The following is a 101,667-nucleotide window of genomic DNA, read 5'->3' on the forward strand; positions in this document are numbered from 1 at the left end:
TGCGCCCGTCCGAGCGGCACCTCCCGGTGGACCGCTCCGCTGGGTCAAGCCACAGGAATTCGTGGACCTCCAGCAGGAAGCGGACGAGATCGGCTTCCTCGGCGTCATGTCCGGACCCCTCGTCCGGTCCTCCTACCGTGCCGGCCGGCTCTGGGCCACCGCGATGCGCAAGAAAGGCTGGGAAATCCCCGCCGAACTGGCACACATCGAAAGCTCCGGCAGCACCCGCCAGGAAGCCAGCTCGCTGCTCGCAGCGCACTCCTAGCACCAGCCGTCTCCCTGCGGCAAAGGGCCGGACACCGGAGCTTCCGGCGTCCGGCCCTTTGTCGTAAATCACGTAGAATTAAGGCACTATGGCGAAATCCCCTGATTCCAGTAACGACACTCCGGCTCCTGTTGCCCGCAAGCGTGCCCTCTTCGCGCGCAAGCCGAAAGAGGCGAAGGCCCAGAAGCCCAACCGGCTCAAGCAGATAAGCGAAGTCTTCAACATGACCCGCCGCCACGATCCGATGGTTCCGTGGCTCATGCTGCTGGCGTTCCTGGGCGTTGTCGCCATCAGCCTCATCATTGGCCTGGTGCTGGAAAACTGGGTTACCGGCCTGATTATCGGCATCCCGCTGGGTCTGCTCGCGGCTACCTTCATCCTGTCGCGGCGCGCCGAACGTGCGGCTTTCGCCCAGATCGAGAATCAGCCCGGTGCATCCGGCGCTGCACTCAGCACGCTGAAGCGCGGCTGGATCACCGAGGAGCAGCCCGTGGCCGTTAACCCGCGGACCCAGGACGCCGTCTTCCGCGCCATCGGCCGACCCGGCGTCGTGCTCGTCAGCGAAGGCCCGACCCACCGGGTGAAGCCACTCCTGGATGCGGAGCGCAAGAAGCTGGCCCGGATTCTGCCCAACGTCACCATCCATGTGATCGAGAGCGGCCGCGGCGAGGGCCAGGTCCCCATCAGCCAGGTCGCGAAGAAGATGAACAAACTGAACAACGAACTGACCAAGATCGAGGTCAGCGCCGTTTCAAAGCGCATCTCGTCCCTGGGCACGAGGCTCCCCATTCCCAAGGGCATCGATCCCTACAAGGCCCGCCCCCAGCGCGGCCGCTAGCATTTTCCTGATCCGCCCCGGCGGCCGGACTTCCCTCCGGCAGCCGGGGCGTTTTCATTTGTCCGAAATACCGAGATACCACGTGAGGCCGGAGAGCTTGTGAATCCACCGTCAAGAAACACCGTCATCCGCATCTTTCGGATACTGGCCGTCGCCGAGGCATTCAGCTGGGCGGCCCTGCTGACAGGCATGTACCTCAAGTGGATCGCCAAAAGCAGCGAACTGGGCGTGGAAATTGCCGGGCCGGTTCACGGCGGACTTTTTATCGCCTACGGCGTTTGCGCCCTCTTCCTGTGGCGCATGCAGCGCTGGCCATTCTTCGTAGCGCTTTTCGCCGGCTTTTCGGCCGTCTTGCCTTTCACCACGGTTCTTTTTGAACAATGGGCGGGTCGCCGAGGTTACCTTGCGACGGCCGCGAGGGCGACGGCCCAGGGCAGCCGGCTCCGGGAGCCGGCTGCAGAAGAAACCGCGGACGTCTAGCTGGCTTCGGACCGTCTACATGCGGAGGAGCACAGTCCCCATGGCCTTGTCGTGGAGGCCGCGCTGGTCCGGATCGAAGATGACCGCGGGAACCACCAGGCAAAGCAGCAAGGTACGGACAAGGGCCGCCAGCGGTCCTGCGGGCGAGCCGCCGAGCCGTACCACCTGGATTCCCAGTGCGCGGTGGCCAATGCTGTAGCCAAGGGTTCCGATCAGCAGGATCTGTTCCGCGGCAAAGACGGCCAGTGTGGCCCATGAGTTGCCGGCAAAAAAGAAGTTGCTGATCAGCAGCGCGATGGTCCAGTCAATGGTGATTGCCAGGATTCTCCGCCCGGCCCGCGCGACGGACCCCGGACCCGACTCCGGCAGCCCGAGGCGCTCCCCCGGGTACTGGGAAATGCCGGATGTGTCCGGCCCGCTGAGCCAGGAGCCAATGTCTCTTCGATCTACCACTGTCCAAGTTTACCGGGGTGTCGCCCGGCCAATAACCGCCCAGAGTGTGGATGCGGATAGACCACAGTGTGGACACCGTATAGCGTTTACATATCAAGCGGTTCTGTAACGTGCCGGAAACAAAGCGGACACGGCCGGGAAATCCCGTGTCCCTAGGGTGGTAACAGTTGCTAGCGATCTGGGAGCGGGGCACTTTTGTGTTTTCGCGCTGTCGGACTGCGCTGGACCACGATTGCGCTGGACCACATTGGATTTCCAGCCAGTTATTAAATATGCGTAAGGAGCATAGATGTTCAAGACTGCGGACGAAGTCCTCAAGTTCATCAAGGACGAAGATATTAAATTCGTCGATATCCGCTTCACCGATCTTCCTGGCGTACAGCAGCACTTCAACGTGCCGGCCAAGAGCGTGGACGCTGATTTCTTCGTCAACGGCCAGCTCTTCGACGGATCCTCCATCCGCGGTTTCCAGGGCATTGCAGAGTCCGACATGCAGCTCATCCCGGATGTCACCACTGCGTTCCTGGACACGTTCCGCATGGAGAAGACCCTGGCGCTGAACTTCTCCATCGTGAACCCCCGCACCGGTGACCCATACCACCGCGACCCCCGTGGCGTAGCCGAGAAGGCTGAGGCCTACCTCGCGTCTACCGGCATTGCAGACACCGCGTTCTTCGCCCCCGAAGCCGAGTTCTTCGTCTTCGACAACGTCCAGTACCAGTCCTCCCCGCAGGGCAGCTTCTACAAGATCGACTCCGAAGAAGCGCACTGGAACACCGGCCGCGAAGAAGAAGGCGGAAACCTCGGCTACAAGACCCCCGTCAAGGGCGGCTACTTCCCGGTTTCCCCCACCGACAAGCAGGCCGACCTGCGCGACGCCATGTGCGTTGCCCTGGACGAAGCCGGCCTTGAGGTCGAGCGCAGCCACCACGAGGTGGGTTCCGCCGGCCAGGCTGAAATCAACTACAAGTTCACCACGCTGACCCACGCGGCTGATGACCTGCAGAAGTTCAAGTACGTCATCAAGAACACCGCCGATGCCTGGGGCAAGTCGGTCACCTTCATGCCGAAGCCCGTCTTCGGTGACAACGGCTCGGGCATGCACTGCCACCAGTCGCTGTGGAACGGCAGCGAGCCGCTCTTCTACGACGAAAAGGGCTACGCCGGCCTGTCTGACATGGCCCGCTGGTACATCGGCGGCCTGCTGAAGCACTCCTCGGCTGTCCTGGCATTCACCAACCCGACGGTCAACTCCTACCGCCGCCTGGTCAAGGGCTTCGAGGCTCCGGTCAACATGGTTTACTCGCAGGGCAACCGCTCCGCAGGTATCCGTATCCCGATCACGGGCTCCAACCCGAAGGCCAAGCGCATCGAGTTCCGCGCTCCGGACCCCTCCTCCAACCCGTACCTGGCCTTCGCTGCCCAGCTGATGGCCGGCATTGACGGCATCCGCAACCGCATCGAGCCCCCGGCTCCGATCGACAAGGACCTCTACGAGCTCCCCGCCGAGGAGGCCAAGGACATCCCCAAGGCTCCGGGCACGCTTGAAGAGGCCCTGGACGCACTGGCCGAGGACAACGAGTTCCTGCAGGCCGGCGGCGTGTTCACCCAGGACCTGATCGACACCTGGATCGAGTACAAGTACGAGAACGAGATCCGCCCGCTGTCGCTGCGCCCGAACCCCTACGAGTTCGAGCTCTACTACGGCGTCTAATCCCACCCCCGGGACATACCGGGTGCAGTGAGCAGTGAGTCCACGGGACTCCTGGCACCGCAGGGGCGGCCATCGGTTACGAAACCGGTGGCCGCCCTTGCCGTTGCCGGCTGTACTCCCGCGGTGTGTTCGGGCCCCCGAGTATCACAGTCCCCGGCAGGGCTCCTCCGCGTAAAGTCCCCAGAGTGAATCGGGTCCGGCACCCCCGAACGCCTCCTTGTCTGCGGACAGGGCGCGGCACAGGATGAGCGATTCCGCGAAACTTCGCCTGATATAAGCCTCCCAGTCTGCCCTTTCAGAGGTGAAGGCCTGCGTGCCCATCTGGTACTTCAAGTGGGCAAAGTGATCCAGTATCCGGTGGGCCGTGGCTTCAGACCTGGCGGCCAGTTGCTGTGCCTCCCGCCTGGCCGCAGGATCCTGGGTGGCCGCAGGATCAGGCAGTTCCTGGCGGCGCCAAAAGTACGGCTGAAGGTCCACATTCTCCACGAAAATCTTGTCGATCTCCTGCTGCTGGGCATACAAAGACGCGGCCGTACTGCTTTCCAGTGTGCTCCTGATGCCGAAGTACTGGTACGCCGCTGCGATGAGGGTGGCAGCCACACCGGCCCCGATGAGCAGCAGCTCGACCCTTCTGTGCTTCCTGGCGCGGCTGCTTTTCACCTGCGCCCGGGCATGCTCCGTGTCCTGGCCCACCGTGGTTCGCAAGCCGCTGCCCGGTTCTTCCGGGGATGCGGCCGGGCCCTGCCTGCCTGGTTCGCCTTCCGGGTCGCCGAGTTCCATTTCCGCACTCCGTGATGGTCACACTGCCTTCCCCCCAACAAGGTTGAAGAGCGCTGCCAAGACACAGCGTAAGCACGCACTCGGGCCAGCGCAACGGCCCGACGAGACTCAAAGCCGGGTGCTGAATCAGAAGGCCGCGAACATGGTCCGCTGCGGACCGGCCTCGCCGCCCAGGTAACGGCCCCGGTCCTCGAAGCCTGCCTTCAGATAGGCGGCGAGGCCTGCACCGTTGCGCTCATTGACTGAAAGCACGACGCCGGTCTGGCCGCCCCCCAGCCTGGCCGTCAGTTTAGCGGCAGCCGCCACGGCTGCGGCAGCGGCTGACGGGCCCAGTCCCCCGCCCTGCCGTCGCCGGTCTATCAGGAATCCCCGGAGCAGCCACACGGACTCGTCGTCCGGCCACCCCGCCAGCCGCGCGGCACCGGACTGGAGTGTCAGCACGCCCACAGCCTCGCCGCCTGCTTCGATGACATAGGGACGGCGCGAGTCTTCCTCCAGGCCAACGAGCATCATCCGCAGCGGATCGCCGACAAAGTCATCCTGGCCGGGGCCCAGTTCCATCCCGGCCACTTCGCCAAGGTGGATGGAACGGGCATCTTCATCAAGGTCCCTGAGGGATATCAGCCAAACGTCGGGAAGCATAGTCCGAGCCTACCCACGAACTGACGGCAGGCGGGACGCGCGACGGAACCGCCGCCGTCGTCGGCCTGCTGCCCTTATTGCGGCGCGGCAGTCTCGCCGGAGTCGGCGGGCGGGCCCGCGGGGTCCATCCACATGACCTCCCACAGGTGGCCGTCGAGGTCCTGGAAGCTGTGGCTGTACATGAAGCCGTAGTCCTGGACCGGCTGGGACTCCTTGCCGCCGGCGGCGATTGCCTTCCGGTACATGTCATCCACGCCCTCGCGGCTGTCGACAGAGAAGGCCATGATCGCTTCGGTGCTGCCGGTCGAGTCCACGATGTCCTTGGAGGTGAAGGTCTTGAAGAAACCCTCCACGAGGAGCATGACGTAGGCGTCGTCGTTGATGATCATGCACGTGGCGTTCTCGTCGGTGAAGTCCGGGTTGAAGGAGAACCCGAGCGCCGTAAAAAACTCCACCGCTTTATCGAGATTTTTGACGGGAAGATTTACATAGATTTGGGTAGCCATGGGCCCAAGCTAGCAGTTGGCCCCCTCCGTGTCAGCCCTTGGCCGGCTCGGGCTCCCGGCGTCCTTTGGCGTCCTATTGACCGTAGAAGACCTTCTCGAAGACGCCCCTCGCGCGCCGGCTGACCCGAAGGTAGTCCTCCTCAAAGGCGGTGGCCATCCCCTCCTCATAACCGCACCAGCGGGCCACCGCTTCCAAGTCACGCCGGGACGAGGGCAAAAGGTCCGAAGCACGGCCGGTCCAGATCACGTTGGCGGAGCGGATTCGGCTGGCAAGCCGCCAAGCCTCCGCGAGCAGCCCGGCGTCTTCGGCGTCGAGGAGTTCCAGCGAAGCCGCTACCTCCAGCGCCCTGAGCGTGGACGTGGTGCGCAGCTCGGGATGCCGGCCGGCATGCTCGAGCTGGAGCAGTTGCACCAGCCATTCGACGTCGCTGAGTCCGCCCCTGCCGAGCTTGAGGTGACGGGCAGGGTCGGCGCCACGCGGCAGCCGCTCTGATTCCACCCTGGCCTTGACCCGCCTGATCTCCCGGACGTCGGCCTCGGACAGCGCCGCCGGGTACCGGATCGGATTGATCAGCTTAAGGAAATCATCCGCGAGCTGGTCGTCCCCCGCGATGGGCCGGGCGCGCAGGAGGGCCTGGGCTTCCCAGACCAGGGACCATCTGCGGTAGTACTCGGCGTAAGAGTCCAGCGACCTCACCATCGCGCCGCTTTTGCCCTCCGGGCGCAGGTCGGCGTCGACCGCCAGTACACGTTCAGCCATGATGGCGGGTCTGAGGGGCTGCGTCAGCAGGCTCGAGAGGTGGCCCACAATCTTCGCTGCCTGCTGCTGCGCTTCATCATCCGCGGCCCCAGGCAGCGCCCGGTGCACATACATGACATCCGCGTCGGAGCCGTAGCCGATCTCCCGGCCGCCCTGTCTGCCCATGGCTACCACCAGGACCGAGGTCTTCAGGGGACCGGACGCGGACACGATGTTTTCGGCCACCCGCAGGGCCCCGAGGATGGCCGCCCTGTCCGTTTCGGCGAGGGCTTCACCCACCTGGTCCTGTGCGAGCAGCCCGGAGCTGTCGGCCACCGCGATGCGCAGTATCTCCCGGCGGCGGATCAGCCGGATGAGCCGCATGGCGCTCTCCGGCTCCGCGTGCCGGGACATTTTGGACGTGATTTCCTGCCACTGGGCCTCAAAGCTGAGCGGTGCCAGCTCCTTGTCCGTCCCCAGCCAGGCAACGGACTCCGGTGACACTTCCAGCAGGTCGGCGATGAGCCGCGAGTTGGACAGCATGTGGCAGAGCCGTTCGGCTGCCGCGGCGGAGTCCCGCAACATGCCGAGATACCAGTGAGTGGTGCCAAGGGCCTCGCTGACCCTGCGGAAGGCGAGCAGTCCGGCGTCGGGATCCACGCCTTCCGCGAGCCAGCCCAAAAGGATGGGGAGCAGCTGCCGCTGCAGGGCGGCCCGCCGGCTGACGCCCGCCGTCAGGGCCTCAATATGCCGCATGGCGCCCTGCGGATCGCGGTAGCCGAGCGCCGCGAGCCGGCCCTGTGCTGCTTCCGGGGTCAGGCGGGCATCTTCACTGCTCAACTTGGCTGCCGTGTTCAGCAGCGGGCGGTAGAAGATCCGGTCGTGAAGCTCCCGGACGGAGCGTTTGGTCTTCTGCCAGGCCGCCATGAGCGCGTCCGGGTGCGGCCGGTCGGTGGAGAACGGGCCCAGCACAGCCTTGGCGAGGGCGCGCTGCGAGGATTCCTTGACGGGCATCAGATGCGTCCGGCGGAGCTGGAACAGCTGGATGCGGTGTTCGAGCAGCCGCAGGTAGCGGTAGGCGTGGTCAAACGCGGCCGCGTCAGCCCGGCCGATATAGCCGCCCGCGGACAAGGCCGCGATTGCCGACGTCGTGTCGCGGCGCCGCAGCGTTTCATCGGCTTTGCCGTGCACGAGCTGCAGGAGCTGCACCGTGAATTCGACGTCCCTCAGCCCGCCCCTGCCGAGCTTGATCTGGCGCTGCTCCTCCGCCGCGGGAATATGCTCCGTCACCCGGCGCCGCATGGCCTGCACCGATTCGACGAACCCTTCCCGGTTCGCGGAGGTCCACACGAGGGGTGAAACTGCGTCTTCGTACCGCGTGCCCAGATCGGCGTCACCGGCGATCGTCCGGGCCTTGAGGAGCGCCTGGAATTCCCAGCTCTCGGCCCACCGCGCGTAGTAGCTCCGGTGCGAGTCAAGCGTGCGGACCAGGGGTCCCGACTTGCCCTCGGGGCGGAGGTTGGCGTCCACTTCCCACAGGCCGGGCTCGCGCGCGGGAGACGAAATGGCGCGGGAGATGCCAGCGGCCAGTGCCGTGCCGATGGTGTTGGCCCTGGCGTCATCCGGTTGCCCGGCCTCGACCACGTAGATGACATCGACGTCGGAGATGTAGTTCAGTTCGCGGGCGCCGCACTTGCCCATGCCGATCACGGCAAGGGCGACGTCGGCGACCTCCTCAGGATCGAACTGCGACGCCGCTTCAGCCCTGGCGACAGCCAGGGCCGCTTCGATGGCGGCGCCGGCCAGATCGGCAAGTTCGGCGCCCACGGCCGGCATGAAGTCGAGCGGATCAGCGGCGCAGAGGTCTTTGACTGCCAGGTCAACCACGCCCCGCCGGTATGCGGCTCGCAGGGCCTCGTAGGCCTCCGGGCCAGTGATTCCCGCGACCGGACGGGCGGCCTTCGGGTCGGCGCGCACCGACCTCAGCAAGTGGTTGCGCAATTCGGCTGGCTCCGCCTGGACCGGCTCGGGGCTCGCAGTCACATTGAAGGCATCGAGATGTTCGGGATGGCGGATGAGGAACTCACCGAGCGCCTCGCTGGCACCCAGGACGCGGTACAGCGGCTCGCTCGTGTCGGTGTCCGCCGCTGCCAGCTTCTTCAGGTCTGGGTGTTTTTCGATCAGCCGGACCAGCGACTGCAGCGCGGCGTCCGGACTCGCGGCCAGCTGCAGGCCGGCGAACAGCACGTCCTGGTCGATGCCCTCCAGTTCAGGGGCAGCGAGGAACCTCTCGCCCTTCTCCAGGTCGCTGAAGCCGGCCGAAATGAGGCGGCGGGCCAGGCTCACCGCGCAGTCCTAAAGGATGCCCAGGTTGCGCTGCAGCTCATAGGGCGTCACCTGCAGCCGGTAGTCCTGCCATTCGGCCCGCTTGTTGCGCAGGAAGTGCTCGAACACCTGCTCGCCAAGGATCAGGGGCATGAGTTCGGAGTCTTCCATGGTACGGATGGCGTCGTGCAGGCTGGCAGGCAGGGGGTCGTGGCCCATGGCCCGGCGCTCGGCCGAACTCAGCGACCAGATGTCGTCTTCGGCCGCCGCGGGGAGCTGGTAGCCCTCCTCGATTCCCTTAAGCCCAGCGCCCAGCAGGACCGCGTACGCGAGGTACGGGTTGGCCGCCGAGTCGATGCCGCGGTATTCGATCCTGGCCGACTGGCCCTTGCCCGGCTTGTACAGGGGAACACGCACCAGGGCGGAGCGGTTGTTGTGGCCCCAGCTCAAGTAGCTGGGCGCCTCTCCCCCGCCCCAAAGACGCTTGTAGGAGTTCACGAACTGATTGGTTACCGCCGTGAGTTCCGGGGCGTGCTTGAGGATGCCGGCGATGAACTGGCGGGCCGTTTCGGAGAGCTGGAACTCGGAGCCCGCCTCGTAGAAGGCGTTCGCGTCACCCTCAAACAGCGAAAAGTGAGTGTGCATGCCCGAGCCCGGGTGCGCCGTGAACGGCTTGGGCATGAACGTGGCGTAGGTGCCCTGCTGGAGCGCCACTTCCTTGATGACGGTGCGGAACGTCATGATGTTGTCCGCCGTCTGGAGGGCATCCGCGTAACGGAGATCGATTTCGTTCTGTCCCGGTCCGGCCTCGTGATGGCTGAACTCCACGGAGATGCCCACCGATTCGAGCATGGTCACGGCCGTGCGCCGGAAGTCCTGTGCCACGCCCCCGGGCACGTGGTCGAAGTATCCGCCTTCATCCACAGGCACCGGGGAGCCGTCCGGACCCGGCTCCTGGGACTTCAGGAGGTAGAACTCAATTTCCGGGTGCGTGTAGCACGTGAACCCCATATCGGCGGCCTTGGCCAGGGTGCGCTTGAGGACGTTGCGGGGGTCCGCAGCGGAGGGTTCGCCGTCAGGGGTCAGGATGTCGCAGAACATCCTGGACGTCTGCTCGGTTTCGCCGCGCCACGGCAGGATCTGGAAGGTGGCGGGGTCCGGCTGGGCCAGCATGTCGGATTCGAATACCCGGGCCAGGCCTTCGATCGACGAACCGTCGAAGCCCAGGCCCTCTTCGAAAGCACCCTCAACTTCGGCCGGCGCCAGTGCCACCGATTTGAGTGAACCCACGACGTCGGTGAACCAGAGACGTACGAACCGCACGTCACGCTCTTCGATCGTGCGCAGGACAAACTCTTGCTGGCGGTCCATGAGGCCTCTTCTCCGGGTCAACGTTCACGCCGCGGCCCATCACTAACCAAGCCGCCGGCAGCTCACGAATCACTTTACTAAGCATTCACGCCTGATGTTGGCGCAGGTGCTCCGCGTAACACAGCGTTAACACAAGGGGTGGCCTGAAGCGCCTGAAAGGGGCCGGCCGGGCACCGCCAAGCGACAGCTTGTGACGGGAATCACCCGGAGGCCGTCGCTGCCCGGTAGCTAGGACGTTGGGTCTCGGTTTACGCTCTAGCATATGGCCCCAAGCAGCAGTCCCGACGCAAGCATGTCCGCTGAAGTACCCGCCCCGTACGGCAACGGTCCCGCGGCGGCCGCAGCGCCGTCGTCGGAATCCACCAAAAAGGCTGTGCCAAGAATCCGCACGCACCACCTTCAGCAGGCGAAGGTTAAAGGGGAGCGCTTCGCAATGCTCACGGCTTACGAGCAGTACACGGCGGAGATCTTCGACCAGGCAGGTATCGAGGTCCTGCTCGTGGGCGATTCAGCGTCGAACAACGTTTTCGGCAACGAGACCAGCCTCCCGGTGACCGTTGATGAGCTGCTGCCGCTGTGCCGCGCCGTCGCGCGTTCGGCAAAGCGGGCCCTGGTGGTGGCGGACCTGCCTTTCGGCAGTTATGAGGTTTCCCCCCAGCAGGGAGTGGCCACCGGCGTCCGGTTTCTGAAGGAGGGCCTGGCGCACGCCGTCAAGATCGAAGGCGGCAAGTTCTACGCCGAAACTGTCCGGGCCATGGTCCAGGCCGGCATCCCGGTGATGGCTCACATCGGCTTCACGCCGCAGAGTGAGCACTCCCTGGGCGGCTACCGCGTGCAGGGCCGCGGCGACGATGCGCAGCGGCTGATCGACGATGCCGTGGCCTTGGCCGACGCCGGGGCGTTCTGCGTGCTCATGGAAATGGTCCCGGCGGAGACAGCGGCAGCAGTGGACGCGGCGGTCCAGGTGCCAACAATCGGAATCGGCGCCGGGAACGTCACCACCGGCCAGGTCCTCGTCTGGCAGGACATGGCAGGGCTCCGCGGCGGCAAAATGGCCAAGTTCGTCAAGCAGTATGCCGACCTGCGCACCACCCTCGGCGATGCGGCCAAGGCTTACGGCGACGACGTCCGGTCAGGCCATTTCCCGGGCCCGGAGCACTCGTTCTAAAGGATCTGTCCCTCCGGAGGTTCAGTCCTCGCGGGCATCAGTCCTCGTCGCCTTTTTCCCAGGCCTCGTTGCGGGCGTGGACCTTCTCCATCGCGTGTTCGGCCTCTTCCCTGGTCTTGTAGGGGCCGATGAGCTGGGTCCAGTCCGACATCGCGTCCTCTTCCACCTCATGGGTCTTCACGTTGTACCAGTACTCGGGCATCGACGTTCCTCGCTTCCGGTTGACAGCCGGCCCCGCCGGCGTGATCCACGTAACGTAAACCGCAACCGGGGCCGGTGGCCGCACAAAATTTACATGGCAATCTGCGCTGCCTTATATGATCAATCTATGCCTTCCTTAGCCTCGACCGCACCCACCGGCACGCTCACCCCGGGATCGATCAGCCCGCAGCGGCCAGTCCCCGCGTCCATCCCGCGGCCCGAGTATGTCGGCAAGCCCGCTCCGGCCAAATTCACCGGCTCCGAAGTGAAGTCCGCTGAAACCATCGAGAAGATCCGCGTTGCGGGCAGGATAGCAGCGCAGGCCATCGTGGAGGTGGGAAAGCACATCGTGCCTGGCGTCACCACGGATGAACTGGACCGCATCGGCCACGAATTCCTGCTCGACCATGACGCCTACCCGTCCACGCTCGGGTACCGCGGCTTCCCGAAATCCCTCTGCTCGTCACTGAACGAAGTGATCTGCCACGGCATTCCGGACAGCACCGTGGTCCAGGACGGCGACATCCTCAACATCGACATCACGGCCTTTATTGGCGGCGTGCACGGCGACACGAACCACACCTTCCTCGTCGGGGACGTGGACGAGGAATCCCGCCTGCTCGTGGAGCGGACCAGGGAATCGCTGAACCGCGCCATCAAGGCAGTCGCTCCCGGGCGCCAGATCAATGTGATCGGCCGCGCCATCGAGTCTTACGCCAAGCGCTTCGGCTATGGTGTGGTCCGTGACTTCACCGGCCACGGCGTGGGCGAGGCCTTCCACACCGGCCTGATCATTCCGCACTACGACGCCGCGCCCGCCTACAACACGGTCATTGAAACAGGCATGGTCTTCACCATTGAGCCCATGCTCACGCTGGGCACCATTGAATGGGACATGTGGCCCGACGATTGGACAGTAGTGACGCGGGACCACAAGCGCACCGCACAATTCGAACATACGCTCCTTGTCACCGAAACCGGCGCCGAAATCCTCACCCTTCCCTGACGCCGCCTGTAGCGTCCCCCTGACTCTCCCGGCAAGCGACCCTTGCCCTGCCCGAGCCCAAACCCAGCCACGAACGGAATCCCATTGGCCAAGAAGGACGAAAAGACCCGCAAGCACGCCCCGCTGATCGGCATCGACATCGGCGGCACCGGAATCAAGGGCGGCATCGTCGACCTGAAGAAGGGCAAGCTGATCGGCGACCGCTTCCGCCTGGCAACGCCCCAGCCGGCGACGCCCGCAGCGGTAGTGGAGGTGGTGGCGCAGGTGGTCGAGGAATTGTCCGCGCGCCCTGACGCACCGGAGGCAGACAGCCCAGTAGGAGTGACCTTCCCCGGCATCATCCAGCACGGGGTGGTTCATTCCGCCGCCAACGTGGACAAGAGCTGGATCAATACCGACATCGATGCGCTGCTCACCGCGCGGCTTGGCCGTCCGGTGGAGGTTATTAACGACGCCGACGCCGCCGGCCTGGCGGAGGCCCGCTATGGTGCCGGTGCGGGAATCGGCGGCACGGTCCTCGTGATCACGCTCGGTACGGGCATCGGATCCGCCTTCATCTTCAACGGACACCTGGTTCCCAACGCCGAACTGGGCCACCTGGAGATCGATGGCTATGACGCCGAAAGCAAGGCGTCAGCCGTGGCGCGTGAGCGTGACGGCCTCAGCTGGGAGGAGTACAGCGTCCTCCTGCAGCGATATTTCTCGCACGTGGAGTTCCTTTTCTCCCCCGAACTGTTTATCGTCGGCGGCGGCATCTCCAAGCGCGCGGACGAGTACCTGCCGCACATGCGGCTGCGCACCCCGATCGTTCCCGCCGAGCTGAAGAACGAGGCCGGCATTGTGGGCGCGGCCCTTGAAATTGCAGTGAAGCACGAGCTGGCAAAATAATTAGCTGTGGCGGAGGGACCCACTCCGGCCAAGGCACGCAGAAGGCGGCAGACACAATGTCTGCCGCCTTATGCGTTTCACTGGAGCCGGTGGCGGCTGCGGCTTCCCCTCCGCTGCCGCCACCGGAGTCTAGAGCGGGCTCTTTTCGGAGCTCTTGCCTTCGGAGCGCTTGGCTTCGACTTCGCCCTCGTGGCGCAGCAGCGCGATGGCGGATTCGAAGTCCTCCAGCGATTCAAAGGCCTGGTACACGCTGGCGAARCGAAGGTACGCCACCTTGTCCAGCTTCTGCAGCGGACCAAGAATTATCAGGCCGACCTCGTGGGCATCGATTTCCGCGGCCCCGGAAGCCCTGATGTTCTCCTCGACCTCCTGCGCCAGCAAGGCGAGGTCGTCCTCGCTGACGGGGCGGCCCTGGCAGGCTTTGCGGACACCGTTAATAACCTTGCTGCGGCTGAAGGGTTCGCCGACGCCGGAACGCTTGATCACGGAAAGGCTGGTGGTTTCGACCGTGGTGAACCGGCGGCCGCACTCAGGGCATTGCCGCCGCCGTCTGATCGCGGAACCGTCATCAGCCATGCGGCTGTCCACCACGCGGGAATCGGGGTTGCGGCAAAACGGACAGTACATGTTCGTTCCTTCCCCTGGCGCGCGGTGGCGGTCCGGGCCTGACACCCCACGCTTCTCCCGAACCAGTTTACGGCTAGATGCAGCTGAATAACAAGCCTGTAATTACTACATGTAGTGGTCAGCTGCCTGATTTGAACCGGGCGGTGACCGCGTCGCCGTGGGCAGGCAGGTCCTCCGCCCCGGACAGGCTGACGATGTGCCCGCTGACCTGCTCCAGCGCGGCTTCGGTGTAATTGATGACCTGTATTGCGCGCAGGAAAGTTGTGACGTTCAGGCCCGATGAGAAAGCGGCCGTTCCACTGGTGGGCAGGACGTGGTTTGACCCCGCGCAGTAATCACCGAGGCTCACGGGACTGTAGTCGCCAACGAAAATGGCACCGGCGTTCCTGATCCGGGCGGCAACGGCGGGAGCGTCCGCCGTCATGATTTCGAGGTGCTCGGCCGCGTAGGCATCGCACGCGGCGATCCCCTGGTCGAGGTCGTCCACCAGGACGACGCCGGACTGCGGGCCGGACAGTGCTTCACGTACCCGCTCGCCGTGCTTGGTGGTGGCGGCCTGGAGCTCAAGCTCCTCCCGCACGTCGGCGGCGAGCTGCTCGGAGTCCGTAATTAGGACCGAGGCCGCCTTCGGATCGTGTTCAGCCTGGCTGATCAGGTCCGCGGCAACGAACGCCGGCCGGGCCGTCGCATCGGCCAGGATGGCGATCTCCGTGGTGCCCGCCTCGGAATCGATCCCCACGACCCCCTTGACCAGACGCTTGGCCGTGGCAACGAAAATGTTTCCCGGTCCGGTGACGACGTCCACCGGTTCCAAGGCTGCTTCACCCTCGGCGCCCGGGACTCCGTAGGCAAAAGCGGCGATGGCCTGGGCCCCGCCAATCGCGTACACCTCGCTGATGCCCAGCAGCGCCGCGGCCGCCAGGATCGTGGGGTGTGGAAGACCGCCGAAGTCCTTCTGGGGCGGGGAAGCCAGTGCGATGGATTCCACACCAGCTGCCTGCGCGGGAACCACGTTCATGATGACCGATGACGGATAAACGGCCAGGCCGCCCGGAACGTACAGTCCCACCCGTGCTACCGGCACCCATTTCTGGCTCACGACGGCACCATCCCCGAGGGCAACGTCGACGTCGGCAGGTCGCTGTCCGTCGGCAAAGCGCCGGGCACGGCTGATGGATTCCTCCAGCGCCGAGCGAACAGCCGGCTCCAGGCCGTCCAGCGCGGATTTCAGCGCCTCTGCCGGAACACGCGGGTGCGCCTGCTCCACGCCGTCAAAGCGCCGGGCAAAGTCTGCCAGGGCAGCGAAGCCGCGCTGCCGGACCGCTGAAATGATGTCCGTTACCTTCTGCTCGGCATCTGCCACCGTCTGGTGCCGGGCACGCGGCACAGCCTCCCTCAGCTCCGCGAGGCTGAGCTGGCGGCCCCGCAGGTCAACGGTGCGGAAATCGACGGCGGGGTAATTCGGGCGTACGGAGCTGTCCGGAGAAGTGGTCACCGGTCCATTTTACGCAGGAAACCGAGCAGGCCGATGGCGAAGTAGCCGGCGGCAACGGCCGCCGGCCAAAGGAGCAGAACCGGGTAGGACCTCAAGGAAAATGCAACGCTTGCGCTGGCTGACGTGTCCTGTGGTCCTCCGAACCAGAGACCGGCAAGCACCCCGCTCTGCCAGGCGAGGAGGGCAGCCGCGCCGCTGGCAGCCACCGACGCCGCCAGCATGCGGCGCGATCCTGCATCCTTCCGGCCGGTCAGCAGCACGGCGACGAGGCAGCCGGCGAAGAGAAAGAGTCCAGCCAGCACAAGGTCCCGCGGGAGCCAAACCTCGGTGTTGGTTCCGGATGCCAGCGCGGCATTCCCGGAAACGAGGTTCAGGCCGCCGGGCGCCAGCAGCCACCACAGGATGCCGGCAGGTATTCCCGACGCTGCGATTCCCGCCGCCCACGGCCAACTGCGTCGGTTGCGTTTCCGGCCCCTGAAGCTGCTTTCCTGGGCGTGGTCCGCCTGTTCCTGGTGGCGGGCCGGAGGTGCGGCTGCTGGCTGGGTCATGAACAAACGTTAACAAATGTTCGCCCGCATTGCGGAAAGAGGCCCTCATTGCACGCGGATCACGCAACCCGCCGGAAGCCCAATACTCTTGTAGTGGGAACCCAACAACCAACAGATCAGCAGCAGGGAGATCGATAACAGTGGCCTCAGATGACGCCGCCTTCGAGGGCACGTTCAAGGAAATGTTCCGCCGTCATGCAGCTGGCGTGGCCATCATCACGGTGAACTTCAACGGCGTACCGTACGGCTTCACCGCCACCTCCGTGGCGTCGCTGTCGGCCAAGCCGCCGCGCTTCACGTTCAACATGGCACGCAGTTCGAGTTCATGGCCGGCGGTCGCCAACACCACGTACATCGGCGTGCACATGCTTGGCTTGGAAAACCAGGAACTGGCTGACCGTTTTGCCCGCACCAAAGAGCGCTTCGCCGGCGATCACTGGGCACTGGGCTCCCACGAGGTGCCCATCCTCAAGGACGTCGCCGGCTGGCTGATCGGGAAGATCCAGATGCGGCTCTCCTTCGAGAACAACGCGGTGGTCGTGGTGGAAGTGGTGGAAGGCCAGGTGGGCGAAGACGGCTCACCCCTGCTCTACCATTCCGGAACGTACGGGCAGCCCGTGCCGCTGGACTACGAGATCTAGCCCCGGCCGCCGGGCCCGGGAGACCGGACGCAGCTCCTAGGCGTCCAGGCAGGCAGGACCGAGCAGCACTTTGAGGTCTCCGAAGAGGGACGGGTTGGGGTTGACCCGCAGGTGCACGGGCAAGCCCATGACTTCTACGCGGGCGTCGCCCTGCAGGTTGATCCGCACCTCGGAGTTTCCCCGGTGGTTGCGCAGCACGTCCCCCAGTTCGGTGACCACGGCTTCCGTGGCCTTGTGCGTGGGCATCGTGATCACGACGGGCCCGTTAGTGCCCTCGCTGAGGTCCGGCACGGAAAGTTCCATGCAGTTCAAGGTGACGGCGCCGTCGTCGCGCCGTTGAAGTCGGCCCTTGACCACCACGATCAGGTCCTCGGCGAGGACCGACGCGATGGGCCCGTACACCTGGCCGAAGAACATCACTTCGATGGAACCGCCGAGGTCCTCAATCTCCGCCCTGGCGTAGGCGTTGCCGCTGGCCTTGGCGATCCTGCGGCTGAGCGAGGTGATCATGCCCGAAATGGTGACGATCGCGCCGTCATGCGGCCCGTCTTCGGCGATGATCGAGGTGATGGACTGGTCGGCGTGCTGGCTCAGGAGCCCTTCGAGGCCCTGCAGCGGGTGGTCGGAGACGTACAGGCCGAGCATGTCGCGTTCGAAGGAGAGCTTGTCCTTCTTTTCCCACTCGGGAAGGTCGGGGATCTCAATGCTCAGAGACGCCTCGGACTCGGCTTCGTCAAAACCAGCGAAGAGGTCGAACTGACCGATCGCCTCGTTGCGCTTGAGCGTGATGACGGAGTCGATGGCCTCCTCATGGATCATGGCCAGGGCACGCCGGTGGTGGTTCAGCGAGTCGAACGCGCCTGCTTTGATCAGGGATTCAATGGTGCGCTTGTTGCAGACCACCGCGGGGACCTTCATGAGGTAGTCCTTGAAGGACGTGTAGGCGCCTTCCTTTTCGCGCGCCGCCACCATGGCTTCGACGGCGTTCACGCCGACGTTGCGGATGGCGCCCATGCCGAAGCGGATGTCATTGCCCACAGGGGTGAAGTTCAGCGCTGACTCATTGACGTCGGGCGGCAGCACGGTGATGCCCATGCGCCGGCATTCGTTGAGGTAGATCGCCGACTTGTCCTTGTCGTCGCCGACGCTGGTCAGCAGGGCTGCCATGTACTCCGGCGCATAGTGCGCCTTCAGGTACGCCGTCCAGTAGGAGATCACGCCATAGGCGGCCGAGTGGGCCTTGTTGAAGGCGTAATCGGAGAACGGCAGCAGGATGTCCCAAAGCGTCTTTACTGCGGCCATGGAGTAGCCGTTGTCCTGCATGCCCTGCGAGAAGCCGGCGAACTGCTTGTCCAGTTCCGATTTCTTCTTCTTGCCCATGGCGCGGCGCAGGATGTCGGCCTGGCCCAGGGTGTAGCCCGCGAGCTTCTGCGCCACGGCCATGACCTGCTCCTGGTACACGATCAGGCCGTACGTGCCACCGAGGATTTCGGAGAGCGGTTCCTCGAGCTCCGGGTGGATCGGGATGACCTCCTGGATTTTGTTCTTGCGCAGGGCGTAGTCGGTGTGCGCGTTGGCGCCCATGGGGCCTGGCCGGTAGAGGGCCAGCACGGCGGAGATGTCTTCGAAGTTGTCAGGCTTCATGAGCTTGAGCAGCGACCGCATGGGGCCGCCATCGAGCTGGAACACGCCCAGCGTGTCACCCCGGGCGAGCAGCTCGTAGGACTCGGTGTCGTCAAGCTCCAGGGTCTCGAGGTCCAGATCGATGCCGCGGTTCATCTTGATGTTTTCTAGGGCATCCGAAATGATCGTCAGGTTTCGCAGCCCGAGGAAGTCCATCTTGATCAGGCCCAGGCCCTCGGACGTCGGATAGTCGAACTGTGTGATGACCTGGCCGTCCTGGAAGCGGCGCATGACCGGAATCACGTCGATGATGGGGTCCGAGGACATGATGACGCCGGCGGCGTGCACGCCCCATTGCCGTTTCAGGCCCTCGATGCCCAGTGCCGTCTCAAAGACCTTGGCGGCCTCGGGGTCGGTGCTGATCAGTTGGCGGAAGTCACCGGCTTCGCTGTAGCGCTTGGCGTCCTTGTTTTGGATGTCGGCCAGCGGAATATCCTTGGCCATCACGGCCGGCGGCAGCGCCTTGGTCAGCTGCTCGCCCATGCTGAACGGGTAGCCCAGCACGCGCGAGGAGTCCTTGAGGGCCTGTTTGGTCTTGATGGTGCCGTAGGTGACGATCATCGCCACACGTTCGTCGCCGTATTTCCGCGTGACGTAGTCGATCACCTCGGAGCGGCGCCGATCATCGAAGTCGACGTCGAAGTCAGGCATGGAGACGCGGTCCGGGTTGAGGAAGCGCTCGAAGATCAGGCCGTGGTGCAGCGGATCAAGGTCGGTGATTCGCATGGCGTACGCCACCATGGAGCCGGCACCCGAACCACGTCCCGGACCGACCCGGATGCCGTTGTTCTTGGCCCAGTTGATGAAGTCGGCCACCACCAGGAAGTAGCCCGGGAAGCCCATGGAGGTGATGACCTCCAGTTCATAGTCGGCCTGCTTGCGGACCTTGTCCGGGATGCCCTGGGGGTAACGGTATTGGAGTCCCTTGTCGACTTCCTTGACCAGCCAGGACGTTTCGTCCTCACCCTCCGGGCAGGGGAACCGGGGCATGTAGTTGGCGCCGGTGTTGAACGAGACTTCGCAGCGCTCGGCGATCAGGAGCGTGTTGTCGCACGCGTCGGGGTGGTCGCGGAACAGTTCGCGCATTTCCTGCGGTGACTTCAGGTAGTAGCCGCTGCCCGAGAAGGCGAAGCGCGAGCCACCGTTGTCGTAGGTCGGCTCCAGGAGGGTGGAACCTGACTGGATGGCCAGCAGGGCCTCGTGCGCTTTGGCATCATGTTCGTGCGTGTAGTGCAGATCGTTGGTGGCCACCAGCGGAAGGTTCAGGTCCTTGGCCAGGCGCAGGAGGTCTCCGGTGACGCGCCGTTCGATGTCCAGGCCGTGGTCCATGAGCTCGCAGAAGTAATTCTCCGCGCCGAAGATGTCGCGGAACTCTGCAGCAGCCTCAAGCGCTTCACGGTACTGGCCCAGCCGGAGCCTTGTCTGGACCTCACCGGACGGGCAGCCGGTGGTGGCGATGAGCCCTTCCGAGTAGGTGTTCAGCAACTCACGGTCGAGCCGGGGCCATTTGCCGAAGACCGAGTCCAATGAGGCGATCGACGAGGCACGGAACAGGTTCCGCATGCCCACGTTGTTGTAGCTCAGCAGGGTCATGTGGGTGTAGGAACCACCGCCGGAGACGTCGTCCTTGCGCTGGCTTTCCTCGCCCCAGCGGACCCGGCTCTTGTCACCGCGGGCGGTCCCGGGCGTCACATAAGCTTCGACACCGATAATGGGCCTAATGCCCTTGTCCGTGGCCCTCTTCCAGAAATCGAAGGCGCCGAAGAGATAGCCATGGTCAGTGGTGGCCAGGGCGGGCATGCCAAGCCGCTCGGTTTCATCAAAGAGCTCTCCGAGCCGGGCGGCACCGTCCAGCATCGAGTACTCGGTGTGGTTGTGGAGATGGACAAACGAGTCGTTGCTGGAAGTCACCGGACCATTCTAGTGCCGAGCAGCGACACAATCGCGCGGACCGGCCGCGCCGGCCGGTGGCTGTGAGGTAAGGCTCAGGCGTCGCCGGACTCCAGCACCTGCAGTGCATAGGTCAGGTCTTCGGGGTATTCGCTGGTCACGGTCACGCGCTCCCCGGTCCGGGGGTGGTCGAAGCCAAGCTGCCGGGCGTGGAGCCACTGCCGGGTCAGCCCAAGCGTCGCGGCAAGCCGCGGGTCTGCGCCGTAGGTGAGGTCGCCCGCGCACGGGTGCCGAAGCGCGGCGAAATGGACCCGGATCTGGTGCGTCCTGCCCGTTTCCAGGTGCACCTCCACGAGGGTGGCTTTCCCGTAGGCCTCAAGGACCTCGTAGTGCGTGACAGACGGCCTGCCGTCCTCGATGACGGCGAACCGCCAGTCATGGCCGGGGTGGCGGCCGATCGGCGCGTCGATGGTGCCCTGCAGCGGGTCCGGAAGGCCCTGGACCACGGCATGGTAGACCTTGTCCACCGTGCGTTCCTTAAAAGCCCGTTTGAGGGCGGTGTAGGCGGGCTCCGTCTTGGCCACCACCATCACGCCGGACGTTCCGACGTCGAGACGGTGGACGATGCCGGCCCGTTCGGCGGAACCGGAGGTGGAGATGCGGTAGCCGGCACCGGCCAGGCCACCGACGACGGTCGGTCCCACCCAGCCGGGAGACGGGTGGGCCGCGACCCCTACCGGCTTGTCGACGACCACAAAGTCGTCGTCGTCCAGCAGAATCTTCAGGCCTTCCACAACTTCCTCCACGACTTCCAGGGGATCCCGCCGCTCCGGGACCGTCACGTGCAGCACGGTGCCGGACGCGAGTTTGGCGGACTTTCCCACCGGTTTGCCGCCGCTGAGGACGTTGCCCTCGGCGATCAATGTGGCCGCGAGCGACCGTGATACACCGATCAGCTTGGCCAGTCCGGCGTCCACCCGGCTGCCGTCAAGCTCTTCGGGCACCACCACGCGTTCAGACATCCGCGCCCCCGTCCCGCTTAGCGGCAGTGTGGCGCGATCCGTCCAGGGCGATGCCCCGCAGCGTGAGCAGGCAGATGATGACCACCGACGACACAACGGCCGAGTCGGCAATGTTGAAGATCGCGAAATTAGGCAGCTGGATGAAGTCGACCACGTGGCCCATGGCGAAGGACGGCTCGCGGAACAGACGGTCCGTCAGGTTGCCCAGGGCCCCGCCGAACAGGAGGCCAAGTGCCACGGCCCACCACGCCGAACCGAGCCTGCGCAGCTGGACCAAAATGGCGACGGCGACGCTCACCATGACGATGGTGAAGACCCACGTCACGTTCTCCCCGATGGAGAAGGCGGCACCGGAATTCCGGATGTAGTACCAGTGCAGCAACGGAGGCAGCACCGGGATCCGTTCGCCTTCGACCATGGTGCTGGTGACCCACAGCTTGGTGAGCTGATCGAAGAAGTACGCGAAGAGGGCAAGCCCGGCGAACAGGGCGAGCAGCACGGCGCGCCGGGGCCGCGGTGGCAATGAGGCTGGGTGCGCTGCGTCAGCGGCAAGTTCGTCAGTCATGGTGCTTTCATTCGGGAACCGTTGTTAATCACAAAAGCCGGTGGCCGAGGAATCCTCAGCCACCGGCTTTCAGAATACGTGCTAAACGGCAGCGCTGCTTTCGCCGACCTCAGGCGCAGCGACCGAGCCGCGGGCATCCAGGTCACGAAGCTGGCCTTCGATGTAGGACTTCAGGCGTGAGCGGTAGTCGCGCTCGAAGCCGCGGAGCTGCTCCACCTTGCGCTCGAGGACCGACCGCTGCTGCTCCAGGGCACCGAGAATCTTGCGGGACTTCTCCTGGGCATCGTTGACGAGGCTGCTGGCCTCGATCTGCGCTTCGGCAATGATCTTGTCGCGCTGGTCCTGGCCGTCAGCAATGTGGCGGTCGTGCATCTGCTGCGCCATGGCGAGCAGGCCTGCGGCCGATTCGGAGACGTTGCCACCAGCGGCCGGAGCCTGTGCCGCAACGGTTGCAGGCTGCTCGGCTTCCTTCTTCTTGGCAGCTTCGGCAGCCTTGGCTTCCGCCTCGGCCTTCGCACGCGATTCGTCCTTGTCGGACTTCGCGGGGGCGGGAACCTTTTCGACGACAGGTGCCACAGCTGCGGAAGCGGCAGGAGTTCCAGTGCCGCCCTCGGACAGCTTCTTGCGAAGTTCGTCGTTTTCCTGGTTCAGGCGGCGCAGTTCAACGACGATTTCGTCCAGGAAGTCATCAACTTCATCCTGGTCGTAGCCTTCGCGGAACTTGGTCGGCTGAAAGCGCTTGTTGACAACGTCTTCTGGCGTCAAAGCCATCTGGTCACCTCGTTGGTCTAGTTAGTCAGTAGGCCTTCCGGCCGTCAAAACTACGGTACCTAAATATGGTCTGGTTCCTCTAATTCAACACTGTGATGTCAAACCGGAGATTCTTCCGCGCGGACGGCGATCGGGTCAGGAACCGCCGCTGCGCTGCAAGCTATTGTGAAATTATGCGAGGCCCCTGGTGATCGCCATTGCCACGCTGAGGGCAATGAACAAAACCAGAAAGCCAAGGTCAAGCGAGACTCCGCCGAGCCTCAGAGGCGGGATGACGCGGCGGAGGACTTTCAGCGGAGGGTCCGTGACCGAGTACACGGCGTGGGCCGCCACGAGGGCCATGCCCCGCGGGCGCCAGTCCCGCGCGAACATCTGGACCCAGTCAAACACCAGCCGCACGATCAGGGCGACGAAGACGAACAGCAGGACAATATAGACAAGCCCGAAAACTAATCCCATGAGCTAACCCATATCTCCATGTTCGTTCCGGATGCCGTGGCGTCCTGTAGGTCTTGGCTGTTGATGCTGTCCGCTATTCCAGCACAAATACTACTTCAGCACGGATGCCAGGCAGGTGTCCCTGCCTGGCATCCGGATAGCCTGCTTAGCTTTGGTTGAAGAAGCTGGCGGTGGTCTCGCTGGCCTTCTTGTCATCGCCGATGACCTCAATGTATGACGGCGAGAGCAGGAAGACCTTGTTGGTGACCCGCTCAATGCTTCCGCGCAGGCCAAACACGAGTCCTGCAGAGAAATCCACCAGGCGCTTCGCGTCGGCCTCACCCATGTCGGTGACATTCATGATGACGGGGATGCCGTCCCGGAAGCTTTCACCAATCAGCTTGGCGTCATTGTAGGACCGCGGGTGGATCGTGGTGATCTGCCGCAGTCCGGTGGTCTCTTCGCGGCTCGACGCCGCACGTTTAATAGGTGTCACGGGTGCGCGGTATTCCTCTTCGGCGGCGGGTGGCGCCTCACGGACGACCTCGCGGACGGGTGCCGGAGCACGGCGTTCCTCGCGGTCAGGCTCCATTGAGTGGTCCTCATCCTTTTGCTGGGTGGAAAGCTCAGACTCGTAGTGTTCTTCGCCATCGGCGAGCCCAAGATAGATCATTGTCTTGCGCAGAGCGCCGGCCATGGTCGACTCCTAATCGTGTCCGTAAGCGGGCCGCCCAAAAAGTCTCGACAGCATTGGAATCCCCGCCATTCACTTCCAATACTCAGACGCTACCGCACCGCCGGGCGCGAACCGAGAATATCCGAACCAATTCTGAGGTGTGTCGCTCCGCACCTGATGGCGGCTTCGAGGTCCTGGCTCATGCCTGCAGAAACCCCGGTGGCATGCGGGTGGTCGGCCCTCAGCCGGGCTGAAATCCCGGACAGTTTCGCGAAGGCCCGGTCCGGGTCGGCCCCCAGCGGCGCCACGGCCATCACACCTGCCAGCCGGAGTCCGGCGGCTCCCTCCAGCTGATCGGCCAGGAGGGGCACGTCGGCGGGGGCGGCGCCGCCCCTGTGCGCCTCGGCGTCGTCGTCGAGGCTGACCTGGATGAAGCAGTCAAGGCTGCCCCGGCCTGAACGCTCCTGTTCCACGGCCATCGCACGGCCAAGCGCTTCCACCAGCTGGGAACGGTCCACGGAATGCACGGCGTGCGCGTACCGGACCACGGTTTTGGCTTTTTTGCTTTGGAGCTGGCCCACGAAATGCCACCTGACATCGAGTCCGCTCAGCAACGCCGCCTTTTCCGACGCTTCCTGGTCGCGGTTCTCCCCGAAGTCCGCCACGCCAAGCCCGGCCAGCCGGGCGATGTCCTCGGCGGGGTGGAATTTGGAGACCACAATGAGGCGTGGCGGGTCGCCGGTGCGCTCTGCGGCGGCCACCGCCGCCGCGATCCGCTGCCTGACGGCTGTCAGTCGTTGCCCCAGCTGGGCTGTCCGAGGGTCCGTTTCCGGCGTCATCTCACTCATGGGTCCACACCAGGCCGGCGAACCGTCCCGAGTTCCTGTCCCTCCGATAGGAGTAAAGCGTTTCGGTTTCCAAGGTGCAGGGTCCCCGGTGTTCAACCAGCACACCCTCTGATTCGAGTTGGCTCACCGCGCCGGCGGGCAAATCCAGAGCGGGAGTTCCCCACGTGGTGGCCGACCAGGCGGAAGGCGCGACGGCGGCGACCTCCTCGCGCAGTTCGGCCGGCACTTCGTAGCACCGCCCGCAGATTGACGGTCCGAGCCAGGCGCGGATGTTCCTGGCCCCCGCGGCGCGAAGCTGGTCCACGGCAGCGGGAATGACCCCCGAGGCCAGCCCCGGGCGCCCGGCGTGAACCACGCCAAGCACAGGGCCGGCGCCGCCGGAGTCGCCAACCAGCACCAAGGGAATGCAGTCGGCTACCATGACCGCCATCGGCAGCCTGCGGGAAACCATGGCATCCGCCGTGGGTGCCGCGGTGGCGGACTCCAGGACGGCCACGTCGTTTCCATGAACCTGGTTCATGTACTGGAACCGGCGGGGCGCGATGCCCGCCGCCTTATCCAGTTCCTCCCGGCGCCGCATCACCGACGGTCCATGATCGCCAACATGCAGTGCGAGGTTGCCCGCACCTGTGTCAGTGAATGCCACCGACACACCGGGGAAGACTTCAGCACGCCACAGAAACAATCAGAACACCGACAACAATCAAAAACACCGACAATCAGGAGAGCGACAGCAAGGAACCTCCCGGACGGCACTGCGGTCCGGGCAGCGCCTACTTCAGGAAGTCCGGAACATCCAGGTCGTCTGAGCGGCTGCCCGAGAGGTCCGGCTCAACAACCGACGGAAGGTCGACGTCGAACCCCGAGTCAGCGGGAACGGCAGAGGGACGCTGCTGGCCCCAGTTGCTCAGACCTGCTGCTCCGACTCCGGCGTGCACCGGCTGGACGTGGACCTGATGGTTGTTCGACGGCGCCTGGTTCGACGGCGCGGTGGCCGGAACCGCCGGGCGCTGGGGCGCGGACTGCGGCTGGTCCATGGAAGGAGAGGTGGCCTTGACGTCGTCGAAGCCGGCGGCAATCACCGTGACGCGGGCTTCGTCGCCGAGGGCGTCGTCGATCACCGCGCCGAAGATGATGTTGGCTTCGGGGTGCGCCACTTCCTGGACCAGGCGGGCAGCCTCGTTGATCTCGAACAGGCCGAGGTCCGAACCGCCCTGGATCGAGAGCAGAACGCCGTGGGCGCCGTCAATGGAGGCCTCAAGGAGTGGCGACGCAATGGCCAGTTCGGCGGCCTTGACGGCCCTGTCCTCGCCGCGCGCCGAGCCGATACCCATGAGGGCGGATCCGGCACCCTGCATGACAGACTTCACGTCGGCGAAGTCAAGGTTGATCAGGCCGGGGGTGGTGATCAGGTCGGTGATGCCCTGGACACCGGACAGCAGGACCTGGTCGGCGGAGCGGAACGCATCCAGCACCGAGACGTTGCGGTCACTGATGGACAGCAGGCGGTCGTTCGGGATGACGATCAAGGTGTCGACTTCGTCGCGCAGGGCGTCAATGCCGGCCTCGGCGGAACCCGCGCGGCGCCGGCCTTCAAATGTGAACGGACGGGTCACGACGCCGATGGTCAGTGCACCGAGGGAGCGGGCGATACGGGCCACGACGGGCGCGCCACCCGTTCCGGTGCCGCCGCCTTCGCCCGCAGTAACGAAGACCATGTCGGCCCCACGGAGCACTTCCTCGATCTCGTCGGCGTGGTCCTCGGCAGCCTGCTTGCCGACCTCCGGGTTGGCGCCTGCGCCAAGCCCGCGCGTCAGTTCGCGTCCGACGTCGAGTTTGACGTCGGCATCGCTCATCAGCAGGGCCTGGGCATCGGTGTTTATTGCGATGAATTCAACACCGCGGAGACCCACATCAATCATGCGGTTGACTGCGTTCACGCCACCGCCGCCGATGCCGACGACCTTGATGACGGCCAAGTAATTCTGCGGAGCTGCCACGTTACGTGTCCCTTGTTCGTGTCCTATTGCGAAAACTGATGGAGTCGAGCTTGAAGCTTTGAACCTTAACCTTCGAGTTGAAGGTTATAGTTATGTCAAGTAACTCATGTCTGTGACGCTATTTCCTATGCTTCGTACATTCAATGACCACCACCGCGTGTCGTACTAATCACCGCGAAATAGAGCGGATCAGCGCGTCACCGGGTGCCGCGGCACACTGATGTCGTAAGTATTGACCGGATTGGCCGGGTCTGCAGGAACCTTGAGAAGGGCTTCCAGCACCCGCGCCTTCAGTTCCCGCTCCCCCGCGTTGCCCCAGATGATCGTCTGGCCGTCTACCAGCTTCAGCTCCACCGCGTCCACGGACTTTGCAGAAGCGTTGGACAGCCTGCCCAGCACGCTTGGCGGCAGGGCACCGAGGACCGCTGTGGTGGCCTGGAAGAGGTCCTTGCCGATGGTGCCTGCTCCGCCGTCAATCACCGGCAGCTGCACCGCTTCGGGATCGGCCGTGGTGCTGAGGCGCACGCCGTCCACATCCACCAGGAGGTATTCCTGGCCCCGCTTCACCAGCGCTACGGGGACGCGCTCCTGCACCTGGACCACGAGGACTGAAGGAGGGTGCGCCTGCGTGGTTACCGACTTGATCTGGACGAGTGGTTTCAGCAGTCTGCTGACTTCCTCATCGCTCACTTGCGGCAGGGGTTTGCCTTCAAGCGGCTTGAGGGCGGCCTGGACCTGCTTGGCCTTGAGCAGCTTGGTGCCGCTCACCGTCACTGACTTGACCGCGAGCACCGGGGAGTAGACGGCCGCCAGGAGCAGGCCCGCCACAAGTGCAGCCGCCACGCAGGCGGCCACAATGATGTTCCGCCTGATCCGTTTGCCCTTGGGCTCGGGGAACGCAAGCACGTTGTCAGCCTCGGCGCTGGCGGATCCGGTTGTCGCGGACGCCGCGCCGTCCGGAGCCGCCTGCCTAAGCGTGCGCATTCCCCACGGCCGCTTTGCAGCCGCCAGCGGTGCTGCCGTGCCCTTCCCGGACGCCTCATGCCCGGGCTTGGTGCCCTGCCGTTTAGTGCCCTGCTTTTTGGTGCCCTGCTGCCGCTTCGCTGGCTCCGGGCGGCGTTCCTGGCCGTGGTCATGCGACGGGTCAGCGGGTGCGCTCTTGGACGCGGAGATGACGCCCGGCCGCTGCTCCCCACTGGCTTCCGGCGTTTTGTCCCGGTTTCCGGAGCTGACGGGCCGGTAGGTGGGCCGGCGCGTGCTAGCCACTGAGTGACTCCACGATGAGGGGCCCGTACGCGGTCACGTCTCCGGCGCCCGCTGTCAGGATGATGTCGCCCGGCTGCGCGGCTGCGTCCATGGCTTCGACTGCTGCTGCACCGCCTGCGACCCGGCGTCCTCCGGCCCCAAGGTGTGTGGCGATGAGTTCGCTGGTCACGCCGGGGATGGGATCCTCCCGCGCGGGATAGATGTCCAGCACCAGGGCGGTGTCAGCCGCGTTGAGGGCATCGGCGAACTCCTCGGCAAATTCCCTCGTCCTGGAGAACAGGTGCGGCTGGAAGAGGACGTGCACCTTGTGGCCCCCGGCGACGGAGCGCGCCGCGGCCAGGGCCGCGCGGACCTCGGTGGGATGGTGGGCGTAGTCATCGTAGACCCGCACTCCCCTGCCTTCACCCTTGAACTCGAACCGGCGTGACGCGCCGGAGAACCCTGCCAGGGCGGAGGCCGCCTTCGCCGCCCCTACCCCCAGCTCGAGCGCCACCGCCATTGCCGCGGCGGCATTGAGCGCGTTGTGGCGTCCGGGGACCTGGAGCGCAAGCGGAACCTGTCCTGCCGCCGTCGCGATGCTGACATTGCCGGGGCCACCGTCGAAGAGGCGCAAGTCGGCGTCGTCGGAAGTGCCGTACAGCACCACCCGGGTGTTGCCCCGCTGTCTCGTGCGCCGCGCCAGAGCCAGCGCCCCGGCGTCGTCCGCGCATGCCACGAGCACGCCGTCAGCGGGCAGCAGCTCCGTGAAACGGTCGAACGATTCATAGACCGCCTCGGCGGTGCCGTAATGGTCCAGGTGGTCCGGTTCGACGTTCGTGACCACGGCGATCTGCGGGCGGTAGTTGAGAAAGGACCCGTCGGATTCGTCCGCTTCGGCCACGAACACACTGGTGCTGCCGTGGGCCGCGTTAACTCCGAGCGACGGGACGTTGGCCCCGATGGCGAAGGACGGATCCAGGCCCGCACCCTGGAGAAGAACGGCGATCATGGACGTGGTGGTGGACTTCCCGTGCGTGCCGGCCACGGCGACCACGAGGTCGTCGGCCATCGTGGCCGCCAGGGCCTCCGAACGGTGGAGGACCGGCAACCCGGCAGCTTGGGCGGCGGCCAGCTCGGGATTGTCAGCCCGGATGGCCGACCCCGCCACCACGGTCTCGGCGTCGCCGAGGTTGGCGGCGGCGTATCCCACGGAAATCCTGGCTCCGGCCGCGGCAAGGTCTGCCATGACCGGCAGGTCTTTCGCGTCCGAACCGCTCACCGGCACGCCTCTGGCCACCATGATCCGGGCCACGGCGGACATGCCGACGCCGCCGATGCCGATGAAGTGCACGCGGCCAAGCGAGTCCTGGCTCAGTGTGCCGTTGCTGGTCATTTGGATACCGCTTCCAGTACAAGACCGGCCATGAGCCGGTCGGCATCCCTGATGCCTAGGTTTTCGGAGTTCGCTGCCATGGAATCGAGCCTCGCCCGGTCGGTCAGGAGGGGAATGAGCCGGCTCCGGACCCATTCCGGCGTGAAGTCACGGTCCGCCACCAGCAGTGCGCCCCCGGCCTGCACCAGCCCGTCAGCATTGAGGGCTTGCTCGCCGTTGCCGATGGGCAGCGGAACGAACACAGCGGGAACCCCCACGGCGGCGACTTCGCTCACCGTGGCTGCACCCGCACGGGCCAGCAGAAGGTCCGCTGCGGCGTAGACCGACTCCATGCCGTCAACGTATTCGAGCTGCCGGTAGCCGTCGGCCTGGAGGGCGTTGCCTTCGCTGTCCTCGATTGACTTGCCCCGGCCGGTGATGTGGAGCGTCTGGATCCCGGCCTCTGCCAGGGCACCGAGCGACGCGGCTACCGTCCGGTTGATGCTCTGGGCGCCGGACGAGCCGCCCGTCACGATGAGCACGGGCTTTTCGGGCTGCAGTCCAAGGGCGGCAAGGGCTGCACCGCGGGCCGATTCCCTGACCAGGGCAGAAACTTCCCGGCGCATGGGCATGCCGACATGACGGGCATTCCGCAGCGGCGTGCCGGCGAAGGCCACGGCCACGTGCCTGCTCAGCCGCGCACCCACCCTGTTTGCCAGTCCGGGACGGGCGTTGGCTTCGTGGATGACAATCGGAATGCTGCGCCGCCAGGCCGCGAGGTACATGGGCGTGCAGACGTAGCCGCCCACCCCCACCAGGACATCAGCCCGGGCGTCATCAAGGATGCGGCCGGCCTGCTTCACGGCACCGGCCAGGCGGGCAGGCAGACGCAGCAAATCCGGAGAGGGGCGGCGCGGGAACGGAACGCGGTCAATGGTGGCAAGCTCGATCCCCGCGGCAGGAACCAGTCTGGTCTCCATGCCCGCGGATGTTCCGACAGCGAGCAGCCGGGCGTCCGGACGCGCCTCACGGATGGCGGACGCGATGGCGAGCAGCGGATTGACATGCCCCGCCGTTCCACCGCCGGCGAGGACCACGGACAAAGACTCGGTTTTCATCAGATGCTGTTTACGCTTTCGTACGGGATTTCTTGCGTCCGGGCTTGCGGAGCGGGCCCGGCAGTTTCCTGGGCCGGAGGTTGGGCGCCATCTGGACCCGGGCCAGGGACAACACTACGCCGATTGCGCAGAGCGACATGAGCAGGGCCGACCCGCCGTAGGAAATGAAAGGCAACGGAACGCCGATCACCGGGACGAGGCCGGTGACCACTGCCATGTTCACCGTGGCCTGGCCCAGAAGCCAGACCATGATGGTGCCCGCGAGGACCCGGTGGAACAGGTCCTCCTGGGCCACCACCACACGGTAGATCGCGGCACCGAGGATGGCAAAGAGGATCAGTACGACGACGGTCCCCACCAGCCCGAGTTCCTCACCGATGATGGCGAAAATGAAGTCGTTGTGCGCTTCTGGTATCCAGCTGTACTTTTGCCGGCTCTGGCCCAGTCCGACACCGAACCAGCCGCCGGAGGCCAGCCCGTACAGGCCGTTGGTTGACTGGTAGTTGGCGTCCGTGCCGTCTCCGCAGGACTGTCCCGTCCACCACGAAGTGATGCGGCACATGCGGTTTGAGCTCGTCATGGCCATGACGGCCGTGGCCAGTATGCCGGCGACCGCTGCAAAGCCGAAGAGGTAGAGGCGCACCCCCGCGAAAAACAGCGCTGCGGCCATGATCATCATGATGATCATGCCCGTACCGAGGTCGTTTCCGGCGAGGACGAGTCCGATGATGCCGAGTGCCAGCGGCACTACCGGAACCACGGCATGCTGCCAGCGGTGGATTAGTTTGGATTTCTTGGCCAGCACGGTGGCCATCCACAGGGCCAAGGCTAGCTTGGCCGCCTCGGACGGCTGCAGTGTGAAGAACGAGCCTACTTCGATCCAGTTCTTGTTGCCGTTAACAGTAGTACCGATTAGCAGCACCAGCCCCAGGAGGCCGTAGGCGAGGATGATGCCCGGCCACGCCAGCCGCTTCAGCCAGACCACGTTGATCCGCGACAGCATGAACATGAAGAAGATGCCGATCCCCGCGAACAGCCCCTGCTTCAGGGCCGCCGTGTAGGGCGACTCCCCTGCTGCGATGGCCTCCACGCTGGACGCGGAGAGCACCATCATGATGCCGATCGCCGTCAGTGCGAGGGTAGCCCCCAGGATGAGGTAGTAGGTCGAGCCGTTCCGTGATTTCCCGGTTCCCTCCAGGGCGGACCAGAAGCGGCGGTACCAGCGCAGGAGCCTGGCCAGTGCCGGCGGCCGCTGCAGCGCTGTGCTGCCGGCGGGCCGCGATTGTCCGGCAGGCCTGCTTCGTCCGGCAGGTTTGGTCTGCCCGGAACGCTGTTTGGTGCGGGCGGCCGGTGTGCGGGAGGGCTGGGGGGCAGCCCCGCGGACTGTATCCGCCGTCCGCGGCTTGGCTGCCGCGGGACGTGTGGGCGTGCTGACCATTCTTACTCCTTGCCGGTCTGAGCCTGCCCTTCCACGAGCTCGCGGACTGCTTCAATGAAGGCGTCGCCACGGTGAGCGTAGGAAGAGAACTGATCCATGGAGGCAGCCGCCGGGGCCATGAGCACAGTGTCGCCTGAGGTGGCGAGCTGTGCCGCCGACGCGACGGCCAGTGCCATCACCGCCTCGCCGGATTCTGACGAAAGCTGCGCGGCGTCATGGCCCGTTCCGGCAGACTGCACATTTTCAGTGTCGCCCGTGACCGGCCGGATGACCGGTACATCCGGAGCGTGTCGCTGCAGCGACTCCTCGAGCGCCGCGGTGTCCCTGCCGATGAGCACTACGGCCTTGAGCCGGCGGGAGTGGCCGCGGACCAGTTCGTCGTAGCTGACGCCCTTGGAGAGGCCGCCGGCGATCCAGACAACGGGGTCGAAGGCCGACAGCGATGCGGCGGCAGCATGGGGGTTGGTGGCTTTGGAGTCGTTGATCCAGAGCACACCGTTATGCTTGGCCACGGGCTGGATGCGGTGGTTCCCGGGAATGTAGGATTTCAGCCCCTGCCGCACGTTTTCGGGGCTGAGCCCGTACGCCCGCACCAGGGCAGCCGCGGCCAGCGCATTGGCCACCATGTGCCGGGGGGCCACGGGGCCGAGATCAGCCATCGAGGCAAGCTCGGCCGCGCTGTCCCTGCGCTCAGCAATGAACGCGCGGTCCACGAGCAGGCCCTCCACGACGCCCACCATGCTGATGGCTGGTGTGACGGTGGTGAAGCCGACGGCCCGGCAGCCCTCCACGACGTCCGCGTCCTCCACCATGCGTTCGGTTTCGATTTGTTCGGCGTTGTAGATGCAGGCCTTCTGCGTGTGCTCGTAGATCTTGGCTTTGTCCGCAAGGTAGGACGTGTAGGAACCGTGCCAGTCCACGTGGTCCTCGGCCACGTTGAGGCAAACGCTCGCGACTGCCGAAACTGACTCGCACCAGTGCAGCTGGAAACTGGACAGCTCCACCGCGAAAACGTCGTACTCCACGGGATCCCGGAGGGCGTCAAGGATTGGTGTGCCGACATTGCCGACAGCGACTGCCTTGAGTCCCGCTGCCCGCAGCATTGACTCGGTCAGGCCGACCGTCGTCGTCTTCCCGTTTGTTCCGGTGATGGTCAGCCAGTCCGGCGTCTTGCGCCCTTCGCGGATCCGCAGGCGCCAGGCGAGTTCGACGTCGCCCCACACTGGAATGTGCGCGCGGGCGGCAGCGGCGAGCAGGGCCTGGTCCGGCCGCCAGCCTGGCGACGTCACGATCAGGTCCGGCTTCATGCCGTCGATTTTCGGTACCGACGTGACGGCGTCATCCCCCAGGAGGACGTCGGCGGCCCCGACGATCCTGAGGGTGTCCGCCTTTGCACTGGCCGTTTCGGACGTGGCAGCATCCACCACGACAACGCGGGCCCCCAATTCGATCAGCGTGTCGGCGGCCGAGAAGCCTGAAACGCCGATGCCCGTGACCACGACGCGAAGCCCGGCCCAGTCGGAGTCCCAGCTGACGAGGTCCTTCAGCCTGTCCGCTCCGGTTGCGGTGCCGCTCACAGCAGGACCACCCATTCTGCGTAGAAGATGCCCAGACCCGCGGCGACAAACAAGCCGGCCAGGATCCAGAAGCGGACGACCACGGTGACTTCGGCCCAGCCTTTCAGCTCGAAGTGGTGCTGAAGCGGAGCCATCTTGAAGAACCGCTTTCCCTTGGTCACCTTGAAGTAACCCACCTGGATAATGACTGAAAGGGTGATGAGTACGAACAGACCACCGATGAACGCGAGCAGCAGCTCGGTCCGCGACAGGATGGCAAAGCCGGCGATGGCGCCTCCGATCGCGAGGGATCCGGTGTCACCCATGAAGATCTTGGCAGGTGAGGTGTTCCACCAGAGGAAGCCCACGAGCGCCGCGCTCATGATGGCGGCCAGGAGAGCAAGGTCAAGGGGATCCCTGACGGAATAGCAGCCGCTTCCGGCTTGCCGTGGCGAACCGCAGGCCTGGTTACTCTGCCAGATGCCCATGAGTGTATAGGCGCCGAAGACCATCACCGCAGCACCCGCCGCCAGGCCGTCCAGCCCGTCAGTCAGGTTGACGCCGTTGGTGGCAGCAGTGACGATCAGGTTTGACCAGAGAACGAAGAGAATCGCCCCGATCACCGTCCCGCCGAAGGCGAGGTCAAGCCACGGGATGTCACGGACCAGTGAAATCTTTGTGGACGCCGGGGTAAGTCCGTCCGGGTCGGGAAAGTTTAGTGCCATCACGGCGAAGATAATGCCCACTGCGCCCTGCAGAATCAGCTTGGCCTTGGCGTCCAGGCCAAGGCTTCGCTGCCGCGAAATCTTGATGAAGTCGTCCAGGAAACCCACCAGGCCCATGCCCACCATCAGGAACAGCAGGAGCAGGGCCGAGGCAGATGGGCCCGCGGACCGCGGATTCAGCATCCACATGATGAGGTGCGTCAGTCCGTAGCTGAGCAGGACCGCCGCCACCACCACAGTTCCGCCCATGGTGGGCGTGCCGCGCTTGGTATGGTGCGAGGTTGGACCGTCGTCCCGGATGAACTGGCCATAGCTCTTGTGGACCAACAGGCGGATGAACAGCGGTGTTCCCACCAATGCCATCAGCAGGGCCAGGCCAGCGCCGATCAATAGTGCAATCACAGCTGCTCGCTCCCTTCGTTGGCGGTTGCGCGGGTTTGTGGGGGTAATGCTATCCGATCGCCCAAATGGCGGAGTCCCACGCTGTTCGAGGACTTGAACAGCACCAGGTCGCCGGGTTCCAGCTGCGCTTGCAGCACGTCAAAGGCCTCATCCACGGTCTCAGCGAAGATGCATTCCTCTCCCCACGAGCCTTCCTGGATGGCGGAGACGTACAGCGACCGTGCCTCCCGTCCCACCACCAGCAGGCGTGAGATGTTCAGCCGCACCACTTGGGTGCCGACGACGGTGTGTTCACGAATGGACTCGTCGCCCAGTTCGAGCATGGCTCCGAGTACTGCCCAGGTGCGGCGGCCGCGGCCAAGGTCGGCCAGCGTCCGCAGTGCTGCCCGCATGGATTCCGGGTTGGCGTTGTAGGCGTCGTTGATAACGGTCACTCCGTCGGCGCGTTCGGTCCGTTCCATGCGCCAGCGGCTGGCGGCCGACTGGGAGCTGAGGGACGCCGCGATGCGGGCCGCGGGGATGCCGGCGGCGTGGGCAGCAGCTGCCGCCGCGAGCAGGTTGGCGACATGGTGCTCGCCGATGAGCCTGCTGGTGACGCCGACGGGCTCCTCCCCCGGCAGTTCAAGGTCAAACTCGGGATGGCCGGAGGCGTTGGTGTCCAGGTTCAGGGCCCTGGCGACCGGTCCGTCTGCAGCGGCGTTCCGGGAGGAGAAACCGAACACCGCGGCTCGTGTGCGTCCGGACATGGGCGCCACGCGGGGATCGTCCAGGTTCAGGACGGCGGTGCCGGCTGCAGGCAGTGCTTCTACGAGTTCCCCCTTGGCGGTCGCGATGTTGTCCACCCCACCGAATTCGCCGGCGTGGGCCGTTCCCACACCCAGGACCACGCCGATTTCCGGTTGGACCATCTGGCTCAGGTAGGTGATGTGGCCGATGCTCGTAGCACCCATCTCGATGACGAGGAACCGGGTGTCAAAGCCGGCCTGGAATACCGTGAGGGGCACGCCCACTTCCCCGTTGTAGGACCCCTGGGGCGCCACGGTGTTGCCCTCGGTGGAAAGGATGCCGGACAGGAGGTCCTTGGTGGTGGTCTTGCCGGCCGAACCTGTAATGCCGATGACCGTGAGCTGTTCGCCTGCAGCCTCGCGGCGTGCCCTGATCCGGCGGACGCTCTCGGCCGCGAGGGCACCCATGGCCAGCACGGCGTCTTCGACCACCACGGCCGGATAGCTTCGCCCGGCGGCGTCGGTGACGTCGCGTTCGGCAAGTGCCAGCACGGCGCCGCGGTCAAAGGCCGCTCCCATGAAACTGTGCCCGTCGGCATTTTCGCCCGGCTTTGCCACGTACAGCGAACCGTTAATGGCTTCGCGGGAGTCGGTGACGACCGAGCCAGGAGTTATGCCGGGTTCGGCGAGGAGTCGGCCGCTGGTGATTTCGGCGATTTCCGCCGCAGTAAATGCAATCATGTCGGTCTAGGACTCTATCCGGTCGTCTTCAAGAACGGTGAATCCTTGTGCCGTCAAGGCTTTCCGGAGCTCCACCCTGTCGTCAAGGGCAAGGTTCACTCCCTTGACCTCCTGCCACACTTCGTGTCCCCGCCCGGCAACGAGGATTGTGTCCTCCGGGGCTGCCAGTTCAACAGCCTTGCGGATGGCCTCGTCGCGGGGGAAGACCTCCAGGATCCGGCAGTCGAGCTGTTCGATCTCCTTCGCGTCCGTGGCTCCGACCAGCACATCAGCCCGGATGGAAGCGGCGTCCTCGTCATGCGGGTCGTCGTCGCTAATTATCACAACGTCGGCAAGCCGCGCCGCGATGGCCCCCATGGCAGGCCGTTTGCCCTGGTCCCGCTGCCCGGTGGCGCCGAAGACGACAATGACCCGGGACGAAGGTTCGGTTGACCTGACGGCCTCCAGCGCACGGGCCAGCGCATCGGGATTGTGCGCAAAGTCAACCACGGCGGCAGGCTTGGCGGAAACGAGTTGCATCCTGCCGGGCACCGCGACGGTGAACGGGTCGGCGGCGTCGAGGGCAGCCTGCACGTCGGCCGCGTCCGCTCCGGCCGACAGGACCATGGCCAACGCAAGCGCGGCATTGGAGACGTTGAAGCTTCCGGGCAGCCCGGTGTGAACCCTCAGCTCCACGCCCGTGCGGCCCCGAAGGGTAAATTCGGTCCCGAGGCCGCGGGGCCGCGGGTCGGTGACGGTCCAGTCGGAGCGCTCAGCGGAAGGGGAGGAATCCTTCGTTCCGACTAGCGGCAGCGTGGAAAGCGTGGTGACCGGGAGCTTGGTCTCCGCGGCGAGGCGGCGCCCCCAATCGTCGTCGACCGTTACGACGGCGGCGCGGGCGCGCTCCGGCGTAAAAAGCTCCGCTTTTGTGCGGAAGTACTCGTCCATGGTTCCGTGCAGGTCAAGGTGGTCCTGGGTGAGGTTCGTGAAGCCGACGACGTCGAACACCACACCATCAACCCGGCGGAACTCGACCGCGTGTGAGGACACTTCCATAGACGCCGCATCGAGTCCCCGTTCGCGCATCAGTGCGAGCAGGGCATGGACGTCGGTGGATTCCGGCGTCGTCAGAAGGCTGGGAATCGGTTCGCCGCCGGCCAAGATCTCGATGGTGCCGATCAGGCCGGTCTTCTTACCCAGGGCCTGCAGCAGCGAGTTGACGAAGTATGTAGTGGTGGTCTTGCCGTTGGTGCCCGTGACGCCTAAAAGCGACGGCCGAGAGCCGTCCCCGGCCTGGCTCCGGTAAATCAGCGCGGACACGAGGCCCACCACGGCGCGCGGCCCGTCCACCACAAGTACCGGTACGGAAACGTCGGGTGACAGCGCAAGGAGCCGCGCTCCGGCGTCGTCCGTCAGCACGGCGACCGCGCCTGACTCAATGGCGGTCGCGGCGAAGTCCGCGCCGTGCCGGGTGGAACCCGGCAGCGCCACGTAGAGATCGCCGCGCTCCACCGTACGCGAATTGAGGGAGATCCCGGTGACCTGGACGGAGGCCGAGGCTCCGGCCACCGTGACGCCGACCGACTGGCCGATGACACCCAGCTCGACTGCGGCGACGGCCGTGGGCCGGAAACCGCTGCGGGCCGTCTGCCCGTCCGTGGCATCGGCAGCGCCGGGGGCATTGTGCTCTGACAAGTGGATCTCCGTTGGTTTTAGTGGACCAACGGACACGGCAGAACGAAGCGTTCACGTGTACCGCGGTCGTGATTAAGCGGCGTGTTACTTGGCGTACTGCGGCAGTCTGACCGGTGCGCCCTTGGACGGCGGAACGTTGTACGTCCGCAATACCTGGCTCATGACCGAACGGAACACAGGCCCGTTGGTGATGCCGTAAATGGAACCCTTGGGCCGCTGCAGGACCACCTCAACAATAAACCGCGGATCGTCCATCGGCGCCATTCCCAGGATAGAAGCGGTGTAGCCGCAGAACCCGGCCGTTCCGTCATCGCATGGCGATTCGGATGTTCCTGTCTTGGCTCCGACGCGGTAACCGTCGAGGGCCGCTTCCTTGATTTCGCCCTCGGTGACGGCGCTTTCCAGCATGTCCCGGACCTGCTTGGCAGTGTTCTTGGAGACGACCTGGCGGGAGGGCTTGGCCGGCACCTTCTCTTCGCTGCCGTCGGGACTGATGTAGCTGTCTATCAGCCGGGGCTGCAGCATGACGCCGTCATTTGCAATAGTCTGGTAGGCACGCACGGTCTGCAGCGTCGACTGAGACACGCCCTGGCCGAATAGCACAGTGTATTGCTGCCGATCGTCCCATTGCGCCGCCGGAGTCAAAATGCCTTTCGCTTCGGCTGGAAGTCCGATCTCCGGCGTCTCCCCGATGCCGAACTTCTGCAGCCAGTCGTGCCGCTGATCCTTGGTCATGCGGCTGCCCGCCATCACGGTTCCCGTGTTCATGGAGTAGCCGATGATACCGGCGAGAGTCCTTCGCTCCGTGCCATGGGAAAACGCGTCATCGAACTGCTGGCCGTCGATCACCAGGGAGGGCGGGATCGTGAAGGTGTCCAGCGGGCTGGACTTGCCTTCCTGGATCAGCGCGGAGGCAACCAGCGGTTTCTCCACGGATCCGGGCTCGTAGGCTGCGGTCACGGCCCGGACGCCGCGGTCCTTGGCCGCCACTTTGCCAGGATCGTTGGGGTCGGGTGCGTTGGTGTCTGCCATGGCAATGAGGTTGCCGGTCTTGATGTCCGAGACGATGATGACGCCCCATTCGGCACTCAGCTTGTCAGCCTGGCTCTGGATGGCCTGCTGCGCGAAGTACTGGATGTCGGAATTGAGGGTGAGCTTGACGTCCTTGCCGTCCTGCGCCGGCGTCAGCTGGTCCACGCCCACGGGGATCCGGAGGCCGTCCGCGCCGATCTCGAACAGGCGCTTGCCGGGAGTCCCCCTGAGGATCCCGTCCTGGGTCTGCTCGAGTCCGGCCTGCCCTTTATCGCCGTTCTCCAGGAAGCCGACGATGCCGCCGGCCACCGAGCCGTTCGGGTAGACGCGTTTGCTGGTTCCCTCCGAGAATATGCCCGGAATCTGCAGCTTGGATACGCGGTCTTCAACGTCGGGCTTAAGGTCTTTGGCCACGATGTAGTACGTCTTCTTGCCTGTGACGGCGTTCCGCACGTCATCGGCATTCATGCCCAGGACGGCGGCAAGCTCAGAGATCCCCTGGTCGCGGGAAATCGTGACGAGTTCCTCTTCACCGTTGACATTCTCAAGCCGTTTGAAGGATTCCGTCTTGGTATTGACGGCTTGGTCAACCGTGATGTTGTAGCGGATCACGCTGTTGGCCAGCACCGTGCCGTTTGCGTCCACAATGCTGCCGCGTTCCGCGGGCAGCACCGTCGGCCGCAGGCGGTTGTCCAGTGCAGCCTCTGCCATGCCACCGACGTCGAGTCCCTGGACCAGGAAGAGTTTTCCGCCCACCACCACGAGCAATGCCAGCATGATGCTGAGTCCGAGGCGCAGCCGCTTGGTAGCGTTCGGGACTTTCTGCCTGCTTGCCTTGCCTTGCGCCACGATCATCCCTTACTGCTTGCCTTGCTGGCTGCTAGCCACGTCCGCCCTGCCAGTTACTGCCCCGGCGCCTTTTGTGCCGGTGCCGGGATGGTTCCTCCGTTGAGGACCGCCGCCGGTTTCGCCGCGGCCACGGGTGCCGCTGCAGCCGGTGCCGCGCCGCCCTCGTCTGCTGCAGGTCGCCGGCTTTCCAATGGTTCGTTGGTGCTGGCCGGCGGCACGACGTTGAGCTGGCCGGGGACGGCAGGTGCAGCAATGACTGCTCCCGCGGAGTCGCCCTTGACGGCCGGCTTGGCCGTTCCGCTGACAGTCAACGTGGACAGATCAATCTGGCCCTTGCCGGTGGAAGCAACCATTCCCAATTGTGTGGCCTTGGCCGCCAGATTCTGCGGAGCTTCGAAGTTTTGGACCTGCTGTGTCAGATCCTGGTTCTGCTTGGTGAGCGCAGTCTGTTCACTGCGGAGCTTCACCAGCTGATACTGGGCAGTGGACACAGAGATATTGAGGACGAGCACGGCCATCAGGGCGACGGCCAGCATGCCAAAGCACAGAACCACGAAGGGGGCCCGGCGTTTCCTGGGAAGGGACCGGACCACCGACAGCGGCGTACGTGCCTTGCGGGCTCCGGACAGCCCGGTGTCCACGTCCCCGGCGGTCCGGCCGGAGGAGACGGTGAAGTTCTTGACAGCTGCGGCGCTCATGCGGCTCTCCTGGCTCTGATGCGTTCCACTGCGCGCAGCCGGGCAGAAGCTGCGCGCGGATTCTCCGCGATCTCGACGGCGGTAGGCACCTCGGTGCCTTTGGTAAGGGTCTTGAGTTCGGCCTTGTGTTCTTCGAGTTCAACCGGGAATCCCAGCGGAGCCGACGACTTGGAACCCGCTTGGAAGACGCTTTTCACGATCTTGTCCTCAAGCGAGTGGTAGGACATCACGACAATCCGTCCGCCCAGGGCAACGGCGTCCACCGCCGCGGGGACGGCACGTTCGAGCACGTCCAGTTCCTCATTGACCTCTATCCGCAGGGCCTGGAACGTCCGCTTGGCCGGGTGCCCCCCTGACTTGGCGGCAGAGGAGGGGACAACAGCCCGGATCTGCTCCACGAGTTCGCCGGTGGTGGCAAACGGCTTCATGGCGCGGGCCGCGACAATCCGGTTGGCGATGCGGCCTGCGAACTTCTCCTCACCCCACTTGCGGATGATCCTCACCAGGTCTTCTTCGCTGTAATTGTTCACGACGTCGGCCGCCGTCTGTCCGCGGCTGGTGTCCATCCGCATGTCCAACGGAGCATCAAACGAGTAGGCAAACCCGCGTTCCCGCTCGTCCAGCTGCAGGGAAGATACGCCCAGGTCCATCAAGATGCCGTGGACCTCGGAAATGCCCAGGTCTTCGAGGACCTCGGCAATTTCGTCGTAGACAGCGTGGACAAGGTCGGTGCGCTGGGAGAACGGCTTCAGCCGCTCACCGGCGAGGGCCAGAGCCTCTTCGTCGCGGTCGATCCCCACCAGGTGGAGGTCGGGGAAGCGCTGGAGCATGGCTTCCGAATGGCCGCCCATTCCCAGAGTGGCGTCGATTGCCACCGGAGTCTCGCCGCGCAGGCGTGCCGCCTCGAATCCCGGGGCCAACAAATTGATGCACCGGTCCTTCAGGACCGGCACATGGCGTTCGGACGTCGGTTTGGGGTCGTGTTCGTTCATACCTTCGTCCTTCCTAGCTTGCCTCGGGTTGTTTCTTAAGCCAGATCCCCATCCGCGCCTATCCTGGTGACCGCCTGGCTCCGGGGAAGTGAGCCAGGAGGACGGTTGGATGGGCGGCTGGAGATCTCGTCCAAGAAACAGGTCAGATGTTTCGTGCCGGCACTCAGAGAATTCCGGCGATGGGGTTGTCGGTTTCGGAGAAGGAGGTTTCCTTTTCCGCCAGGTACACATTCCAGGCCTCGGCGTCCCAAATCTCAGCGCGGGTGCCGGCACCAATCACTGCCAACTCCCTGCCAAGGCCTGCGTACTCCCGAAGGGCAGGAGGGATAGTCACCCGCCCTTGCTTGTCAGGTACCTCGTCCGAGGCTCCGGAGAGAAAAACACGAATGTAGTCACGAGCCTGCTTGTTGGAGATGGGAGCCTCCCGGATCTGCTCATGAACCTTCGCGAATTCCTGCTCGCTAAAGACATAGATGCAGCGCTCCTGGCCTCGCGTGAGAACAAGTCCGCCGGCAAGCTCCTCACGGAACTTGGCGGGAAGAATGATCCGCCCCTTTTCGTCCAGACGAGGCGAGTGTGTCCCCAGGAACACATCCCACCGCCCGTCTGCCGTCAGAAGCCGAACAACCCCGCGCTGCCACTACCCTCTTACGTCCTCCACTTTACTCCACTTCTCCCCACAGTCAACGCAACACGGGGAATTCTCCGCCGCTTGGATAAACATTTCCCGCGTCTTTTCAGGGGTCTGGCCCGGGGTGGGAAGTGGAGGGGAAATCGGGGGGCGGTACACGCCACCCACTGGGAAATGCGGAAGCACAATCCGAGGGTCGCTTCCCCACCGCGGTGCCGGGCCCAGCGAGGTGGGCGGAAGGGCTGCCAATCCGCGGTCTTCCGGGAAAAACGCCTCACCCAGCAGTTCCCGGCCAGGCGGTGGGAGCATTAAACAACAATGACCCGCCGGAGCGGGTCATCGTTTCAAGTGCACCGAGGAGGTCGTGTGGTGCGAAGTGGAGGTCGCTGGAAGTTCGGGTGGTGCGAAGTGGAGGACGCGGAGGTCAGGACTCGCCGCGGCGCCTTTCGTCCCAGCGCTCTTCAAGGCTGTTCATGAATGAGCTTTTGCCTTTGGACTTCTTTCCGCGCCCGCCGGTTTTTGCTTTGCCGGCCGAGGCGCTGCGCATCGTGGCGAAGTACACCCCCGCGCCCATGACGATAAATCCGAGGACACCAACGAAGATGTTCTGCAGGGAAACCCCCACCAAGAGGAGCAGGACTCCTGCCAGGGTCGCCAGTACGCCAATCACGATGTGCCGGGTGGACCATGTGCGGCCAGCATCCGAGCCCATGGAATTGGCGAACTTGGGATCGTCCTCATGCAGTTGCCTCTCGAGTTGCTCGAGCAGCTTCTGTTCGTGCTCCGAGAGCGGCATCACGACCTCCTTAAGTAGGCCAACGTCCGGACTGGTCGGGACCAGCTGTTCCTGCCACGTCAACGACCGGCATGCTTTACAGGTTCCCGGCCGTCCTTCGTTGGCAGGTCCTAGGATCCAAGCATACGGACGCTGGCGGGTCAGGTGATCCACACATGTCCAGACGTTCGAAATCTTTGTATCTCTAAGGATAGTTTGTTGAGCGGTGTTGTGAAAGACGCTATTCACGGACCGCAACCTTGATAACCCCTGAAAACCCGGCGAAATCTCCGGACCCGGTCCGGCTGTGTACAGCCGGCGTTCAGGGCCGGCCGGGAGGCATCTTGGCGGAGGCTCCCCCGGGGTCCAGCAGCCTCGCCGGAAGCACGGATTTGCTGCCGAATTTCTCCGTCACCCTGTCCAGCGCCTGCTCTGCGGCCCGCCAGTTGTCATCACGCCGGTCGAAGCTCAGCTGCAGCGACGTCTGTGCTGCGGCCTCCAGTTGCTCGGCACGCACACCCACCAGCCGGACCGTCATGGGGCGGTTTCCCAGGGACTCCAGCAGCTGGACTGCCACGGCGTAGATCAGCTGGGCGCTGTCAACCGGAGCATGCACCGTTCGGCTCCGGGTCACCGTGGAGAAATCGGCGTACCGCAGCTTAAGCGCAACTGTCCGCGCAACCATGCCGGACGCCCGCAAGCGTTCGGCGGTCCGGTGGGAGAGCCGCAGCAGTTCCCTATGGAGCAGGGCGGCGTCTGCGGTGTCCACGGCAAATGTTTCCTCTGCCCCAATGCTCTTCTCCAGCCGGACGGGGGTCACGGCCCTCGGGTCAATGCCCCACGACAGCCGGTGGACGTGTTCGCCCGTGGCGCCCAGCGCTTTCTTGAGCGACGCGACAGGAGTGGCGGCAACGTCAGCGACAGTCCGGATTCCCATCCGCGCAAGCACGTCCGCGGTCTTGGCACCGACGCCCCACAGAGCGTTGACCGGGAGACTATGGAGGTACGGCACCGTCTGCTCGGGCCGGATCAGCAGCAGGCCATCGGGCTTGCAGCGCGTCGAGGCGATCTTTGCCACGAATTTGCTGGCGGCGATGCCCACCGAGGCGGTGATGCCTAATTCGTTGGAGACCCTGCGCCTGATCAGCTCTCCGATGTCCTGCGGCGGGCCGAGCCGGCGGATCGCTCCCCCGACGTCGAGGAAGGCCTCGTCCACGCTCAGCGGCTCCACAAGCTCGGTGATGGATTCAAAAATGGACATCAGCTGCCCGGAAACTTCGTAGTAGAGCTTATGCCTGGGTTCGATGATGATGGCCTGGGGGCACATGCGGTGCGCTACGACCATAGGCATTGCGGACTTGATGCCGAAAGCCCGCGCTTCATACGAGGCCGAGAGCACCACGGAGCGGTCAGCGGGAAACCCCACGATGACAGGTCTGCCGCGCAGCTCCGGGCGTCCGCGCAGTTCCACGGAGACGAAGAACGCGTCCATATCCACATGCAGAATGCTGCTGCGCCGGAGGTCCCGAAGACGCGCTTCGAGTTGCTCTTTGTCCTGGTCCGGCCCCACACCTGCAATCCTATGCCCTGGGACTGACTAAACTGGAGGCTGCATCCGGCATCAAACCCCAGGAGGAACGCACCTGTGAAGGTCATTGGAACGCACATGCCTGCAGGACTTGTCCTGCTTGCGGCCGGCACGGTGATGGCAGTGATGTCGGCCTGCGCGGCGCCTGCCCCTGGACCAGGCGCATCCACTGAAGCTGCTGTTTCGACCTCGGCCCTGGCGCAGGCGAGCACCACGGCTCCGCCCAGCCCGTCAGCTTCGCCCGGCACCTCAGCCACTGTGGGGGCACTCGTCGCCGGGTTCCCGCAAAAGCTTCTTCCGCTCATGCCCGGGGCCAAGGTCGTGGCGAGCAGTTTCGACAAGTCGGCTTCCCCCGCCACCGTCGCCCTGGTGGGATCCGCTGCCGCCAGGCCTGCCGCCGTCGTCGCTTTTTACACCAAAGCACTCGAGGCTCAGGGATTCAAGGCCGTTCCGGGCAACAGCGTCGGCACCGTTGCCTCCAAGGACTTCGTCCGGGCCGGCAATGAGACCGTCAACATCGCGGTCCCGGAGAATGCAGGCGTATCCACGTTCACCATCGGCGCCAACGTGGCACCTGAGTCCGTCAAGTGATGGTGGCCGAACAGCTGCGCGTCGAACAGACAGCCTTCGTGGCTGCTGTCGCGGGCAAGCTCACAGACTTCCTGACGTCGAGACAATCCGTGATGACCGCAATCTCGCCGGATATCGATCCCATCATGGGCTCCATCTCAAACCTGGTCACCGGAGGCAAGCGGCTCCGTGCACTCATGTGTTACTGGGGATGGCGCGGAGCCGGCGGACCGGCATCCGCCGCGGACGTCATCACCGCCGGCGCGGCTCTCGAGCTGTTCCAGGCTGCGGCGCTGATCCATGACGACATCATCGACCGTTCAGACACGCGGCGTGGCGGCCCCAGCGTCCACCGCCGGTTCAGCCAGCTGCACGAGAGTCAGGGCTGGGCCCTCGACAGTGAACGGTTTGGCCACGCGGCAGCCATCCTTGCCGGCGACCTATGCCTGTCGTTCAGCGAAGAAGCATTCACCGAGATCGGCGAGCAGGCGGCGTCCGGGAGCCGGGCGAGGCTGATCTTTAACCTCATGCGGGCCGAAGTCATGGCCGGCCAATACCTGGACATTCTTGAAGAGGTCGCCGGACCTGTGCGCGACCGCGCCGGCGCCGTGAGCCGGGCGCAGTCGATCATCCGCTTCAAATCGGCCAAGTACTCAACTGAGCACCCGCTCGCTTTGGGCGGAGCGCTCGGAGGGGCCTCGGATGAGCTCCTTCGCGGCTACTCTGCATTCGCACTGCCGCTGGGCGAGGCCTTCCAGCTCCGCGACGACGTCCTGGGCGTCTTTGGGGACCCGGTCACCACCGGGAAGCCCGCGGGGGATGATCTGAGGGAAGGCAAGCGGACTGTATTGGTGGCCTTTGCCCTGGATCTGTCGACACCGGAGGAATCGGCCTATATCGACGCGAAGCTCGGCAGTCCGGATCTGAGCGACGAAGACGTTGCGGAGATCCGCAGGATCATTGCGGACTGCGGTGCGCTGCACGCAACCGAAGTCCTCATCGACGAGTTCGGGGCGGCGGCGTTTGATGCACTCGAGTTGCTCCCGTTGGACGACCTGCCGAAGACCGCCTTGCGGAAGCTGGCTGAAGCCACAGTAAGCCGCACCGCCTGAGACGAACGCAGGGACGGGCCGTCCTGGCCCGTCCCTGCGCTGCGCGAACAACCGAGGTCTGAGCCTCGCCCCGCCTGCCTGCGTGCCTGCCTGTCAGGCCAGGGACGCGTCTACCAGGCCAGGGACTGGGCGCGCCGGCGGATCTCGGTTTTGCGCCCTTCCCGCAGCGCGTCAACGGGGCGGCCGCGCAGCGAATCGTCGGGCGTAAAGAGCCAGGTGATGAGTTCTTCGTCTGAGTAGCCGGCATCGGACAAGACAATAATCGTGCCCTTGAGGCTTTCCACCACGTGTCCGTCCTGCAGGAAGGCCGCAGGCACGCACCGGATGCGGCGATCGCCCACGCGGAGCGCGGCCAGCGCGCGTTCATCCAGCAGCCCGTGGACTTTGGTGATGGAAACGTCCAGCAGCTGGGCTACATCGGGCAGGGGCAACCAGTCGCCAACAAGGCTTTCTACAGTACTCACGGGTCAAGATTGCCATGACCGGCGCATGCACGCCTAGTCGGCGGGGTGCAGCCACGGTTTTTCGTTGATTTCACAGCGCGACACACCAGAAAGCCTAACTTTCCGCATGCCAGGCAATTCTTGTGCTAAATGCAAAATCGTGAGAGATTCTCATAGACCACATTTGCAACAAAAATAACTTGAGTAACACTAGTATCATTAGTCACACTGGCCTGACCGACAGCATTCGCCGCTGAGAAGAGGATCTTTCCCATGACGACGACCCGCTCGCCAAAGCAGCCCCCCAGGCCGAGCCTTCCCATGATTGCGGCGACGACAGCAACGCTGCCTGCCGTCATGCTGTCCTCCCTGGCGCTCGCCCAGCCCGCCGCTGCGGACGCACAGCCCAGCGCGATTCCCGCAATGCTTGCTGCCGCCATGCAAGCCCAGGCAGCTGCGGCCAAAGCCGGCGTCATTCCCGCCGCGTCCGTTCCGGCCACCATTCCGGCCGGCTTGCAGCCTTCCCGTGCAACGCCTAGCAGCCATACGGTTGTCCGAGGCGATACGGTCAGCGGCATCGCCGGCCGCTACGGCCTGAGCACATCGGGGGTGCTCAAGCTGAACAAGCTGAAACTCAACTCGGTGATTTATCCCGGCCAGAGGATCAAGTTGACTGCCGCCGCACCCGCCGCCAAGAAGGCACCGGTTGCCGCAGCCAGCACCGGCGGCAGAACGTATACCGTTAAATCCGGCGACACCCTGGGCGGCATCGCTGCCCGGCACGGTGTCAAGCTGTCCCAGGTACTGGGATGGAACCGCCTGAGCCTGTCGTCGGTCATCTACCCGGGACAGAAAATCAAGATCGGCGCCGGGGTGGCAGTGTCGCCCGCTTCGGCCAGCCCGGCTCCCGCTGCCCAGGCCTCATCCCGGTCCTACACCATCAAGTCCGGGGATACGCTGTCCGGAATTGCTGCACGGCACGGAGTCCGGCTTGCCGACATCCTGGCGGCGAACCGGCTCAAGGTAACCAGCATCATCTACCCCGGTCACAAGCTGGTCATCCCGGGGAAGTCCACCGGCGCACTCCAGCCGGCATCCAGCGTCACTCCGTTGGTGCCCAGTTCCTTCCTTGGCTACACCTACCCCGCGGCAGTAGTGAGCTCCGCCAACAAGAACAAGGCACTGCTCAACGCGTCGCCGGTGCCGACATTGGCGCAGATGCAGTCCATCGTGGCCGATACAGCCCGGCGCATGGGAGTGGACCCTGCCCTCGCCAAAGCCTTCGCCTACCAGGAGTCGGGGTTCAACCAGCGCGCCGTGTCCCCTGCCAATGCCATCGGCACCATGCAGGTCATACCCTCCTCGGGCGAGTGGGCATCCGATCTTGTCGGGCGGAAGCTCAACCTGCTTGACCCGTACGATAACGCGACCGCCGGCGTGGCCATCATCCGGCAGCTCATCCGCACAAGCAAGAACACGGACTACGCAATCGCCGGCTACTACCAGGGTCAGTATTCAGTCAGCAAGCACGGCATGTACTCCGATACCAAGGCCTACGTTGCGGCCATCAAGGCGCACCGGAAGACTTTCAGCTAAACCCCCCGGCGCCCCCATCCGCGTGGTGCAGGGGCCGCTGCGGATAACGATACGGGTCCGGATCGCATGTTGATTCGGACCCGTTTCCGTGCAGCAATTAGGATCGTAGGGTGCAGGAAAACGTGTCGGACAGTCTTGTTGGTTCCCTGGTGGATAATCGCTACCGGGTCAATTCCAGGCTGGCAAGGGGCGGAATGTCCACCGTGTACCTGGCAACGGACCAACGGCTCGACCGCGAAGTGGCACTGAAGGTCCTCCACCCGCACCTGGTCAATGACGGTAATTTCCTTGACCGCCTGGCCCGCGAAGCACGGGCTGCCGCCAAGCTGTCCCACCCCCATGTGGTGGGTGTCCTCGACCAGGGGCACGACGGCCGGACGGCCTACCTGGTAATGGAGTACATCAAGGGCCACACCCTCCGGGACGTCATCAACGCAAAGGGCGCCCTCTCGCCCCGGCTCGCCCTCGCCCTCATCGATCCTGTCGTGGAAGGCCTCGGCGCCGCCCATGCAGCGGGACTCATTCACCGGGACGTCAAACCGGAGAACGTGCTGATAGCCGAAGACGGCCGGATAAAAATCGGCGACTTCGGACTGGCGAGGGCAGTCACCGCCACCACGAGTACCGGGACGCTGATCGGCACGGTGGCCTATCTGTCACCAGAGTTGGTGCTGGGCAAACCGGCCGATGCACGCAGTGACATTTACTCCACCGGAATCATGCTTTTCGAGATGCTCACCGGCCGGCAGCCCTTCGACGGTGAAGTCCCGATCCAGGTGGCCTACCAGCACGTGAATTCGACGGTTGGGCCACCTTCCGGGTTCGCCCCCGGGCTCGCTGAAGAAGTCGACGAGCTCGTGCAGTGGTGCACCGCGAACGATCCCGAAAAACGTCCCGTGGACGGCAATGCACTGCTCTCCGAACTGCGGCACATCCGCACCAACCTCACCGACACGGAGCTTGACCTGCAACCCCCGGCAGCCCTCCATGCCGCGGAGGCAGCCGGCGCGGAGCCGGAGATGGGCGCGCGCGGACGCACCGGCGCAGCAGGACCCGTCCCGCCACAGCCGCCGATGCCACAGCGGCCGGCCGCCGTGAACCATACCGAACTGCTGAGTCCGGTACAGCGGCCCACGGAAATCATTTCGCACACGAGCAACCCCACAGCGGTCTTCCCCCATGCCCGGCAGCTGCCCCCGGCCTTCGGGCTGGAGCCGCCCGAAACCGACGACGCCGCGCCCGCTGCCCTGGGTTCCAGGGAAGCCGGCGACAGGGAACTGAGCAAGAGGGAACAGCGGAAACAGGACCGCGTCGGCGAAAGGGCGCGCTCCCGGGCCGCCGCAACCCCGCTGCGCACGCTGCGCGAAGGCAACTCACGGCGCCGTGGCGCTCTCTGGATCGTGATTCTGGTCATCGCGGCCCTCCTGGCCACCGGCGCAGGCTGGTTCTTCGGCATGGGTCCGGGTTCCCCCGGCACCGTGCCCTTAGTAGCGAACAGGACCGTGGCCGAGGCGCAGCAACTCCTCCGCACGGCCGGCTTTCAGTCGAGCACCCAGGATGTTTTCGACGACGACGTCCGTGCAGGGCTGGTCGTGGGGTCGGAGCCAGATGCCGGAAYGGAGATCCGCAAATTCCAGCAGGTCTCACTCTTCGTCTCCAAGGGCCCGCAGCTTTTCCCGCTTCCCGTGCTGTCAGGCAAGTCCTTGGAAACGGCCAAGTCAGCCCTCAACGGCTCTGAAATGGCCCTGGGAAAGATCACCGAGAAGTTCGATGAAGAAGCGGCGGCAGGCACAGTCCTCGGCCAGTCCCCCGCGCCGGGAACACAAGTCAGGCACGGAACGCCCGTGAGCCTCACAGTTTCCAAAGGCCCGCAGCCCATACCCGTACCGGATGTGCGCGGCGAGGAGAAGGAATCTGCCGTCCAGGCCATCGAGGCGGCCGGGCTGAAGGCGGTAGTCGCGAAGGACACCGTGCATGACCGGAACGTTCCGAAGGGCGCCGTCGTCAACCAGGAGCCGGCGTCTGGCAATCTGACGCGGGGCCAGGCCATAACTCTGACCATCTCCGACGGACCGAAGCTCGTGAAGGTGCCGAACTACATCGGCAAGCAGGCCAGCGATGCCCGCGAAGCACTGGAGAAGCGCGGCTTCGAAGTCCGCGTCAACAACATCCTGGGCGGGTTCTTCGGCACGGTCCGGGACCAGGATCCGGTGGACACCGAGGTACCTGAGGGATCAGTCGTGACGCTCACGGTCGTCTAACCGTTCCAGAGCATTGGCCCGTCCCCGGCGTCTGGCCCACGACATGCCTGCGGGCCCCGGGACATGCCCGGAGCCCGCCAGGGAACCGCTTGGAGTTAGTGCCGGGACGCTTCTACGGTGCCCGGCCTCCCCTTTAGTGCCGGGACAGGGCCCCGGCCACGAGGAATGCCATCTCCAGGGACTGCATGTGATTCAGGCGCGGATCGCACACCGACTCGTAGCGGTCCAGGAAGGCTTCCTGATCGATGGGGTCGGCGCCGCCCAGGCATTCGGCAACATCGTCACCAGTCATTTCGACGTGCAGGCCGCCCGGAATCGTGCCCAGGGCATGGTGCACTTCGAAGAAGCCGCGGACCTCATCGATGACGTCGTCGAAGTTGCGGGTCTTGTAGCCGTTCGGCGACGTGACGGTGTTCCCGTGCATCGGATCGGTGACCCACAGGACCTTCGCGCCGGACGCCGTGACCCTTTCCACGATCGCGGGAAGCTTTTCGCGGATGTTGCCCGCACCCATGCGGGTGATGAAGGTCAGACGGCCGGGTTCGCGGTCCGGATCCAGCTTGTCGATCAGCCGCAGGGCATCGTCACCGCTGGTGGACGGGCCGAGCTTTACACCGATCGGATTGCGCACACGCGAGAGGAAATCGACGTGCGCGTGGTCCAGTTCGCGGGTGCGCTCACCGATCCACAGGAAGTGCGCGGAGGTGTCATAGGGGAAGCCGGTGCGCGAATCGATGCGGGTCAGGGCACGTTCGTAGTCGAGCAGCAGCGCCTCGTGGCTGGCGTAGAACTCCACACGCTTCAGCGCCTCGAAGTCTGCGCCACAGGACGCCATGAACTTGATGGCACGGTCGATGTCCCGTGCCAGCGATTCGTAACGCGCGTGGGCGGGGTTCTCGGTGAAGCCCTTGTTCCACTGGTGCACGAGGCGAAGGTCCGCGAAGCCGCCCTGGGTGAAGGCACGGATCAGGTTCAGCGTGGAAGCGGAGGTGTGGTAGGCCCTGAGCATCCGGCTGGCATCGTGGCCCCGGGATTCGGGGGTGAAGTCGTACCCGTTGACGATGTCCCCGCGGTAGGCCGGAAGGGTCACGCCATCGCGGGTTTCATCGTTCGAGGAGCGCGGCTTGGCGAACTGGCCCGCCATCCGGCCCATCTTGATTACCGGCATTGCGGCACCATACGTGAGGACCACTGCCATCTGCAGGATCGTTTTCACGCGGGCGCTGATCTTGTCCGCCGTAGCGTCCCCGAACGTCTCGGCGCAGTCTCCGCCCTGGAGCAGGAAAGCTTTGCCCTGCGCGGCGGCGGCGAGCCGTTCGCGGAGAACGTCGACTTCACCGGCGAAAACGAGGGGCGGGAGCACCGACAGTTCACCGACGGATGCGTCGAAGACGTCCCTGTCCTGCCACGTGGGCTGCTGCGAGATGGGAAGGTCCCGCCAGTTGTCCAGTCCCGGATAATTAGCGGCACCGCTCTGTGCGGTGCTGGTCAGGGAAGAGGCCGGTTTTGCAGATAGCTCAGTCACACTACTAAGACTAGTTGCCGGAGCGGGCATCCGGACACCCGACCTGTCATTGACCGGAGGCTGGGCGTCATACACCTATGCCGAGCGCAAGGGGCGCCTAGGCACTGCGGGAGGATCCGGCGTCGTTCTCCCCACTTGGCTCGTGCCGGGAGCCTCGTCCGGGAGTTTCCCCGGGCGCGGCATCAGGTCCGCCGGCAGGGGCCGGTTCCCCTGCATTAGGCTCCCCGGCATTAAGCTCCCCGGCAACCTGCGCGGATCCATCCGGCGGGATGTCACCGCGAGCGTCACGGGCAGCGGAGGCGCCCGGCGGGGTGTCACCCGCCGGGGTCGCGTTGGTCGGGATCCCGCCAGACGGGGTCTCAGCGGACGGGGCCGCGGCGGAGGGGCCCTTCCCCGCCAGCCGCAGCTTGACCACGGCGGCATATTCATCCACGTATTCCTGCCCGGAGAGGCGCATGAGCTCATACATGATTTCATCGGTTACCGATCGCTGGATCAGCCGGTCTTCCGCCATGCCCTGATACCGGCTGAAATCCAAAGGTTCGCCGAAGATCATGCCAATGCGGCGGATGTTGGGCAGCCGTTTTCCGATCGGCTGGACCTTGTCCGTACCGATCATCGCCACCGGAATCACGGGCACCCCGGCCTGGAGTGCCAACCGGGCCACCCCCACTTTGCCCCGGTACAGGCGGGCATCAGGGCTTCGTGTCCCCTCGGGATAGATCCCCAGCAGTCCCCCGCTGGTCAGCACGTCCATGCCTGTCTCCAGCGAGGCCGCGGATGCAGCACCACCGGAGCGGTCCATGGGGAGCTGGTTGGTGAGCCGGAAGAACAGGGCCGTCATCCGGCCCTTGAGCCCTGTGCCGGTGAAGTACTCCGATTTGGCCAGGAAAATCACGGGCCGGGGCACCATGAGCGGCATGAAGATGGAATCCGAAAAGGACAGGTGGTTGGAGGCAATAATCGCCGCGCCCTCGGCCGGCACGTTGTCCAGTCCCTTGACCCAAGGCCGGAAGAGGGTGCGGAGCACCGGACCCAGGAAGACCCTTTTCATGACCCAATAGAACACGTGTCCAAACCCCTCCGGAAGGCAACTGGCAGGCGCTCCAAAGGACCCGGCCAGCACTGCAATGCAACCCTACTCTAGTGAGATTTAGGCGTAACAGTGACACGATGGTCTCATGACAGAAAGCAGCGACCGGACCACGCCCGCCGCTTTCAGCTACCCGGGCCATGGCCCGAATGCGCGCATCGGAATCGCCATCTGCCATGGCTTCACCGGCAGCCCCTTGAGCATCCTTCCTTGGGCGGAATACCTGGCAGAACGGGGCTTCGCGGTCTCTGTACCGCTGTTGCCCGGCCACGGGACGCGGTGGCAGGATCTGGCCCGCACTGGCTGGGGCGACTGGTTCGGCGCCTTTGACAAGGCGTATCTGGAGCTTGCCGCCAAGACCGACGACTGCTATGTGGCCGGCTTGTCTATGGGCGGCGCCATCGCACTGCTGACTGCCGCCCGCCGGGATGTGTCAGGCGTGGCCGTGGTCAACCCGGGACTGAGTTTCTATGACCGCCGGGTCCGGGTCATCGGACTGCTCAAGTACTTCCAGCGGACCACGGTTCCCATTGAAGAGGAAAATCCGACGGCGTCCCGCACCGAAGACGGCGACTACTCACGGACGCCGCTGGCAGCAGTCCATCAGCTGAAAAGGCTCTTCGCGGCCGCTGTCCGCGGACTCCCCAGGATCAAGGCGCCGGTGCTGGTTTTCAAGTCAGTGAACGACATCGTGGTGCCGCCCACGTCCCTGGCTATGGTCAGGAAGGGTCTCGGATCAACCAGCCTTGAGGTCGTTCGGCTTCAACACAGCGGCCACGTTGCGACGCTGGATGTCGACGCCCGGGAAATTTTCGAAGCGTCCGCGCGGTTCTTTCAGGTGCACGCACGAAGCCACGTATCGTCGGAGAAGTCATGAGCATAGTTCCGGACCACAGTCCGTTCAGCAGCCCCTTTTCCGGCGAGGGCCCGAGTGTCGGCGTCGCACTCTCGCACGGGTTCACCGGCAGTCCGCACGCGGTGCGGGCCTGGGCAGCGGCGTTTGCCTCAGCCGGCTTCGCCGTCCGCATGCCGCTGCTTCCCGGCCATGGCACCACCTGGCAGGAACTGGCGCGAAGCCGCTGGCCGGAGTGGCATGACGCCATGGATGCGGCGTACCTGGAACTTGATGCCGAGTGCGACCAGGTCTTCTCGGCGGGCATCTCAATGGGCGGCGCCCTGGCCCTTCGTATCGCCGCCACCCGGCCGGTTGCCGGCACCATCCTCGTCAATCCCGCACTTGTCATCGACGATCCCCGCGCCCCGCTGGCCGGAATCCTCAAGCTGGTGCTCAAGAGCACGCCGTCCATAGGAAACGACATCCTCAAACCGGGCATTGACGAGGGCGCCTACGCCAGAACCCCCGTGGCGGCGGCCCATGAACTCAACAAGATGTTCAAGGACACCCGCAAGCTGTTGCCGCGCATTACAGCCCCGGTGCACGTGTTCCGCTCCACGGTGGACCACGTCGTTTCCGACTCGAGCATCGTAGCCCTTCGGCGCGGCCTGACCCGCGCGCCCCTGCAGTTGACCAAACTTGAGAACAGCTATCACGTAGCGACCCTCGATAACGACGCCGAGCAGATCTTCAGCGGCTCGGTGGACTTCATCCGTGACGTTCTCGCGCAGACCCGCCCGGGTCTGAAGCAGTCCGCGACAGCAAGCCAGAAGGGCGAGCCCGATGAACAGGCCTGATTCAAATTCGTCCGATCCCAGCGCCAACCAGGACGACGCCGTCTGGCTGGATCTCGTGGCCAGGCTGGAAGCGGACACTGCTTTTGATCCCGAAACCCGCAACCAAAACGGTGCCGGGAGTACTCCCGCCGCGGACAGCACCGGCGCCGCCGGCGGCACGATGCCAGGTTCCGCAGCGGAGAGCCCGGCCAAGCACTTCACCGACTTTGATCCGCTGGGGCTCGCACCGCGTGCCGGCGCGCCCACCGAGTTGTCGGCAGCAGAGCGGCAGGAGGCGGCCGCCCGCCAGCGCGCTGCCGAGAACGCTCCGCCGGGGTCCGGGGCGCCGGGATCTGCAGGATCCGAAGGCCCACGCGACTACGGCATGGAAGACGACGATGGCGCATTTGTGCCCGAGGAACCGCCCAGCCTCTCGGCCACCGACCCCCTGACCATGCTGGCGTGGATCGGCGCAGTGGGCGCTCCAGTGGCATTGGTATTGTCGGCGATGTTCTGGCGCTCAGCGCCGCTCCTGGCGATCCTCGGCATGGTGGTCACCTTTGTGGGCGCGGTGGTCTACCTGATCATGAAGCTGCCCCAGGACAAGGACGAAAACGACGACGGCGCCCGGGTCTAAGCACGGCGCCCGGGCCTAAGCGGGACGCCCGGGTCTAAGCGGGAAGGCCGGGTCAGTTGTGCGTCCGGCTACTGACGCGGGACAGGTCTGCGGCGCCGATGAGTCCGGCGTTCGGCCCGAGGGCCGCGAGGGCAATCTCCGCGGCAGGGCGGAAGCCGCGCCCGGTGAGGTTCCGGGCAAAGGCCTTCCTGGCCGGCGCCACGAGCAGCTCGCCGGCCGCGCAAAGTCCACCGCCGATCACGAATTTTCCCGGGTCGAGTGCCGCGGCCAGGTTGGCCAGCCCGAGCCCCAGCCAGTCCCCCACATCTTCCAGCAGCTCCCGCGACGCCGCGTCTCCGGAGATGGCCAGTTCGGTCACCGTGGCTCCCGTGATGCGGTCTGCGTGTCCGTCGACGGCCTTGAGGAGCTCCTGCGCCACCGGGGAGTTAGCGAGGGCGAGCTCCCGGGCCTCCCGGCCGAGGGCATTGCCGGAAGCGTACTGTTCCCAGCAGCCGCGGTTGCCGCATTCGCAGCGGTGGCCGCCGGGCATGATGATCTGGTGCCCGAATTCCCCTGCGACACCGAATCGGCCCCGCTCGACACGGCCGTCCATGACCATGGCCCCGCCGATACCGGTCCCGAGGGTGATGCACACCAGACGGTCCTGCCCCTGGCCGGCGCCAAACCGCCATTCTGCCCACGCGGCGGCGTCGGCGTCGTTGACCAGCATGACGGGGCGGCGCAGCAGGCGCTGCAGGTTGTCCCTCAGCGGTTCGTTGCGCCAGGCAAGGTGCGGGCTGAAGAGGACGGTGCCGCCGTCGAGATCCATCCAACCGGCCGCGCCGATGCCCACGGACCTGATCCGGGCTCCGCGGCCCAGTTCCTCCACGAGTTCGACTATTACCTGTTCGACGGCACGGGGGTCACTACCTGGGGTGGACCGCCTGGCTTCGCTGACGATCCGTCCCTCCGCGTCGACTACCCCGGCCGCAACCTTGGTGCCGCCGATGTCGATGCCGATGGCCAGCCCCGTGCCGGCTGGGCGCAGGTGCTGCCGGAACATCCGGCGGGGTGAGCTGCCGCCCTGGCTGCCGAGCGAGCGTCGCCGCCATGCCCGCGGTCCGGTCTCACGGGTCGGGCTGTGCGGTCCGGTCTGTTCGCTGGGCGGGGGCTGCTGCATAATCCCCCATTCTAGGTGTCGGCGCCGGGGCACGCCCGCCCGTGACTTATTGGCTGAAACGGCGCATTGACGTAATGTTACTGGCGAGTAGCTAAATGGCACCTGGCCCGCATGGGCGGGGTACTAAGGTTAGGACTAACCGCAGCGGCCTACGGATATCAAAGGAGCTATCGTGCGCGAATTCAGTGTTCCGCCCCTGGTGACCGTCCCCCCGGACACCAATATCACGGACCTTGTGGTGCGCCAGGCGGCCAAGGCAACAAATCCGGCCCTRTTTTCCCGGCTGGACGCTGCCGGACAATGGCAGGACATCGCGGCCGTGGACTTCCTGGCAGACGTCTCCGCCCTCGCGAAGGGACTCATTGCCAGCGGCGTGGGCGCCGGAGACCGCGTGGGGATCATGTCCCGCACACGCTACGAATGGGCACTCGTCGACTTTGCCATCTGGTTCGCCGGCGGCGTGTCCGTGCCCATCTATGAGACATCCTCTCCGTCCCAGGTTGCCTGGAACCTGGGCGATTCCGGGGCGGTGGCCGCCTTCGGCGAGTCCGACCACCACGAAAACATCATCAGGCAGGCTGCCGTCTCCGAGGGTCTCACCGCCCTCACACACGTCTGGCAGCTTGAAGGACGAGGCCTGGATGCCCTCCGCGAAGCCGGGTCGAACGTCAGCGACGACGAACTCGAGGAACGCCGGCAGGCCGCCAACCTCAGCGACATCGCCACCATCATCTACACCTCCGGAACCACGGGCCGGCCCAAGGGCTGCGAACTGACGCACGGGAATTTCGTGGAACTGTCGGAGAACGCGCTGGCCACCTCACTGCGCCAGATCGTCAACGAGCAGGCCCGGACCATCATGTTCCTCCCGCTGGCCCACGTCTTCGCACGTTTCATCTCGGTCCTCGCGGTCGCAGCGGGCGTCACCGTGGCCCACACGCCGGACATCAAGCACCTCCTGCCCGATCTGCAGAGCTACAAGCCCACGTTCATCCTTGCAGTGCCCCGCGTGTTCGAGAAGGTGTACAACTCGGCGCTCACCAAGGCCGAGGACAGCGGAAAGGGCGCGATTTTCCACAAGGCCGCCGACACCGCCATTGCCTATTCCCGCGCCCGGCAGGACGGCGGCGTCGGGTTCGGGCTGAAAATCCGGCACGCAATCTTCGACAAGCTCGTCTACGGAAAGCTCCGTGCCGCCTTGGGGGGCCAGGTGGCGCACGCAGTGTCCGGCGGCGGTCCGCTGGGCGAGCGGCTCGGCCACTTTTTCCAGGGCATCGGACTGCAGATTCTGGAGGGCTATGGCCTGACAGAGACCACGGCGCCGATCAGCGTCAACACCCCCGAAAGGATCAAGATCGGTACGGTCGGTGCGCCGCTGGCCGGCAACACGGTGAAGATTGCCGACGACGGCGAGATCCTCACCAAAGGCGTTTGCGTCATGCGGGGCTACTACCAGCGCGATGACCTCACGGCCGAGGCGTTTGTGGATGGCTGGTTCCGAACCGGAGATATCGGCCAGCTCGATGCCGACGGCTTCCTGACCATCACCGGCCGGAAAAAGGAAATCATTGTGACCGCCGGAGGCAAGAACGTGGTTCCGGCCTTGCTCGAGGACCAGATCCGGGCCGATGCGCTGGTTTCCCAAGTACTCGTGGTGGGCGACAACCGCCCCTTCATCGGTGCACTGGTCACGCTCGACGAGGAGGCCCTCCCGGGATGGCTGCAGCGCCACGGCCTGCCGCCGGAAACCACCGTGACCGAGGCTGCGGACCACAGCGCCGTCCAGGCGGCAGTGCAGGAGCTGATCAACCATGCGAACCAGTCCGTTTCGCAGGCAGAGGCCATCAAGTCCTTCAGGATCGTTCCATCTGACTTCACCGAAGCCTCGGGCCACCTGACCCCATCTATGAAGGTCAAGCGCGCGCAGGTCATGAAGGACTTCGAGTTATTCATCGATGAGATGTACAAGTCCCCTAAGCCGACACGCGCCTGACAAGTCCGCACGCACAGGGCCCTCACGCACACAGCCCGCACGCACAGGGCCCTTACGCACAGGAAAGCACAGAGCCCCGCCGGAGCGTCCGGCGGGGCTCTGTTCTCACTGCTGCATCTAGAACAGGTCAGGGCATGCTCAGGCCTGTTGCAGTTCCTCCATCACGAGGGACGCAAGCTCCACCGCTGCACTGCGTGTTGCAGGCTTCAGCTGGCTCAGCTGGATCCGGGACCCCTCGGCGAGGTGCCGGTCGTGGGGAATCCGGACAACGTTCTTGACCCGGGACAGGAAATGCTGCTCGATTTCGTCGATGTTGACCAGCGTGCGGTCACCGGCAGCCATGTTGATGACAACGGTGGCTCTGGCTACCAGATCCTGGCGACCGTGCGCTTCCAGCCAGGACAGCGTTTCAGAAGCCAGCCGGGCCTCGTCCACGCTTCCGCCGGAAACGAGGACCACGGCATCGGCCTTTTCGAGCGTGCCCTTCATGACGGAGTGCACCATGCCGGTCCCGGAGTCCGTCAAAACGATCGAGTAGTAGCGGCCAAGGATGTCGGTCACAGCCCGGTAATCGGCGTCGTCGAAGGCATGGGCCACCATGGGGTCGGTGTCGGAGGCCAGGACGTCGAGCCGGGAACCGTCCCTGGCGGTGTAGTTGGACAGCTGAGCGAAGGAGTTGACGGTAAACCTGTCCTTGACCAGCTGGCGTGCCGTAAAGTCCGCCCGGCCGGGAGAACGGTCTGACAGCGTTCCGCGGTCCGGATTGGCGTCCATGGCGATGACCCGGTCCTCGCGCAGGTCTGCCAGCACCATGCCCAGCAATGTGGTGACGGTGGTCTTCCCCACGCCGCCCTTGCGGGACAGAACGGGAACATAGCGCGTCCGTTCCCCAAGCCGCATGGCGATTCGGTGCTCCATGGCGCGCTGGATCCTGACCCGGTCCGGATCCCCCAGATTCACGAAGCCCAGGGTGGCCTGGTACAGCCACCGCCGCCAGCCCGCCACAGGTGCAGCGGCGGCTTTGTTCAGCAGGCGGTCCGCCGTCAGCGCGGCAGCGGGTTCAGGCCCTTCCGCACGTTCCCGGCGTTCACTGATGTGGTCCGGCGCTTCGCCGGGAGCTTCGCCCGTGTCCTCAGCCCCCGCCTGGTGCTGCCCGGCGTCCGGGTGGTTGGGGTCCGGGTGGTTGAGGTCCGGCTGGTTCGGGTCCGGCCGGACGGCGCCAGAGTGCGCTTCAGACTCTGTGCCCGGCTGCGTCCCTGGCCCGGCGGCAGCACCGCTTGGCGCCAAGTTCCCGGGCCCCGCCGTCACGAGGGGCATGGCCGCTGCCGCGGCGGCAGGCTGCGACATGGTGTTGACGGCGGACAGCGAGCCAACCGACGTCCTGTCCTGGGCGTCGGAGACTGTCACAACGCTGATGTCGCCAGAGGGTGGAACGGACGGCGGGGCAGCCGGCGCCGTGTCCCGCGGCGGTGTGTCCTGGGACGACGCGCTCTGCGGCGCTTCATCGTGACGGACGGCTGCGGTCTCGGTGGACGCGGCGCCAGTCTCCTCCCGAACCGGATCTTCAGCGCCGGCAGCCCCGGCGGACCTCGGCGCGGGCTTTGGCGTGTTCGTCTGCGTCATGGGCTCCCGCTCAGTGTTTTCATCGTCGTCATTCAAAGGCTGTGGGGGCGGCGTCCGCCGTCCCCACAGCCTTCATTCAGATTCCCAGCCTACCGGCAAGCATCCGGGAGTACTGCGCAGCGGTAGCGCCGGGCTGTGCCCGGCGCTACCGCCCGCAGTTACTCAACGACGAGCAGCAGGTCTCCGCCCTGGACCTGTTCCACAGCGGAAATCGCCAGCCGCGTGACTTTGCCGCCCACCGGCGTCGTGATTGACGCCTCCATCTTCATGGCCTCGATGGTGGCAACAGTGTCGCCGGCATTGACGGTGTCGTCGGCCTTGACGGTGACCGTCACGGCTCCCGCGAACGGGGCGGCGACGTGCCCCGGCTGGGCAGGATCGGCCTTCTCCGCAGCCTTCACGTTGCTGACCACGGACGTGTCGCGCACCAGGACGGGCCGGGACTGGCCGTTGAGCGTGCACATGACCGAGCGCATGCCCTTCTCGTCGGGTTCCGACACGGCTTCCAGCGAAGCGATGAGGCGGACGCCCTTCTCCAGCTCGATGACGTGCTCCGCGCCGCGCTGCAGCCCGTAGAGGTAGTCGCGGGTGTCCAGGACCGAAACGTTGCCGTACGTTTCCACGCTCTTCTCGTAGTCCTTGGTGGGGCCGGCAAAGAGAAGCCGGTTCAGGGTTCGCTGCCGGGTCTTCGAGTCCCCGCGAAGCGCGGCGCTGTCCTCGGCGCTGAGCTCGGCATCACGGACCTTGATGCTCCTGCCCTGCAGTGCCTTGGTGCGGAACGGTTCGGGCCAGCCTCCCGGAGGATCACCCAGCTCGCCGGAGAGGAAGCCGATGACCGAGTCCGGGATGTCGTAGTTCTGCGGGTTCTCGTTGAAGTCTGCCGGGTCGGCGTTAAGCCCGACGAGGTGAAGGGCGAGGTCGCCAACCACCTTGGAGGACGGCGTGACCTTCACGAGGCGCCCCAGAATGCGGTCCGCAGCGGTGTACATGTCTTCGATCGCCTCGAAGCGTTCGCCCAGGCCCAGTGCCATGGCCTGCTGCCGCAGGTTGGAGAGCTGCCCGCCCGGGATCTCGTGTTGGTACACGCGGCCTGTCGGGCCCGGGAGTCCGGACTCGAAGGGAGCGTAGACCCGGCGTACTGCTTCCCAGTAGGGCTCCAGCGAACTGACATTGGCGAGGCTCAGGCCAGTGTCCCGCTCGGTGTGCGCCAGTGCCGCGACCAGTGCGGAGGCTGACGGCTGGCTGGTTGTCCCAGCGAGCGAAGCCGACGCAACGTCCACGGCATCGACGCCTGCGTCAACGGCGGCGAGGAGGGTGGCCAGCTGTCCGCCGGCGGTGTCGTGGGTGTGCAGGTGGACCGGGAGGTCGAACTTTTCACGCAGGGCGCGGACCAGCTTGGCTGCAGCAGCAGGACGCAGCAGTCCCGCCATGTCCTTGATTGCGAGGATATGGGCGCCGGCGTCCACGATCTTCTGTGCCAGCTCCAGGTAGTAGTCCAGCGTGTAGAGCTTTTCCTCCGGGTCAAGCATGTCGCCCGTGTAGCAAAGCGCGACTTCGGCGACCGCTGTTCCAGTGGCCCGGACGGCGCGGATGGCCGGCGCCATCTGGTTGACGTCGTTGAGGGCGTCGAAGATCCGGAAAATGTCGATGCCGGTGGCGGCAGCTTCGTTGACGAAGGCCTCCGTGACCTCTTCGGGGTACGGCGTGTATCCCACGGTGTTCCGGCCGCGGAGCAGCATCTGCAGGCAGATGTTCGGCAGGGCTTTCCGGAGTGCGGCGAGACGGTCCCAGGGGTCCTCACCCAGGAAGCGCAGGGCCACGTCATAGGTTGCGCCGCCCCACGCTTCGACGGACAACAGCCCGGGAAGCAGTGCGGACACCGCAGGTCCGGCGGCAACAAGGTCTCGCGTGCGGACGCGGGTGGCCAACAGCGACTGGTGGGCATCACGGAAGGTGGTGTCGGTAACTGCCACGGCCGCTTGCTCACGCAGTGCCCGGGCGAACCCTTCCGGGCCGAGCTCCTGCAGCCGCTGGCGTGAACCTGGCTGCAGATCGGGGCCGGCCACGGCGGGCAGCTTGTCGGCGGGATCGGAATGGACCTTGAGCTCGCCGTTGGGCTTGTTGACGGTCACCTCGGCCAGCCATGTCAGCAGCTTGGTGCCCCGGTCGGCGGAGACCCGGGCATTTAGAAGCTCCGGACGCTCGTCAATGAATGAGGTGGCCACGTTGCCGGCGATGAAGTCGGCGTCGTCCAGCACGGCCTGCAGGAAAGAGATGTTCGTAGATACGCCACGGATGCGGAACTCCGCGAGGGCACGGCGCGCCCTTGCGACCGCTGCCGGGTAGTCCCTGCCGCGGCAGGTGAGCTTAACGAGCATCGAATCGAAGTGGGGGCTGATTTCGGCACCGGAGTAGACGGTGCCGCCGTCGAGCCGTACGCCGGCGCCGCCGGCGGAGCGGTAGCCGGTGATCTTTCCGACGTCGGGACGAAAGCCGTTGGCAGGGTCCTCGGTGGTAATGCGGCACTGGAGTGCTGCGCCCTTGAGGAACACTGTTTCCTGGGACAGGCCCAGGTCGGCCAGGGTTTCTCCAGACGCGATGCGGAGCTGGGCCTGGACCAGGTCGACGTCGGTGACCTCTTCGGTGACCGTGTGCTCCACCTGGATCCGCGGGTTCATTTCAATGAACACGTGCTGTCCGGCGCGCTCACCGACGGTGTCCACCAGGAACTCGACGGTTCCTGCGTTGACGTAGTTGAGCGCCTTGGCGAACTTGACCGCGTCGCGGTAGAGCGCCTGCCGGATGCCTTCATCGAGGTTGGGGGCCGGTGCGATCTCGACGACCTTCTGGTGGCGCCGCTGGATGGAACAGTCACGCTCAAAGAGGTGCATGACGTTGCCCTCGGCGTCGGCCAGGATCTGCACTTCGATGTGGCGCGGACGGAGCACCGCCTGCTCGAGGAACATGGTGGGATCGCCGAAGGCCGCATCGGCCTCGCGCATGGCGGCCTGCAGGGCCTCCGGGAGCGCCTCGCGGGTGTCCACCCGGCGCATACCGCGCCCGCCGCCTCCGGCCACGGCCTTGGCGAAGATCGGGAAGCCGATTTCGTCGGCGGCGGCGATCAGTTCGTCAAGGTCCTTGGACGGCGCGCTCGAGTTGAGAACCGGAACACCGGCCTTGCGGGCCGCTTCCAGCGCGGATACCTTGTTGCCGGCGAGTTCCAGGACCTCTGCCGGCGGGCCGACGAAGGTGATGCCGGCAGCTTTCGCGGCCCGGGCAAGGTCGGGGTTTTCGGACAGGAAGCCATAGCCGGGGTAGATGGCATCGGCTCCGGACTCCTTGGCTACCCGCACCACCTCATCAACGTCCAGGTACGCGCGGACGGGGTGGCCCTCTTCACCGATCAGATATGCCTCATCGGCCTTCTGGCGGTGAATCGAGTTACGGTCCTCGTTGGGGAACACGGCAACGGTCTTGGCGCCCAGCTCGTAGCCGGCGCGGAAAGCGCGGATAGCGATTTCGCCGCGGTTGGCCACCAGAATCTTGGAAAACATACTTCTCCTGCATCATTGCGGGTGTATCGGTAAGTGGTCACAGTGTGTAAGACGCGTGCATTGAAACACAAATCATTGTGTCTACCATCACAGAATTATCCGTCATGTCGGTGCCACAATGACTCCGTCCCCTGCATGGCCCCGAAAGCGTCTTTCGCGGAGCCATGCCCGGGCCGGATAAGAAGGGTTTAGGCGCCGGGTCAACATATGATGAATGGGGCGGCGGAAGCCTGTCCCCGGTTCCGGCAGTGCCGGAGCGGAAACTACCCCAACACGGCAACCGGCGTTAGGTATTGGTTCTTCAAGTGCAAGTAGTCAGCATCAGCAGCCTCAAAGGCGGTGTCGGCAAGACATCCGTCACGACCGGATTGGCGTCTGCGGCACTGGCCGCCGGAATTCCGACACTAGTAGTGGACCTGGATCCCCATGCCGACGCGAGTACCGCCCTGGGAGTGCAGCCGAGCGACAGGCTGGACATCGGCAGGATGCTCAGGAATCCGCGGAAGGCCAAGCTTCCTGACAACGTTGTTGCCAGCGGCTGGACGGGACGGGCGGGAAGCAACGGTTCCGGCCCTGCCGTCCTGGACGTGGCCGTGGGGTCCGCCTACACAGGGATCTACGACCGTCCGGACCTTGGCAAAAGGGATCTCCGCAGGCTGTCCGCCGTCCTGGCGGGCGCAGATAAATACGAGCTGGTTCTGGTGGATTGCCCGCCGTCCCTGAACGGTCTGACGCGGATGGCCTGGTCCGCGAGCACCAAGGTTGCCCTGGTGGCCGAACCGGGCCTGTTCTCCGTGGCAGGGACCGAGCGCACCATGCGCGCCATTCAGCTGTTCCGGCAGGAATTCGCGCCCAACCTTTCTCCCGCGGGGATCGTCGCCAACCGCGTGCGCTCCGGATCGTCCGAACACGCGTTCCGCCTGGCCGAAATGCAGTCGATGTTCGGCGACCTCCTGCTGACACCCCACATTCCGGAACAGGCCAACTGGCAGCAGATCCAGGGCGCAGCGCATTCCGTCCATCATTGGCCCGGCGACTCCGCCAAATCCACTGCGGGACTTTTTGATGCGCTCCTCGGCAACCTGATGTCGGCCGGCAGGGGAAGCCGCAGCCGCAGCAGCCGCTAGGGAGCGCGAGCGACGCAAAATGGGCGAAGGCCGCCTCCCCGTCGGGGAGGCGGCCTTCGCTCATTTGAAGCTTTGAAGGGCGGGCGCCGGCTGCGCCGTGTGGCCCTAGCCGATCTTGCGGGCTGCGCGGCGCTTGCTCAGTTCGTCGTCCGGAAAGGTCTGGTCGCTCGCGTGCTCACTGGGCAGGGAGGCCAGGCTGCCTTCAACCTCACGCCAGACCCGCCCCACGGCAATGCCAAACACGCCCTGACCGCCCTGGACGAGGTCGATCACCTCGTCTGCGGAGGTGCATTCATAAACGCTGGCACCGTCGCTCATGAGGGTGATCTGCGCCAGGTCCTCGACGCCGCGCTCCCGCAGGTGCTCCACTGCGGAGCGGATTTGCTGGAGCGACACACCTGTATCCAGGAGGCGCTTAACCACCTTCAGGACAAGGATGTCGCGGAAGCCGTACAAGCGCTGGGATCCTGAGCCCGCGGCGCCGCGTACAGCGGGTTCGACCAGGCCCGTCCGGGCCCAGTAGTCCAACTGCCGGTACGTTATGCCTGCCGCCTTGCAGGCTGTGGGGCCACGATAGCCGGCGTCCTCGTCAAGGACGGGGAGGTCCTCAGTGAAGAGAAGGCCCTGAGCACCGCTTGCAGGCACAGCTACGCCGGCCGTCGAGGGCTGCTTCAGCTCGCCTGCTTCGCCTTTCGGACTCACGTGGATCCTCCTTGTCATGAGCTCCCTTGAGGAAGTTGCTGCAACAGCTCCTACAGGCATGAGGATCAGAATGAAAACTCACGCATGTAATTTGGCCGGAGTAGCACTTTCCAGTGTGACTTGCGCGGCTGTTGTATGCAATGGGAACTTGGTACCTTCGACGTTAGGCCCGCCGCGGCCCAAGGTCAAAGACGTTCGGGTCATTCACGGGGCGTGTCGAAAGTTTCACCCTCAACTTTAACCTTAACGTGACCTTAGCCGTCGAAGTCTTCCGGTTCCACGTCGTCCAGGAACTCCCTGAACCTGCGCAGTTCACGTTCTTCATCCACGGTGGGACCGGGCTCGGTGTCCTCACCTTCGTCGTGTTCGGTGATTCTCACCCCGGCCTCGTCCATCACCGAATCCGCACACCAGATCCGGCATTTGGCGCGCAGCGCAATGGCCAGCGCATCCGAGGCCCGTGAACTGACGGTCGCGCCATTCTCAAACTGGAGCTGCCCGTAGAAGATGTTGTCTTCCACCGCCACGATATTGACGCTGACCACGGAGTGCCCGAGCGTCTCCACCACGTCCACTAGGAGGTCGTGGGTCATGGGCCGGGGCGGCACCACGCCCTGCTGTGCCAGGGCGATCGCGCTGGCTTCCGGTGTCCCGATCCAGATGGGTACATGGCGTTCCCCGTGGATCTCCCGGAGAAGCACAAGGGGCTGGTTGGAGGGCAGCTCGATCCGGACGCCCACAATCTCGACTTCGATCATCAGATCTCCATCCGTGAAATACGGTCCTGGACCAGAGCCCGGTGCAGGGTCAGGCAGAGGTCGCTGATTTCACGGGCCGCCTCTGCGGCCCGCGCCTGCGAGGCGGCGTCCTTGCGTGACGTCAGCGTGGCAACAGCCCGTTCCACCAGGCCGAATTCGCGCTCGGCCGCAGCCTGGAAGGGACGCAGGTGCCGGGGCTCAAGCCCGTGACCTTCGAGCTGGACGCAGGCGCGCGCGACCTGCAATGCGTGTTCGTCAAACTTGCCGTTGGTGTGGCCGATCAGCCCGTAACTCAGCAGAGACTGCAGCAGCGGGACGCTTGCCCCGGACTCGGCGCGCAGTTGTTCCTCGCTGAGCTTGCGGGCCCTGTTTTGCAGCTCTGCCGCGAGCTCGTCGGAGACGATCCGTGGAGAGACAGTCACTCCTGGCGGGAGGTTCTCCGGCCGTTCCCCGCGGTCAATGGCGTCAAGGTAGTCCTTGATCACCTTCAGCGGCAGGTATTGGTCACGCTGGAGGGACAGGACGAACCGCAGCCGCTCGACGTCGCCGTCGGAGTACTGCCGGTAGCCTGCCGGCGTGCGCCGGGGATTGATGAGTCCTTTTTCCTCAAGGAACCTGATTTTCGACGCCGTCATGCTGGGGAAGTCGTCGCTCAGCTGAGCGAGGACCTCCCCGATGTTCAGGACCAGGGGTCCGCGGCGCTCCGGTTGTGCCATTGCCACAGGCAGCCGCTCCGAATCAGACGCGTCCTGCTGCGCGGGCAGGGCTCAAGTAGAAGGTGAGTCGGAATTTGCCGATCTGGACTTCGTTTCCGGACTTCAGTTCCACGCTGTCCACGCGGTCGTGGTTGACGTACGTGCCGTTAAGGCTGCCGGTGTCCACAACTTCGAAGCTGCGTGCCGTGCGGCGGAATTCAACGTGGCGGCGGGAGACAGTGACATCGTCGAGGAAGATGTCTGCGTCCGGGTGCCGCCCGGCTGTGGTGACGTCGGAGTCAAGCAGGAAACGGGCGCCCGAGTTGGGCCCGCTGTGTGCGACCAGCAGTGCGGAACCGGAGGGCAGCGCTTCAACAGCAGCCCGTTCCTCCGGCGAAAGCTTGGGTACGATGGTCGGCTCATCGTGAACTGGAGTGAGGTTGATCGAGGTTGTCTCCGAAGCCCTGCCCACGCCCGTGCCGTAATCACCGTTGGTGTGGTTCTGTTCGCCGCCAACCATGGATTTCTCCTCCTTCGTTGCAGATGTCCCCCTGCAATCAACGCATACCGTCCGGAAATGCCTGGCAGATCCGGTTTCCGCCCGCTGTCCGGGCCACTGGAATCCAATGGCCCGTCAGCGCGAACGGTTAGCTTTAGCCTACCTGTTGTTCGTACTCCGATGCACTGAGCAGGGAGTCCACTGCATCCGCTTCCGCCAGCTTGACCTCGATGAGCCAGCCGTCGCCGTAGGGATCGGAGTTAATGAGGGCTGAATCAGTGTCCAGGGCTTCGTTGCGGGCCACGATTTCACCGGACACCGGGGCGTAGATATCGCTGACGCTCTTGGTGGACTCGACCTCACCCACGACGTCGTTCGCGGTGACGGTGGTTCCGACCTCCGGCATCTGCGCGTAGACGACGTCCCCGAGCGCGTCCTGGGCGAAGTCAGTGATCCCCACCCGGACCACGCCATCGGCGTTCGGCACGGACACCCACTCATGTTCGGCGGTGTAGGACAGATCAGAGGGAATGTTGCTCATCAGGGGCCTTTCATCGGGTCAATCACCAATGTCAACGGAGGCGTAAGGAACAAGCCACCGCTGAAAGTATAGGCATACCTGCCCGGCCGCAGACGGCTCCGGGGCACTGACAGCGCCGCACGGGTGTGCCACAGTGGGGGCATGCCAGAACTACCCGAAGTGGCCGGCCTGAGCAGTTTCCTCGGCACACATTTGCACGGCACAGTGCTGATGAAGCTCCAAGTCCTCTCCGTGGCCGTGTTAAAGACGGCTGATCCGCCCTACACCGCCCTCGAGGGCCGCACCGTGACGGGAGTCCGGCGCTTCGGAAAATTCATCAGCCTGGACGCCGAGGGCCTGCACCTCGTTTTCCATCTCGCCCGGGCCGGCTGGGTCCGCTATACGGAATCACCGTCATCAGCGCCGCTCCGTCCGGGTAAGGGGCCCATTGCTGCCAGGCTGGGCTTCGAAGGAGCGGACCAACAGCACATCGGAGTCGATCTGACGGAAGCGGGCACCAAAAAGAGCCTTGCCGTCTATGTGGTGGCGGATCCCCTCGATGTTCCGGGCATCGCCGCCCTCGGACCCGATCCGCTGGACCCTGGGTTCAGCCTCGGACAGTTCGCGGAGATACTCGCGTCCAGTCCGCACCAGATCAAGGGCGTGCTCCGAAGCCAGAGAGTGATGGCCGGAATCGGAAACGCCTACAGCGACGAGATCCTCCACGCTGCAAAGATCTCCCCTTTCGCCATGGCCACCGCCCTGCACCAGGACAGCGTCCGGATCCTCTATGACTCCATCCACAGCGTCCTGGGGGCGGCCGTGAAAGAGGCACTGGGAAAGGCGCCGGCAGACCTCAAGGATGCCAAGCGCGGCGCCATGCGCGTACACGGGCGCACCGGGCTGCCGTGCCCCGTCTGCGGCGACACCGTGCGTGAAGTCTCCTTCGCGGATACCGCGCTCCAGTACTGTCCCACCTGCCAGACCAGCGGCAAGATCCTGGCCGACCGCAGGCTGTCCCGCTTGCTGAAATAGGGGGCTTTCAAGTAGGCCATCTTCGGACAACGAAAAACCCCGCCACCCGGAAGGTTGGCGGGGTTTTGCTTTGGTCGGGCTGACAGGATTTGAACCTGCGACCCCTTGACCCCCAGTCAAGTGCGCTACCAAGCTGCGCTACAGCCCGTCAGTCCTGCCGTTCTCCGCTTCAGTGATATTCAGAAGAATTTCACCTAAGCAGTCCGGCCGAACCACCTCCAAAAGCTTACACGATTCCGGAGGGTGCCCGTGACATTTTCACCCGCCACGGGCCCGGTGTGTCCTAATTAACGCTTCTTGCCCCGTTTTTCGCGAACACGCATGTTCACTTCGATGGGCGTGCCCTCGAATCCGAACGTTTCGCGCAGCCGGCGGGTGATGAACCGGCGGTAGCCCGGATCCAGGAAGCCTGTGGTGAACAGGACGAACTTCGGCGGGCGGCTGGAGGCCTGGGTGCCGAAGAGGATCCTTGGCTGTTTGCCGCCGCGGACGGGGTGCGGGTGCGCGGCCACAAGTTCGCCCAGGAAGGCATTGAGCCGCCCGGTGGGGATCCGCTTGTCCCAGTTCTCGAGCGCCAGATCCAGCGCGGGCACAAGGCGGTCCTTGTGCCAGCCGGTCTTGGCCGAGATGTTGACGCGCGGAGCCCACTCAACATGGGCCAGGTCCTGCTCGATTTCACGCTCCAGGTAGCGGCGCCGTTCGTCGTCCAGCAGGTCCCACTTGTTGAACGCGAGCACCAGCGCACGTCCGGATTCGATGGCCAGCTGGAGGATGCGCACATCCTGCTCGCTCAGCACCTCGTCAACGGCCAGAAGCACGACGGCGACCTCCGCCTTTTCGAGCGCGCTCTGCGTACGCAGGGAGGCGTAGAAGTCGGCGCCCTGAGCCATGTGCTGGCGCCGCCGGATACCGGCGGTATCGACGAAACGCCACGTCCGGTCGCCCAGTTCGATGAATTCATCCACCGGGTCACGGGTGGTGCCGGCGGTGTTGTCCACCACCACGCGCTCGGATCCTGCGAGCTTGTTGAGCAGGGAGGACTTGCCAACATTGGGCCGGCCGATCAAAGCCACGCGGCGCGGGCCCCCGGAGCGTTCCAGGCCCTCGATGGTAGAGAATTCCGGAAGCGTGTCCATGACGTGGTCAAGGAGGTCAGCAACGCCGCGGCCGTGGAGGGCCGAGACAGGGTACGGCTCGCCGAAGCCGAGCCCCCACAGCGTGGCTGAGTCTGCCTCCTGGGCAAAGTCATCAACCTTGTTGGCCACCATGATGACCGGCTTCTTGCTCCTGCGCAGCATCTTCATGACGCCCTCATCCGTGGCAGTCGCGCCCACGGCGGAGTCAACCACGAACAGCACGGCGTCGGCCAACTCCACGGCCATTTCGGCCTGTTCCGCCACCCGGGCGTGGATGCCGCGGGCATCGTGCTCCCAGCCGCCGGTGTCCACCACGGTGAAGTTACGGCCGTTCCAGTGGGCGGCGTACATCACGCGGTCGCGGGTCACGCCAGGGGTATCCTCCACGACGGCCTCGCGGCGGCCCAGGATACGGTTCACGAGCGTGGACTTTCCCACGTTCGGGCGGCCAATGATCGCCAGAACGGGATCCAGCTTGACCGGACCTTCAAGGTCCTCGTCGTCATAGCGTCCGCTCAGGAGGGCGGCGTCTTCCTCGTCGAGTTCGTAGTCGTCCAGCCCGGCACGGAGCGAGGCCGCGCGGAGCTCTGCCTCATCATCGTCCAGGGCGGCAAGATGCTCAGCCACCTGGTCGGTGCCGGTGGGCGTGTATTCGTCTTCGCCGGCGCCGGAGCGGCCGGAAGTTTGAGTCGTATCGCTCATTGCACTTTCCTTAGTGGTGATCTGCCGGCAACCCGGCTACTGCGTTGGAACGTTCTTGCGGGAAATCCGCGTCGGGCAAAGCCTGCCCGCTTGTCTGTATGGTGTCTTGGACGTGTTTCGCCAGCGCAGCGCGGATTTCCATTCCCGCCCTGTCCATTGAAGCACGGCCCGTCTCGCCGGGGTTCCGGCTGACGGCGATGGCCGCACCAAAGCTGACGTGCAGCCTGCGGCCGGGGCGTGGAATGGTATCCAGGTGCTCGCCGCCCTGCCTCGTGCCCAGGATGGCCACCGGGACCACCGTTGCCTCCGAGTTCAGGGCGAGCCAGGCCACTCCGTTGCTGATGCCGGTAGCCTTGCCGCTCCCCCGGGTGCCTTCGGGCAGGATCCCGACGCAACGGCCGGCGTCGAGCACTGCCTTGCTGAGCTGCAGTGCGGCCCGGTCACCGGAGCGGTCCACGGGAAGCTGGCCCGAAGCCCGCAGCACCCGTCCCAGGAATCCCTTGAACATCTCCTGTTTGACGAGGATGTGCATGGCGCGCGGAGAAGCTCCGAACATGACGGGGCCGTCCAGGAAGCTGATGTGGTTGCCGGCGAATATCACCGGGCCCTGGACCGGAACGTTGGAGCGGCCGGTGACGGTGGTCCGGTAGACAGCGTGGTCCAGCAGCCAGCCCACGGCGCGGCTCCAGCCTGTGGTCCAGCGGGCCGGAATGCTGACGGCGCCCTGCGCGGCGTTACTCATGATTGATGACCTTGGTGACGATCCGCAGTGCCGCGGTTACGGTCTCCTCGAAGTCCAACTCGGACGAATCGAGAGTGACCACGCCATCCGCCGCCTGGGTGAAGTTCACCACTGTCGAATCCTTGGCGTCCCGTTGGGTCACCTGTGCTGCCAGTTCTTCCGCGCTTTGGGTGCCGCCCAGCTGGATTCCCCGCCGCCGCAGGCGCGCCTCTTCACTGGCGGTGAGCAGCATGCGCACCTGGGCGCCGGGCACGACGACGGTGGTGATGTCCCTGCCTTCCACCACCATGCGGCGGTGGTGCTTTTCGATCAGCGCACGCTGCCGGCGGATCAGTTCCGTCCGGGCTCCGAGGGTGGTGGCCACGGCGCTGACAGCCGACGAGATCGCAGGTTCCCGGATTGCTTCGGTGACATCGGTGCCGGCCACCCGCACATACTCTTCATGCGGTGTGGTGCTGATGTCGAGCGGCAGCTCTTCGGCGGCAAGCTCCACGGCAGAGGCGTCAGTAAGGTCGGTTCCGCGGTCGAGGCAGAACCAGGTCAGGGCACGGTACATGGCGCCAGTGTCGAGGTAGGCGAGGCTGAGGCGGCGGGCCACTTCCTTGCTGACGCTGGACTTCCCGGAGCCCGAAGGACCGTCGATGGCCACCACGAGCGGCCGACCGAGCCGGAGGGCAGGCAACGTGTCGATAAGTTCCTGTGTCATCACTGCAGTACCCGCCATCCACGGTCGTTGAGGGCCTCAATGAGGAGGTCGTGCCTGTTGGGCAGCACGGACAGCTCCACCATGCCGACATTCTGTCCGGATGAGTGGTCCAGGCGGAGGTCCTCGACGTTGACGCCGATCTCTCCGATTTCTGTCAGCAGCCGGGCGATCTGCCCGGGCCGGTCATCCACCAGCACGGTCAGCCACGAGTATGCCTGCGCCGGACCGCCGTGCTTGCCCGGGATCCTTGACTGGCCGGCGTTGCCTTCACTGATCAGCTGGGCAAGGTCGAGGCGGGCACCCGGGGCTTCCGGATCCTCCAGCGTGCCGATGAGCCTGTTCAGGTCTTCCCGGACGCTGTGCAGGATCTCCACAACCTTGCCCGCGTTGAACCCAAGAATCTGGACCCACAGTGTGGGGTCGCTGGCAGCAATCCGGGTCGTATCGCGGAGGCCGTTACCGGCCAGCGACAGCGCATGCAGCGGCGTGCCCTGCAGCCTGCTGGCCAGCAGGGATGACATCACTTGTGGCAGGTGCGATACCAGTGCTACGGCTTCGTCGTGTTCCTCGGCCGTGAACTGGGACACGACGGCGCCGAGGTCAACGGCCAGGGCCCGTGCTGCCTGCAGCGCCGGGGCTGACGTTTCCTCAGCCGGGCAGAGCACCCACGGCATGGACGTGAAGAGCTCGCCGCGGGCAGCAACTGGCCCGGACTTTTCGCGTCCGGCCATGGGATGGGTGCCGACATAGCGGCCCAGGTCCACGCCGCGGCGGCGCAACTCGCCCTGGATGCCGGCCTTGACGCTGGCAATGTCCAGCACGGTGGCATCCRGGTAGTCGGACAGCGCACGTTCCACGACGTCCGCTGTCACGTCCGGCGGGGAAGCCACCACAACCAGCTCAGGCTGCTCCCCGCCCAGCGCTGCCAGGGGCAGCCCGGCGCCGATGTCCACGGCGACGGCCTGGTTGGTGGGCGATGGGTCAGACAGGTAAACGGCCACGCCGCGGCCACGAAGGCCCAGGCCGATACTCGTGCCGAGCAGGCCCGTGCCGATGACAACGACCGGGCCGTTCAGGTGCCCTCGGCCGTGAGTACGGAATGCCGACATGCCCTAGAGCCCTACGGATGCCAGCAGGTGGCCGACTTCCTGCTTGCCGAGGTTGCGGATGCTTCCCTGGCGCTGGTCGCCCAGCCCGATCGGTCCAACCTTGACACGCACCAGGCGCAGCACGGGGAATCCGACGGCGTCGAAAAGCCTGCGCACAATCCGGTTCTTGCCTGAGTGCAGCACCACTTCGATCAGCACGTGGCCCGGAGTGGAGTCGACCAGCTTGAAGGAATCAACGGAGGCGAATCCGTCTTCGAGTTCCACACCGGCCTTCAGCTGTGCGCCGATCCCCTGCGGGAACGGGCCGCGGACCTGGACGAGGTATGTCTTGGGGACCTCATACGACGGGTGCGTCAGGCGGTTGGCGAGTTCGCCGTCGTTTGTCAGCAGCAGCAGCCCTTCGGTGGCGACGTCGAGACGTCCAACGTGGAAGAGCCGTTCGCCGTGGGTGTTGCGGACAAAGTCGCTGATGCACGGGCGGCCGTCGGGATCCTCCATGGTGGAGACGACACCCTTGGGCTTGTTGAACACCATGTAGACCATGTCTTCGTCCAGCTGGATGCGGAGGCCGTCAACGTGGATCACGGCGGTCGTCGGATCGACGCGGACACCGAGTTCAGTGACGACCTGGCCGTCGACTTCGACACGGCCCTCGGCGATCATCTCTTCGCACACGCGCCGCGAAGCCACCCCGGCCTGGGCCATGACCTTCTGCAGGCGGACGCCGTCGGAGTCGTGCAGTTCGGACTGCGGCACGGGGCCGCTGGGGCCGCGCTTGCGCGAAGGTTTGCGGACGGCGCCGAGGTTCTGGCCGAACCGTTCGCCGCCGAACGCCCGCGTACCGAAGGTCTTGGCTGCAGCGGACCGCGGCTTGGGCTTGAGCGCGCCGGGAGTGCCGGGCGTCTTTCCTGCCCCGGGCTTGCGAGCTCCGGGCTTGCGGGCCGATGACTTGGCGCCGGACTTCCAGTCCCCGGTGGCCGGCCGGGCAGCCTGACCGGCGGGTGCCTCGTCTGGATCGACGAAGCGCTCCTCGCGGGGCTTCGGCGCCTTGTGCGGACGGTCGCCGAACGGCCGGTCTCCGCCCTTGGAAAAATCGCGCTGCCCTGAGCCGAAGCCTGCGCCGCGCTGGCCTGCAGGGCCGGCCTGCCCTGCGCCGCGCGCTGAATTGCGTTCCGGACCTTTACGTCCTGAACTGTTACGTGGTGAACCCTGGCGTCCCGCCTGTGTCATGACCCGTCCTTCGTTGTGTTGACCGGCAACGGTTGTCCAAGGACAACACTAGCCAGCCGTGCAGATTAAATCTGCCCCTATAAATACTGTCGCGCAGGCCCGATGGCCTACATTCTTCCGGCGTCGTAGAACTCTTCGATTCCTTCCAGCCCCGGAAGGTGCGGCGAAATCTGAGGCAACTCAGCCACCGAGCCGATTCCCATGCGTTCAAGGAAATACGACGTCGTGCGGTACAGGACGGCGCCCGACTCCGGATCTGTTCCGGAATCCTCGATCAGTCCGCGCTGGGTCAGCGTCCGCACGACAGAGTCAACGTTAACTCCCCGAATTGCAGACACCCTGGCCCTGGAAACGGGTTGCCTGTAGGCGATGACGGCGAGCGTTTCAAGCGCGGCCTGGGTCAGTCTGGCTGTCTGGCTCTCAAGGACGAAGGCACCGACAATGTCGGCGAATTCGGCCCGTGAGTAGATGCGCCAGCCACCGGCAACATTCCGCAATTCAAAGCCCCGGGGGCTGGAGGTAAAGCCAGCTTCTCTGGCGATTTCCATATCCGGGGCTTTAACAGTATAGCCGTCATACTCGCGCTGCAGTTCCAGCAGCAGCAGCTCGACGGCATCCACCGTCAGGTTCAGCCCGGCTGCCAGGTCCGTGGCTGAGGCGGGCTGGTCCAGCACCATGAGCACGGCCTCCAGGGCAGACCGGGCACCACCGGGAAGCCCGGAGACGTCAAGGCCGTCGTCGGGAGAAGGTTCCTGGTGGGTGTTCCTCACGGCTGTTCCTCATATTCTTCGCTCAGATGATCGCTGCTCCACCCGGCGCCCGGCGCAGTCCAGCGGACGGTCAGGTCACCGAGCGGGGCAAGCTGGTTGAAGGCCACTACCTGGTCCCGGAAGAGTTCCAACAGGGCCAGGAACCGCGCAACCACCATGAGGGTGGACTCGGCATCCGCGATCAGCGCCCGGAAGGACAGGGGTTTTCCCTGCTGCAGGCGAAGCCCGATCAGCTCCGCCTGTTCCCTGACACTGACAGGACTGCCGTGGAGGTGCGCCAGCCCCACTTCGGTCGGCTCAGGAGTTTTTGGTTTCACGGCTGCTTCGGCAAGCGCGGCGAACTGCTGCGGCGTGTACTTCCAGACAAGCTCCGGAAGCATGGCGGCAAAGTGCTCTTCCAGCGCCACCTGACGCGGGTACCGACGCGACTCCAGCTCAAGTGTGGTGTCCATTAGCGCAGCCACCTGCTTGAACGCCTTGTATTGCAGCAGCCGGGCAAAAAGCAGGTCCCGGGCCTCCAGGAGCGCTATGTCCTCATCGTCCTCGACTTCGCCCGCGGGGAGCAGCCGGGCGGCCTTTAGGTCCAGGAGTGTGGCGGCGATGACGAGGAACTCGCTGGCCTCGTCGAGGGCCCACTCCTCCCCCAGTTGCTGCAGGTTCCGGATGTACTTGATGAACTCATCGGTCACAGTGGCAAGCGCCACCTCGGTGATGTCGAGCTGATGCTTGGAGATCAGGGCAAGCAGGAGGTCGAAGGGGCCGGTGAAGTTCGCCAGCCGCACTTCAAAGCCGGATTTCCGCACTTCCGGCGGGGTCCCGCCGTCGTCCGCGTCCGCCTGCTGGCCGCCCTGCGCGAGCGGCGTTGCCGACTCAGCCGTCATCCAGGCTAGGGCGCGCCGCCGCGCGAGATAAGTTCCTTGGCGAGGCGGCGGTAGGCGTCGGCACCGATGTGGTTGCCGGCGTAGCTTGTAATCGGTTCGGCGGCCACCGTGGCGTCGGCGAACTTGATGGAACGCTTGATGACGGTTTCGAAGACTTTGTCCCCGAAGGCCTCCACGAGGCGGGTGATGACTTCGCGGCTGTGCAGGGTGCGGGCGTCGTACATGGTGGCGAGCACGCCGTCCACCTGCAGCCGCGGGTTGAGGCGGTCCTGGACCTTGTCGATGGTTTCCACGAGCAGCGCCACGGCCCTGAGGGCAAAGAATTCGCAGATCAGGGGAATGATGACGCCGTGGGCGGCGGTGAGGGCGTTGACCGTGAGCAGGCCGAGGGAAGGCTGGCAGTCGATCAGGACGATGTCGTAGTCGTCCTCGACCTTTTTCAGCGCGCGGTCCAGGACCTGTTCGCGGGCGACCTCGTTGACCAGCTGGACCTCCGCAGCGGACAGATCGATGTTGGCCGGGAGAAGGTCAACGTTCTCGACGCCGGTCTGGTGGATGGCATCGCGGATGTCCACCTTCCGGTCCATCAGGACGTTGTAGACGGTGAGGTCCAGTTCATGCGGGTTGACGCCGAGCCCGGCGGACAGTGCGCCCTGGGGGTCGAAGTCCACCAGCAGCACGCGGCGGCCGTACTCTGCCAGCGCGGCCGCAAGGTTGATGGTGGACGTGGTTTTGCCCACGCCGCCCTTCTGGTTGACCATGGCAATCACGCGGGCCGGTCCATGGGAGGACAGCGGCGCGGGCTCCGGAAATTCGCGGTAGGGACGTCCTGTGGGACCCATCACGGCGTCTTCCAGGTCGAGTTCCGTGCCTTCCAGAGTTGCTGAACCCTGTTCGCTGCTCACGTATCTATCCACACTTTCGATGACGGTGATGTTTCTGCGCCTGACTGTCGAGCGCCCATGCTTCTTCCACCCAAGGCTACAGCGCCCGACACGGCATTCCGTGGAACTTGACTTTTGATGGCGCTTGAGCCTTTACCTTGTACCTGAGGTAGAAGGTTGCCCCGCCCCCGGCCTCCCGGGCAAATGAGAACCGCCCGCACAGGCTACGCCTGTGCGGGCGGCGGTCCGGCGCATCGGCGCCGGGATTGTTTGTGTCAGGCCTTGGCCGGAACAGCCTGTGCCGGGGTTTCCACCATGCCATGGTGGTCGGCCATCATGGTCTGCTCGTTGAACGGCTCCTCGCCGGAGAGCACGCGGTCCACCTGTTCGCCGTCAATTTCCTTGACCCAGGTGCCGATCAGGACGGTCGCCACGGCGTTGCCAGTGAAGTTCGTCAGGGCACGGGCCTCGGACATGAACCGGTCGATGCCCACGATCATGCCGACGCCGCCGAGGAGTTCCGGCCTGTGAGCCTGGAGACCAGCGGCCAGCGTGGCAAGGCCGGCACCGGTAACGCCGGCTGCGCCCTTGGAAGCGATGATCATGAAGATCAGCAGCGAGATCTGGGACCCCAGGTCCAGCGGAGTTCCCATCGCGTTGGCCACGAACAGTGACGCCATGGTCAGGTAAATGGCGGTGCCGTCCAGGTTGAACGAGTAGCCCGTGGGCACGGTGACGCCGACAACCGGCTTGGAGACACCCAAGTGCTCCATCTTGGCGATCAGGCGGGGCAGCGCGGCCTCGGAGGACGAGGTGGAGAAGATCAGCAGATATTCACGTGCAAGGTACTTCATGAGCTTGAAAATGCTCACCCCGGCCACCACCTGCAGCAGGCCGCCGAGGATCACGACGATGAAGAGTGCGCAGGTGATGTAGAAGGCGACCATGAGGGTGAACATGCTCACGATGGCCTGGAAGCCCGTGGCGCCGACGACTGCGGCGATGGCACCGAACGCGCCGACCGGGGCGAGCCACATGATCATTATCAGGATCCGGAAGACAACTGCCTGGCCGAGACCGATTGCCTTGAGGATCGGGGCGCCCTGCGGGCCCATCTTCTGGAGGGCGAAGCCCACGAGGATCGCGGCGAGCAGCGTGGGAAGCACGGGGACGTCACTGGGAATGATGCCCAGCAGGAAGTCCACGGTGCTGTCCGTTGCGGCCTTCTTGTTGGGATCGTAGGGGGCAAGTTCCAGTCCCTCACCGGGGTGGATGATGTTGCCCACCACGAGGCCGATCGCCAGGGCGAATGTGGACATCACCACGAAGTAGCCGAGGGCCAGGCCGCCCACCTTGCCGACAGTGGCTGCCTTGGCGATGGAGCCGATGCCCAGCACGATGGTGCAGAAGATGATGGGGGCGATCATCATTTTGATGAGCTTGATGAAGCCGTCACCCAGCGGCTTCAGGGATTTGCCGACCTCCGGGAACAGCAGTCCGACGACTGCGCCCAGGATGACGGCGGCGATGACGGCGATGTAGAGGTAGTGGGACTTGTCGAGTCCCTTGCGCGCGGCTTTGGCCGGCGCAGCCGACTCTCCTCGTTGAGAAGCCATGGTGTCTCTCCTTATGGATAATCTGGAAGACGCTTCGGCTCAGCCTCTGGGCTCTTCGCGTCGGTCCTTTGTGATTTCCATCATTGGGCATGGCGTGACCTGGCTCACCGTTGCGTTCATATTGGTCATAGGAGGTGTTGTGATCCACCGTTGGAGCATTGCAAGGCGGCTGTTCGTCGCGAATCTGTTGTTCGTGCTGGCGCTTACGGCAATCGTGGGCACGGCCGCCTTCGTGGACGCCCGTGACCGCACCTACGACGAGGCCGGACGCCGGATGACGGCCGTGGCTGTCTCCATTGCCGACAACCCGCTGGTGCTCCAGGCCGCTGCCTCCAGTGACCCCTCGGCCACGCTTCAGCCGTATGCACGCCGGGTGATGGGTGACGCGCGCGCCGATTTCATCACCATCATGGCGCCGGACCGGACCCGGTGGACGCACCCCCTGGACGAGGAGCTGGGCCAGCCCTATATCGGCTCGATCTCCGAAGCCCTCGACGGGCGCGTGTTCACGGAAATCACGGCCGGAACCCTTGGCCCCTCCGTGCGAACCATCGCGCCAGTCAAGGACGCCAGCGGCTCGGTGAAGGCGCTGGTCGCCGCCGGCGTGACCGTAAGGAACATTGACGTCGCGGTGGCGGGCAGAATTCCGGCCTTGCTGGTCATCGCAGGCGGCCTCCTGCTGGGCGGATCGCTGACGTCCTGGCTGCTCGGACGTTATCTTCGACGCGTAACGCGCGGCTGGGGCCCGGAGCAACTTGCCCAACTCTTTGCGTATTACGAATCAGTACTCCATTCGGTCCGCGAAGGCGTCATCCTGATCGACCCCAGGGGAAGGGTGGTGATGTACAACGACCAGGCTGCTGAGCTGCTGGGACTGGCGCCGCGGGGATCCGGCGGCGACCAGGCGGACGCGCCGTTCCTCGCGGACCTCCCGCTGGCACCGAGCCTGAAAAACCTGTTCGATTCGGGACGCACGGCCCTCGACGAGATCCACCTGACGGACTCCGGCGTTCTCGTCGTGAACCAGGGTCCGGCTGTGGGACCGGACTCCCCTGCCGGACGGCAACGCCCTGCGGTCTTCGGAACAGTGGCCACGATCCGTGACCGCACGGAAATCGAGTCCCTGGGCACTGAGCTTGAGAGCATGCGGACTCTCTCGGGTGCGCTCCGTGCGCAGACCCATGAGCACGCGAACAGACTGCACACCATGGTTTCCCTGCTGGAACTGGGCAGAACAGGTGAGGCACTGGAGTTCGCGACGAAGGACCTGGAGCTGAGCCAGCAGTTGACGGATGACATGGTCAGTTCGGTCCAGGAGCCGGTGCTGAGCGCCTTAGTGATGGGCAAGGCTGCGGAAGCCCATGAACGGGGGGTCGAGCTCGTGGTGGATGCCTCAGGTCCGGCCCTCACCGGCGGACTGGCGGTCCAGGACCTCGTCACAGTCCTGGGCAACCTGCTGGACAACGCCATTGACGCTGCCGCCGACGCCCCGGCACCGAAACGCGTGACACTGACCGTCGATTCGGGCAGCGGCGGACTGGATATCACCGTCCAGGACTCCGGCAAGGGCATCGACCCGAAGTCCGTGGACGACGTGTTCCGCTACGGATTCAGCACGAAGAAGGCCGGGCCTTTCGGGCGGGGCCTCGGGCTGGCGCTGGTCAAGCAGGCTGTCCAGCGCCTTGCAGGTACGATGACCATCACCAACGCCGGCGGCACCAACGGCGGCGCATGCTTCCATATCGTGCTCCCAGCAGCCGTCCCGCCACGTCTCCCGGAGGAGCAAGAGTGACAGACATCCGAGTCCTCGTCGTCGAGGACGAACCCGTAGCAGCGGCGGCGCACGCCGCCTACGTGGGCAGGCTTGCCGGGTTCAGTCTTGCGGGCACGGCACCGGACGGACAGTCCGCGCTGCGGATGCTCACGGAATTCGCGGCCGCCGGCAGCCAAGTGGAGCTGGTCCTGCTGGATATGAACCTGCCGGACCTCCACGGCCTGGATATTGCCCGGCGCATGCGCTCTGCGGGCCACTTCGCAGACATCATCGCCATCACCGCGGTCCGGGAGCTCGCGATCGTGCGCAGCGCCGTCTCAATCGGGGTGGTGCAGTACCTCATCAAGCCATTCACGTTTGCCACCTTCGCGGACAAGCTGGACAGCTACCGGCAATTCCGCGAGCAGTTGGCCTCGCCCGAATCCGGCTCGGCCAAAGTGGGCGCATCCCAGAGCGACGTGGACCAGGCCTTCGCGAGCCTCAGGGCGCCGTCAGAGTTGCCGCTTCCGAAGGGCCTGGCCCACTCCACCCTTGATGCCGTCCGCGACTTCATGAAGCAGCAGCCGGGGGCGGTCTCGGCCACCGAAGTCATGGCGGCGCTCGGCATGTCGCGGGTCACCGCCCGGCGCTACCTGGAGTACCTCGCCGACGCCGGCGCGGTCTCCCGGACGGCCCGGTACGGGGCGCCTGGCCGCCCGGAAAACGAGTACCGCTGGTCCCGCGCCTGACGGAGCAGGTTCCGACAAGCTCAACCGGCGCCGTTGGCGTCCGCCGGCCGCAGGGCTGCCATCAGCTGGTCCAGCACCCCGGCGTCCTCGATGGTGGAGGGAACAACGTACTCCTCGCCGTCGGCGATTTGCCGCATGGTCTTGCGCAGGATCTTCCCCGACCGGGTCTTGGGCAGCGCCTCCACCACCGCGACGTTCTTGAAATCGGCCACCGCCCCGATTTCCCGCCGGACGAGCGCGATGAGCTCCCGTTCGAGAACCGGCACCGACAGGTCCACGCCCGACTTCAGCACCACGTATCCGCTGGCACGCTGGCCCTTCAGCGGATCGGCGACGCCGATGACGGCGCATTCGGCCACCGCAGGGTGCTGTCCGATGGCCTGCTCCATGGAGCCGGTGGACAGCCTGTGTCCGGCGACGTTGATGACGTCATCGGTCCGCCCCATCACGAAGAGATACCCGTCCCCGTCGCGGTAACCCGAGTCGCCGGTGGCATAGCAGCCCTCGAATGCCTGGAGGTACGACGAGATGTACCGGTCGTCGTCGCCCCACAGCGTCGTCAGGGTGCCCGGGGGCAACGGAAGCCTAAGCACGATGTTTCCTTCGGTTCCGGCGTCGACTTCCGCGCCGGAACTGTCCACGATGCCAAGGTTGAAGCCTGGCATCGCCACCGTGGGTGAGCCCGGCTTGATGGGGAGGGAGTCCAGTCCGCGCGGGTTTGCGCAAATGGCCCAGCCCGTTTCCGTCTGCCACCAGTGGTCCACCACAGGCACCCCCAGGATACGCGCAGCCCAGTGATAGGTGTCGGTGTCCAGGCGCTCGCCGGCGGCGAACAGGGTCTTCAGGCTGGAGGTGTCGTAGCGGGCCAGCAGCGCGGCCTCAGGATCCGCCTTGCGGATGGCACGCAGGGCGGTGGGCGCGGTGAAGAGAACATTGACCTTGTAGTCCTCGATAACCCGCCAGAACGCGCCGGCATCGGGAGTCCCCACCGGTTTGCCCTCGTACAGAACGGTTGTGGCGCCGGCCAGGAGCGGGCCGTACACAATGTAGGAATGTCCCACGACCCAGCCGACGTCGGACGCCGTCCACATCACGTCACCGGGCCCGACGTCGTAAATGTTTTCCATGGTCCAGCCGAGGGCCACTGCGTGGCCGCCGTTGTCCCGGACCACTCCCTTGGGGCTTCCCGTAGTGCCTGAGGTGTACAGGATGTAGAGCGGATCCGTGGCGCTGACATCCACCGGCGCAGCGGCTGCTGCCCCGGCCATTTGCTCGTCCCAGTCCAGCCAGCCAGCGAAGTCGGCGCGTTGAGCCGCGAAGCCGTCCCGTTCCTTGACCAGGACCCGGGTGCCTTCCGCGCCTGCGAGCGCGAGGGCCTCCGCCACTGCGGGCAGGTACTCCACGCGGCGGGACGGCTCGATTCCGCCGGAGGCGGTTACCACGGCCATGGGGGCGGCGTCGCAGATGCGCGCGGCCAGTTCCTTGGGCGCGAACCCGCCGAACACCACGGAATGGATGGCACCGAGACGCGCGGTTGCCAGCATGGCGATGGCTGCTTCGGGAATCATGGGCATGTAGATCACCACCCGGTCCCCCTTGCCCACGCCCTGCGCCCTCAGGACCCCGGCGAACCTGGCCACGAGATCGGTGAGCTCCGCGTAGCTGTACCGTTGCTTGGCGCCAAGCACGGCGGAGTCGTAGATCAGTGCGTCCTGGTCTCCGCGGCCCGCCTGGACGTGCCGGTCCAGCGCATTGAAGGCTGTGTTAAGGACGCCGTCCGGGTACCAGCTATAGAGCGGAGCACGGGCGCTGTCCACGGCCTGGTGCGGAGCCTGCGACCAGGACACCCGCCCTGCGGCCTCCAGCCAGAATTTGTCGGGCGTGGTGAGGCTGCGGTCGTAGGCGTCGCGGTAGCTGTTGGTGACCATGAAGAGTTCCTGTCCACTACGTTGTGTTGCGCCCATGCTATCCCCGACACAGGTCCGCAAACAAGGGCTGTGTATACATAACGGATGATCTTCTGCCATTTTCACCAAATTACTGGGCTGGATGGGGTTTTATGTATACACTCAACAGGACTACCAACGAAGGGAGGCCGGATGCGCGCCAGCGACAGAGCCTATGCGGCACTGCGCGACGACATCATCGAATGGCGCCTCCGCCCCGGTACCGTCCTCGCTGAAGTCGAGCAGTCCGAACGCCTCGGCGTCTCGCGGACACCGCTGCGGGAAGCGCTGAGCCGCCTCACCGCGGAAGGGCTCACGACGACGGCCGGCGGCCGCGGCGTCGTCGTCACCGACATCTCACTGGAGGACATCGACGAACTGTTCGAACTCCGCGAAACGCTCGAAGGAAAGGCCGCCGCTCTGGCGGCAGAGCGAGGTGATGCCGCCGTTTTCCTGCAGCTGCAGCGCGAGCTTCTCGAAGCGCCCGCACTCATTAGCGCCATTGATCCGGCCCGCCACGAGTACTACGAGCTCGTGGCCCGTCTCGATTCGGCGATCGACGCCGCCATTTCCAACTCCTACCTGGCGCAGGCCATGCGGAGCCTGCGCGTGCACCTGGTCCGGGTCCGCCGGCTCGCCGCCGACGACTACGCGCGGCTAACAGCCGCCGCTACCGAACACGCCGCCATCGCCGAGGCGATAGCAGCCGGCAACCCGCGACTTGCCCAGGCCGCCACCACCATGCACCTGCACCGCAGCCTCTCCCACGTCAAAGCCACCCATACACCTCAATAACAAGGAGCCCCCATGGTCAAGGAACACCACGTCCGCGTGTACAAAAGCGAGGAAAACCTCCCCCGGGAAGACCAGCTCGCCCATAAAATCGCCGTGGTGGCGGCCGACCCCGTGCCTGTCACGGACGACGTCACCGACATGGTGATCAACCGCATCATCGACAACGCCTCTGTAGCCATTGCCTCGCTGAACCGCGCCCCGATCATCGCCGCGCGGGCACAGGCCCTGACCCATGGCCCCTCGACCAACGGCAAGGGCTCGAAGGTCTTTGGCATCGGCGAGCGCGTTTCCCCCGAATGGGCCGCGTGGGCCAACGGCGTGGCTGTCCGGGAGCTGGATTACCACGACACCTTCCTGGCTGCCGACTACTCCCACCCCGGCGACAACATCCCGCCGATCCTCGCCGTCGCCCAGCACGTGGGCTCCAACGGAGCGGACCTGATCCGCGGGATTGCGACCGGCTACGAGGTCCAGGTCAATCTGGTCAAGGCCATCTGCCTGCACAAGCACAAGATCGACCACGTGGCGCATCTCGGCCCGTCCGCCGCTGCCGGCATCGGCACGTTGCTGGGGCTCGACGTCGAAACCATCTTCCAGTCAGTGGGGCAGGCGCTGCACACCACCACGGCAACGCGGCAGTCGCGCAAGGGCGAGATCTCCACCTGGAAGGCCCACGCCCCCGCGTTTGCCGGCAAGATGGCCGTCGAATCCGCGGACCGCGCCATGCGTGGCCAGACCTCCCCCGTGCCGATCTACGAAGGCGAAGACGGCGTCATCGCCTGGATGCTCGACGGCCCGGACGCCTCCTACAGCGTCCCGCTGCCCGAAGCCGGTGAGGCCAAGCGGGCCATCCTGGACACCTACACCAAGGAGCACTCCGCCGAATACCAGGCCCAGGCCTGGATCGACCTCGCCCGGAAACTCCACGGCGAACACCCCGAGGTCACCGACCCCGCAAACGTGAAGTCGGTCCTGATCAAGACCAGCCACCACACGCACTACGTGATCGGCTCCGGCGCGAACGATCCGCAGAAGTACAGCCCCACTGCCAGCCGCGAAACGCTGGACCACTCCATTCCTTACATCTTCACCGTTGCACTGCAGGACGGCGCCTGGCACCACGTGGACTCCTACGCCCCCGAACGCGCCGCCCGGCCCGACACCGTGGAGCTGTGGCACAAGGTCACCACGGTGGAGGATCCCGAATGGACCCGCCGGTACCACTCCCTGGACATCAACGAGAAGGCATTCGGCGGTTCCGTGGAGATCACGCTGGCCGACGGCACCGTCATCACCGACGAGATCGCCGTGGCGGACGCGCACCCACTGGGCGCCCGGCCGTTCGCCCGCAAGCAGTACGTGAACAAGTTCCGCACCCTCGCAGCCGGTTTGGTGGAGGACGAGGAGATCGAGCGGTTCCTCGACGCCGCTGCCCGGCTTCCGCAGCTGGCCGCCGGCGAGCTTGACCAGCTGAACATTACCGCCGCACCCGGCGTCATCGACTTCGCCGCCGCTCCGAAGGGGCTGTTCTAAGTGCTGTACTCCAAGGTCACACCGGAGCAGAAGCGGATCCGCTTCCGTGAACTGCTGGCTTCAGGGACCGTCCAGCAGTTCCCAGGCGCCTTCAATCCCCTTTCCGCCCGGCTGATCGAGGAGAAGGGCTTCGCCGGCGTGTACATCTCAGGCGCCGTGCTGGCCAACGACCTCGGACTGCCGGACATCGGGCTGACCACCCTCACTGAGGTTGCCACCCGGGCCGGGCAAATCGCCCGCATGACGGACCTGCCGGCCATCGTGGATGCCGATACCGGATTCGGCGAGCCGATGAACGTCGCCCGGAGCGTCCAGGAGCTGGAGAACGCCGGCCTGGCCGGCTGCCACATCGAGGACCAGTTCAACCCGAAGCGCTGCGGCCACCTGGACGGCAAGAACGTGGTGGACCTGGATACGGCCACCAAGCGCATCAGGGCCGCTGCGGACGCCCGGCGCGATGAGAACTTCCTGATAATGGCCCGCACGGACATCCGGGCGGTGGACGGGCTGGAGGCCGCCAAGGACCGTGCCCGCGCCCTGGTCGAGGCCGGCGCCGACGCCATCTTCCCGGAAGCGATGAAGGACCTGAGCGAATTCCAGGCCATTCGTGACGCGGTGGACGTGCCGATCCTGGCCAACATGACCGAGTTCGGGAAAAGCGCGCTGTTCACCGTGGACGAGTTGCAGGGTGTGGGCGTGAACATGGTGATATATCCGGTCACCCTGCTCCGTAGTGCCATGGGCGCTGCGGAGCGTACGCTGGAATCGATCAGGGCCGACGGAACGCAGGAGGCACAGGTAGGAAGCATGCTGACCCGCGTGCGGCTGTACGACCTCGTGGACTACGAGGCCTACAACCGCTTTGACACCGGCGTCTTCAATTTCCGGATCCCCGGAAGCGACTGACGCGCAACCCACACCCGGACCACCGGCCCCGGACGGCCGGTAAATCAGACGCAAGGAACGAAGGAGTTCAGCATGGCTGAAGAAGAGATCAAAAAGGGCCTCGCCGGCGTCGTGGTGGATTACACCGCCGTCTCCAAGGTCAACTCGGACACGAACTCGCTGCTGTACCGGGGCTATCCGGTCCAGGAACTCGCAGCAAGATGCAGCTTCGAGGAGGTCGCGTACCTGCTCTGGAACGGCGAGCTACCGGATGCCGGGCAACTGGCCGCGTTCACGGCCCGGGAGCGCACCGGCCGCCCCTTGGATCCCGTGGTGAAGCAGGTGGTCGACACTTTGCCGGTCACGGCGCATCCCATGGATGTTTGCCGGACGGCTGCCTCCGTGATGGGCGCGCGCCATGAACTTGCCGAGGACTCCTCCCGGGAGGCCAACATGGCCAAGGCCGTGGACCTGTTCGCGGCCATGCCCGCCGTCGTCGCCTATGACCAGCGGCGCCGGCGCGGGCAGGAACTCGTGGAACCCCGCGATGACCTTGGCTACTCCGCCAACTTCCTGTGGATGGCCTTCGGTGAGGACGCCGTGGCGGAGGTCGTTGAAGCCTTCAACGTCTCGATGATTCTCTACGCCGAGCACTCCTTCAACGCCTCCACGTTTACGGCGCGCGTCATTACATCCACCCTGGCTGATCTGCACTCGGCGGTGACCGGCGCGATCGGTGCACTGAAAGGTCCGCTGCACGGCGGCGCCAACGAAGCCGTCATGCACACCTTCGACGAGATCGGCATCAGGTCCGAGGAATCCCTGGAGGAGGCCGCAGCCAGGGCCAAGGCCTGGATGGAAGACGCCCTGGCCCAGAAAAAGAAGGTGATGGGCTTCGGGCACCGCGTCTACAAGCACGGCGACTCCCGCGTGCCCACCATGAAGGCTGCCCTGGACAAGATGATCGCGCACTACGGCCGTCCCGAGCTGCTGGGGCTGTACAACGGGCTCGAGTCCGCGATGGATGAGGCCAAGGGCATCAAGCCGAACCTGGACTACCCGGCCGGCCCCACCTACCACCTCATGGGCTTCGACACAGAAATGTTCACGCCGCTGTTCGTCGCCAGCCGGATCACCGGCTGGACTGCCCACATCATGGAACAGGCCGCTTCCAACTCGCTGATCCGCCCCCTGAGCGCCTACAACGGCCCGGAGGAACGGCACGTCCCGTAGCTTCGATTTGCCTTCCGAGCGTACGACGCCGGGCCGGTCACCTTTTCGGGTGACCGGCCCGGCGTCGTTTCAGCAGGCCTCAGGACGTGATCTGCAGGCTCCGGATCATTGCCTTCAGTTTCAGGTATTCGGGTGTCTCCATGTAGGCCCTGGCCTCTGCCACGCTGGCAAACCGTGGTTCGGAGGCGTTTTGGACGGCCCGGTCTGCGAAGGACAACATTCCCCGCGGTGTGCCCGTGACCACTGTGTACATCAGGCAGTTGTCCTGCACTGACCCGCTGGACTTGTCCACCAGCCCCACCTGGTAGCTGAGTCCCTCGCCGTCGGACGTCTGGTCCATCACCCGGTAGGAGAACCGGACTGCCCGCTGTGCGGCCCAGTCTGCTGTCAGAGATGACGAGGCCGTATCAAGCTCAGTTATCTTGTGCGTCCCGTCCGTGCAGGCGCCGCCCAGGCCGCCGGCTGCACCGTGCACGAAATCCGCCACCGTCTTGCCCGCCCCGTCGGTCACCCGGATTCCCGAGCCCGGGTAGTCAGGCGTTCCGACAGTGACATCCTTCGCGGTCCAGCCCTGCGGCAGAACGAAGCTGGCCTTCCCGTCCTGGCTGACAAAGCGTGGGCTGATGGCCGTTTTGGCTGGCTGCAGTGCAAGGGAGATCAGCATGCGTTTGACGTCCTGGTACTCCTGCGTCCCCATGTAGGCCTTGGCCTCGGCAAGGGAATCAAACGTGAGCGGAGCGTCTTTTCCGTCGGCCATGAGCCAGGTGGTGTCGCCAAACTGCGGGATCGGAACGTTTTCCGGGCCCAGGATACCGTTGTACAAGCCACACGTGGTCGTTTGCGGAGCCAGGTCCTCGTCGGCAAGTGCCAGCGAGCCGTAGACCTTGTCTCCCTCTATGACGCGGAAGACAAAGGCGGACGGACCTTGGGCGGAATCCTGGCGCTTCCCGGCTTTCTGCGGGATGTCCACGACCACCGAGTCGAGGGTCTGGTATGGCTTCGGGTCCGGGCACGCTGGACCACCCGCTGAGTCATAGAGCAACCGCAGGGTGGCCTTGGTCTTGCCGGCGGCATTCTTCACTTCGACTGTGTTGTAGGAACCCCCGTCGATTGTGTGCGGGGCCTCTGACACGCTCCAGGCGGCGGGGTGTTCGAAGGTTGCCTGGCCGGTGGCGTCCGTGAAGGTGGTCCAAGCAACTGGCGCCGGGACCGGCTTCTGCGGAGGCGTCTCGGTCGCCGTCGTAGCTGCAGGGGTGGTCCGTGTTGCCGTCGGCTTCGCTGTTGCTGCTGCCGTGGTTTCAGACACGGTGGGCGCAACGGGGCCAGCGGGAGCGGGCGCCGAGGTCAGGGTCCCGAGGTTCGCTGCCACCAGGATGCCGGCCGTCACCGCCGCAGCGGTCAATGTAAGCACGCCGGCCAGGCGCGCCCGGCGCCTTTTCCGGTCCTCGAACCTCACCACGTCGGCGGGCAGGCTGTCGCTGAACATGGGCGCCCCTGCAAGCACTCTGCGCAGGGCCGCGTCAGCGTCGGGCACCTCTGCCGGGTCGTGACGGAGCGGGTCGGTCCCGGAAATCAGATTCTGGATCGGATCCATGTCATGCCCCCATCTTCTGCGTGATCGATCCGGCTGCCACCGGCATTTGCTTGCGGAAGGCGGCCCGCGCGCGGTGCAGACGTACCCTCGCGGCGGATTCGCTGCACTGAAGCACGCCCGCAATCTCCGCCATGCTCAGCTCGTCCCAGTAGGCCAGTTGGAGGATGTCGCGCTCACTCTCACGCAGGGCGGCCATCGCGTCCTGGACCACGAGGTCCCCGGACTCCCCGCCGGAGCGCAGCTCCGCCGCTGCCCGGAGCTTCTCCTGCAGCGCCAGCAGCCTGTCACGGCTGCGGTACGCGTTTCCAATCAGATTCCGCGCCACCGTCAACAGCCACGCGATGTCTGTCCGGGGCTCGTCACCCCATTTCTGCCAGACAACACGGAAGACGTCTGCTGCGAGCTCTTCAGCAAGCTCTGCCGACTCCACGCGCCGCCGGACGAATCTGTAAACCCGCGGATAGCTTTCCCTGTGAACGGCGACGAACGCCAGTTCGCGTTCCGATTCCACGCATCCCCCAAAACGAATGAAGTAGTGTCCTGCTTGGCAGGCTAACCGTATTGTTTCCGCTCCGGGGCCGGCTGTTACACACCCCGCGAAGAATATTCAGCGGAGGCCACAGTCTGGTTGTCATCGTTCAGGGTGATGACCGCAGCCACCGCTTCGCCACCCAGCGCGGCGGGGAGCCAGTGCTCGGCGTCCTGCCACATGCGCTCCAGGGGAAGCGCGGAGACAAGAAACCATTCCGGAATAATTTCTTCACTCTCCACGGGGTCGCCGATCCATCGGCGCGCGGTAAACAAGCGGGTGGACATGTTCCATTCCGGCCGGGCGGGAAAGACGAATTCGATCAGCCCAGCGTCGCGAAGGTCTTCCTCCAGGACCACCATTCCGGCTTCCTCGTGGACCTCACGGCAGGCCGCCTGCGCGTCGGTTTCGCCCTCCTCCACATGGCCGCCCAGGCCCACGATCTTCCCTACGCCGAACCCGGTCTTCTTAAGACCCAGCAGGACCTCCAGGCCCGCCGCACCGTCGCGAAGCATGAAACAGAGGGTTACGGGTGTCGACGTCATGGATAAACAGTAGCCCTCGCCCGGTCCGGTCCTGGGCGTCACGTCGGGATTCTGCGTGCGGCCCTACGCCTAGCCCAAAGCCCTCGGGTGGGCCGCGGCATAGATTTCACGGAGCGTGTCTGCCGTCACGAGGGTGTACACCTGTGTGGTGGTCACGGACGCGTGGCCCAGAAGTTCCTGGACCACCCTGACATCCGCTCCGCCTTCGAGCAGATGCGTGGCGAACGAGTGGCGAAGGGTGTGCGGCGAGACGTCCTTGGTGATGTTCGCCTTCTCCGCGGCAGCCTTCAGGATGGTCCAGGCGCTCTGCCTGCTGATGCGCCCACCCCTGGCGTTGAGGAAGAGCGCCGGCGTGCCGTTGCCCTTCGCTGCCAGCAGGGGGCGGCCCCGGACAAGGTAGGCGTCGAGTGCCCTGGCCCCATACGATCCGAGCGGAACCAGGCGCTCCTTGGAACCCTTGCCGAACAGCCGCACGATCGCCGGTCCGGCCTCGGCAGGCTGCAGCGAGATGTCGTCCACATCCAGTCCCACGGCCTCGCTGATGCGGGCACCGGTGGAATAGAGGAATTCAAGCAGTGCCCGGTCCCGCAGCCCGGTGGCGGTGTCGGTCCCGGCGGCTTCAAGAATCCTGGTGACTTCATCCACGGTGATGGCCTTGGGCAGCCTCTTCCCGGGCATTGGCGGGTGGACGTCGCTGGCCGGATCCGCCGTCGTCGTTCCTTCCAGCGCCCAGAACTTGTGCAGTCCCCGGACGGCGACCACGGTGCGGGCCGCCGAGCGTACGCCCAGGGGCGTCCCGCCGTCTGAACCGTCAGACAATGCCTGCGCGAAGCCCGTCACATGGTGGCGGGTGACGTCGCCGGGGCGGTTAATGCCTTCTGCGGCCAAGAAGTTGGAGTAGCGGGCAAGATCGCGGCGGTAGGCGGACAGGGTGTTGGCAGCGAGGCCGCGCTCCACACCCATGTGCTGGAGGTAGTCGGTCACGGCGCGGTCGATCGCCGTCCGCGGACGATCCTGGCTCGGGCGGCCCGGGGCCGGCGAAGCCTCAGCTGCTGCCGTGACTGCTGTCATCAGCGCTGGCTGGGATGGGCCGGCCAGGGCGCGTTGGCCGGCCGCAGATCGCCGAAGCCGTCTGCCTTCGCTGTTGCGGCGGCAAGGATTCCGACGACGGCAGACGGGTTGTGCAGGCGCCCTTCCAGCACCGCTGCCACCGCTTCCTCGAGCGGAATCCAGTGCAGTTCGATTTCTGCCTCTTCATCCGTGCGCACGTGAAGTTCGTGGTCCGGCACTTCGGTGAGCCCGCGGGCGAGGTAGATGCGGATCGCCTCGCTAGAGGATCCGGGTGAGTTGAAGAAATCCACCAGGACGTTCCAGGTGCTGGCCACGAGGTCCGCCTCTTCGGCGAGCTCCCGGGCGGCTCCCACCACGAAGTCCTCACCCTCCACGTCCAGCAGGCCCGCCGGGATCTCCCAGAGGTCCATTCCCACCGGGTGCCGGTACTGCTTGATCAGCAGCACCTCGCCGGCGTCATTCATGGGAAGCACGGCCACTGCCCCGGGGTGGTCGATGTAATCGCGGACCAGGGGGTCGCCCTCGTCGGTGAGCTTGAAGCTGTCGCTGACGACGTCCCAGATCCGGCCCTCGTAGACCTTCTCGGTGGACAGCAGACGGCGCGGGCTCGGCGCATCCGAAACCTGCCGTGCAGCAGGAGTGTTTTCAGAATTACCGGGCATCGCGCCGTCCTCCGTCGTTGGTGCTCTGGTCTACTTTGCGGTTACTTTGCGGGCTGTTGCTGCCGTCCCCGTTGCTTTCGTCCCCGTCACGTCCGTGCCCGTCACGCCCGCAGGGGTCTCGGAGATCCGAGCTGCAGAGGCCAGGGCGCCGTTGTCGGCGCTGCCGCTCTGGTGTTCCAGCGCAGCCTTGACCAGTCCGGCGAAGAGCGGGTGCGGCCGGGTGGGGCGCGAGCTCAGTTCGGGGTGGGCCTGCGTGGCGACATAGTACGGGTGTACTTCGCGGGGCAGTTCCACGTACTCGACGAGCTTCCCGTCCGGGGATGTTCCGGAGAACACGAGGCCCTGGGCGGCGATCTGCTCGCGGTACTTGTTGTTGACCTCGTAGCGGTGGCGGTGGCGTTCGCTGACGGTTGTGGTGCCGTACGTCTCCGCGATGACCGAACCTTCGTCCAGCTTGGCTTCGTACAGGCCCAGGCGCATGGTGCCGCCAAGGTCTCCCTTGCCTTCGACGATGTCCAGCTGCTCTTCCATCGTGGCGATCACCGGGTACTTGGAGTCCGGCTCGAATTCGCTCGAAGAAGCACCTTCGAGGCCAACCACATTGCGGGCGTACTCGATGACCATGCACTGCAGGCCGAGGCACAGGCCCAGTACCGGAAGCCGGGTTTCCCGGGCGAACTTCAGGGCGCCCAGCTTGCCCTCGAGGCCTCGGATGCCGAAGCCGCCGGGAACGCAGATGGCGTCCACGCCGTCCAGCGACCTGACGGCGCCTTCGTGGGTTTCGCATTCGTCGGACGGGACCCAGCGGATCTTGACCTTGGCGTCATTGGCGAAGCCGCCGGCGCGCAAAGCCTCCGTGACGGAGAGGTAGGCATCCGGCAGGTCGATGTACTTACCTACGAGGGCAATTTCAACCTCGTGCTTGGGGTTGTGGACGGCTTCCAGCAGCTTGTCCCAGCTGGTCCAGTCCACGTCCTTGAAGGGCAGGTCCAGGGCGCGGACGATGTAGGAGTCCAGTCCCTGGGAGTGCAGCGTCTTGGGGATGTCGTAGATGCTCGGGGCATCCGGGCAGCCGATGACGGCGTCGATGTCGACGTCGCACATGCGGCCGATCTTGTCGCGCATCGGCTGCGGGACTTCGCGGTCCGAACGGATCACGATCGCCTCCGGCTGAATACCGATGGAGCGCAGCGCCGCAACGGAGTGCTGCGTTGGCTTGGTCTTCAGTTCCTGCGACGGGCCGATGTACGGCACGAGGGAAACGTGGAGGAAAAAGACATTTCCGCGGCCGATGTCCTGGCGGACCTGGCGGGCGGACTCAAGGAAAGGCTGCGACTCGATGTCGCCTACCGTGCCGCCGATCTCGGTGATGATGACGTCGGGGGCGTTCTTGCCCTCGGCCGGCAGGCGCATCCGGCGCTTGATTTCATCGGTGATGTGAGGGATGACCTGGACGGTGTCACCCAGGTACTCGCCGCGGCGTTCCTTGGCGATGACCGTGGAGTACACCTGGCCAGTGGTGACGTTGGCCGAGCCTTCGAGGTTTTCATCGAGGAAGCGCTCGTAGTGGCCGACGTCGAGGTCGGTTTCGGCGCCATCGTCTGTGACGAAGACCTCGCCGTGCTGGAAGGGGTTCATCGTGCCCGGATCCACGTTCAGATAGGGATCGAGCTTCTGCATAGTTACAGACAAACCGCGTGCCCGCAGCAGGTGGCCGAGGCTCGAAGCCGTCAGTCCCTTGCCTAGCGAGGACGCCACACCACCGGTGACGAAGATGTGTTTGGTCGTCTTGGACGAGCCCGGGAACCGGGAATTTACACGGGAATTTGATCGCTGCACCACGGAATTCGAGCCTATCATCAATTGAGCCTTCCACGGATCGGGTAACGCGTCCCCAAATGCCTCAGTCTTCCGTGTCCGGGCGCTGGGGGCAAGGGCAGTGTGGGCAAGGGCCCTCCGGGCAAGGGCACCTGCGGCTCAGGCCCGTTGGGGCAGCAGCTTGGCATCGTCCAGCAGCTCCTGCGCATGCGCCTGCGCGGTTTCGGAGTCCTCCTGGCCGGCGAGCATCCGTGCCAGTTCCCTGACCCGCTCGGGCTCGTCCAGCAGTTGGACGTCACTGGAGGTGAACCCGGTGGCGGTGCCGCCGTCGGAGCCCCGCACGGAGGTCTTGGTGACCCGGATGTGCTGGTCCGCGAAGGCGGCCACCTGCGGCAGGTGGGTGACCACGAGCACCTGGACGTGGCGGGCCAGCATGGCCAGCCGGCGCCCGATTTCGACGGCGGCGCGGCCGCCGACACCCGCATCCACTTCGTCGAACACGAAGGTGGGGACAGGATCAACGGCTGCCAGCACCACCTCGATGGCGAGCATGACCCGGGAAAGCTCACCGCCGGAGGCGCCCTTGCCCAGCGGCCGCGCGGGAGCCCCCGAGTGCGGCCGCAGCAGGAAGGAAATCTCGTCCGCGCCGTAGGGGCCCAACTGGCCAGCGGCCTCGAGGTTGATGACCAGGGTGGCATCCGCCATGGCGAGGGCCTTCAGCTCAGCGCTGACCCTGGCCGAGAGCTCCTTGGCCGCCTTGGCCCGAATTTTGCTGATCGCAGCGGCCCGTTTTGTGAGTTCCGCCTCCGCCCGTGCCACTTCGGCGTCAAGGGCCTCGATCCGGGTGGAGTCGTCCTGCAGTTCATCGAAGCGGACGCGGGCGTTTTCCGCCCAGACGAGGACTTCATCGATGCTCGGCGCGTACTTGCGGACAAGTTTTGCCAGTGCGGCACGGCGGTCTTCGATCTCGGCCAGCCGCTCCGGGCCTTCCGAATCCAGGCCGGCCTGATAGCTGGCAAGCTCCGTGGCGATGTCGTTGAGCAGGAAGCCCACCTCCGCGAGGCGCGCGGCGGCCGCGCCAAGCTCTTCGTCATGCTCCGATACGTTCTCCAGCGTCCGCTTTGCCGCATCCACGAGGGTCGTGGCGTCGCCGGTGTCGCCGAAGTCCTCGGCGATGAGTGCCTGGTGTGCGGTGGTGGCCGCGATGCGGAGTTCCTCGACGTTGGCCAGCTTCACGGCCTCGGCCTTGAGGGTGTCGTCTTCGCCCGGCTGGGGGTCAACGGCGTCGATTTCCGCCAGCGAAATCTCGAGCGACTCGGCCTCGCGGAGCCGGTCCCGCGCTGCGCTGCGGAGCGCTTCCAGCTCGGCCTGGCTGGACTTCCATGAGCCGTAGAGTTCCTGGAAGCCGCCCAGGGTTGCGGCCAGGTTTTCCCCCGCGAACTTGTCCAGTGCTTCGCGCTGGGCGGTCGCGCTCTTCAGCCTGATCTGGTCGGACTGTCCGTGCACCACCACAAGCGATTCGCCGATTTCGGCGAGCACGCCCACGGGGGCAGACCGACCGCCAAGGAACGCACGGCTGCGTCCGTCCGCCCCCAGGCGCCGTGACAGCAGCAGTTCCGCCCCGCCGTCGAACTCCTCGATCTCGGCGCCGGCGTCCCGGGCGCGTCCCAAGGCAAAATGCCCGGTGTCGAGCCTGACCACGGCTTCCGCGGAGGCGCTCTTGGCGCCGCTGCGGACGGCACCGGCGTCGGACCGGGCACCGAGCAACAGCCCGACGGCGGTAACCACCATGGTCTTGCCGGCGCCGGTCTCGCCGGTGACAACGCTCAGTCCGGGGCCCAGCGGCAGCGTGGCGTCGGTGATGACGCCCAGGTCGCGGATTCTCAGTTCTTCAAGCATGGATCACTTCCCCGTCGGAGGATCGGAATCTTCATCAGGCCCGGCGAAAGGCTGCGCGGCCCGAGGCAGGCCGTCAAGGCTTGGCGCGGACAGGGGCGCCATGGGCCGGGGCGTGCGCACGATCGGCACCGGGCCGGTGTGCACCTCCTCGGACTGCGGCACGGGGCCGCGCCAGCCGTGAATCGGCAGTTGGAACTTGCGGACGAGCCGCCCCGAAAACGGCGTCTGGTGGGTGCGCGCCAAGCGGACGGGAGTAGCTGACTTGGTGACCTCAACACGGGCGCCGGGCGGAAGGTCAACCGAGCGGCGGCCGTCGCACCACAGCACGCCCTGGGCGTCCGTCCGGTTCAGGACCTCCACAGCCAGCCGTGACCGGGGCGAGACCACCAGTGGCTTGGCGAACAGTGCATGGGCGCTGATGGGGACGATCACCAGGGCTTCGACTTCAGGCCACACGACCGGGCCGCCGGCAGAAAAGGCGTAGGCCGTGGACCCCGTGGGCGTGGCGAGTACCACGCCGTCGCAGCCAAAGGACGTCAGCGGACGCTCGTCCACTTCGGTGACCACCTCGAGCATCCGTTCCCGGTTCCCTTTTTCGATGGCCGCCTCGTTGAGGGCCCACGTGTGCCAGATTTTCTGACCGCGCACCCAGACCTGGACGTCGATGGTCATCCGCTCCTCCACCGTGTAATCGCGGCTGGCGATCCATTCGACGGTCTGCGTGAGGTCCGCCCTCTCGCTTTCGGCCAGGAAGCCGACGTGGCCCAGGTTCACGCCGAGCAGGGGAACGTCCACTTCGCGGACCAGTTCCGCGGCGCGAAGGATGGTGCCGTCACCGCCGAGCACCATGACGAGCTCGACGTCGGGCAGTTGGACGTGGTCGTGCAGGACCTCGACAGGCTGCTCCAGCCGCCCGAAGAAACCCTCCATGTCGCCCAGTTCTGACTTTTGCATCACCGGGACAATGCCGGAAGCGTGCAGCTGGGCGCACGCTTCCCAGGCAGCCTTCAGGGATTCTTCGCGGCCGGTATGGGCAAGTACCAGTACACGCCTGCTCATCGGTTCCGCTCTCTAGTGGTTCGGCCAGATATTTCCGAGCAACGCAGCCACTGCTGCGTCCCGCTCTTCGATCTTAGGCAAGTCTTCGGCAATTCTTCGTTTTATCCACAGGAAGTATTCGACATTTCCGTCCTGCCCGGGCAGCGGACTCGTGGCCAGTCCGCGCAGTTCCAGGCCTGCGTCGATGGCAGCACTCGCCACTTTACCGACAGCCATCCGGCGTTCGCGCTCTGAGGTGACCACGCCGGTGCGTCCCAGCCGGTCCTTGCCGATCTCGAACTGAGGCTTGACCATGAGCACCAGGTCACCGCCCGGGCCGGTGCACGCCGCCAGCGGCGCCAGGACCAGTGTCAGCGAAATGAAGGACAGGTCCGCCACCGTCAGCTCAACGGTGCCGCCGATGTGGTCCGGGTCCATATAGCGGACGTTCAGTCCCTCATAGACGCTCACCCGAGGATCGCTGCGGAGCTGAGGCACCAACTGGCCGTGCCCGACGTCGACCGCCACCACATGGGCGGCGCCCCGCCGCAGCAGGACGTCGGTAAAGCCGCCCGTGGAGGCACCGGCGTCAAGGCACCTTTTGCCCCCGACAACGACGGCGGGAAACGCGTCCAGCGCGCCGGCCAGCTTGTGGCCGGCCCGGCTGACGTAGGTGTCGGTGGCATCTTCCGCCACCGTGAGCTCACGGTCGTCCGGCACTTGGAGCGACGCCTTCGCCAGCACGTCGCCGGCAGAAGACACCTTGCCCTCGGCGATGAGCCGCGCCGCATGCGTGCGCGACCGCGCAAGGCCGCGGCTGACGAGCATCTGGTCGAGTCTGATCATGTCAGGCGGCGCCGGCCCCGGACGGAGTGTCATCGTTCAGCGCTTCGAGCAAGGCGTCGTGCATCGCTGTGTAGGCCGCAGGATGCTCGGAAACGGGCAATCCGGGGATCTCCCGCACCTGGTCCAGGATCTCGTGGACCGTGCCGTCGACAACAGAGATGCCCTCGGATCCACCCGCGCCAGAATCGGCGGGCGGCGGTTCAGGCCAGGACACCAACGAGGCAGCCTCGACGTGCGAGTCAGGATTCAGCTCTGTCATGGCACCAGTCTATTGACCGAGCCATTCAAGCACGGGAGCTGTGGCCTCTGCAGCGTTCGGGTGCGCCTCCCACCAGGCGGCACAGGCTGCACGCCACGAATCGAGGCTTTCCTTGTTGCCGCTGATGCGTACACTCTCTCCGACTACTGAGGCAGTCGAATCACCGCAGCGGAACGCGCCGCCGTCATTCTCCACCGCGGGATACGGCTGGTACAGCCCGGTCAGGTCCTGGATGACGAAGGCGGGCCGTTCGTCCGTGCGCGCCGCCAGGATCGATTCCCGGGTGTCGACGCCGGTCAGGACGGCCACTGTGGCGAAGCCGGCTCTGTTGCCGCCCAGGATGTCGGTATCCAGCCGGTCGCCCACCACGAGCGGCCGCTCCGCCCCGAGGCGCTTGGCCGCAGCGTGGAACAGCGGAGCTTCGGGCTTGCCTGCGACACGCGGCGCCTGGCGCGTTGCCGCCGTGACGGCGGCAACGAGGGTGCCGTTACCGGGCGCCATTCCGCGGGCCTGGGGAATGGACATGTCCGTGTTGGTGGCCACCCACAATGCCCCGCCGGCCACGACGTACGCAGCTTCCGCCAAGTCCTTCCACCCGATTTCCGGGTTGAAGCCCTGCACCACGGCCACAGGGTTGCCCTCGGCGCTATGCACGGGTTTGAGGCCCACGAGCGCGATTTCGTGGGCAAGGGCCGGGCTGCCGGTGATCAGGATGGCGGATCCGGCCGGAACCAATGATGCCAGCAGCTCGGCTGCAGCCTGCGAGGAACTCACCACCTGGTGGTCTTCGGCGGGGGCGCCGAGTTCACGCAGGTGGGCAGCGACCTGCGCCGGCGTCCGGGAGGCGTTGTTGGTCACGTAACCAAGGCCGACGCCGACGCCATCCAGTCGCCGCAGCGATTCCACCGCTCCCGGGATGGCATGGGGGCCTGCGTAGACCACACCGTCCAGATCGGAGAGCAGTGCGTCGAACCGCGAAATCAGGTGTGTGTCATCCATTCGTGCCTAGTCCTCCGAACCTTCGGGCCTGCGGTCCTCGTGGTCCGATTCGTATTCTTCAGGCTGGATGTCACCGGTCTGGGCGTCACCGGCGTGGGCGTCACCGGCGTTCTCTGACTCCATTTCCTCGGCGTCGTCCGTCTCAGCGGAGTCGGCGTCGGACTCGGCGTCATCGGACTCAAAGTAGTCGGAGCCGGCGTCGTCAACGTTGTCAATCGCTGACGACTGATCGGCCGCGGAGCCGGCGGCACCGGCCTCCGGGCTGGCCTCGGCAGCCTGCTGCGCGGAAGAAGGGCGTGCCTGCTCGGGAGCCGCGTCTGCGGCCGCCTGGGTTATCAGCCGCCGGCGTTCGGCTTCCTCGCGTGCCTCCTCTTCCTCGTCCCAGCCGAGGTCGATGATGTCTGGTTCCTCGGATATTCCGGTGCCCAGGGCATCCTCGGCGACCGTGGCCTGGCGTTGCCACTTCCCGGCCTCGGCTCCACGTCCGGCGGCGCCCAGGGCATCTGCATAGGCCCGGAACAGCCGCGGGCTGTAGGAGAAGGCACGATTGATGTCCAGTTGCGGGATCTCCAGCTCGGCGACGGCAGCATCAAGCTGTCCGAGGTCCGAGCGGGCACCGGAGGCGACTATGGCCAGCTCCACCTTGCCCGGTGCGTCCAGGTCCTGGGCTTCCTCCGAGCGGACAACGTCCAAGGCACGGTCGGGCCGCCCGAGGCCACGTTCGCAATCCGCCATGACTGGCAGGTGCACGTTGGAGCCGCTGATCCTGCGGTAGGTCCGGAACTCACGCAGAGCTTCGCCGTAGTGTCCGGCGGCGTAGGCCGTCAGGCCCACGGCTTCGCGGACAGCCGCGAGGCGCCCGCCGCGCCGGCTGGCGGCCAAGGCGTGCTGGAAGGCGAGCTCGGGCTCTTCGTCGATGAGGCGACCGGCCATCACAAGGTGGCGGGCCACCCATTCAGCGCTCTTGGCTTCAAGGGTCTTGATCTGGTGCTGTGTGGCGCGGTCCAGCTCCTTGCCCGTGACATCCTCGTCGATCTCGGGAGAACGCTCACGGTCCGGGCGGTTGGCGCTGCGCAGGTCCCGGGCGTTGGGGACACGGACCGGGCGATCTTCGTCCCTGTCGCGGCCGAACTGGCGCGGGCCGGAGTCGCCTCGGTCAAAGCTGCGCGGTGCCCTGTCCTGCCTGTCGCCGAACGGCTTGCGGTTGTCGCCGCCGCCAAAGCTGCGGCGGTCGCCTTCGCCTTCACGGCGCGGACGGTCACCGAACGGCTTACGGTCACGGTCACCGAAACTGCGGCGGTCGCCTTCGCCTTCACGGCGCGGACGGTCACCGAACGGCTTACGGTCACGGTCACCAAACGGCTTACGSTCACGGTCACCGAACGGCTTACGCTCACCCTCACCTTCACGGCGCGGACGATCACCGAACGGCTTACGGTCACGGTCACCAAACGGCTTACGCTCACCCTCACCTTCACGGCGCGGACGATCACCGAACGGCTTACGGTCACGGTCACCAAACGGCTTACGGTCACGGTCACCAAACGGCTTACGCTCACCCTCGCCCTCACGGCGCGGACGATCACCGAACGGCTTACGCTCACCCTCACCTTCACGGCGCGGACGATCACCGAACGGCTTACGCTCACGATCGCCGTCGGGACGGCGGGGGCCATCTGAGCCCCGCCCGTCCTGGGCGCGGAATCCGCGCGGATCTCCACCGGAGTTGTTGGTGCCACGGAATGATCCGCCGTTGGAGCCGCGGTCACCTCCGGAGTGTCGGCGGTCTTGTCCGCCGCGATTGCCGCCGTTGTGCTCAGCCATGGTGGATTCCTCCTGTAGTGAGCCGACCACTGGCGCAATGCGCAGCCGCTCTTATCCTTGTTTTCTTGTCCGTGCGCAACCCGAGGTAAAGCACCACGAAGCTCGCATACCTCATGCAATTCTAGGCGAGAGCCCGCGGGACGACTAACGGGAAAGCCGCCAGAAGGAGCTTCGTGGGAATGCTCACAACCAGGTTCCTGGTGGACCCCAACGGCGTCGGCGCAGGAAGTGAGAGACGGTTCATCGTCTAGCCACCGACGCTCTCTCACTTCCCACGGTAAAGTCAACGACGCTCTCTCACTTCCTGCGGGGAGAATTACGGACGCTCTCTCACTTCCCACGGTAAAGTCAACGACGCTCTCTCACTTCCTGCGGGGAGAATTACGGACGCTCCCCTCACTTCCTGGGGGAAAGTCACCGACGCTCCCCTCACTTCCTGCGGGTACGACGGCGGCGTGCTTGCCTGGGTGCCCGGGCCGACCTTGGTGGGGTGAGAGAGCGTTGCCCAGGAAGCTGCAGGAAGTGAGTGAGGGTCCCTTGTTTCGGTGCAGGAAGTGAGAGAGCGTGCCTATAAATCTCGGCCGGTGCAAAACCCCTGCCGTTGAGTCTGTCGGCACCGCGGCCGGGCAGTGGCGGGGCCGTGCTGGCAGGGCCCGTCGACTCCGGGGGGATATTTGGGGTTAAAGAGCGAAGGCCCCGACATTTGCTGTCGGGGCCTTGGCCGTAAATAGTGTCCGGCGGTGACCTACTCTCCCACACCCTCCCGGGTGCAGTACCATCGGCGCTGTGGGTCTTAGCTTCCGGGTTCGGAATGGGACCGGGCGTTTCCCCCACGCTATGACCGCCGTAACCCTTGTACCCGAACCCCTGGGGGGGTTGGGAAATCTGGTGGTTACAACTTCCTGTGCCGTTCCTCTCTTTCGAGGGCGGGCCCAGGGTGTGGTGTTGTTATTTTGTTGTTGGTTCTCAAGCAACGGGTTTGTTGGTTGGGAACCACATAGTGGACGCGGGCAGTCTTGTTATCTTCGTACCATTGTGGGTGTGAACGTCTTTTGAATCCGTTCACCAATGGTGTGTGGTGTAAGTTATCGGCCTATTAGTACCGGTCAGCTTCACGAGTCGTTAGTCCTCGCTTCCACATCCGGCCTATCAACCCAGTGGTCTGGCTGGGGGCCTCTCACACACAAGGTGTATGGAAA

At 65.3% G+C, this 101,667-nt stretch carries 90 protein-coding genes, 1 tRNA gene, 2 rRNA genes and 1 pseudogene; 25 read left to right on the plus strand and 69 right to left on the minus strand.

Annotation, left to right across the window (positions count from 1 at the left end; translation table 11 throughout):
• The 3 genes and pseudogenes from AC1D14_RS13180 to AC1D14_RS13190 all read left to right on the plus strand — a co-directional run.
• Nucleotides 1-265: pseudogene (locus AC1D14_RS13180) on the plus strand (lipoyl synthase); the annotation flags it as partial.
• An 88-nt stretch (nucleotides 266-353) separates the two neighbouring features.
• Nucleotides 354-1,103: a DUF4191 domain-containing protein gene (locus AC1D14_RS13185; RefSeq protein WP_230117645.1), complete on the plus strand. Its 750-nt coding sequence runs from the start codon at nucleotides 354-356 to the stop codon at nucleotides 1,101-1,103.
• Nucleotides 1,104-1,202: 99 nt separating this feature from the next.
• Entirely contained in the window at nucleotides 1,203-1,583 is a 381-nt protein-coding gene (locus AC1D14_RS13190; protein ID WP_230117646.1) for a DUF3817 domain-containing protein, read from the plus strand.
• A 15-nt stretch (nucleotides 1,584-1,598) separates the two neighbouring features.
• Here AC1D14_RS13190 and AC1D14_RS13195 read toward each other — a convergent pair whose 3' ends face one another.
• Complete coding sequence (locus AC1D14_RS13195; RefSeq protein WP_230117647.1) at nucleotides 1,599-2,036, minus strand: RDD family protein; 438 nt, start codon at nucleotides 2,034-2,036, stop codon at nucleotides 1,599-1,601.
• 289 nt (nucleotides 2,037-2,325) lie between these two features.
• Between AC1D14_RS13195 and glnA (AC1D14_RS13200) the strand changes: the two genes are divergently transcribed.
• Entirely contained in the window at nucleotides 2,326-3,750 is a 1,425-nt protein-coding gene (glnA, locus tag AC1D14_RS13200; RefSeq protein WP_230117648.1) for a type I glutamate--ammonia ligase, read from the plus strand.
• Between the two features lie 144 nt (nucleotides 3,751-3,894).
• Here the strand turns inward: glnA (AC1D14_RS13200) and AC1D14_RS13205 are convergent, their stop codons facing one another.
• From AC1D14_RS13205 to glnA (AC1D14_RS13225), 5 genes are all read right to left on the minus strand, one after another.
• Nucleotides 3,895-4,530: a hypothetical protein gene (locus AC1D14_RS13205; RefSeq protein WP_230117649.1), complete on the minus strand. Its 636-nt coding sequence runs from the start codon at nucleotides 4,528-4,530 to the stop codon at nucleotides 3,895-3,897.
• Between the two features lie 126 nt (nucleotides 4,531-4,656).
• Nucleotides 4,657-5,172, minus strand: a complete 516-nt coding sequence (locus AC1D14_RS13210; protein WP_230117650.1) for a GNAT family N-acetyltransferase — start codon at nucleotides 5,170-5,172, stop codon at nucleotides 4,657-4,659.
• Between the two features lie 74 nt (nucleotides 5,173-5,246).
• Entirely contained in the window at nucleotides 5,247-5,678 is a 432-nt protein-coding gene (locus AC1D14_RS13215; RefSeq protein WP_230117651.1) for a VOC family protein, read from the minus strand.
• A gap of 73 nt (nucleotides 5,679-5,751) precedes the next feature.
• Nucleotides 5,752-8,763 carry a bifunctional [glutamine synthetase] adenylyltransferase/[glutamine synthetase]-adenylyl-L-tyrosine phosphorylase gene (locus tag AC1D14_RS13220; protein ID WP_230117652.1) on the minus strand — a complete coding sequence of 1,004 codons (3,012 nt, stop codon included), beginning with the start codon at nucleotides 8,761-8,763 and terminating at the stop codon, nucleotides 5,752-5,754.
• Between the two features lie 9 nt (nucleotides 8,764-8,772).
• Nucleotides 8,773-10,113 (minus strand): type I glutamate--ammonia ligase, encoded by a 1,341-nt coding sequence (glnA, locus tag AC1D14_RS13225; RefSeq protein ID WP_230117653.1) that lies wholly within the window; start codon nucleotides 10,111-10,113, stop codon nucleotides 8,773-8,775.
• Nucleotides 10,114-10,375: 262 nt separating this feature from the next.
• On the opposite strand from glnA (AC1D14_RS13225), the gene panB reads away from it, so the two are divergent.
• Entirely contained in the window at nucleotides 10,376-11,281 is a 906-nt protein-coding gene (gene panB / locus AC1D14_RS13230; RefSeq protein WP_230117654.1) for a 3-methyl-2-oxobutanoate hydroxymethyltransferase, read from the plus strand.
• A gap of 37 nt (nucleotides 11,282-11,318) precedes the next feature.
• On the opposite strand, the gene AC1D14_RS13235 is transcribed toward panB, so the two are convergent.
• Nucleotides 11,319-11,483, minus strand: coding sequence for an SPOR domain-containing protein (locus AC1D14_RS13235; protein WP_230117655.1), 165 nt, complete (start codon nucleotides 11,481-11,483; stop codon nucleotides 11,319-11,321).
• A gap of 126 nt (nucleotides 11,484-11,609) precedes the next feature.
• Between AC1D14_RS13235 and map the strand changes: the two genes are divergently transcribed.
• Nucleotides 11,610-12,488 (plus strand): type I methionyl aminopeptidase, encoded by an 879-nt coding sequence (map, locus tag AC1D14_RS13240; protein ID WP_230117656.1) that lies wholly within the window; start codon nucleotides 11,610-11,612, stop codon nucleotides 12,486-12,488.
• Between the two features lie 84 nt (nucleotides 12,489-12,572).
• Nucleotides 12,573-13,376 (plus strand): polyphosphate--glucose phosphotransferase, encoded by an 804-nt coding sequence (gene ppgK / locus AC1D14_RS13245; RefSeq protein ID WP_230117657.1) that lies wholly within the window; start codon nucleotides 12,573-12,575, stop codon nucleotides 13,374-13,376.
• Between the two features lie 129 nt (nucleotides 13,377-13,505).
• Here ppgK and nrdR read toward each other — a convergent pair whose 3' ends face one another.
• The 3 genes from nrdR to AC1D14_RS13260 form a co-directional block, all read right to left on the minus strand.
• Entirely contained in the window at nucleotides 13,506-14,003 is a 498-nt protein-coding gene (gene nrdR / locus AC1D14_RS13250) for a transcriptional regulator NrdR (protein ID WP_230117658.1), read from the minus strand.
• Nucleotides 14,004-14,121: 118 nt separating this feature from the next.
• Nucleotides 14,122-15,498, minus strand: coding sequence for a histidinol dehydrogenase (gene hisD / locus AC1D14_RS13255; RefSeq protein WP_230117659.1), 1,377 nt, complete (start codon nucleotides 15,496-15,498; stop codon nucleotides 14,122-14,124).
• Nucleotides 15,495-16,046, minus strand: coding sequence for a hypothetical protein (locus AC1D14_RS13260; RefSeq protein ID WP_230117660.1), 552 nt, complete (start codon nucleotides 16,044-16,046; stop codon nucleotides 15,495-15,497). The genes hisD and AC1D14_RS13260 overlap by 4 nt, the downstream gene beginning before the upstream one ends.
• Before the next feature lie 182 nt (nucleotides 16,047-16,228).
• On the opposite strand from AC1D14_RS13260, the gene AC1D14_RS13265 reads away from it, so the two are divergent.
• Complete coding sequence (locus AC1D14_RS13265) at nucleotides 16,229-16,687, plus strand: flavin reductase family protein (RefSeq protein WP_476968643.1); 459 nt, start codon at nucleotides 16,229-16,231, stop codon at nucleotides 16,685-16,687.
• Nucleotides 16,688-16,723: 36 nt separating this feature from the next.
• Here AC1D14_RS13265 and dnaE read toward each other — a convergent pair whose 3' ends face one another.
• The 23 genes from dnaE to dinB form a co-directional block, all read right to left on the minus strand.
• The gene (gene dnaE / locus AC1D14_RS13270; RefSeq protein ID WP_230117662.1) at nucleotides 16,724-20,281 is read right to left on the minus strand and encodes a DNA polymerase III subunit alpha; all 3,558 of its coding nucleotides are present in this window, start codon (nucleotides 20,279-20,281) and stop codon (nucleotides 16,724-16,726) included.
• Nucleotides 20,282-20,355: 74 nt separating this feature from the next.
• The gene (locus tag AC1D14_RS13275) at nucleotides 20,356-21,282 is read right to left on the minus strand and encodes an RluA family pseudouridine synthase (protein ID WP_230117663.1); all 927 of its coding nucleotides are present in this window, start codon (nucleotides 21,280-21,282) and stop codon (nucleotides 20,356-20,358) included.
• Nucleotides 21,275-21,847, minus strand: coding sequence for a signal peptidase II (gene lspA / locus AC1D14_RS13280; protein ID WP_230117664.1), 573 nt, complete (start codon nucleotides 21,845-21,847; stop codon nucleotides 21,275-21,277). The genes AC1D14_RS13275 and lspA overlap by 8 nt, the downstream gene beginning before the upstream one ends.
• A gap of 81 nt (nucleotides 21,848-21,928) precedes the next feature.
• Nucleotides 21,929-22,618: a DivIVA domain-containing protein gene (locus tag AC1D14_RS13285; protein ID WP_230117665.1), complete on the minus strand. Its 690-nt coding sequence runs from the start codon at nucleotides 22,616-22,618 to the stop codon at nucleotides 21,929-21,931.
• 171 nt (nucleotides 22,619-22,789) lie between these two features.
• Complete coding sequence (locus tag AC1D14_RS13290; protein ID WP_230117666.1) at nucleotides 22,790-23,077, minus strand: YggT family protein; 288 nt, start codon at nucleotides 23,075-23,077, stop codon at nucleotides 22,790-22,792.
• Between the two features lie 145 nt (nucleotides 23,078-23,222).
• Nucleotides 23,223-23,753, minus strand: coding sequence for a cell division protein SepF (locus tag AC1D14_RS13295; protein ID WP_230117667.1), 531 nt, complete (start codon nucleotides 23,751-23,753; stop codon nucleotides 23,223-23,225).
• A gap of 89 nt (nucleotides 23,754-23,842) precedes the next feature.
• Entirely contained in the window at nucleotides 23,843-24,580 is a 738-nt protein-coding gene (locus AC1D14_RS13300; protein ID WP_476968626.1) for a YggS family pyridoxal phosphate-dependent enzyme, read from the minus strand.
• Complete coding sequence (locus AC1D14_RS13305) at nucleotides 24,573-25,265, minus strand: purine nucleoside phosphorylase YfiH/LACC1 family protein (protein ID WP_230117669.1); 693 nt, start codon at nucleotides 25,263-25,265, stop codon at nucleotides 24,573-24,575. The genes AC1D14_RS13300 and AC1D14_RS13305 overlap by 8 nt, the downstream gene beginning before the upstream one ends.
• An 88-nt stretch (nucleotides 25,266-25,353) precedes the next feature.
• Complete coding sequence (ftsZ, locus tag AC1D14_RS13310; RefSeq protein WP_230117670.1) at nucleotides 25,354-26,580, minus strand: cell division protein FtsZ; 1,227 nt, start codon at nucleotides 26,578-26,580, stop codon at nucleotides 25,354-25,356.
• Between the two features lie 189 nt (nucleotides 26,581-26,769).
• A complete protein-coding gene (locus AC1D14_RS13315) occupies nucleotides 26,770-27,846 on the minus strand; it encodes a cell division protein FtsQ/DivIB (protein WP_354962129.1) in 1,077 nt (358 codons plus the stop codon).
• Nucleotides 27,839-29,218 carry a UDP-N-acetylmuramate--L-alanine ligase gene (murC, locus tag AC1D14_RS13320; protein ID WP_230117671.1) on the minus strand — a complete coding sequence of 460 codons (1,380 nt, stop codon included), beginning with the start codon at nucleotides 29,216-29,218 and terminating at the stop codon, nucleotides 27,839-27,841. The genes AC1D14_RS13315 and murC overlap by 8 nt, the downstream gene beginning before the upstream one ends.
• Nucleotides 29,215-30,315, minus strand: a complete 1,101-nt coding sequence (murG, locus tag AC1D14_RS13325) for an undecaprenyldiphospho-muramoylpentapeptide beta-N-acetylglucosaminyltransferase (protein ID WP_230117672.1) — start codon at nucleotides 30,313-30,315, stop codon at nucleotides 29,215-29,217. Before murG ends, murC begins: the two co-directional genes overlap by 4 nt.
• 10 nt (nucleotides 30,316-30,325) lie before the next feature.
• Nucleotides 30,326-31,753 carry a putative lipid II flippase FtsW gene (gene ftsW, locus AC1D14_RS13330; protein ID WP_476968627.1) on the minus strand — a complete coding sequence of 476 codons (1,428 nt, stop codon included), beginning with the start codon at nucleotides 31,751-31,753 and terminating at the stop codon, nucleotides 30,326-30,328.
• Nucleotides 31,754-31,755: 2 nt separating this feature from the next.
• Nucleotides 31,756-33,345 carry a UDP-N-acetylmuramoyl-L-alanine--D-glutamate ligase gene (gene murD, locus AC1D14_RS13335; protein WP_230117674.1) on the minus strand — a complete coding sequence of 530 codons (1,590 nt, stop codon included), beginning with the start codon at nucleotides 33,343-33,345 and terminating at the stop codon, nucleotides 31,756-31,758.
• Nucleotides 33,327-34,436: a phospho-N-acetylmuramoyl-pentapeptide-transferase gene (gene mraY, locus AC1D14_RS13340; protein WP_230117675.1), complete on the minus strand. Its 1,110-nt coding sequence runs from the start codon at nucleotides 34,434-34,436 to the stop codon at nucleotides 33,327-33,329. The genes murD and mraY overlap by 19 nt, the downstream gene beginning before the upstream one ends.
• Complete coding sequence (locus AC1D14_RS13345) at nucleotides 34,433-35,902, minus strand: UDP-N-acetylmuramoyl-tripeptide--D-alanyl-D-alanine ligase (protein ID WP_230117676.1); 1,470 nt, start codon at nucleotides 35,900-35,902, stop codon at nucleotides 34,433-34,435. The genes mraY and AC1D14_RS13345 overlap by 4 nt, the downstream gene beginning before the upstream one ends.
• 6 nt (nucleotides 35,903-35,908) lie before the next feature.
• Nucleotides 35,909-37,576 (minus strand): UDP-N-acetylmuramoyl-L-alanyl-D-glutamate--2,6-diaminopimelate ligase, encoded by a 1,668-nt coding sequence (locus tag AC1D14_RS13350; RefSeq protein WP_476876588.1) that lies wholly within the window; start codon nucleotides 37,574-37,576, stop codon nucleotides 35,909-35,911.
• 84 nt (nucleotides 37,577-37,660) lie between these two features.
• Complete coding sequence (locus AC1D14_RS13355; protein ID WP_230117678.1) at nucleotides 37,661-39,463, minus strand: peptidoglycan D,D-transpeptidase FtsI family protein; 1,803 nt, start codon at nucleotides 39,461-39,463, stop codon at nucleotides 37,661-37,663.
• Between the two features lie 47 nt (nucleotides 39,464-39,510).
• Nucleotides 39,511-40,155 carry a cell division protein FtsL gene (ftsL, locus tag AC1D14_RS13360; RefSeq protein ID WP_230117679.1) on the minus strand — a complete coding sequence of 215 codons (645 nt, stop codon included), beginning with the start codon at nucleotides 40,153-40,155 and terminating at the stop codon, nucleotides 39,511-39,513.
• On the minus strand, nucleotides 40,152-41,147 hold the full coding sequence (gene rsmH / locus AC1D14_RS13365) for a 16S rRNA (cytosine(1402)-N(4))-methyltransferase RsmH (protein WP_476876587.1): 996 nt from the start codon (nucleotides 41,145-41,147) through the stop codon (nucleotides 40,152-40,154). The genes ftsL and rsmH overlap by 4 nt, the downstream gene beginning before the upstream one ends.
• A gap of 163 nt (nucleotides 41,148-41,310) precedes the next feature.
• Nucleotides 41,311-41,739, minus strand: coding sequence for a division/cell wall cluster transcriptional repressor MraZ (mraZ, locus tag AC1D14_RS13370; protein ID WP_230117681.1), 429 nt, complete (start codon nucleotides 41,737-41,739; stop codon nucleotides 41,311-41,313).
• Between the two features lie 463 nt (nucleotides 41,740-42,202).
• Entirely contained in the window at nucleotides 42,203-42,574 is a 372-nt protein-coding gene (locus AC1D14_RS13375) for a DUF3040 domain-containing protein (protein ID WP_230117682.1), read from the minus strand.
• A gap of 301 nt (nucleotides 42,575-42,875) precedes the next feature.
• Nucleotides 42,876-44,123 carry a DNA polymerase IV gene (gene dinB / locus AC1D14_RS13380; RefSeq protein WP_230117683.1) on the minus strand — a complete coding sequence of 416 codons (1,248 nt, stop codon included), beginning with the start codon at nucleotides 44,121-44,123 and terminating at the stop codon, nucleotides 42,876-42,878.
• Between the two features lie 75 nt (nucleotides 44,124-44,198).
• Here dinB and AC1D14_RS13385 point away from each other — a divergent pair, with 75 nt between their 5' ends.
• Nucleotides 44,199-44,732, plus strand: coding sequence for a hypothetical protein (locus AC1D14_RS13385; protein ID WP_230117684.1), 534 nt, complete (start codon nucleotides 44,199-44,201; stop codon nucleotides 44,730-44,732).
• Nucleotides 44,729-45,823 carry a polyprenyl synthetase family protein gene (locus AC1D14_RS13390; protein WP_476876586.1) on the plus strand — a complete coding sequence of 365 codons (1,095 nt, stop codon included), beginning with the start codon at nucleotides 44,729-44,731 and terminating at the stop codon, nucleotides 45,821-45,823. Before AC1D14_RS13385 ends, AC1D14_RS13390 begins: the two co-directional genes overlap by 4 nt.
• 110 nt (nucleotides 45,824-45,933) lie before the next feature.
• Here AC1D14_RS13390 and AC1D14_RS13395 read toward each other — a convergent pair whose 3' ends face one another.
• Nucleotides 45,934-46,287 carry an Rv2175c family DNA-binding protein gene (locus AC1D14_RS13395; RefSeq protein WP_230117685.1) on the minus strand — a complete coding sequence of 118 codons (354 nt, stop codon included), beginning with the start codon at nucleotides 46,285-46,287 and terminating at the stop codon, nucleotides 45,934-45,936.
• Between the two features lie 252 nt (nucleotides 46,288-46,539).
• Between AC1D14_RS13395 and AC1D14_RS13400 the strand changes: the two genes are divergently transcribed.
• Both AC1D14_RS13400 and AC1D14_RS13405 read left to right on the plus strand, forming a co-directional pair.
• Complete coding sequence (locus tag AC1D14_RS13400; protein WP_230117686.1) at nucleotides 46,540-47,862, plus strand: lytic transglycosylase domain-containing protein; 1,323 nt, start codon at nucleotides 46,540-46,542, stop codon at nucleotides 47,860-47,862.
• 110 nt (nucleotides 47,863-47,972) lie between these two features.
• Nucleotides 47,973-50,123, plus strand: a complete 2,151-nt coding sequence (locus AC1D14_RS13405; RefSeq protein ID WP_476968628.1) for a Stk1 family PASTA domain-containing Ser/Thr kinase — start codon at nucleotides 47,973-47,975, stop codon at nucleotides 50,121-50,123.
• A 133-nt stretch (nucleotides 50,124-50,256) separates the two neighbouring features.
• Here the strand turns inward: AC1D14_RS13405 and AC1D14_RS13410 are convergent, their stop codons facing one another.
• Both AC1D14_RS13410 and AC1D14_RS13415 read right to left on the minus strand, forming a co-directional pair.
• A complete protein-coding gene (locus AC1D14_RS13410) occupies nucleotides 50,257-51,648 on the minus strand; it encodes a class II 3-deoxy-7-phosphoheptulonate synthase (RefSeq protein ID WP_230117688.1) in 1,392 nt (463 codons plus the stop codon).
• 97 nt (nucleotides 51,649-51,745) lie between these two features.
• A complete protein-coding gene (locus AC1D14_RS13415) occupies nucleotides 51,746-52,717 on the minus strand; it encodes a 1-acyl-sn-glycerol-3-phosphate acyltransferase (RefSeq protein WP_230117689.1) in 972 nt (323 codons plus the stop codon).
• A 112-nt stretch (nucleotides 52,718-52,829) separates the two neighbouring features.
• Here AC1D14_RS13415 and AC1D14_RS13420 point away from each other — a divergent pair, with 112 nt between their 5' ends.
• Genes AC1D14_RS13420 through AC1D14_RS13430 form a run of 3 tightly spaced genes read left to right on the plus strand, consistent with a single transcriptional unit; the run spans nucleotide 52,830 to nucleotide 55,049 of the window.
• Nucleotides 52,830-53,618, plus strand: a complete 789-nt coding sequence (locus AC1D14_RS13420; protein WP_476968629.1) for an alpha/beta hydrolase — start codon at nucleotides 52,830-52,832, stop codon at nucleotides 53,616-53,618.
• The gene (locus tag AC1D14_RS13425) at nucleotides 53,615-54,433 is read left to right on the plus strand and encodes an alpha/beta hydrolase (RefSeq protein WP_476968630.1); all 819 of its coding nucleotides are present in this window, start codon (nucleotides 53,615-53,617) and stop codon (nucleotides 54,431-54,433) included. The genes AC1D14_RS13420 and AC1D14_RS13425 overlap by 4 nt, the downstream gene beginning before the upstream one ends.
• Nucleotides 54,420-55,049, plus strand: a complete 630-nt coding sequence (locus AC1D14_RS13430; protein ID WP_230117692.1) for a hypothetical protein — start codon at nucleotides 54,420-54,422, stop codon at nucleotides 55,047-55,049. Before AC1D14_RS13425 ends, AC1D14_RS13430 begins: the two co-directional genes overlap by 14 nt.
• Nucleotides 55,050-55,101: 52 nt before the next feature.
• On the opposite strand, the gene AC1D14_RS13435 is transcribed toward AC1D14_RS13430, so the two are convergent.
• Nucleotides 55,102-56,091 (minus strand): ROK family glucokinase, encoded by a 990-nt coding sequence (locus AC1D14_RS13435; protein ID WP_476968644.1) that lies wholly within the window; start codon nucleotides 56,089-56,091, stop codon nucleotides 55,102-55,104.
• A 289-nt stretch (nucleotides 56,092-56,380) separates the two neighbouring features.
• Between AC1D14_RS13435 and AC1D14_RS13440 the strand changes: the two genes are divergently transcribed.
• Nucleotides 56,381-58,201 carry an AMP-dependent synthetase/ligase gene (locus tag AC1D14_RS13440; protein ID WP_230117693.1) on the plus strand — a complete coding sequence of 607 codons (1,821 nt, stop codon included), beginning with the start codon at nucleotides 56,381-56,383 and terminating at the stop codon, nucleotides 58,199-58,201.
• A gap of 138 nt (nucleotides 58,202-58,339) precedes the next feature.
• On the opposite strand, the gene AC1D14_RS13445 is transcribed toward AC1D14_RS13440, so the two are convergent.
• Both AC1D14_RS13445 and AC1D14_RS13450 read right to left on the minus strand, forming a co-directional pair.
• Nucleotides 58,340-59,824: a MinD/ParA family ATP-binding protein gene (locus AC1D14_RS13445; protein ID WP_476968631.1), complete on the minus strand. Its 1,485-nt coding sequence runs from the start codon at nucleotides 59,822-59,824 to the stop codon at nucleotides 58,340-58,342.
• A 158-nt stretch (nucleotides 59,825-59,982) separates the two neighbouring features.
• A complete protein-coding gene (locus AC1D14_RS13450; RefSeq protein ID WP_476968632.1) occupies nucleotides 59,983-63,378 on the minus strand; it encodes a pyruvate carboxylase in 3,396 nt (1,131 codons plus the stop codon).
• A 305-nt stretch (nucleotides 63,379-63,683) separates the two neighbouring features.
• On the opposite strand from AC1D14_RS13450, the gene AC1D14_RS13455 reads away from it, so the two are divergent.
• On the plus strand, nucleotides 63,684-64,505 hold the full coding sequence (locus AC1D14_RS13455; RefSeq protein ID WP_230117696.1) for a ParA family protein: 822 nt from the start codon (nucleotides 63,684-63,686) through the stop codon (nucleotides 64,503-64,505).
• Nucleotides 64,506-64,610: 105 nt separating this feature from the next.
• Here AC1D14_RS13455 and AC1D14_RS13460 read toward each other — a convergent pair whose 3' ends face one another.
• The 5 genes from AC1D14_RS13460 to gcvH form a co-directional block, all read right to left on the minus strand.
• Nucleotides 64,611-65,207 (minus strand): MerR family transcriptional regulator, encoded by a 597-nt coding sequence (locus AC1D14_RS13460; RefSeq protein WP_230117697.1) that lies wholly within the window; start codon nucleotides 65,205-65,207, stop codon nucleotides 64,611-64,613.
• Nucleotides 65,208-65,461: 254 nt separating this feature from the next.
• The gene (locus AC1D14_RS13465) at nucleotides 65,462-65,965 is read right to left on the minus strand and encodes a bifunctional nuclease family protein (protein WP_230117698.1); all 504 of its coding nucleotides are present in this window, start codon (nucleotides 65,963-65,965) and stop codon (nucleotides 65,462-65,464) included.
• Nucleotides 65,965-66,681, minus strand: a complete 717-nt coding sequence (gene ftsR / locus AC1D14_RS13470) for a transcriptional regulator FtsR (protein ID WP_230117699.1) — start codon at nucleotides 66,679-66,681, stop codon at nucleotides 65,965-65,967. The genes AC1D14_RS13465 and ftsR overlap by 1 nt, the downstream gene beginning before the upstream one ends.
• A gap of 22 nt (nucleotides 66,682-66,703) precedes the next feature.
• Nucleotides 66,704-67,180, minus strand: a complete 477-nt coding sequence (locus AC1D14_RS13475) for an FHA domain-containing protein (protein ID WP_230117700.1) — start codon at nucleotides 67,178-67,180, stop codon at nucleotides 66,704-66,706.
• Nucleotides 67,181-67,313: 133 nt separating this feature from the next.
• Nucleotides 67,314-67,700, minus strand: coding sequence for a glycine cleavage system protein GcvH (gcvH, locus tag AC1D14_RS13480; protein WP_230117701.1), 387 nt, complete (start codon nucleotides 67,698-67,700; stop codon nucleotides 67,314-67,316).
• A gap of 141 nt (nucleotides 67,701-67,841) precedes the next feature.
• On the opposite strand from gcvH, the gene AC1D14_RS13485 reads away from it, so the two are divergent.
• Nucleotides 67,842-68,714, plus strand: a complete 873-nt coding sequence (locus tag AC1D14_RS13485; RefSeq protein WP_476876581.1) for an Fpg/Nei family DNA glycosylase — start codon at nucleotides 67,842-67,844, stop codon at nucleotides 68,712-68,714.
• Between the two features lie 71 nt (nucleotides 68,715-68,785).
• On the opposite strand, the gene AC1D14_RS13490 is transcribed toward AC1D14_RS13485, so the two are convergent.
• From AC1D14_RS13490 to AC1D14_RS13535, 10 genes are all read right to left on the minus strand, one after another.
• Nucleotides 68,786-68,862, minus strand: a tRNA-Pro gene (locus AC1D14_RS13490).
• 139 nt (nucleotides 68,863-69,001) lie between these two features.
• The gene (gene der / locus AC1D14_RS13495) at nucleotides 69,002-70,552 is read right to left on the minus strand and encodes a ribosome biogenesis GTPase Der (protein WP_230117703.1); all 1,551 of its coding nucleotides are present in this window, start codon (nucleotides 70,550-70,552) and stop codon (nucleotides 69,002-69,004) included.
• Nucleotides 70,553-70,562: 10 nt separating this feature from the next.
• On the minus strand, nucleotides 70,563-71,294 hold the full coding sequence (locus tag AC1D14_RS13500; RefSeq protein WP_230117704.1) for a lysophospholipid acyltransferase family protein: 732 nt from the start codon (nucleotides 71,292-71,294) through the stop codon (nucleotides 70,563-70,565).
• Nucleotides 71,287-72,000: a (d)CMP kinase gene (cmk, locus tag AC1D14_RS13505; RefSeq protein WP_230117705.1), complete on the minus strand. Its 714-nt coding sequence runs from the start codon at nucleotides 71,998-72,000 to the stop codon at nucleotides 71,287-71,289. Before cmk ends, AC1D14_RS13500 begins: the two co-directional genes overlap by 8 nt.
• On the minus strand, nucleotides 72,000-73,109 hold the full coding sequence (locus tag AC1D14_RS13510; protein WP_476968633.1) for a prephenate dehydrogenase: 1,110 nt from the start codon (nucleotides 73,107-73,109) through the stop codon (nucleotides 72,000-72,002). The genes cmk and AC1D14_RS13510 overlap by 1 nt, the downstream gene beginning before the upstream one ends.
• Before the next feature lie 3 nt (nucleotides 73,110-73,112).
• Nucleotides 73,113-74,339: a pseudouridine synthase gene (locus AC1D14_RS13515; protein WP_230117707.1), complete on the minus strand. Its 1,227-nt coding sequence runs from the start codon at nucleotides 74,337-74,339 to the stop codon at nucleotides 73,113-73,115.
• Between the two features lie 107 nt (nucleotides 74,340-74,446).
• Nucleotides 74,447-75,109, minus strand: coding sequence for an SMC-Scp complex subunit ScpB (scpB, locus tag AC1D14_RS13520; RefSeq protein WP_476968634.1), 663 nt, complete (start codon nucleotides 75,107-75,109; stop codon nucleotides 74,447-74,449).
• Complete coding sequence (locus AC1D14_RS13525; protein ID WP_476882019.1) at nucleotides 75,106-75,990, minus strand: segregation and condensation protein A; 885 nt, start codon at nucleotides 75,988-75,990, stop codon at nucleotides 75,106-75,108. Before AC1D14_RS13525 ends, scpB begins: the two co-directional genes overlap by 4 nt.
• Before the next feature lie 5 nt (nucleotides 75,991-75,995).
• Complete coding sequence (locus AC1D14_RS13530; RefSeq protein WP_230117709.1) at nucleotides 75,996-76,895, minus strand: ParA family protein; 900 nt, start codon at nucleotides 76,893-76,895, stop codon at nucleotides 75,996-75,998.
• 254 nt (nucleotides 76,896-77,149) lie between these two features.
• The gene (locus tag AC1D14_RS13535; protein WP_476876575.1) at nucleotides 77,150-78,490 is read right to left on the minus strand and encodes a cation:dicarboxylate symporter family transporter; all 1,341 of its coding nucleotides are present in this window, start codon (nucleotides 78,488-78,490) and stop codon (nucleotides 77,150-77,152) included.
• 139 nt (nucleotides 78,491-78,629) lie between these two features.
• On the opposite strand from AC1D14_RS13535, the gene AC1D14_RS13540 reads away from it, so the two are divergent.
• On the plus strand, nucleotides 78,630-80,282 hold the full coding sequence (locus AC1D14_RS13540) for a sensor histidine kinase (RefSeq protein ID WP_230117711.1): 1,653 nt from the start codon (nucleotides 78,630-78,632) through the stop codon (nucleotides 80,280-80,282).
• A complete protein-coding gene (locus tag AC1D14_RS13545) occupies nucleotides 80,279-80,992 on the plus strand; it encodes a response regulator (RefSeq protein ID WP_230117712.1) in 714 nt (237 codons plus the stop codon). Before AC1D14_RS13540 ends, AC1D14_RS13545 begins: the two co-directional genes overlap by 4 nt.
• Before the next feature lie 20 nt (nucleotides 80,993-81,012).
• Here AC1D14_RS13545 and AC1D14_RS13550 read toward each other — a convergent pair whose 3' ends face one another.
• The gene (locus tag AC1D14_RS13550) at nucleotides 81,013-82,920 is read right to left on the minus strand and encodes an AMP-binding protein (RefSeq protein ID WP_230117713.1); all 1,908 of its coding nucleotides are present in this window, start codon (nucleotides 82,918-82,920) and stop codon (nucleotides 81,013-81,015) included.
• Nucleotides 82,921-83,091: 171 nt separating this feature from the next.
• On the opposite strand from AC1D14_RS13550, the gene AC1D14_RS13555 reads away from it, so the two are divergent.
• The 4 genes from AC1D14_RS13555 to AC1D14_RS13570 all read left to right on the plus strand — a co-directional run bounded on the left by AC1D14_RS13555 (nucleotide 83,092) and on the right by AC1D14_RS13570 (nucleotide 87,384).
• Entirely contained in the window at nucleotides 83,092-83,733 is a 642-nt protein-coding gene (locus tag AC1D14_RS13555) for a GntR family transcriptional regulator (protein ID WP_476968635.1), read from the plus strand.
• Between the two features lie 12 nt (nucleotides 83,734-83,745).
• Nucleotides 83,746-85,266, plus strand: coding sequence for an MmgE/PrpD family protein (locus AC1D14_RS13560; protein ID WP_476968636.1), 1,521 nt, complete (start codon nucleotides 83,746-83,748; stop codon nucleotides 85,264-85,266).
• Nucleotides 85,267-86,172, plus strand: a complete 906-nt coding sequence (gene prpB / locus AC1D14_RS13565) for a methylisocitrate lyase (protein ID WP_476968637.1) — start codon at nucleotides 85,267-85,269, stop codon at nucleotides 86,170-86,172. It abuts the gene before it with no gap.
• Between the two features lie 72 nt (nucleotides 86,173-86,244).
• A complete protein-coding gene (locus AC1D14_RS13570; RefSeq protein ID WP_476968638.1) occupies nucleotides 86,245-87,384 on the plus strand; it encodes a bifunctional 2-methylcitrate synthase/citrate synthase in 1,140 nt (379 codons plus the stop codon).
• Nucleotides 87,385-87,463: 79 nt separating this feature from the next.
• On the opposite strand, the gene AC1D14_RS13575 is transcribed toward AC1D14_RS13570, so the two are convergent.
• The 12 genes from AC1D14_RS13575 to AC1D14_RS13630 all read right to left on the minus strand — a co-directional run bounded on the left by AC1D14_RS13575 (nucleotide 87,464) and on the right by AC1D14_RS13630 (nucleotide 99,595).
• Nucleotides 87,464-88,978, minus strand: coding sequence for a hypothetical protein (locus AC1D14_RS13575; RefSeq protein ID WP_476968639.1), 1,515 nt, complete (start codon nucleotides 88,976-88,978; stop codon nucleotides 87,464-87,466).
• 1 nt (nucleotide 88,979) lies between these two features.
• Entirely contained in the window at nucleotides 88,980-89,489 is a 510-nt protein-coding gene (locus AC1D14_RS13580) for an RNA polymerase sigma factor (protein ID WP_230117719.1), read from the minus strand.
• Between the two features lie 74 nt (nucleotides 89,490-89,563).
• A complete protein-coding gene (locus AC1D14_RS13585) occupies nucleotides 89,564-90,052 on the minus strand; it encodes an 8-oxo-dGTP diphosphatase (RefSeq protein ID WP_476968640.1) in 489 nt (162 codons plus the stop codon).
• A 69-nt stretch (nucleotides 90,053-90,121) separates the two neighbouring features.
• Entirely contained in the window at nucleotides 90,122-91,123 is a 1,002-nt protein-coding gene (xerD, locus tag AC1D14_RS13590; RefSeq protein ID WP_476968641.1) for a site-specific tyrosine recombinase XerD, read from the minus strand.
• A complete protein-coding gene (locus AC1D14_RS13595; protein WP_230117721.1) occupies nucleotides 91,123-91,785 on the minus strand; it encodes an NUDIX domain-containing protein in 663 nt (220 codons plus the stop codon). Before AC1D14_RS13595 ends, xerD begins: the two co-directional genes overlap by 1 nt.
• 30 nt (nucleotides 91,786-91,815) lie before the next feature.
• Nucleotides 91,816-93,645, minus strand: coding sequence for a CTP synthase (locus AC1D14_RS13600; RefSeq protein ID WP_230117722.1), 1,830 nt, complete (start codon nucleotides 93,643-93,645; stop codon nucleotides 91,816-91,818).
• Between the two features lie 117 nt (nucleotides 93,646-93,762).
• A complete protein-coding gene (recN, locus tag AC1D14_RS13605) occupies nucleotides 93,763-95,502 on the minus strand; it encodes a DNA repair protein RecN (RefSeq protein ID WP_230117723.1) in 1,740 nt (579 codons plus the stop codon).
• Between the two features lie 3 nt (nucleotides 95,503-95,505).
• Nucleotides 95,506-96,561 (minus strand): NAD kinase, encoded by a 1,056-nt coding sequence (locus tag AC1D14_RS13610; protein ID WP_230117724.1) that lies wholly within the window; start codon nucleotides 96,559-96,561, stop codon nucleotides 95,506-95,508.
• 12 nt (nucleotides 96,562-96,573) lie between these two features.
• Nucleotides 96,574-97,386 (minus strand): TlyA family RNA methyltransferase, encoded by an 813-nt coding sequence (locus AC1D14_RS13615; RefSeq protein WP_230117725.1) that lies wholly within the window; start codon nucleotides 97,384-97,386, stop codon nucleotides 96,574-96,576.
• A 1-nt stretch (nucleotide 97,387) separates the two neighbouring features.
• Nucleotides 97,388-97,645, minus strand: coding sequence for a hypothetical protein (locus AC1D14_RS13620; RefSeq protein WP_230117726.1), 258 nt, complete (start codon nucleotides 97,643-97,645; stop codon nucleotides 97,388-97,390).
• 9 nt (nucleotides 97,646-97,654) lie between these two features.
• A complete protein-coding gene (locus tag AC1D14_RS13625) occupies nucleotides 97,655-98,644 on the minus strand; it encodes an HAD-IIA family hydrolase (protein WP_230117727.1) in 990 nt (329 codons plus the stop codon).
• 6 nt (nucleotides 98,645-98,650) lie between these two features.
• Nucleotides 98,651-99,595: a hypothetical protein gene (locus AC1D14_RS13630; RefSeq protein ID WP_230117728.1), complete on the minus strand. Its 945-nt coding sequence runs from the start codon at nucleotides 99,593-99,595 to the stop codon at nucleotides 98,651-98,653.
• A gap of 36 nt (nucleotides 99,596-99,631) precedes the next feature.
• Between AC1D14_RS13630 and AC1D14_RS13635 the strand changes: the two genes are divergently transcribed.
• Complete coding sequence (locus tag AC1D14_RS13635; RefSeq protein WP_476968642.1) at nucleotides 99,632-100,324, plus strand: hypothetical protein; 693 nt, start codon at nucleotides 99,632-99,634, stop codon at nucleotides 100,322-100,324.
• 876 nt (nucleotides 100,325-101,200) lie between these two features.
• Here the strand turns inward: AC1D14_RS13635 and rrf are convergent.
• Both rrf and AC1D14_RS13645 read right to left on the minus strand, forming a co-directional pair.
• Nucleotides 101,201-101,317: ribosomal RNA gene (rrf, locus tag AC1D14_RS13640) — 5S ribosomal RNA — on the minus strand.
• A 226-nt stretch (nucleotides 101,318-101,543) separates the two neighbouring features.
• A 23S ribosomal RNA gene (locus AC1D14_RS13645) occupies nucleotides 101,544-101,667 on the minus strand; the annotation flags it as partial.

Source organism: Arthrobacter sp. P1_B11 (assembly GCF_056406715.1).

Coding starts and splice junctions, on each gene's coding strand:
- AC1D14_RS13185 (WP_230117645.1), top strand. CDS start 354: ATGGCGAAATCCCCTGATTCCAGTAACGACACTCCGGCTCCTGTTGCC.
- glnA (WP_230117648.1), top strand. CDS start 2,326: ATGTTCAAGACTGCGGACGAAGTCCTCAAGTTCATCAAGGACGAAGAT.
- AC1D14_RS13205 (WP_230117649.1), bottom strand. CDS start 4,530: ATGGAACTCGGCGACCCGGAAGGCGAACCAGGCAGGCAGGGCCCGGCC.
- AC1D14_RS13210 (WP_230117650.1), bottom strand. CDS start 5,172: ATGCTTCCCGACGTTTGGCTGATATCCCTCAGGGACCTTGATGAAGAT.
- AC1D14_RS13215 (WP_230117651.1), bottom strand. CDS start 5,678: ATGGCTACCCAAATCTATGTAAATCTTCCCGTCAAAAATCTCGATAAA.
- glnA (WP_230117653.1), bottom strand. CDS start 10,113: ATGGACCGCCAGCAAGAGTTTGTCCTGCGCACGATCGAAGAGCGTGAC.
- panB (WP_230117654.1), top strand. CDS start 10,376: ATGGCCCCAAGCAGCAGTCCCGACGCAAGCATGTCCGCTGAAGTACCC.
- AC1D14_RS13235 (WP_230117655.1), bottom strand. CDS start 11,483: ATGCCCGAGTACTGGTACAACGTGAAGACCCATGAGGTGGAAGAGGAC.
- map (WP_230117656.1), top strand. CDS start 11,610: ATGCCTTCCTTAGCCTCGACCGCACCCACCGGCACGCTCACCCCGGGA.
- AC1D14_RS13260 (WP_230117660.1), bottom strand. CDS start 16,046: ATGACCCAGCCAGCAGCCGCACCTCCGGCCCGCCACCAGGAACAGGCG.
- AC1D14_RS13265 (WP_476968643.1), top strand. CDS start 16,229: ATGTTCCGCCGTCATGCAGCTGGCGTGGCCATCATCACGGTGAACTTC.
- AC1D14_RS13275 (WP_230117663.1), bottom strand. CDS start 21,282: ATGTCTGAACGCGTGGTGGTGCCCGAAGAGCTTGACGGCAGCCGGGTG.
- lspA (WP_230117664.1), bottom strand. CDS start 21,847: ATGACTGACGAACTTGCCGCTGACGCAGCGCACCCAGCCTCATTGCCA.
- AC1D14_RS13285 (WP_230117665.1), bottom strand. CDS start 22,618: ATGGCTTTGACGCCAGAAGACGTTGTCAACAAGCGCTTTCAGCCGACC.
- AC1D14_RS13290 (WP_230117666.1), bottom strand. CDS start 23,077: ATGGGATTAGTTTTCGGGCTTGTCTATATTGTCCTGCTGTTCGTCTTC.
- AC1D14_RS13295 (WP_230117667.1), bottom strand. CDS start 23,753: ATGGCCGGCGCTCTGCGCAAGACAATGATCTATCTTGGGCTCGCCGAT.
- AC1D14_RS13300 (WP_476968626.1), bottom strand. CDS start 24,580: ATGAGTGAGATGACGCCGGAAACGGACCCTCGGACAGCCCAGCTGGGG.
- murC (WP_230117671.1), bottom strand. CDS start 29,218: ATGACCAGCAACGGCACACTGAGCCAGGACTCGCTTGGCCGCGTGCAC.
- murG (WP_230117672.1), bottom strand. CDS start 30,315: ATGAAAACCGAGTCTTTGTCCGTGGTCCTCGCCGGCGGTGGAACGGCG.
- ftsW (WP_476968627.1), bottom strand. CDS start 31,753: ATGGTCAGCACGCCCACACGTCCCGCGGCAGCCAAGCCGCGGACGGCG.
- murD (WP_230117674.1), bottom strand. CDS start 33,345: ATGGGTGGTCCTGCTGTGAGCGGCACCGCAACCGGAGCGGACAGGCTG.
- AC1D14_RS13345 (WP_230117676.1), bottom strand. CDS start 35,902: ATGATTGCATTTACTGCGGCGGAAATCGCCGAAATCACCAGCGGCCGA.
- AC1D14_RS13355 (WP_230117678.1), bottom strand. CDS start 39,463: ATGATCGTGGCGCAAGGCAAGGCAAGCAGGCAGAAAGTCCCGAACGCT.
- ftsL (WP_230117679.1), bottom strand. CDS start 40,155: ATGAGCGCCGCAGCTGTCAAGAACTTCACCGTCTCCTCCGGCCGGACC.
- rsmH (WP_476876587.1), bottom strand. CDS start 41,147: ATGAACGAACACGACCCCAAACCGACGTCCGAACGCCATGTGCCGGTC.
- AC1D14_RS13375 (WP_230117682.1), bottom strand. CDS start 42,574: ATGCCGCTCTCGGAGCACGAACAGAAGCTGCTCGAGCAACTCGAGAGG.
- AC1D14_RS13400 (WP_230117686.1), top strand. CDS start 46,540: ATGACGACGACCCGCTCGCCAAAGCAGCCCCCCAGGCCGAGCCTTCCC.
- AC1D14_RS13420 (WP_476968629.1), top strand. CDS start 52,830: ATGACAGAAAGCAGCGACCGGACCACGCCCGCCGCTTTCAGCTACCCG.
- AC1D14_RS13425 (WP_476968630.1), top strand. CDS start 53,615: ATGAGCATAGTTCCGGACCACAGTCCGTTCAGCAGCCCCTTTTCCGGC.
- AC1D14_RS13430 (WP_230117692.1), top strand. CDS start 54,420: ATGAACAGGCCTGATTCAAATTCGTCCGATCCCAGCGCCAACCAGGAC.
- AC1D14_RS13435 (WP_476968644.1), bottom strand. CDS start 56,091: ATGTTCCGGCAGCACCTGCGCCCAGCCGGCACGGGGCTGGCCATCGGC.
- AC1D14_RS13445 (WP_476968631.1), bottom strand. CDS start 59,824: ATGACGCAGACGAACACGCCAAAGCCCGCGCCGAGGTCCGCCGGGGCT.
- AC1D14_RS13450 (WP_476968632.1), bottom strand. CDS start 63,378: ATGTTTTCCAAGATTCTGGTGGCCAACCGCGGCGAAATCGCTATCCGC.
- AC1D14_RS13465 (WP_230117698.1), bottom strand. CDS start 65,965: ATGATCGAAGTCGAGATTGTGGGCGTCCGGATCGAGCTGCCCTCCAAC.
- ftsR (WP_230117699.1), bottom strand. CDS start 66,681: ATGGCACAACCGGAGCGCCGCGGACCCCTGGTCCTGAACATCGGGGAG.
- AC1D14_RS13475 (WP_230117700.1), bottom strand. CDS start 67,180: ATGGTTGGCGGCGAACAGAACCACACCAACGGTGATTACGGCACGGGC.
- gcvH (WP_230117701.1), bottom strand. CDS start 67,700: ATGAGCAACATTCCCTCTGATCTGTCCTACACCGCCGAACATGAGTGG.
- AC1D14_RS13485 (WP_476876581.1), top strand. CDS start 67,842: ATGCCAGAACTACCCGAAGTGGCCGGCCTGAGCAGTTTCCTCGGCACA.
- der (WP_230117703.1), bottom strand. CDS start 70,552: ATGAGCGATACGACTCAAACTTCCGGCCGCTCCGGCGCCGGCGAAGAC.
- AC1D14_RS13500 (WP_230117704.1), bottom strand. CDS start 71,294: ATGAGTAACGCCGCGCAGGGCGCCGTCAGCATTCCGGCCCGCTGGACC.
- cmk (WP_230117705.1), bottom strand. CDS start 72,000: ATGACACAGGAACTTATCGACACGTTGCCTGCCCTCCGGCTCGGTCGG.
- AC1D14_RS13515 (WP_230117707.1), bottom strand. CDS start 74,339: ATGACACAGGCGGGACGCCAGGGTTCACCACGTAACAGTTCAGGACGT.
- AC1D14_RS13525 (WP_476882019.1), bottom strand. CDS start 75,990: ATGACGGCTGAGTCGGCAACGCCGCTCGCGCAGGGCGGCCAGCAGGCG.
- AC1D14_RS13535 (WP_476876575.1), bottom strand. CDS start 78,490: ATGGCTTCTCAACGAGGAGAGTCGGCTGCGCCGGCCAAAGCCGCGCGC.
- AC1D14_RS13550 (WP_230117713.1), bottom strand. CDS start 82,920: ATGGTCACCAACAGCTACCGCGACGCCTACGACCGCAGCCTCACCACG.
- AC1D14_RS13555 (WP_476968635.1), top strand. CDS start 83,092: ATGCGCGCCAGCGACAGAGCCTATGCGGCACTGCGCGACGACATCATC.
- AC1D14_RS13560 (WP_476968636.1), top strand. CDS start 83,746: ATGGTCAAGGAACACCACGTCCGCGTGTACAAAAGCGAGGAAAACCTC.
- AC1D14_RS13570 (WP_476968638.1), top strand. CDS start 86,245: ATGGCTGAAGAAGAGATCAAAAAGGGCCTCGCCGGCGTCGTGGTGGAT.
- AC1D14_RS13575 (WP_476968639.1), bottom strand. CDS start 88,978: ATGGATCCGATCCAGAATCTGATTTCCGGGACCGACCCGCTCCGTCAC.
- AC1D14_RS13585 (WP_476968640.1), bottom strand. CDS start 90,052: ATGACGTCGACACCCGTAACCCTCTGTTTCATGCTTCGCGACGGTGCG.
- xerD (WP_476968641.1), bottom strand. CDS start 91,123: ATGACAGCAGTCACGGCAGCAGCTGAGGCTTCGCCGGCCCCGGGCCGC.
- AC1D14_RS13595 (WP_230117721.1), bottom strand. CDS start 91,785: ATGCCCGGTAATTCTGAAAACACTCCTGCTGCACGGCAGGTTTCGGAT.
- AC1D14_RS13600 (WP_230117722.1), bottom strand. CDS start 93,645: ATGATAGGCTCGAATTCCGTGGTGCAGCGATCAAATTCCCGTGTAAAT.
- recN (WP_230117723.1), bottom strand. CDS start 95,502: ATGCTTGAAGAACTGAGAATCCGCGACCTGGGCGTCATCACCGACGCC.
- AC1D14_RS13610 (WP_230117724.1), bottom strand. CDS start 96,561: ATGAGCAGGCGTGTACTGGTACTTGCCCATACCGGCCGCGAAGAATCC.
- AC1D14_RS13615 (WP_230117725.1), bottom strand. CDS start 97,386: ATGATCAGACTCGACCAGATGCTCGTCAGCCGCGGCCTTGCGCGGTCG.
- AC1D14_RS13620 (WP_230117726.1), bottom strand. CDS start 97,645: ATGACAGAGCTGAATCCTGACTCGCACGTCGAGGCTGCCTCGTTGGTG.
- AC1D14_RS13625 (WP_230117727.1), bottom strand. CDS start 98,644: ATGGATGACACACACCTGATTTCGCGGTTCGACGCACTGCTCTCCGAT.